The sequence below is a fragment of the Pseudomonas sp. N040 genome, assembly GCF_015637705.1.
In the GTDB taxonomy this organism is placed as follows: domain Bacteria; phylum Pseudomonadota; class Gammaproteobacteria; order Pseudomonadales; family Pseudomonadaceae; genus Aquipseudomonas.
In genome coordinates this window covers 1-95,725 of sequence record NZ_JADOBE010000011.1, presented here as the reverse complement: position 1 = coordinate 95,725, position 95,725 = coordinate 1, and the positions used below count along the sequence as shown (strand labels likewise).

The 95,725-nt window shown below is 60.7% G+C and carries 78 protein-coding genes, 3 tRNA genes and 3 rRNA genes; 39 read left to right on the top strand and 45 right to left on the bottom strand.

The genetic code is table 11. The features are described from left to right. The first annotated feature begins 311 nt into the window (after positions 1 to 311). From ISX93_RS15815 to rrf, 5 genes are all read left to right on the top strand, one after another. Positions 312 to 1,848 (top strand): 16S ribosomal RNA (locus ISX93_RS15815). 93 nt (positions 1,849 to 1,941) lie between these two features. Beyond that, a tRNA-Ile gene (locus tag ISX93_RS15810) sits at positions 1,942 to 2,018 on the top strand. A 31-nt stretch (positions 2,019 to 2,049) separates the two neighbouring features. Next, positions 2,050 to 2,125: transfer RNA gene (locus tag ISX93_RS15805), tRNA-Ala, on the top strand. A 242-nt stretch (positions 2,126 to 2,367) separates the two neighbouring features. Continuing rightward, positions 2,368 to 5,260, top strand: a 23S ribosomal RNA gene (locus ISX93_RS15800). Between the two features lie 142 nt (positions 5,261 to 5,402). Beyond that, a 5S ribosomal RNA gene (gene rrf, locus ISX93_RS15795) occupies positions 5,403 to 5,518 on the top strand. Together the 16S, 23S and 5S rRNA genes with 2 tRNA genes alongside form the textbook arrangement of a ribosomal RNA operon. Before the next feature lie 332 nt (positions 5,519 to 5,850). Here the strand turns inward: rrf and ISX93_RS15790 are convergent. Beyond that, positions 5,851 to 5,927 (bottom strand) — tRNA-Arg (locus ISX93_RS15790). 398 nt (positions 5,928 to 6,325) lie between these two features. Here ISX93_RS15790 and ISX93_RS15785 point away from each other — a divergent pair. Together ISX93_RS15785 and ISX93_RS15780 are read left to right on the top strand one after the other, a co-directional pair. Further along, complete coding sequence (locus ISX93_RS15785) at positions 6,326 to 7,642, top strand: phospholipase (RefSeq protein ID WP_195779723.1); 1,317 nt, start codon at positions 6,326 to 6,328, stop codon at positions 7,640 to 7,642. 96 nt (positions 7,643 to 7,738) lie between these two features. Further along, entirely contained in the window at positions 7,739 to 8,818 is a 1,080-nt protein-coding gene (locus ISX93_RS15780) for a zinc-dependent alcohol dehydrogenase family protein (protein ID WP_374987703.1), read from the top strand. Positions 8,819 to 8,931: 113 nt separating this feature from the next. Here the strand turns inward: ISX93_RS15780 and ISX93_RS15775 are convergent, their stop codons facing one another. Next, the gene (locus ISX93_RS15775) at positions 8,932 to 10,482 is read right to left on the bottom strand and encodes a WS/DGAT/MGAT family O-acyltransferase (protein ID WP_195779721.1); all 1,551 of its coding nucleotides are present in this window, start codon (positions 10,480 to 10,482) and stop codon (positions 8,932 to 8,934) included. A 285-nt stretch (positions 10,483 to 10,767) separates the two neighbouring features. Between ISX93_RS15775 and acs the strand changes: the two genes are divergently transcribed. The 9 genes from acs to ISX93_RS15730 all read left to right on the top strand — a co-directional run bounded on the left by acs (position 10,768) and on the right by ISX93_RS15730 (position 20,837). Beyond that, a complete protein-coding gene (acs, locus tag ISX93_RS15770; RefSeq protein WP_195779720.1) occupies positions 10,768 to 12,723 on the top strand; it encodes an acetate--CoA ligase in 1,956 nt (651 codons plus the stop codon). A 365-nt stretch (positions 12,724 to 13,088) separates the two neighbouring features. Then, complete coding sequence (locus tag ISX93_RS15765; protein ID WP_195779719.1) at positions 13,089 to 13,862, top strand: ABC transporter substrate-binding protein; 774 nt, start codon at positions 13,089 to 13,091, stop codon at positions 13,860 to 13,862. 116 nt (positions 13,863 to 13,978) lie between these two features. Continuing rightward, complete coding sequence (locus ISX93_RS15760; protein ID WP_195779718.1) at positions 13,979 to 14,668, top strand: ABC transporter permease; 690 nt, start codon at positions 13,979 to 13,981, stop codon at positions 14,666 to 14,668. After that, positions 14,665 to 15,363 carry an ABC transporter permease gene (locus tag ISX93_RS15755; protein WP_195779717.1) on the top strand — a complete coding sequence of 233 codons (699 nt, stop codon included), beginning with the start codon at positions 14,665 to 14,667 and terminating at the stop codon, positions 15,361 to 15,363. The genes ISX93_RS15760 and ISX93_RS15755 overlap by 4 nt, the downstream gene beginning before the upstream one ends. A 9-nt stretch (positions 15,364 to 15,372) precedes the next feature. Continuing rightward, positions 15,373 to 16,485, top strand: coding sequence for a succinylglutamate desuccinylase/aspartoacylase family protein (locus ISX93_RS15750; RefSeq protein WP_195779716.1), 1,113 nt, complete (start codon positions 15,373 to 15,375; stop codon positions 16,483 to 16,485). Positions 16,486 to 16,524: 39 nt separating this feature from the next. Next, the gene (locus ISX93_RS15745; RefSeq protein WP_195779715.1) at positions 16,525 to 17,289 is read left to right on the top strand and encodes an ABC transporter ATP-binding protein; all 765 of its coding nucleotides are present in this window, start codon (positions 16,525 to 16,527) and stop codon (positions 17,287 to 17,289) included. Between the two features lie 29 nt (positions 17,290 to 17,318). Further along, positions 17,319 to 18,302, top strand: coding sequence for a GlxA family transcriptional regulator (locus tag ISX93_RS15740; protein ID WP_195779714.1), 984 nt, complete (start codon positions 17,319 to 17,321; stop codon positions 18,300 to 18,302). 150 nt (positions 18,303 to 18,452) lie between these two features. Then, on the top strand, positions 18,453 to 19,925 hold the full coding sequence (locus ISX93_RS15735) for a sigma-54 dependent transcriptional regulator (RefSeq protein ID WP_195779713.1): 1,473 nt from the start codon (positions 18,453 to 18,455) through the stop codon (positions 19,923 to 19,925). 84 nt (positions 19,926 to 20,009) lie between these two features. After that, a complete protein-coding gene (locus tag ISX93_RS15730; protein WP_195779712.1) occupies positions 20,010 to 20,837 on the top strand; it encodes a MinD/ParA family protein in 828 nt (275 codons plus the stop codon). A gap of 174 nt (positions 20,838 to 21,011) precedes the next feature. On the opposite strand, the gene acnB is transcribed toward ISX93_RS15730, so the two are convergent. Further along, positions 21,012 to 23,612: a bifunctional aconitate hydratase 2/2-methylisocitrate dehydratase gene (gene acnB, locus ISX93_RS15725; RefSeq protein ID WP_195779711.1), complete on the bottom strand. Its 2,601-nt coding sequence runs from the start codon at positions 23,610 to 23,612 to the stop codon at positions 21,012 to 21,014. 403 nt (positions 23,613 to 24,015) lie between these two features. On the opposite strand from acnB, the gene ISX93_RS15720 reads away from it, so the two are divergent. Then, positions 24,016 to 24,492, top strand: coding sequence for a DUF1289 domain-containing protein (locus tag ISX93_RS15720; protein WP_195779710.1), 477 nt, complete (start codon positions 24,016 to 24,018; stop codon positions 24,490 to 24,492). A 27-nt stretch (positions 24,493 to 24,519) separates the two neighbouring features. Here the strand turns inward: ISX93_RS15720 and queD are convergent, their stop codons facing one another. The 26 genes from queD to ISX93_RS15590 form a co-directional block, all read right to left on the bottom strand. Next, positions 24,520 to 24,876, bottom strand: coding sequence for a 6-carboxytetrahydropterin synthase QueD (gene queD / locus ISX93_RS15715; protein WP_195779709.1), 357 nt, complete (start codon positions 24,874 to 24,876; stop codon positions 24,520 to 24,522). A 110-nt stretch (positions 24,877 to 24,986) separates the two neighbouring features. Then, positions 24,987 to 26,078, bottom strand: a complete 1,092-nt coding sequence (locus ISX93_RS15710) for a patatin-like phospholipase family protein (protein WP_195779708.1) — start codon at positions 26,076 to 26,078, stop codon at positions 24,987 to 24,989. 129 nt (positions 26,079 to 26,207) lie between these two features. Next, positions 26,208 to 26,816 (bottom strand): NADPH-dependent FMN reductase, encoded by a 609-nt coding sequence (locus ISX93_RS15705; protein ID WP_219841037.1) that lies wholly within the window; start codon positions 26,814 to 26,816, stop codon positions 26,208 to 26,210. Then, positions 26,813 to 28,264: an NADH-quinone oxidoreductase subunit NuoN gene (nuoN, locus tag ISX93_RS15700; protein WP_195779707.1), complete on the bottom strand. Its 1,452-nt coding sequence runs from the start codon at positions 28,262 to 28,264 to the stop codon at positions 26,813 to 26,815. The genes ISX93_RS15705 and nuoN overlap by 4 nt, the downstream gene beginning before the upstream one ends. 8 nt (positions 28,265 to 28,272) lie before the next feature. Further along, positions 28,273 to 29,805, bottom strand: coding sequence for an NADH-quinone oxidoreductase subunit M (gene nuoM / locus ISX93_RS15695; RefSeq protein WP_195779706.1), 1,533 nt, complete (start codon positions 29,803 to 29,805; stop codon positions 28,273 to 28,275). A 42-nt stretch (positions 29,806 to 29,847) separates the two neighbouring features. Beyond that, a complete protein-coding gene (nuoL, locus tag ISX93_RS15690) occupies positions 29,848 to 31,695 on the bottom strand; it encodes an NADH-quinone oxidoreductase subunit L (RefSeq protein WP_195779705.1) in 1,848 nt (615 codons plus the stop codon). Next, positions 31,692 to 32,000 carry an NADH-quinone oxidoreductase subunit NuoK gene (gene nuoK / locus ISX93_RS15685; protein WP_195779704.1) on the bottom strand — a complete coding sequence of 103 codons (309 nt, stop codon included), beginning with the start codon at positions 31,998 to 32,000 and terminating at the stop codon, positions 31,692 to 31,694. The genes nuoL and nuoK overlap by 4 nt, the downstream gene beginning before the upstream one ends. Positions 32,001 to 32,002: 2 nt before the next feature. Beyond that, positions 32,003 to 32,503, bottom strand: coding sequence for an NADH-quinone oxidoreductase subunit J (gene nuoJ / locus ISX93_RS15680; protein ID WP_195779703.1), 501 nt, complete (start codon positions 32,501 to 32,503; stop codon positions 32,003 to 32,005). A 9-nt stretch (positions 32,504 to 32,512) separates the two neighbouring features. After that, a complete protein-coding gene (gene nuoI, locus ISX93_RS15675) occupies positions 32,513 to 33,058 on the bottom strand; it encodes an NADH-quinone oxidoreductase subunit NuoI (RefSeq protein WP_195779702.1) in 546 nt (181 codons plus the stop codon). A 13-nt stretch (positions 33,059 to 33,071) separates the two neighbouring features. Next, positions 33,072 to 34,067, bottom strand: a complete 996-nt coding sequence (gene nuoH / locus ISX93_RS15670; RefSeq protein WP_195779701.1) for an NADH-quinone oxidoreductase subunit NuoH — start codon at positions 34,065 to 34,067, stop codon at positions 33,072 to 33,074. Beyond that, entirely contained in the window at positions 34,064 to 36,793 is a 2,730-nt protein-coding gene (gene nuoG, locus ISX93_RS15665) for an NADH-quinone oxidoreductase subunit NuoG (protein WP_195779700.1), read from the bottom strand. The genes nuoH and nuoG overlap by 4 nt, the downstream gene beginning before the upstream one ends. Positions 36,794 to 36,881: 88 nt before the next feature. Further along, positions 36,882 to 38,228, bottom strand: coding sequence for an NADH-quinone oxidoreductase subunit NuoF (nuoF, locus tag ISX93_RS15660; protein ID WP_195779699.1), 1,347 nt, complete (start codon positions 38,226 to 38,228; stop codon positions 36,882 to 36,884). Next, a complete protein-coding gene (gene nuoE, locus ISX93_RS15655) occupies positions 38,225 to 38,725 on the bottom strand; it encodes an NADH-quinone oxidoreductase subunit NuoE (protein WP_195779698.1) in 501 nt (166 codons plus the stop codon). Before nuoE ends, nuoF begins: the two co-directional genes overlap by 4 nt. Before the next feature lie 2 nt (positions 38,726 to 38,727). Beyond that, positions 38,728 to 40,509 carry an NADH-quinone oxidoreductase subunit C/D gene (gene nuoC, locus ISX93_RS15650; protein ID WP_195779697.1) on the bottom strand — a complete coding sequence of 594 codons (1,782 nt, stop codon included), beginning with the start codon at positions 40,507 to 40,509 and terminating at the stop codon, positions 38,728 to 38,730. 61 nt (positions 40,510 to 40,570) lie between these two features. Next, positions 40,571 to 41,248, bottom strand: a complete 678-nt coding sequence (locus ISX93_RS15645; RefSeq protein WP_195779696.1) for a NuoB/complex I 20 kDa subunit family protein — start codon at positions 41,246 to 41,248, stop codon at positions 40,571 to 40,573. 10 nt (positions 41,249 to 41,258) lie between these two features. Then, positions 41,259 to 41,672: an NADH-quinone oxidoreductase subunit A gene (locus ISX93_RS15640; protein WP_195779695.1), complete on the bottom strand. Its 414-nt coding sequence runs from the start codon at positions 41,670 to 41,672 to the stop codon at positions 41,259 to 41,261. A gap of 372 nt (positions 41,673 to 42,044) precedes the next feature. Further along, positions 42,045 to 43,640, bottom strand: coding sequence for an isocitrate lyase (locus tag ISX93_RS15635; protein ID WP_195779694.1), 1,596 nt, complete (start codon positions 43,638 to 43,640; stop codon positions 42,045 to 42,047). 471 nt (positions 43,641 to 44,111) lie between these two features. Then, positions 44,112 to 44,921 (bottom strand): secretin N-terminal domain-containing protein, encoded by an 810-nt coding sequence (locus ISX93_RS15630; RefSeq protein WP_195779693.1) that lies wholly within the window; start codon positions 44,919 to 44,921, stop codon positions 44,112 to 44,114. Then, a complete protein-coding gene (locus ISX93_RS15625; RefSeq protein ID WP_195779692.1) occupies positions 44,918 to 45,550 on the bottom strand; it encodes a DUF7931 domain-containing protein in 633 nt (210 codons plus the stop codon). The genes ISX93_RS15630 and ISX93_RS15625 overlap by 4 nt, the downstream gene beginning before the upstream one ends. 10 nt (positions 45,551 to 45,560) lie before the next feature. Then, entirely contained in the window at positions 45,561 to 45,986 is a 426-nt protein-coding gene (locus tag ISX93_RS15620) for a GNAT family N-acetyltransferase (RefSeq protein WP_195779691.1), read from the bottom strand. Further along, the gene (locus ISX93_RS15615; protein ID WP_195779690.1) at positions 45,979 to 47,145 is read right to left on the bottom strand and encodes a ribosomal protein uL16 3-hydroxylase; all 1,167 of its coding nucleotides are present in this window, start codon (positions 47,143 to 47,145) and stop codon (positions 45,979 to 45,981) included. The genes ISX93_RS15620 and ISX93_RS15615 overlap by 8 nt, the downstream gene beginning before the upstream one ends. 65 nt (positions 47,146 to 47,210) lie before the next feature. After that, positions 47,211 to 48,581, bottom strand: coding sequence for an adenylosuccinate lyase (gene purB, locus ISX93_RS15610; RefSeq protein WP_195779689.1), 1,371 nt, complete (start codon positions 48,579 to 48,581; stop codon positions 47,211 to 47,213). Between the two features lie 85 nt (positions 48,582 to 48,666). Continuing rightward, entirely contained in the window at positions 48,667 to 49,530 is an 864-nt protein-coding gene (locus ISX93_RS15605; protein WP_195779688.1) for a DMT family transporter, read from the bottom strand. After that, the gene (gene hflD, locus ISX93_RS15600; RefSeq protein ID WP_195779687.1) at positions 49,527 to 50,156 is read right to left on the bottom strand and encodes a high frequency lysogenization protein HflD; all 630 of its coding nucleotides are present in this window, start codon (positions 50,154 to 50,156) and stop codon (positions 49,527 to 49,529) included. Before hflD ends, ISX93_RS15605 begins: the two co-directional genes overlap by 4 nt. After that, positions 50,153 to 51,283, bottom strand: coding sequence for a tRNA 2-thiouridine(34) synthase MnmA (gene mnmA, locus ISX93_RS15595; RefSeq protein WP_195779686.1), 1,131 nt, complete (start codon positions 51,281 to 51,283; stop codon positions 50,153 to 50,155). The genes hflD and mnmA overlap by 4 nt, the downstream gene beginning before the upstream one ends. Positions 51,284 to 51,354: 71 nt before the next feature. Then, positions 51,355 to 51,798 (bottom strand): NUDIX hydrolase, encoded by a 444-nt coding sequence (locus ISX93_RS15590; protein WP_195779685.1) that lies wholly within the window; start codon positions 51,796 to 51,798, stop codon positions 51,355 to 51,357. A 305-nt stretch (positions 51,799 to 52,103) separates the two neighbouring features. Between ISX93_RS15590 and icd the strand changes: the two genes are divergently transcribed. Further along, on the top strand, positions 52,104 to 53,360 hold the full coding sequence (gene icd / locus ISX93_RS15585; RefSeq protein ID WP_195779684.1) for an NADP-dependent isocitrate dehydrogenase: 1,257 nt from the start codon (positions 52,104 to 52,106) through the stop codon (positions 53,358 to 53,360). 57 nt (positions 53,361 to 53,417) lie between these two features. On the opposite strand, the gene cspD is transcribed toward icd, so the two are convergent. After that, positions 53,418 to 53,681, bottom strand: coding sequence for a cold shock domain-containing protein CspD (gene cspD / locus ISX93_RS15580; protein ID WP_195779683.1), 264 nt, complete (start codon positions 53,679 to 53,681; stop codon positions 53,418 to 53,420). A gap of 220 nt (positions 53,682 to 53,901) precedes the next feature. Here cspD and clpS point away from each other — a divergent pair, with 220 nt between their 5' ends. Continuing rightward, positions 53,902 to 54,264, top strand: coding sequence for an ATP-dependent Clp protease adapter ClpS (gene clpS, locus ISX93_RS15575; RefSeq protein ID WP_195779682.1), 363 nt, complete (start codon positions 53,902 to 53,904; stop codon positions 54,262 to 54,264). 29 nt (positions 54,265 to 54,293) lie between these two features. Continuing rightward, the gene (clpA, locus tag ISX93_RS15570; RefSeq protein ID WP_195779681.1) at positions 54,294 to 56,564 is read left to right on the top strand and encodes an ATP-dependent Clp protease ATP-binding subunit ClpA; all 2,271 of its coding nucleotides are present in this window, start codon (positions 54,294 to 54,296) and stop codon (positions 56,562 to 56,564) included. 61 nt (positions 56,565 to 56,625) lie between these two features. On the opposite strand, the gene infA is transcribed toward clpA, so the two are convergent. The 4 genes from infA to trxB all read right to left on the bottom strand — a co-directional run bounded on the left by infA (position 56,626) and on the right by trxB (position 59,371). Further along, positions 56,626 to 56,844, bottom strand: coding sequence for a translation initiation factor IF-1 (infA, locus tag ISX93_RS15565; protein WP_002553999.1), 219 nt, complete (start codon positions 56,842 to 56,844; stop codon positions 56,626 to 56,628). A 98-nt stretch (positions 56,845 to 56,942) separates the two neighbouring features. Next, the gene (locus ISX93_RS15560; RefSeq protein WP_195779680.1) at positions 56,943 to 57,650 is read right to left on the bottom strand and encodes an arginyltransferase; all 708 of its coding nucleotides are present in this window, start codon (positions 57,648 to 57,650) and stop codon (positions 56,943 to 56,945) included. A gap of 53 nt (positions 57,651 to 57,703) precedes the next feature. Then, positions 57,704 to 58,384 carry a leucyl/phenylalanyl-tRNA--protein transferase gene (aat, locus tag ISX93_RS15555; protein ID WP_195779679.1) on the bottom strand — a complete coding sequence of 227 codons (681 nt, stop codon included), beginning with the start codon at positions 58,382 to 58,384 and terminating at the stop codon, positions 57,704 to 57,706. Between the two features lie 39 nt (positions 58,385 to 58,423). After that, on the bottom strand, positions 58,424 to 59,371 hold the full coding sequence (gene trxB / locus ISX93_RS15550) for a thioredoxin-disulfide reductase (RefSeq protein ID WP_195779678.1): 948 nt from the start codon (positions 59,369 to 59,371) through the stop codon (positions 58,424 to 58,426). Positions 59,372 to 59,592: 221 nt separating this feature from the next. Between trxB and ISX93_RS15545 the strand changes: the two genes are divergently transcribed. From ISX93_RS15545 to cysG, 6 genes are all read left to right on the top strand, one after another. Continuing rightward, entirely contained in the window at positions 59,593 to 62,022 is a 2,430-nt protein-coding gene (locus ISX93_RS15545) for a DNA translocase FtsK (protein ID WP_195779677.1), read from the top strand. Between the two features lie 40 nt (positions 62,023 to 62,062). Continuing rightward, a complete protein-coding gene (gene lolA / locus ISX93_RS15540; protein WP_195779676.1) occupies positions 62,063 to 62,689 on the top strand; it encodes an outer membrane lipoprotein chaperone LolA in 627 nt (208 codons plus the stop codon). A 20-nt stretch (positions 62,690 to 62,709) separates the two neighbouring features. Then, complete coding sequence (locus ISX93_RS15535) at positions 62,710 to 64,035, top strand: replication-associated recombination protein A (protein WP_195779675.1); 1,326 nt, start codon at positions 62,710 to 62,712, stop codon at positions 64,033 to 64,035. Continuing rightward, a complete protein-coding gene (crcB, locus tag ISX93_RS15530) occupies positions 64,032 to 64,406 on the top strand; it encodes a fluoride efflux transporter CrcB (protein WP_195779674.1) in 375 nt (124 codons plus the stop codon). Before ISX93_RS15535 ends, crcB begins: the two co-directional genes overlap by 4 nt. A 93-nt stretch (positions 64,407 to 64,499) precedes the next feature. Then, positions 64,500 to 65,780, top strand: coding sequence for a serine--tRNA ligase (serS, locus tag ISX93_RS15525; protein ID WP_195779673.1), 1,281 nt, complete (start codon positions 64,500 to 64,502; stop codon positions 65,778 to 65,780). A 106-nt stretch (positions 65,781 to 65,886) separates the two neighbouring features. Continuing rightward, positions 65,887 to 67,269 carry a siroheme synthase CysG gene (cysG, locus tag ISX93_RS15520; protein WP_195779672.1) on the top strand — a complete coding sequence of 461 codons (1,383 nt, stop codon included), beginning with the start codon at positions 65,887 to 65,889 and terminating at the stop codon, positions 67,267 to 67,269. Position 67,270: 1 nt separating this feature from the next. On the opposite strand, the gene ISX93_RS15515 is transcribed toward cysG, so the two are convergent. Next, a complete protein-coding gene (locus ISX93_RS15515) occupies positions 67,271 to 68,170 on the bottom strand; it encodes a LysR substrate-binding domain-containing protein (protein WP_195779671.1) in 900 nt (299 codons plus the stop codon). Positions 68,171 to 68,264: 94 nt separating this feature from the next. On the opposite strand from ISX93_RS15515, the gene ISX93_RS15510 reads away from it, so the two are divergent. The 10 genes from ISX93_RS15510 (at position 68,265) to ISX93_RS15465 (ending at position 83,440) form a co-directional block, all read left to right on the top strand. Next, entirely contained in the window at positions 68,265 to 69,506 is a 1,242-nt protein-coding gene (locus ISX93_RS15510) for a 3-hydroxyacyl-CoA dehydrogenase (RefSeq protein ID WP_195779670.1), read from the top strand. Beyond that, complete coding sequence (locus ISX93_RS15505) at positions 69,503 to 71,293, top strand: acyl-CoA dehydrogenase C-terminal domain-containing protein (RefSeq protein WP_195779669.1); 1,791 nt, start codon at positions 69,503 to 69,505, stop codon at positions 71,291 to 71,293. The genes ISX93_RS15510 and ISX93_RS15505 overlap by 4 nt, the downstream gene beginning before the upstream one ends. 259 nt (positions 71,294 to 71,552) lie before the next feature. Continuing rightward, positions 71,553 to 72,716: an iron-containing alcohol dehydrogenase gene (locus ISX93_RS15500; protein ID WP_195779668.1), complete on the top strand. Its 1,164-nt coding sequence runs from the start codon at positions 71,553 to 71,555 to the stop codon at positions 72,714 to 72,716. 202 nt (positions 72,717 to 72,918) lie between these two features. Continuing rightward, positions 72,919 to 73,350: an acyl-CoA thioesterase gene (locus ISX93_RS15495; RefSeq protein ID WP_195779667.1), complete on the top strand. Its 432-nt coding sequence runs from the start codon at positions 72,919 to 72,921 to the stop codon at positions 73,348 to 73,350. A 541-nt stretch (positions 73,351 to 73,891) separates the two neighbouring features. Further along, positions 73,892 to 75,826, top strand: a complete 1,935-nt coding sequence (locus ISX93_RS15490) for a DUF1302 domain-containing protein (protein WP_195779666.1) — start codon at positions 73,892 to 73,894, stop codon at positions 75,824 to 75,826. Positions 75,827 to 75,890: 64 nt separating this feature from the next. Beyond that, on the top strand, positions 75,891 to 77,255 hold the full coding sequence (locus ISX93_RS15485; protein ID WP_195779665.1) for a DUF1329 domain-containing protein: 1,365 nt from the start codon (positions 75,891 to 75,893) through the stop codon (positions 77,253 to 77,255). A gap of 242 nt (positions 77,256 to 77,497) precedes the next feature. Continuing rightward, complete coding sequence (locus tag ISX93_RS15480; RefSeq protein ID WP_229732243.1) at positions 77,498 to 78,556, top strand: WD40/YVTN/BNR-like repeat-containing protein; 1,059 nt, start codon at positions 77,498 to 77,500, stop codon at positions 78,554 to 78,556. Then, the gene (locus ISX93_RS15475; protein ID WP_195779664.1) at positions 78,553 to 80,931 is read left to right on the top strand and encodes an efflux RND transporter permease subunit; all 2,379 of its coding nucleotides are present in this window, start codon (positions 78,553 to 78,555) and stop codon (positions 80,929 to 80,931) included. The genes ISX93_RS15480 and ISX93_RS15475 overlap by 4 nt, the downstream gene beginning before the upstream one ends. A gap of 150 nt (positions 80,932 to 81,081) precedes the next feature. After that, the gene (locus ISX93_RS15470) at positions 81,082 to 82,221 is read left to right on the top strand and encodes an acyl-CoA dehydrogenase family protein (protein ID WP_195779663.1); all 1,140 of its coding nucleotides are present in this window, start codon (positions 81,082 to 81,084) and stop codon (positions 82,219 to 82,221) included. A 43-nt stretch (positions 82,222 to 82,264) separates the two neighbouring features. Then, positions 82,265 to 83,440 (top strand): CaiB/BaiF CoA transferase family protein, encoded by a 1,176-nt coding sequence (locus ISX93_RS15465; protein ID WP_195779662.1) that lies wholly within the window; start codon positions 82,265 to 82,267, stop codon positions 83,438 to 83,440. Positions 83,441 to 83,476: 36 nt separating this feature from the next. On the opposite strand, the gene ISX93_RS15460 is transcribed toward ISX93_RS15465, so the two are convergent. From ISX93_RS15460 to minC, 5 genes are all read right to left on the bottom strand, one after another. Continuing rightward, positions 83,477 to 83,830: a hypothetical protein gene (locus tag ISX93_RS15460; protein WP_195779661.1), complete on the bottom strand. Its 354-nt coding sequence runs from the start codon at positions 83,828 to 83,830 to the stop codon at positions 83,477 to 83,479. Between the two features lie 312 nt (positions 83,831 to 84,142). Then, entirely contained in the window at positions 84,143 to 84,778 is a 636-nt protein-coding gene (locus ISX93_RS15455) for an RluA family pseudouridine synthase (protein WP_195779660.1), read from the bottom strand. A gap of 343 nt (positions 84,779 to 85,121) precedes the next feature. Next, a complete protein-coding gene (gene minE / locus ISX93_RS15450) occupies positions 85,122 to 85,379 on the bottom strand; it encodes a cell division topological specificity factor MinE (RefSeq protein WP_195779659.1) in 258 nt (85 codons plus the stop codon). Next, positions 85,376 to 86,191: a septum site-determining protein MinD gene (gene minD / locus ISX93_RS15445; RefSeq protein ID WP_195779658.1), complete on the bottom strand. Its 816-nt coding sequence runs from the start codon at positions 86,189 to 86,191 to the stop codon at positions 85,376 to 85,378. The genes minE and minD overlap by 4 nt, the downstream gene beginning before the upstream one ends. 96 nt (positions 86,192 to 86,287) lie before the next feature. Then, a complete protein-coding gene (minC, locus tag ISX93_RS15440; protein ID WP_195779657.1) occupies positions 86,288 to 87,022 on the bottom strand; it encodes a septum site-determining protein MinC in 735 nt (244 codons plus the stop codon). A 148-nt stretch (positions 87,023 to 87,170) separates the two neighbouring features. Between minC and ISX93_RS15435 the strand changes: the two genes are divergently transcribed. Together ISX93_RS15435 and ISX93_RS15430 are read left to right on the top strand one after the other, a co-directional pair. Further along, the gene (locus ISX93_RS15435) at positions 87,171 to 88,091 is read left to right on the top strand and encodes a lipid A biosynthesis lauroyl acyltransferase (RefSeq protein WP_195779656.1); all 921 of its coding nucleotides are present in this window, start codon (positions 87,171 to 87,173) and stop codon (positions 88,089 to 88,091) included. A gap of 51 nt (positions 88,092 to 88,142) precedes the next feature. Then, positions 88,143 to 89,363: a patatin-like phospholipase family protein gene (locus ISX93_RS15430; protein WP_195779655.1), complete on the top strand. Its 1,221-nt coding sequence runs from the start codon at positions 88,143 to 88,145 to the stop codon at positions 89,361 to 89,363. A 42-nt stretch (positions 89,364 to 89,405) separates the two neighbouring features. On the opposite strand, the gene ISX93_RS15425 is transcribed toward ISX93_RS15430, so the two are convergent. Further along, a complete protein-coding gene (locus ISX93_RS15425; RefSeq protein WP_195779654.1) occupies positions 89,406 to 90,185 on the bottom strand; it encodes an MlaA family lipoprotein in 780 nt (259 codons plus the stop codon). Further along, entirely contained in the window at positions 90,178 to 91,476 is a 1,299-nt protein-coding gene (locus tag ISX93_RS15420; RefSeq protein WP_195779653.1) for a serine/threonine protein kinase, read from the bottom strand. The genes ISX93_RS15425 and ISX93_RS15420 overlap by 8 nt, the downstream gene beginning before the upstream one ends. A 169-nt stretch (positions 91,477 to 91,645) precedes the next feature. On the opposite strand from ISX93_RS15420, the gene ISX93_RS15415 reads away from it, so the two are divergent. Further along, positions 91,646 to 92,029 (top strand): hypothetical protein, encoded by a 384-nt coding sequence (locus ISX93_RS15415; RefSeq protein ID WP_195779652.1) that lies wholly within the window; start codon positions 91,646 to 91,648, stop codon positions 92,027 to 92,029. A 47-nt stretch (positions 92,030 to 92,076) separates the two neighbouring features. Here ISX93_RS15415 and ISX93_RS15410 read toward each other — a convergent pair whose 3' ends face one another. The 3 genes from ISX93_RS15410 to ISX93_RS15400 form a co-directional block, all read right to left on the bottom strand. Then, entirely contained in the window at positions 92,077 to 93,639 is a 1,563-nt protein-coding gene (locus ISX93_RS15410) for a glycoside hydrolase family 17 protein (RefSeq protein ID WP_195779651.1), read from the bottom strand. Positions 93,640 to 93,727: 88 nt separating this feature from the next. Then, entirely contained in the window at positions 93,728 to 95,146 is a 1,419-nt protein-coding gene (locus tag ISX93_RS15405) for a homospermidine synthase (protein ID WP_195779650.1), read from the bottom strand. A 67-nt stretch (positions 95,147 to 95,213) separates the two neighbouring features. After that, entirely contained in the window at positions 95,214 to 95,384 is a 171-nt protein-coding gene (locus tag ISX93_RS15400) for a DUF2061 domain-containing protein (protein ID WP_195779649.1), read from the bottom strand. Positions 95,385 to 95,725 lie beyond the last annotated feature (341 nt).

Genomic DNA, 95,725 nt, shown 5'->3' with positions numbered 1-95,725 from the left:
CTGTAGAATTCGCCTCCCGCTACCGGCATGCAGTGTTGGTGTTAGTAGCGCAAGCGGTTGAGAAGAAACGAAAAATTCTTTGAAATAGGCTTGACGGAAGTAGAGGCTGCTGTAGAATGCGCGGCCTTGGTTGAGACGAACGAATCAGCCAAACGCTCTTTAACAACTGAATCAAGCAATTCGTGTGGGTGCTTGTGTAGTAAGACTGAGGATCGCAAGATTATCAGCATCACAAGTAACACTCGTTAATTTGAGAGTTTTTTGCGATTGCTGAGCCAAGTTTAGGGTTTTCTCAAAACCCGATCAGTATTGAACTGAAGAGTTTGATCATGGCTCAGATTGAACGCTGGCGGCAGGCCTAACACATGCAAGTCGAGCGGTAGAGAAAAGCTTGCTTTTCTTGAGAGCGGCGGACGGGTGAGTAATGCCTAGGAATCTGCCTGGTAGTGGGGGATAACGTTCGGAAACGGACGCTAATACCGCATACGTCCTACGGGAGAAAGTGGGGGATCTTCGGACCTCACGCTATCAGATGAGCCTAGGTCGGATTAGCTAGTTGGTGAGGTAATGGCTCACCAAGGCGACGATCCGTAACTGGTCTGAGAGGATGATCAGTCACACTGGAACTGAGACACGGTCCAGACTCCTACGGGAGGCAGCAGTGGGGAATATTGGACAATGGGCGCAAGCCTGATCCAGCCATGCCGCGTGTGTGAAGAAGGTCTTCGGATTGTAAAGCACTTTAAGTTGGGAGGAAGGTCAGTAGCTTAATACGTTGCTGATTTGACGTTACCGACAGAATAAGCACCGGCTAACTCTGTGCCAGCAGCCGCGGTAATACAGAGGGTGCAAGCGTTAATCGGAATTACTGGGCGTAAAGCGCGCGTAGGTGGTTTTGTAAGTTGGATGTGAAATCCCCGGGCTCAACCTGGGAACTGCATCCAAAACTGCAAAGCTAGAGTACGGTAGAGGGTGGTGGAATTTCCTGTGTAGCGGTGAAATGCGTAGATATAGGAAGGAACACCAGTGGCGAAGGCGACCACCTGGACTGATACTGACACTGAGGTGCGAAAGCGTGGGGAGCAAACAGGATTAGATACCCTGGTAGTCCACGCCGTAAACGATGTCAACTAGCCGTTGGGTTCCTTGAGGACTTAGTGGCGCAGCTAACGCATTAAGTTGACCGCCTGGGGAGTACGGCCGCAAGGTTAAAACTCAAATGAATTGACGGGGGCCCGCACAAGCGGTGGAGCATGTGGTTTAATTCGAAGCAACGCGAAGAACCTTACCTGGCCTTGACATGTCGAGAACTTTCTAGAGATAGATTGGTGCCTTCGGGAACTCGAACACAGGTGCTGCATGGCTGTCGTCAGCTCGTGTCGTGAGATGTTGGGTTAAGTCCCGTAACGAGCGCAACCCTTGTCCTTAGTTACCAGCACGTTATGGTGGGCACTCTAAGGAGACTGCCGGTGACAAACCGGAGGAAGGTGGGGATGACGTCAAGTCATCATGGCCCTTACGGCCAGGGCTACACACGTGCTACAATGGTCGGTACAGAGGGTTGCCAAGCCGCGAGGTGGAGCTAATCCCACAAAACCGATCGTAGTCCGGATCGCAGTCTGCAACTCGACTGCGTGAAGTCGGAATCGCTAGTAATCGTGAATCAGAATGTCACGGTGAATACGTTCCCGGGCCTTGTACACACCGCCCGTCACACCATGGGAGTGGGTTGCTCCAGAAGTAGCTAGTCTAACCGCAAGGGGGACGGTTACCACGGAGTGATTCATGACTGGGGTGAAGTCGTAACAAGGTAGCCGTAGGGGAACCTGCGGCTGGATCACCTCCTTAATCGAAGACTTCAGCTTCTTCATAAGCACCCACACGAATTGCTTGATTCACTTGCGAAAAGCGATTGGGTTAATAGACCCGAGAGAGACGATTGGGTCTGTAGCTCAGTTGGTTAGAGCGCACCCCTGATAAGGGTGAGGTCGGCAGTTCGAATCTGCCCAGACCCACCAATTGTCAAGGGTCGTGGCCAGATCATTAGATGGGGCCATAGCTCAGCTGGGAGAGCGCCTGCCTTGCACGCAGGAGGTCAACGGTTCGATCCCGTTTGGCTCCACCATTAACTCGAAATCGCTGAAAGCTCAGAACTGAGCATCTGCCTGGATAGGCTGAGATGTTGAGTTCTGGTCTTTGCGCCAGAACTGTTCTTTAAAAATTTGGGTATGTGATAGAAGTGACCAAACAATCTCTTTCACTGGTGATTGTTTGAGTCAAGGTAAAATTTGCGTGTTCTCAAGTGCAAATTTTCGGCGAATGTCGTCTTCACGTTCGAGACAGTAACCAGATTGCTTGGGGTTATATGGTCAAGTGAAGAAGCGCATACGGTGGATGCCTTGGCAGTCAGAGGCGATGAAAGACGTGGTAGCCTGCGAAAAGCTTCGGGGAGTCGGCAAACAGACTTTGATCCGGAGGTGTCTGAATGGGGGAACCCAGCCATCATAAGATGGTTATCTTGTACTGAATACATAGGTGCAAGAGGCGAACCAGGGGAACTGAAACATCTAAGTACCCTGAGGAAAAGAAATCAACCGAGATTCCCTTAGTAGTGGCGAGCGAACGGGGACTAGCCCTTAAGCTTCTTTGATTTTAGCGGAACGCTCTGGAAAGTGCGGCCATAGTGGGTGATAGCCCTGTACGCGAAAAGGTCTTAGAAGTGAAATCGAGTAGGACGGAGCACGAGAAACTTTGTCTGAATATGGGGGGACCATCCTCCAAGGCTAAATACTACTGACTGACCGATAGTGAACTAGTACCGTGAGGGAAAGGCGAAAAGAACCCCGGAGAGGGGAGTGAAATAGATCCTGAAACCGTATGCGTACAAGCAGTGGGAGCCTACTTTGTTGGGTGACTGCGTACCTTTTGTATAATGGGTCAGCGACTTATATTCAGTGGCGAGCTTAACCGAATAGGGGAGGCGTAGCGAAAGCGAGTCTTAATAGGGCGCTTTAGTCGCTGGGTATAGACCCGAAACCGGGCGATCTATCCATGGGCAGGTTGAAGGTTGGGTAACACTAACTGGAGGACCGAACCGACTACCGTTGAAAAGTTAGCGGATGACCTGTGGATCGGAGTGAAAGGCTAATCAAGCTCGGAGATAGCTGGTTCTCCTCGAAAGCTATTTAGGTAGCGCCTCATGTATCACTGCTGGGGGTAGAGCACTGTTTCGGCTAGGGGGTCATCCCGACTTACCAAACCGATGCAAACTCCGAATACCAGCAAGTGCCGAGCATGGGAGACACACGGCGGGTGCTAACGTCCGTCGTGAAAAGGGAAACAACCCAGACCGTCAGCTAAGGTCCCAAAGTTATGGTTAAGTGGGAAACGATGTGGGAAGGCTTAGACAGCTAGGAGGTTGGCTTAGAAGCAGCCACCCTTTAAAGAAAGCGTAATAGCTCACTAGTCGAGTCGGCCTGCGCGGAAGATGTAACGGGGCTCAAACCATACACCGAAGCTACGGGTATCACGTAAGTGATGCGGTAGAGGAGCGTTCTGTAAGCCTGTGAAGGTCAGTTGAGAAGCTGGCTGGAGGTATCAGAAGTGCGAATGCTGACATGAGTAACGACAATGGGTGTGAAAAACACCCACGCCGAAAGACCAAGGGTTCCTGCGCAACGTTAATCGACGCAGGGTTAGTCGGTCCCTAAGGCGAGGCTGAAAAGCGTAGTCGATGGGAAACAGGTTAATATTCCTGTACTTCTAGTTACTGCGATGGAGGGACGGAGAAGGCTAGGCCAGCACGGCGTTGGTTGTCCGTGTTTAAGGTGGTAGATCGAATGCTTAGGCAAATCCGGGCGTTCAAGATCGAGAACTGATGACGAGTTGTCTTTTAGATGACGAAGTGGTTGATGCCATGCTTCCAAGAAAAGCTTCTAAGCTTCAGGTAACTAGGAACCGTACCCCAAACCGACACAGGTGGTTGGGTAGAGAATACCAAGGCGCTTGAGAGAACTCGGGTGAAGGAACTAGGCAAAATGGCACCGTAACTTCGGGAGAAGGTGCGCCGGTGAGGGTGAAGTATTTACTACGTAAGCCCATGCCGGTCGAAGATACCAGGCCGCTGCGACTGTTTATTAAAAACACAGCACTCTGCAAACACGAAAGTGGACGTATAGGGTGTGACGCCTGCCCGGTGCCGGAAGGTTAATTGATGGGGTTAGCGCAAGCGAAGCTCTTGATCGAAGCCCCGGTAAACGGCGGCCGTAACTATAACGGTCCTAAGGTAGCGAAATTCCTTGTCGGGTAAGTTCCGACCTGCACGAATGGCGTAACGATGGCGGCGCTGTCTCCACCCGAGACTCAGTGAAATTGAAATCGCTGTGAAGATGCAGTGTATCCGCGGCTAGACGGAAAGACCCCGTGAACCTTTACTGTAGCTTTGCACTGGACTTTGAACTTGTTTGTGTAGGATAGGTGGGAGGCTTTGAAGCGTGGACGCCAGTTCGCGTGGAGCCAACCTTGAAATACCACCCTGGCAACTTTGAGGTTCTAACTCTGGTCCGTTATCCGGATCGAGGACAGTGTATGGTGGGCAGTTTGACTGGGGCGGTCTCCTCCTAAAGAGTAACGGAGGAGTACGAAGGTGCGCTCAGACCGGTCGGAAATCGGTCGTAGAGTATAAAGGCAAAAGCGCGCTTGACTGCGAGACAGACACGTCGAGCAGGTACGAAAGTAGGTCTTAGTGATCCGGTGGTTCTGTATGGAAGGGCCATCGCTCAACGGATAAAAGGTACTCCGGGGATAACAGGCTGATACCGCCCAAGAGTTCATATCGACGGCGGTGTTTGGCACCTCGATGTCGGCTCATCACATCCTGGGGCTGAAGCCGGTCCCAAGGGTATGGCTGTTCGCCATTTAAAGTGGTACGCGAGCTGGGTTTAGAACGTCGTGAGACAGTTCGGTCCCTATCTGCCGTGGACGTTTGAGATTTGAGAGGGGCTGCTCCTAGTACGAGAGGACCGGAGTGGACGAACCTCTGGTGTTCCGGTTGTCACGCCAGTGGCATTGCCGGGTAGCTATGTTCGGAAAAGATAACCGCTGAAAGCATCTAAGCGGGAAACTTGCCTCAAGATGAGATCTCACTGGAGCCTTGAGCTCCCTGAAGGGCCGTCGAAGACTACGACGTTGATAGGTTGGGTGTGTAAGCGCTGTGAGGCGTTGAGCTAACCAATACTAATTGCCCGTGAGGCTTGACCATATAACACCCAAACAATTTGTAGTTTGCGTGCTCGATGGTTGAAGTCGACAACAAACCGAAAGTTTGCCAGAACACGCATTACCAACCGATATCACATACCCGATTCGCTGTAGCGGCTAACCCCGAGACAGCAACAAAATTGCTTGACGACCATAGAGCGTTGGAACCACCTGATCCCATCCCGAACTCAGAAGTGAAACGATGCATCGCCGATGGTAGTGTGGGGTTTCCCCATGTGAGAGTAGGTCATCGTCAAGCACCTATCCCAAACCCCCGATCCGCGTAAGCGGGTCGGGGGTTTGCTTTTGCAGGATAGGGTTATAGTTTCACACTGATGTCCCGACGTATCCTTACTTGGGTGAAAGGTTCGCAGTTCGCACTTAGGTTCGCACCCCTGCACGCGCGGAACGGTCGGAATTGCCGTGGAGGTTTATTTCGAATGATTGGCGACTAGGTTTCGCTGCAAGAAATGGCCGCTCAGTGAAGCGGCATTTTTGTGCCTGAAAACACGCGGAGTCAGTTGGCGCGTTAGACCGATGCTAGATGGTTTTATTTTTTGAGTCGAAGCTTAGGTAACTCTTTGATTCTTTTGGCGTCCCAGAGAGGAATTGAACCTCCAACCTTCCCCTTAGGAGGGGGATGCTCTATCCGATTGAGCTACTGGGACATGCAGAGCCATGACGGCGGGGCGAATCTTATAGGGCAAATGGCCATTTGTCATTCTTGGAAGTCGGATGAGTCAGGCAGCGTCCTCTCGGGCCCGCCATTACCGGCTCTCCAGCAGGTCTCCAGAGCGAACAGATAGCGAGGAGCGGGATGACGCGCCAAACAATCACCTAGGTTACGTATTGAGCGACAGACGGCGGTGCCCCGTGAGTTCCACTGTTTAGTTGGGGGCCCGAAATAGCGCGCGATGCTGTGGTTAGCGGTATTTTAGTCAGTTGGTGTGGCACAAGATAATGGCCTGTCTGGTCTGGCATTTTGTCCTGAAAGAGGCGTGTCATCGAGCGACACACTTGTTACTCTCCCATCGTTTTGGCAGTCCATTGAACTGAGGAAGTCTGCATGAAACTACCCGGCATCGTCCTGAGCTTGCTGTTGGCGGGTATACCCGCACCAGCTATGGCTTGGTCCAACCACTCGCTGGGTACAGCGTTGGCACTCAAGGGCAGTTCGAGCCTGGAGGGGGTGGCACCTGTCGAGGTGGAGTCGCTGGAGAGTTTTCTGAGTGCTGAAGCCGAAGGTTTACAGGTGCTGCTGGATAGCCAGGAAGCCTACGCACGGGCGAGCTTTCAGGGTTACCCAGAGCGTCCGGATGAATTGCGCTGGATCGTCGCAGGCGAGGGCGATCGACGCCAAGACTTTCTGCAAGCGTTAAGGATCAATCCTGAAACCAAGCTGGCCACGTTTGTTCAGCCGGTCCCAGGCACCAGCGATTGGAAAGATCGGCCGCTGCTGCCGATGGGGCAGGTGATGGTCTATCGGGATCTCAGCCAGTGGGGAAATCGCTACCGTTTCTACGAAGTCCAGCCTGGCGACAGGCTCAGTGCGCTGAGTGTGGTGGCCACCGCGTCCGATGAGCCGGACTACGGGCACGACATCAACCTGTTCAGTGACACTCCGGGAAGTGCCGGTACCCGCTACAATTTCGGACCGCAACCCTTTGGAGACTCGCGCTTCGAGTACTCCTCGCAAGCCCCTTTCCACATGGGTTTTTATCACGAGTCAGGGCTGCTAACGACGGCAGCGCCCTATCTGGCCAAGACTTATCCTGAGCAGCGTGCTTTCCAGTATTTCGGTTTGGCAAGGTATGCCTTTGAGACCGGGCATCCTTACTGGGGCTATCGTTTTCTTGGCTGGGGGTTGCACTATGTGCAGGACCTTACACAGCCCTATCACGCCAAAGTCATGCCGGGCAGCAGTACCGCTAACCTGCTCTGGGTCTCGGTCAAGGACATGCTGGGTTATCCCGATGCCAGGGCGGCCGTGCTCAAGCGCGTTGCCGACCGGCATACCGCGATCGAGAGCTTCCAGCTGGCCTGGCTGAGCAGCCTGATTGCGGAAGGCAATTCCGCGAATCCAATGTTCAATGCCTATTCGGATACCGCTTCGGATAAAAGCTATCCGTCATACGATGTCGACTACCTGCGTAATGTGGTTTCAGCGCAAGCTTATGCCAGTGCCGATGAGCTGGATAAGCAAATAGGCCTATCGATGGCTAGCAGTCCACAACCCAGTGGCTTCACTGACAGCAACAAGCTGGTTTCCAGCAACCAGGTCGATCCCCAGATGCAGGCGGTGCTGGTCGAGCTGATTCGGCACTATGGCGCACATAGCCGGAACGCCGTGGCCGCCAGTGTGCCCGGGGCGGTGGATAAGTGAGCCATTTCTGCGTGTGCAGCCGCGTTTATCGTGTGAGATGAAATCGACCACGAACACGACGCCACTTGTTTTTTCGCCACTTGCTACAGGACTGCCATGAAATCAGCTCGCTTACAGGCGTTTACCCGGGATCTCGCCGAGATTTGCGTGGAGGAGGTGCCGCTGCCTGAGCCCGGCCCTGGACAGGTTCGTGTACGCATGCTTTTCAGTCCGGTTAACCCATCCGACCTGAACTTTGTGCATGGCACTTACCATGCGGCATTGCAACGCTGCATCTGGAATCACGGCTGTACACCGACAGCCCCGCAGGTTTATTACGATCCGGCGCACAGCAATCTCTGCCCGGTACCGCCTTATGCCCTTGGTGGCGAGGGGGTGGGGGTGGTGGATAGTTGCGGTTCGGGATTTCTGGCGAAGCGTTTGCTGGGCAAGCGGGTGGCGATTACCGCCGGACCGCCCGCAGGCTGCTGGCAGGAGTACAGCATTGTCGAGGCGAAAAAGGCCGTGGTGATGCCGGATGATGTTTCCGATCAGCAGGCCGCTATGTTCTTCGTCAACCCGCTGGCGGCGTATGTGATGATCCACGAGGTCTTGCGCGTGCGCGCTGGGGAGTGGGTAGCGATATCGGCGGCCGGTTCGGCGCTCGGCAAGAGCATCGTGCGCATGGGCAAGCGCTATGGTTTCAAGACCCTCTGCGTGGTGCGCTCAGCCAGTAATAGTGACGAGCTGCGGGCACTGGGCGCGGATGTGGTGATTGAGACCGATCATCAGGATCTGCTGGCTGAAGTCTTCCGGGTTACTGGAGGCAGGGGCGTGCAGCATGCGCTGGATTGCGTAGGTGGCACGCTGGCCAGTGAACTGGTGCAGTGTTTGGGCCTGACTGGCCAACTGTTGGTCTACGGAACCCTGTCAAATACGCCGATGCAGATTCCCGGCCGGGATCTGATGATGCCGCTTACCCAGGTCTCGGGTTTCTTTCTGTCTAACTGGCTGGCCCGGCAATCCCCCTTGAAACTATTGGGTATTTTGCGTGCAGTGAAAAAACTGACCCGGCAAGGAGTGTTTCACGCGGAAGTCAGCGAAGTGTTCCCCTTGGCGCAAGTGGTCGATGCTGTGATTGCTGCGGGCCAGCCGGGGCGAACTGGCAAGATCCTGCTGCGCCTGCGTGCAGATTGAACGCTGTGCGACTAAGGTCGAATGGTTTTTAACTTGTGTGACGGTTTTAATAATCCCCACTAAATGCTCTTGGGCAATGGGTGTTTGGCTTGCTCCCGCTTGATTGAAGAGATTTATTTTGGCGACCTTCGGGGCGCCATTTTTTTTTGCGCCTGCTCAGCTTGGCTATTGATCGGACTGGCAATCTCTTTGGCAGGTTTGCGTGGTTTGGTTTTTCCGGGTGTCACCCTGCTGGTGATGTTTCTTTCTGCGGCGGGCTTTGCCGCCCGGACGGGGCGCGCTGGCCTTACTAGCTTGTCCAGCAGCACGTGCTCGAGCTCGATCAGCGATTCATCGGTGTAGTCGAGCAGGTGCTGCAAGGCAGGCATTACCCGGCGGCAGGCTATATAGCCAAATCCAAGGGTGTCGCCATAGCCGGTGATGGTGATGTTCAGGCCCAGATAGTCGGCCGGGATCGACACCGGGTAGACCTCGTCCAGACGTGCACCGTCCAGGTACAGGGTGGCAGTGGGCCCGGGTACGTTCGAGATGATTACATTGAACAGCGGATGGCGGCGTGCGTCGCCGGTGACCATCAGCGGGGCGGCGAGCGCTACCATCGGCACGATATATGCCCACTTTTCCAGTCTGCTCATGGTCTGTAAGTGTTGTTTGGCAGCCTGCGTTGACTTGACGATGGTTTCCAGGCGTTTGCGTGGGTTGGCTATGTTGGTAGCCAGGCTGGCCAGTAGCAGACCGATCTGATTTCCGCCGTGAGCATCTTCTGCATGCAGTGATACCGGCACCATGGCGGTAAGCGAGCGCTTCGGCAATTTATGCTGGCTGAGCAGGTATTTCCGCAGTGCACCGGCGCACATGGCCAGGGCGATGTCATTGACTGTAGCGCCGGCAGCATGCCCCAGCTTTTTCAGGCGTTGCAGTGAAAAGGGTTGCGCGGCAAAGCTGCGCAAGTTGGAAATGGCTACATTCAGTGGTGTCGCGGGGGCTTGCAGGGGCAATACTTCGCCCGTACCGGCGGGTGCCGGACGGAGAATATCCCATACCCCGCTGAGTATGCCGGGGATGACTTCCTTGCCGGTGCTCAGCGCCGCGCCGATTTCGCTCGCTAGGCGTGTGTGCAGCTGCTCCGAATGGTCTTCATGTGGTTGGGGCGGTTGGGGAAATTGGTAAGCCCAGATAGGGGCTTTCTGTTCGTCGGGACTACTGGACAGGTTCTGCGCCATCATCCTGGAACCCGTTATGCCATCGACCAGGGCGTGATGAATTTTCACATAGCAGGCAAAGCGTCCGCCGGGCAGTCCCTCGATGATGCAGGCCTCCCAGAGGGGACGGTGGCGATCCAGCAGGTTGCCATGCAGGCGTGCAACCATGTCGCAGAGATCGCTCATGCGCCCGGGTTTTGGCAACGCCAGATGCTGAATATGGCAATCCAGGTCAAACTGCGGATCTTCTTCCCAGAACCACAGGCCCATATGCAGGGCGGGTCGCCTGTTGAACGGTGGCCGTGCCTTGCGGTAAGTCTTCCAGCGGGTTACCAGGTCGGCCACAAAGGTCTGGCTGGCGTTTTCCGGTGGCGTATAAATGCTCAGGCCGGCCACATGCATCGGCGAGTGGCTGTTTTCCAGCAAGAGAAACATCAAGTCAGCTGGGGCAACAAGATTCATTGCAGGGGCTCCCTGAGCCTATGGCTGGTGTTTTCTATCAAGCCGGGCCAGATATCGGCAACATTCTGCTCACTATAGATTGAGGTGGTTGGCCGTAGCGGTTTTGTGCAAATCTCATGGGCCGTTTCAGTCGAGTCGCCCGGTTCAATTATTCCGAGCAGCGCCCTGCCTTCCCCTAAGCTGTTGGTTCAATGCCTGCTAAGACCATGGTCGAATTGTTGGATCCGGCACGGGAGGCTAAAAAGTATCCATGTAATCCATCATGCTCCTGCCGAGGTCATTATCATGTGTGCTGCTTCGATTTATCCCGTAACCCCGGAATCGGTTGCCCGGACGCTGACTGACGAGGCGACCTACAAAGCCATGTACCAGCAGTCGGTGATCAATCCCGATGGCTTCTGGCGCGAGCAGGCCAAGCGCCTGGACTGGATCACGCCCTTTACCAAGGTCAAGCAGACCTCGTTCGATGACCACCATGTCGACATCAAGTGGTTTGCCGACGGCACGCTGAATGTTTCCGCCAACTGCCTTGATCGGCACCTGGCCGAGCGCGGCGATCAGCTGGCGATCATCTGGGAAGGCGACGATCCGGCGGATCATCAGGAAATTACCTACCGCCAATTGCACGAGCAGGTCTGCAAGTTTGCCAACGCCCTGCGCGGCCAGGATGTGCATCGCGGCGATGTGGTGACCATCTACATGCCGATGATCCCCGAAGCCGTGGTGGCCATGCTGGCCTGCACCCGCATCGGTGCGATTCACTCGGTGGTGTTCGGCGGCTTCTCGCCGGAGGCCCTGGCCGGGCGCATCATCGACTGCCAGTCGAAGATCGTCATCACCGCCGACGAAGGTGTGCGCGGCGGCAAGAAGACCCCGCTCAAGGCTAACGTCGACGATGCCTTGGCCAATCCGGAAACCGCCAGCGTGCAGAAAATCATCGTGTGCAAGCGCACCGGCGGCGATATCAAGTGGCACCCGCACCGCGACATCTGGTACGAAGACCTGATGAAAGTCGCGTCCACCCATTGTGCCCCCAAGGAAATGGGCGCCGAGGAGCCGCTGTTCATCCTCTATACCTCGGGCTCCACCGGCAAACCCAAGGGCGTGCAGCACACCACCGGTGGCTACCTGTTGTATGCCGCACTGACCCACGAGCGGGTGTTCGACTACCGACCTGGCGAGATCTACTGGTGCACTGCGGATGTGGGCTGGGTCACCGGGCACAGCTATATCGTTTACGGACCACTGTGCAACGGCGCCACCACGCTGCTGTTCGAAGGGGTGCCGAACTACCCGGACATGACCCGCGTGGCGAAGATCGTCGACAAGCACAAGGTCAATATCCTCTACACCGCCCCCACCGCGATCCGCGCCATGATGGCTCAGGGCAAGGCGGCAATGGCAGGTGCCGATGGCTCCAGCCTGCGCCTGCTCGGTTCGGTCGGCGAGCCGATCAATCCCGAGGCCTGGCACTGGTACTACGAGGAGGTCGGCAAGTCGCGTTGCCCGATCGTGGATACCTGGTGGCAGACCGAGACCGGCGGCGTGATGATCAGCCCGCTGCCCGGCGCCACCGCGCTCAAGCCGGGCTCGGCGACGCGGCCGTTCTTCGGCGTACAGCCGGCGCTGGTCGATAACATGGGCAACCTGATTGACGGCGCGGCCGAGGGCAATCTGGTGATTGTCGATTCCTGGCCTGGCCAGGCGCGCACCCTGTATGGCGACCATGACCGCTTCGTCGATACCTACTTCAAGACCTTCAAGGGCATGTACTTCACTGGCGACGGCGCGCGCCGCGACGAGGACGGCTACTACTGGATCACCGGCCGGGTGGATGACGTGCTGAATGTCTCTGGCCATCGCATGGGCACCGCCGAGATCGAGAGCGCCATGGTCGCCCATTCCAAGGTTGCCGAAGCTGCGGTCGTGGGTATGCCGCATGACATCAAGGGCCAGGGCATCTATGTCTATGTGACCCTGAACAGTGGCGAGGAGCCTTCCGAGCAACTGCGCCAGGAACTGAAGAACTGGGTGCGCAAGGAGATCGGTCCGATCGCTTCGCCGGATGTCATCCAGTGGGCGCCGGGCCTGCCCAAGACCCGCTCGGGCAAGATCATGCGCCGTATCCTGCGCAAGATAGCCGTGGCCGAATACGACGGCCTTGGCGACATTTCCACCCTGGCTGATCCCGGCGTGGTGCAGCAACTCATCGACACCCATCGCTCCATGCAGGTTGCCTGACCGGCAGCCCTGTTGCACAAGGCCGGTAGTGACCAAAAGTTGCTACCGGTCTTGTCCTTTCTGGTGCAGTTGAACGTGCCGGAGGTGCTGCCCTCAGGCGCGCCTGTTCGATTTAATTTTCTCGTGTTTGCTATCCCGATCACCTGTCAACAGATCCGTGTGGCATTACCCTGGCTTTTGTAATTACATGTCGCATTGAAGAATTATTGCCCATGTCCCTCTCGTTAGAATGCGACACGCCCGCTCCCAGGCCTTGACCCCGGTGATTGCTGTCCAGCTGGCTACACTTGCTGAAAACCGCGCATTTCCCAGCCTGCAATGCGGCCATTCATTTCCCTGGCTTGCCTATACGAAGGAGTTACAAAATGAAAAAAATCATGCTTCTCGGCGCACTGTTGATTTCTGCCCTTGCTCCTCTTGCTCAGGCGGCAGATGAAATTCGTATCGGTATCGAAGCGGCTTACCCGCCCTTTGCCATGAAGACCCCTGACGGCCAGATCACCGGCTTTGATTACGATATCGGCGTGGCCCTGTGCGAGCAGATGCAGGTCAAGTGCGTATGGATCGAGCAGGAGTTCGATGGCCTGATTCCGGCGCTGAAAGTGCGCAAGTTCGACGCCGTACTGTCCTCCCTGTCGATCACCCCGGAGCGGCTGAAATCGGTCGACTTCACCAAGAAGTACTACCACACACCTGCCAAGCTGGCGATGAAGGCCGGCACCGTGGTCAAAGATCCGCTGGTCGACCTGAAGGGCAAGAAGGTCGGCGTGCAGCGCTCCTCCATTTATGACCGCTATGCCACCGAGGTGTTTGTCCCGGCCGGTATCGAAGTGGTGCGTTACGGCTCGCAGAACGAAATCTTCCTCGACCTCGGTGCCGGTCGGGTGGACGCCACCCTGGCGGACGTCGTGAATATCGATGACGGCTTCCTCAAGACCGAGGCCGGCAAGGGCTTTGCGCTGGTTGGCCCAGACTACAATGATCCGAAATACTTCGGTGACGGTGCCGGTATCGCCGTGCGCAAGGGCGACAAAGCGACCGCGGACAAGTTCAACGCGGCCATCGACGCCATCCGCGCCAACGGCAAGTACCAGCAGGTTCAGGACAAGTACTTCACCTTCAACGTCTACGGCGAATAAATCCTTCCGGCGCCCTGTCCCCGGGGCGCCGCTTCCGCCGATACATGCGGCACGCTGATGTGCTGCTTCCGGTTGTTCTTCCGGCGCGCAAGCGCCCTGCATGAGGTGGTGAAATCATGCTGAATGGATATGGCGCCAGCATCCTTGATGGCACCTGGTTAACCCTGCAGTTAGCGCTCAGCGCGATGGCGGTCGCCATTGCCCTGGGGCTGATCGGTGCGGCCTTGCGCATTTCCCCGGTCAGGTGGCTGGCGGCGATGGGCGATGCCTATGCCACGGTGATTCGCGGCATTCCCGATCTGGTGCTGATCCTGCTGATTTTCTATGGTGGTCAGGACATGGTGAACCGCCTGGCCCCCTTGCTGGGGCATGACGAGTACATCGACATCAATCCGTTTATCGCCGGTGTCGGGACGCTGGGTTTCATTTATGGGGCCTATCTGTCGGAAACCTTCCGTGGCGCCTTCATGGCCATCCCCAGGGGGCAGGCTGAAGCCGGTGCTGCTTATGGCATGAGCAACCTGCAGGTGTTCTTTCGCATCCTCGTGCCGCAGATGATTCGTCTGGCGATTCCGGGCTTTACCAACAACTGGCTGGTACTGATCAAGGCCACCGCGCTGATCTCGGTCGTGGGGCTGCAGGACATGATGTTCCGGGCGAAAAGCGCTGGCGACTCTACCCACGAACCGTTCACCTACATCCTGGCGGCAGCCGCGATCTACCTGGCGATCACCAGTATTTCACTGCTGCTGCTGCGTTTCCTTGAACAACGCTACTCGGCTGGCGTCAAGGCGGTGGAGCTATGATTTTCGATTACACAGTGGTCTGGGACAGCTTGCCGCTTTACTTTTCCGGCACCCTGGAAACACTCAAGCTTCTGGCCATTTCCCTGATCATCGGCCTGGCCATGGCGATCCCACTGGCCTTGATGCGCGTCTCCAAACAGCCGGCCGTGAACTTTCCTGCCTGGTTGTATACCTACGTGATTCGCGGCACGCCCATGTTGGTGCAGCTGTACCTGCTGTATTACGGGCTGGCGCAGTTCGAGGCGGTACGTGACAGCATGTTCTGGCCGCTGTTGTCGAATGCCACCTTCTGCGCCTGTCTGGCGTTTGCCATCAACACCAGCGCCTACAGCGCGGAGATCCTTGCCGGCAGCATCAAGGCCACGCCGCATGGCGAAATCGAGGCGGCCAAGGCCATGGGCATGTCACGTTTCAAGCTCTATCGGCGCATCCTGCTGCCTTCGGCACTGCGCCGGGCGCTACCGCAGTACAGCAATGAAGTGATCATGATGCTGCACGCGACCAGTCTGGCATCCCTGGTGACCCTGATCGATATCACCGGTGCGGCGCGGACCATCAATTCGCAGTTCTACATGCCATTCGAGGCCTATATCACTGCGGGGGTTTTCTATCTGTGCCTGACCTTCATCCTGGTGCGTCTGTTCCGGTTGGCCGAGACACGCTGGCTGGCCTACCTTGCGCCACGCAGGCACTGAGGCCCGGGCATGCACAGAATTGATCATCAACTGCCGTGGAACTGCCTGGGAACCCAGCGCACGCTGACGGTGTTCAGCTTTGGTGCCGGCGAGCGCAAGGCTTACATCCAGGCCAGCCTGCATGCCGATGAACTGCCGGGCATGCGCGTGGCAGTAGCGCTGAAGCGGCGCCTGCGCGAACTGGAGCAGGCCGGGCAGTTGCTAGGCGTGATCGAGCTGGTGCCGGTGGCCAATCCGGTTGGATTGGCGCAGATGTTCCAGGGCACCCAACAGGGGCGTTTCGAGTTTGCCAGCGGCAAGAACTTCAATCGCGACTTTGTCCGGCTGGATCGTCTGATCGGTGACCAGCTGGAAGGGCAGTTGCAGCAGGATGCCACCGTCAATTTGCAACTGATCCGGCAGAAGATGCGTGTTGCCCTGGATACCTTGCCGCCCGCCGGCTCGGAGCTGCAAGGCTTGCAGCGCCTGCTGTTGCGGCATGCCTGTGATGCCGATGTGGTGCTCGACCTGCACTGTGATTTCGAGGCTGCCGTGCATCTGTATTCGATTCCGCAGCACTGGCCTGCCTGGCAGGCACTGGCGGCGCGAATGCAGGCTGCCGCGGTGCTGCTGGCCGAGGATTCGGGTGGTGGCTCGTTCGATGAAGTCTGCTCTGCTGCCTGGCTTAATCTGGCGCGGCGATTTGCTGATTACCCGGTACCGCTGGGTTGCATGGCCACCGCGCTGGAGCTGGGCGGCATGGCGGATACCGATGCCGAGCGCACGGAAGCCCAGGCTGAGGCGATTCTCGGGTTTCTCGCCGATTGTGGGCTGCTCGCCGGCAACTGGCCCCCGGCGCCGGTGGATTGCTGCGCTGCCACCCCGTTCGATGGCGCCCAGTACGCCGTGGCGCCACACGCCGGCGTGGTCAGTTTCGTGCGGGCTGCGGGAGCCAGGGTCGAACCCGGTGATCCATTGTTCGAGGTCTACGATCCGCTGGATGACCGTCACAGCGTGGTGCGCGCCGAAACAGCCGGCGTAATCTATGCCCGCGAACGTTTGCGTTTTGCCCAACCGGGTTTGTGGCTGGCCAAGGTGGCTGGTGCAACCCCCATTCGTCAGGGTCGCCTGCTCAGCGACTGATTCGCTGCAAGGCCAGTTCTCTTCAAGAGAGTCAACATCATGTACAAACTCGAAGTTCAGGATCTGCACAAACGCTACGGCAGCAATGAAGTGCTCAAGGGAGTATCACTGGCGGCCAAGGCCGGAGACGTGATCAGCATCATCGGTTCCAGCGGCTCCGGTAAAAGTACCTTCTTGCGCTGCATCAATCTGCTTGAGCAGCCGCATGCCGGGAAGATTCTCCTGAATGGCGAGGAGCTCCAGCTCAAGCCAAACAAGGAGGGCGCGCTCAAGGCGGTAGACGCCAGGCAGCTGCAGCGCATGCGCTCGCGGCTGTCGATGGTGTTCCAGCACTTCAACCTGTGGTCGCACATGAGTGCGCTGGAAAATGTCATGGAGGCGCCGGTCCATGTGCTCGGCATACCGAAGAAGGAAGCGCTGGAAAAGGCCGAGTTCTACCTGGCCAAGGTCGGCGTGGCGCACCGCAAGGAGGCCTATCCGGCGCACATGTCCGGCGGTGAGCAGCAGCGCGTGGCGATTGCCCGGGCGCTGGCAGTAGAGCCGGAGGTCATGCTGTTCGACGAGCCGACGTCAGCGCTCGACCCCGAGTTGGTGGGCGAAGTGCTGCGGGTGATGCAGGACCTGGCGCAGGAGGGGCGCACCATGGTGGTGGTGACCCACGAGATGGGTTTTGCCCGCGAGGTCTCCAACCAGCTGGTGTTCCTGCACAAGGGACTGGTCGAGGAACGCGGGTGTCCGAAGGAAGTCCTGGCCAATCCGCAGTCTGAGCGGCTCAAGCAATTTCTTTCCGGCAGCCTCAAGTAAGTGTTTCGAACTCCGGCTAGACTTCGCGCATGACAACCATTACCCAGCGCATTGGCCTGCTCTACTGGTCCTGCACTAGGCCGCTGACCCTGGCGCTGGCCGAAGAAGCGGTGCAGCAGGCATGCCGCCTGCATCCGGATGCGGGCTACGAACTGGTCTATCTGAAGGCCGAGGCTCCAACGGGTACGGGCTGGCGCCTGCCTGGCGAGATATGGGAGGGTCGCCTGGAGGGTTGCCAGCGCCTGTTCCTGATTGCCGATGAACCCCAGCGGCATACCTCGCAAGCACTGGGCTCGGCACTCAAGCATTTTCTGCGCGCAGGCGGGCTCGTCGGCGCCATTTCGGCTGGGGTTTATCCGCTCGCGCATCTGGGGTTGCTGGATGGTTACCGTGCGGCCGTGCACTGGCGTTGGCATGATGACTTCACCGAGCGTTTTCCCAAGGCCATTACGACCAGCCATCTGTTCGACTGGGATCGTGATCGCCTGACCGCCTCGGGTGGCTTGACCGTGCTGGATATGCTACTGGCACTCCTGGCCCGCGAGCAGGGTGCCGAACTGGCGGGCGCGGTCAGCGAGGAACTGGTGGTCGAGCGCATTCGCGAAGGCAGTGAGCGCCAGCGCATCCCGCTACAGAACCGCATCGGCTCCAGCCACCCGAAGCTGACCCAGGCGGTGCTGCTGATGGAGGCCAATATCGAGGAGCCACTGACCACCGACGAGATCGCCCAGCATGTCTGTGTCTCGCGCCGGCAGCTGGAGCGGATCTTCAAGCAATACCTTAATCGCGTCCCCAGCCAGTATTACCTCGAGCTGCGCCTGAACAAGGCGCGCCAGTTGTTGATGCAAACCAGCAAGTCGATCATCCAGATCGGCCTCTCCTGCGGTTTCTCCTCGGGACCGCATTTCTCCAGTGCCTATCGCAATTTCTTCGGCGCCACTCCGCGCGAGGACCGCAACCTGCATCGCGAAGGTGCAGCCTTTGACAGCAGACCGGCTGGTCGCCAGTTGTAAGCACTTGGGGCTTGCACCATTTCGCGTCAACCAACAAAATGGCGCCGGTAGTTTGACTCTTGAATGGGGATACTGCCTTGTGGCCGCCAAGTCAGCGATTGTGGCGGGCTGCCTACAATGGATAACGCTGGACTGCGAGTCAGAATTCAAATGTTGCGTGAAACCAAGATTCTCCTGATAGAAGACAATGCCGAGCGTCGCCACGACCTTACGGTCATCCTGGATTTTCTGGGAGAAGTGCATTTGTCTACCAGCAGCCAGGAGTGGCGCGCCTGCGTCGCGAAGCTGGAGTCCAGCCGCGAGGTTTTCAGCGTTCTGCTCGGCAGTTGCGAAGGCAAGTATGCGGCTGTCGAGGTGCTCAAGCAGCTGGCCACCTGGGATGAGTATCTACCGGTGATTCAACTAGGCGAGGTGGTTCCGCTCGACTGTCCGGAAGAATTGCGCTCGCGGTTGCTGACCACGCTGGAAATGCCGCCCGGTTACAGCCGGCTGCTGGATGCCATGCATCGCGCGCAGGTCTATCGCGAGATGCATGATGAGGCCCGTCAGCGGGGACGGCATCGCGAGCTCAACCTGTTCCGCAGCCTGGTCGGTACCAGCCGGGTGGTGCAGAGTGTCCGGCAACTGATGCAGCAGGTAGCCGATACCGATGCAGCCGTGCTGATTCTCGGCGAGCCGGGGACCGGCAAGGAAGTGGTTGCGCGTAACCTGCACTACAACTCCAAGCGCCGTGACGCACCGTTCGTACCGGTCAATTGTGGAGCCATTCCCGTCGAGTTGCTGGAGAGCGAGTTGTTTGGTCACGAAAAGGGCGCCTTTACCGGCGCTTTTTCCAGTCGGGCCGGACGTTTCGAGCTTGCCGATGGCGGTACGCTGTTTCTCGACGAGATTGGCGCGATGCCGTTGCCCATGCAGGTCAAGCTGTTGCGTGTGCTGCAGGAGCAGACCTTCGAGCGCATGGGCAGTAACAAGACGCAGCGGGTTGATGTGCGCATCATTGCGGCGACGCACAGGGATTTGGAAAAAATGATCGAGGAGTCACTTTTTCGCGAAGACCTGTTCTACCGGCTCAATGTGTTTCCGATTGAAATGGCGCCCTTGCGCGAACGCACCGAAGATATCCCGCTGCTGATCAATGAGCTGATTTCGCGCATGGAGCATGAGAAGCGTGGCTCGATTCGCTTCAACTCGGCGGCCATCATGTCACTCTGCCAGCATGACTGGCCGGGCAATGTTCGTGAGCTGGCGAACATGGTCGAGCGCATGGCGATCATGCATCCCTATGGTGTTATCGGTGTGGCGGAGTTGCCCAAGAAGTATCGCCATGTCGAGGATGCAGACGAGGATCTGGCCAGCAGCCTGCGTACGGAACTGGCTGAGCGGGAGTCGTTGAATTTCACTCAGGAGCCTGGCGCAGCGCTCACCCAGCTGCCACCGGAGGGCCTGGATCTGAAAGACTATCTGGGCAATCTCGAGCAGAGCCTGATCCAGCAGGCGCTTGATGAGGCCAACGGTGTGGTGGCGCGGGCGGCTGAACGCCTGCGGATCCGCAGGACCACCCTGGTCGAGAAGATGCGCAAGTACCGTATGAGTCGACGTGACGATGAGAGTGGCGAGGTTTAGCCCTCCGCCCAGAACGGCTAAGCCGGGCCGAAGCGCTTTGCAGTCGTTATCCTCTCGCCGCAATCAGACAAGGTAGTAACGAACATGAGTATGAGCCCCGTGCAGGTGATTGCCGTAACGAGTGGCAAGGGTGGCGTTGGCAAGACCAATGTGTCGGTGAATCTTTCTATTGCACTGGCCGAGCTTGGACGGCGCGTCATGCTGCTGGACGCGGATTTTGCGCTGGCCAACGTCGATGTGCTGCTGGGCCTGGCCGCCAAGCGCAACCTGGAGGATGTGATCAACGGTGACTGCGAGCTGGCGGATGTGCTTCTGGAGGGGCCTGGCGGTATCCGCATCGTTCCGGCGGCATCCGGTGCCAAAGTGATGGTGAAGCTGTCGTCTGCGCAGCATGCGGGGCTGATCCAGGCGTTCAGCGATTTGAGCGCCAGCCTGGATGTGCTGGTTATTGATACCGCGGATGGTATCGGTGAAGGGGTCGTCAGCTTTGTGCGGGCGGCCCAGGAAGCCATAGTGGTGGTGTGCGATGAGCCAACCTCGATTGCCGATGCCTATGCGCTGATCAAGCTGCTCAATCGGGATTACGGCATGAACCGCTTTCGTGTGCTGGCCAATATGGCTTATGCCCCGCAGGAAGGGCGTAACCTGTTTGCCAAGCTGACCAGGATTACCGATCGCTATCTGGATGTGTCCCTGCACTACCTGGGCGCCATTCCCCATGACGAGTGCGTGCGCAAGGCAGTACAGAAGCAGCGTGCCGTGTACGAGGCATTTCCCCGCTCCAAGTCGGCATTGGCGTTCAAGGCCATCGCGCGCAAAGTCGATAGCTGGCCTCTGCTGGAATCCCCGCGTGGCCATCTGGAGTTCTTTGTCGAGAGACTGATCCGGCACAAGGCGGGTGCTCCGGTTTGACTTGACCTGCCTGAGCGGCAAGCGCTAACGAAAAGCCCCGGGAAACCCGGGGCTTTTTCATCTCTGCAGGACACTGACCAACTAAAACGCCCCGACAAGCGGGGCGTTTTAGTTGTTACGTTGAATGCCCGGGCGGCGCCAAGGCCGCCGGAACATTTAGTGTAGCGCCAGGCTTCAGGCTTGAACCACCGGAATGTTGGCGTTTGCCGCGGCTTCGCGGAACTCGGCGATCTGGTCGAAGCTCAGGTAGCGGTAGACGTCGGCAGCCATGCTGTCGATGTCCTTCGCGTAGCCCATGTATTCCTCGACAGTCGGCAGCTTGCCGAGAATCGAGGCTACTGCCGCCAGTTCAGCCGAGGCGAGGAACACGTTGGCGCCATCGCCCAGACGGTTCGGGAAGTTCCGAGTCGAGGTGGAAACCACGGTGGAGTTGGCGGCAACCCGTGCCTGGTTACCCATGCACAGCGAGCAGCCCGGCATTTCCATGCGCGCGCCAGCCTTGCCGTAGATGCCGTAGTAGCCTTCCTCGGTCAGCTGGTGAGCGTCCATCTTGGTCGGCGGCGACAGCCACAGACGGGTCGGAATGCCACCCTTGACTTTTTCCAGCAGCTTGCCGGCTGCACGGAAGTGACCGATGTTGGTCATGCACGAGCCGATGAACACCTCGTCGATCTTCTGCCCCTGGACGCTGGACAGCGGGCGTGCATCGTCCGGATCGTTGGGCGCACACAGGATTGGTTCCTTGATGTCGGCCAGGTCGATCTCGATGACTTCGGCGTACTCGGCGTCCTTGTCGGCTGCCATCAGCACCGGGTTGGCCAGCCAGGCTTCCATCGCCTGGGCACGACGCTCCATGGTGCGGGCATCGCCGTAGCCTTCGCTGATCATCCAGCGCAGCAGGGTGATGTTCGACTTCAGGTACTCGGCGATGGCCTTTTCCGGGAGCTTGATGGTGCAACCGGCGGCGGACCGCTCGGCCGAGGCGTCGGACAGTTCGAATGCCTGCTCGACGGTCAGTTCGTCCAGACCTTCGATCTCGAGGATGCGGCCGGAGAAGGCGTTGATCTTGCCCTTCTTCTCGACGGTCAGCAGGCCCTTCTGGATGGCGTAGTAGGGAATCGCATGCACCAGGTCACGCAGGGTGATGCCCGGTTGCAGCTTGCCCTTGAAGCGCACCAGCACGGATTCCGGCATGTCCAGCGGCATCACGCCGGTGGCGGCGGCGAAGGCAACCAGGCCGGAGCCGGCCGGGAAGGAAATGCCGATCGGGAAGCGGGTGTGCGAGTCGCCACCGGTGCCGACGGTGTCCGGCAGCAGCATGCGGTTCAGCCAGCTGTGGATGATGCCGTCGCCCGGACGCAGGGACACGCCGCCACGGGTGCGGATGAAATCCGGCAGGGTGTGGTGGGTGGTGACGTCGATCGGCTTCGGATAGGCCGCGGTGTGGCAGAACGACTGCATGACCAGGTCAGCGGAGAAGCCCAGGCACGCCAGGTCTTTCAGCTCGTCGCGGGTCATCGGGCCAGTGGTGTCCTGGGAACCGACGGTGGTCATCTTCGGTTCGCAGTAGGTGCCCGGACGCACGCCGGTCACGCCGCAAGCCTTGCCGACCATCTTCTGTGCCAAGGTGAAGCCCTTGGTGCTGGCGGCAGGCTGCTCTGGCAGCTTGAACAGGTCGGTAGGGCCAAGGCCCAGTTCCGCGCGCGCCTTGTCGGTCAGGCCACGGCCAACGATCAGCGGGATACGGCCGCCGGCGCGGACTTCGTCGAGCAGCACCGGGGTCTTCATTTCAAAGGTCGCCAGCACGTTGTCGGTGCCGTGCGTGCAGACTTTGCCGGCATACGGGTAAACGTCGATCACGTCGCCCATGTTCAGCTTGGATACATCGAACTCGATCGGCAGGGCGCCGGCATCTTCCATGGTGTTGTAGAAGATCGGGGCGATCTTGTTGCCGAAGCAGAAGCCACCGGCACGCTTGTTCGGGATGTTGGGCACGTCGTCGCCAAAGAACCACAGCACCGAGTTGGTGGCGGATTTGCGCGACGAGCCTGTACCCACCACGTCGCCAACATAGGCAACCGGGAATCCTTTGGCTTTCAGGGCTTCCATCTGCTTCAACGGCCCGATGCTGCCCGGTACGTCAGGCTGGATGCCGTCACGCGCCATTTTCAGCATGGCCAGGGCGTGCAGCGGGATGTCCGGACGTGACCAGGCATCAGGTGCCGGTGACAGGTCGTCGGTGTTGGTTTCGCCGGTGACCTTGAACACGGTCAGGGTGATCTTGTCGGCCAGGGTCGGACGGTTCTTGAACCACTCGCCATCGGCCCAGGATTGCAGCACGCCTTTGGCGTGGGGGTTGCCATTCTTGGCTCGTTCGGCAACGTCGTGGAAGGCATCGAACATCAGCAGGGTGTGCTTGAGCTGCTCGGCAGCGACTGCTGCCAGCTCGGCGTTATCCAGCAGCTCGACCAGGGTAGCGATGTTGTAGCCGCCTTGCATGGTACCCAGCAGTTCGACTGCGCGGGTCTTGCTGATCAGCGGGGAGCTGGCCTCGCCTTTGGCGATGGCGGAGAGGAAGCTGGCCTTGACGTAGGCAGCCTCGTCGACTCCTGGCGGAACGCGGTTGGTGATCAGGTCGAGAAGGAAGGCTTCTTCGCCGGCCGGCGGATTTTTCAGCAGTAGAACCAGGCCTGCAGTTTGTTCTGCGTTCAGCGGCTGGGGCACGATACCCTGCGCGGCGCGCTCTGCTACATGTTTGCGATAGGCTTCAAGCACAGTTATTACCCTCTTTAATGGTCCCGTGGGGTTGTCCGGGACGCTCAACCAGTGATTCTTCAAACACAAGCGCTTCGCGGCTTTTTGAGTCGTTCAGCCAAGGTTTTGAAGGTTCCCAACCAGAAGCTGTTTTCAAAGTTTTACGTTATTGAGGGGTAAATCAGCCGATTAGACGGCGTTGCATGGCTTTTGCAGCGAGGCCAGACAGGTAGCAGCAGTCTCAACGGTAATCGTGACGCTTTGAAAACAGCTTCCAACGGACTATGGATGCCTTTGACGGCCGGTCGAGTCTAACGGATTTGCGCTTCAAAGTTAAGCGTGGCGGCCTTCCTGGCGAGGTGACCGTAATCCGACAAAGGTCTAAGATTGCCCACTGCCTTCCACCTGGTTACTTGCTTTCAGAATGTCCAGACAGACTATCAAGACGCCCTGCATCGGACTCTGCTCGACGGTTTACGGCGATCTGGTCTGTCGCGGCTGCAAGCGTTTCCATCATGAAATCGTCAACTGGAATCTGTACGGCGAGCAGGAGAAGCGTGCCGTCTGGCTGCGTCTGGAGCTGTTGCTGGTGCAGGTCATGACGGCCAAGGTGGAAGTTTTCGATGCGCCGCGCCTGCGTGCCCAACTGGATCAGCGCAAGATCCGCTACCTGCCGGAGCAGTCCGAGTATTGCTGGGCCTACCAGTTGATCGCCCGCGGCGCACGCCTGATTCACCAGTTGGATGCCTACGGGATGGTCCTGCTGCCGGAGTTTCGCGATTGTAGCCTGCCGCAACTGCGCGATGCCATCGACCGCGAATTCTTCCTGCTGTCGGAGGCGCACTACGAGCGCTATATTGCCCCGCGTTTCCTCAGCGAAGGACTCGATTCGCGGGTCTGATTCGCCGCAATGTCGGGGGCTAGTGCGTCAGTCGCCGCGGTACTCGCAGCCGCTGGTGCAGGTTTCCTTGATGCGGATGCGCGACAGGTCAGGCAGCAAGGGCTTGAGCTCCTGCCAGATCCATTTGGCGAGGACTTCGCTGGTGGGGTTTTCCAAGCCGGCTATGTCATTCAGGTAGTTGTGGTCGAGTTGCTCATAGATCGGCTTGAAGATCGCCTTGATCTCGGCGAAGTCGCGAATCCAGCCTGTATGCGGATTCACCTCGCCTTCGATATAGATGGTCACGCGGAACGAATGCCCGTGCAGGCGCCCGCATTTATGCCCTTCCGGGACATGCGGCAGTCGATGGGCGGCTTCGAAAATGAATTCCTTGAACAGTTCCACGCTTAACGCTCTGTAAGTTGAGCACCCGTGCGGTGCCGAAGGCTGGGCAGTTTACCAGTTCGTCAGGATTTTTGACCCGGTTCCGGCCAATGCGTTCCAGACGGGCCGCTTCAAGCCGCGCCGCGCAATGGCAACAGGCGTTCGGCGATACGTCCGCTGTCGGCCAGTTCGAGCAGTTCGTCACCCATGCGCGCACTTTCGGCCATGGCCCTGCGCCAGTAGCGCTCGCGCCCGTCATCGTCACCCATGTAACGGCTGAAGTCCTTGCGGTCTGGCAGTTTTCCATGGGGCAGGCTGGCCAGGTAGGCTGCGGATGGTGCCACCAGCACAACATCCTGCAGGCGTGCGGCATCGCCATGGCGCCACGGCAGGTTCTTGTCGAACCAGCCGGGAATGATCCGGTCGGTGAAGTGCGGGTAGAGCACCAGGCCATTGCCGGCATAGGGCAGGTCGAGGTGATAGTCGAGCAGGCCGCCGTCACGATAGGTGCCCGCGCCAATGCCCGGGATGTCCCGGATCGCTTCCATGACCAGCGGAATGGACGCGGAAGCGATCAGTGCCTGGCGCAAATTGCTGGTTGCCAGCGGATGATAGTGCGAGCGGAAGTCATCCAGCCTGCCCAGAGGAGGTGCGGCGCGCTCATCATGGATGATCAGGCGCTCGAAGTGCCGCGCCAGGCGCTTGCGACCAAGCAGGTTATTGCCGATCACGGCGGACAGGCCAAGCCCTAGCGCGCTCTTGCGATCATGCACCAGCAGACCGTGGCTTTTGGCCACGATGATATTCAGGTGGTACTGCGGATTGGCCAGCAGTGCTGCGTCCTGGCCTTGCAGGAGGTCATTCAGCAGCTGCCGGCAACTCTGGCTGACTTCTTCCATGCTGACGCCCTTGGCGTAGCGTTGCGCGGTATAGAGTTCGCCAAGGCGTTTGATGCCCGCGACTGCATCCGGCAGGCAGGCACTGGCAAAGCGCCACGAACCGATGGACGCGCCGATCAGCGTGCGCTGGCGTGGAGCGCTGGGCAGCCAGTCGCCGAACAGGGCCAGATCCAGACCCTGCAGGCCAATGCCCTTCGGGCCACCGGCGGCACCAGGCAGAATGGCGATGTCGGCAGGTTGCAGGCCATTTTTCTGGATATGTGCCATGGCACGTGCGCCGGCGCGCAGGATGAGCGAGGGGTTCTTGATCTGGATTGCGGGCATGCCAGGCTCCCTTGCAGAGGCCGCTGATTATAGAGAGCGTTATCGCCAGGCCAAGGTAATTGCGTCAGGTGAATGACTCGCCTGTGGCATCACACATGAATCAACGTGGTGCTGGACAAGTTGTTGGCCTTACATGCCGTTGGCAAAGGCCGGTTTGTCAAAGCTGATGGCCGCGCGCACCGGCTTCAGGGCCTGCGCGTACTTGGCCAGGATCTCCAGGGCGTAATCGGCGCGCTCGCGAATGCGCCGGTCATCTTCGCTGGCGGCTTGCGGATCATTCAGCATCAGCTCGGCATGGCGCACGATCAGGTGTTCAGGCAGGTAGCAGAGCCGGCAGTTCTTGTAGCTGGAGGCACGCAGTTCGCTGATCGGATAGGCCCCGCCAACCCCGGCGGAAACACCGACCAGCAGGCCGGGCTTGTGGGCCAGTTCAAGCTTGCTGGCATAAATGAAGAAGTTCTTGATGGCTGGGCAGGCCATGCCGTTCCATTCGGGGACGACAACGATCACCCCGTCGGCCTTGCCCAGTTGCTGCTGGAAGCGTGGCCAGGGCTCAGCACCATCGGCCGGCCAGAGTGGCAGGGGGTCGAGGCCAAGGTCGATCAGGCTGGTTTGCTCATGAGCGCAATATCCCAGATCAACCAGGCGCTGTTGCAAGTAGCCGGCAATCTTTCCCGACTGGCTGTTGCTGCGGCTGGAACCGGCGACCACGGCGATATTCAGAGTTGGGTAGCTCAACTGCCAAGCCCCGTGCTCTGCAGCAGTTGCAGCAGCGGCTGGGGATAAACCCCGAGCAGGAAGGTCACCAAGGCGATGGCCAGCAGCATGATCCCGCCAGCCCGTTGTCCCCAGTTGAAGGGGGCATCGTGAGAGAGCGAAACATGCTCCTGCATGAACAGCGTGACGATCACCCGCAAGTAATAGAACACTGCAATCGCACTACCCAGCACCAGCGCGCCCAGCAGCCACCAGAGCTCGGCTTGCACGCCGGCGGTAATGATGTAGAACTTGCCGATAAACCCGGCGGTGAGCGGAATGCCGGCCAGCGACAGCATCATCAGCGTCAGTACGGCGGTCAGGTAGGGCCGGCGCCAGAACAGTCCGCGGTATTCGAACAGGGCATCCGCATCGCGGCCATGATAGGGCGTGGACATCAGGGTGATCACGCCAAACGCACCGAGGCTGCTGACCACGTAGGTGGTCAGATAGACACCGATGGCTTCTACGGCCATGCCCTTGCTGGCAATCAGGGCTACCAGCAGATAACCAAAGTGCGCAATGGAGGAATAACCGAGCAGGCGCTTCAGATTGGTCTGGGTCAGTGCCAGCAGGTTGCCGATCAGGATCGAAGCGACCGCAATGACGCTCAGCAGGTCACTCAGCCAGCCGCCGGCGGCTACCGGCGACAGCTGGTAGAGGCGCAGCAGCACGGCAAACGCGGCGACCTTGCTGGCCGACACCAGGAACGCGGTGACTGGCGCAGGTGCGCCCTGATACACATCCGGGGTCCACAGGTGGAAGGGCACCAGCGACAGCTTGAAGCCCAGGCCGATCAGCATCATGCCGATACCGACATGGGCCAGGGTGTTCTGCGCCGTGGCGCTGGCCAGGTTGGCGCCGATGCCGGCAAAGTTCAGGCTGCCGGAATCGGCATACAGCAGGGCCATGCCAAACAGCAGGAAGGCCGAACCGACAGCCGAGAGCACCATGTACTTGATGCCGGCTTCCAGCGTGTGCTTGTTGAAGAAGGCGTAGGCCACCATGCCGTAAACCGGTACCGAGAGCAGTTCCAGACCGATGAACAAGCCAGCCAGGTGCTGGGTACTGACCAGCACCAGGCCACCGGCCGCGGAAAGCAGCATCAGCAGATACAGCTCTTCGCGGTTACCCGGGAAGCCTTCCATATAGGCGTGGGCCAGGGTGACGCAGGCCAGCGTGGCAACCAGGGTCAGGGCCATGTAGAAACCGGCAAAGGAGTCCACATACATCAGCGGGGTGATTGCCAGCGGTGCTACCTGCATGGCCGGGATGATCGACAGCAGGGCCAGATTGAGTCCCGCGACCGACAGGATGAAGGTCATGGAATGGCTGCGCTTCCAGGCGATTGCCAGCATCACCGTAATGATCGTGAGGCTGGTAACCAGCAGGGGCAGCAGGGCGATGAAGTGTTGGGAGGTAAGTTCCATTTGCGCGACTACCGGACCGAAACGAGTTGGGAGAGGGCAGCGCCAAGCCATTGCTGCACACCGTGCATGCTGGCTGCAGTGGTATCCAGCACCGGCTGGGGGTAAACACCCAGAATGATGATCAGTACCGCCAGCCCCAGCATCATGCTGAGTTCGCGGGCATCAGGGCCGGCCAGTGCATGTTCTGCCTTGGGGGGGCCGAAGTAGGCGCGGTGGACCATGATCAGCGAGTAGACCGAGGCAAACACCAGGCCCGCAGTGGCAATGGCGGTAATCCACGGGGTCGCCTGGAAAGAGCCAAGCAGGATCAGGAACTCGCCGATAAAGTTCCCGGTTCCCGGCAGGCCCAGGGAGGCGGCGGCAAAGAACAGGCTCAAGGCCGGAAGGTAAGGCATGCGCGCCCAGATCCCACCCATTTCGCGCATGTCCCGGGTATGCAGGCGCTCATACAGTTGCCCGCACAGAATAAACAGCGCTGCCGCCGACAGGCCATGGGCGAGCATCTGTATCACCACCCCTTGCAGGGCCAGCTGGGTGCCGGAGTAGATGCCGATCAGGATGAAGCCCATGTGCGAGACACTGGAGTAGGCCACCAGGCGTTTGATGTCAGTCTGGGCGAAGGACAGGATGGCACCGTAGAAGATGCCTATCAGGCCGAGGACCATGGCAATCGGGGCAAACTCGGCAGACGCATCCGGGAACAGCGGCAGGGCAAAGCGCAACAGGCCGTAGGCGGCAGTTTTCAGCAGGATGCCGGCCAAGTCGACGGAGCCCGCAGTGGGTGCCTGCGCATGCGCATCCGGCAGCCAGGAGTGCAGTGGCACGATGGGCAGCTTGACCGCGAAGGCGATGAAGAAGCCGAGCATCAGCAGGTACTCCAGCTCGGCAGGCAGATCGGCCTTGAGCAGGGAGCTGTAATCGAAGGTGATGACCCCGGTAGCGTGATAGTTGGCGAACACCAGTGCGAGGATGGCCACCAGCATGATCAGGCCACTAGCCTGGGTATAAATGAAGAATTTGGTTGCGGCGTAGATCCGGGTTTTCTTACCGTCGCTGGAACTGTGCCCCCACAGCGCAATCAGGAAGAACATCGGTACCAGCATCATTTCCCAGAAGAAAAAGAACAGGAACAGGTCCATTGCCAGGAAGACACCGATCACCCCGCCAAGAATCCACATCAGGTTCAGGTGGAAGAAACCGATGCGCATCTGGATCTCGCCCCAGGAGCAGAGCACGGACAGCACGCCCAGCAGGCCGGTGAGCATGATCATCAGCAGCGACAGGCCGTCCAGTGCCAGATGGAAACTGATGCCGAGGCGCGGAATCCAGGTGCTGCGGAACTCCAGCGCCCATGCCTGATCGGCGCCGGGGGCGGGTGCCAGCTGATAGTTGCCGGTCAGCCACAGCCAGATGGACAGGCCGAGCACCAGCGACATGGTCAACAGTGCGATCAGGCGTGTTGGAGTTTCACCGAAACGCTCGGTTCTCCAGCAGAGCAGTCCGCCGATAAAGGGAATCAGGATTAGCCAAGGCAGGATCATAACGGGCTCAATCTCTCCAGAAATACATGCGGTGCCGGGCGCTTAGCCCAGCACGATAATTCCGAGCACCAGTACCGCGCCGCCAGCCATGGAGGCTGCGTACCAGCGCAAGGAACCGTTCTCTGTCACTTTCAAGGCTTTATGTGCACTGCGGACCACCCGCGGAACGGCTTCCATGGCGTGATCCAGCGGATCTCTGGCCAGCAGGCGACTGAGCAGCAGGAAAGGCTTCACGAATAGCCGGTCATATACCCAGTCAAAGCCCCATGCGGCGAACCACCAGGCCGACAGGAAACGCCCCGGCGCGCTGGCGGCGATCGCACCGACCAACCGGCGCTGGCCGAGGTAGAGCAGGGCGGCGAGCAGGATGCCGGCAATTGCAATGCCGCCCGACAGCAGCTCCAGGCCGTGCTTGGCTTCGCCACCGGCATAGCCAACGCTTTCCGGCAGGACACCGGCCAGCGGTGGAACGATCAGGGCGCCGATAAAGGTCGACAGTACTATCAGTACCGAGAGGGGCAGCCAGTAAGCTACGCCATGCCCGGCGTGCGCCTCGGACTTGGCCTCGCCGTGGAAGGTGATGAAAATCAGGCGGAAGGTGTAGATCGACGTCAGGAAGGCGCCGGTGAGGCCTGCGTAGAGCAGCACCTGATGGCCGCTGGCGAAGGCTTCCCAGAGGATCTCATCCTTCGAATAAAAGCCGGCAGTAATCAGCGGCAGGGCCGCCAGCGCCGACCCGCCGACGATGAAGCTGGTGTAGGCCAGCGGCAGTTTTTTCCACAGGCCGCCCATCTTGAAGATGTTCTGCTCGTGGTGGCAGGCATTGATTACCGCACCTGAAGCAAGGAACAGCAAGGCCTTGAAAAACGCATGGGTCATCAGGTGAAAGATCGCCGCGTCCCAGGCGGCTACACCCAGTGCCAGGAACATGTAGCCCAGCTGGCTCATGGTCGAATAGGCCAGAATGCGCTTGATGTCGGTCTGCACCAGTGCGGCAAATCCGGCGAGTACCAGCGTTACACCACCGACAATACCCACCAGTTCCAGCACGTCCGGGGTCAGGATGAACAGGTCATGGGTGCGGGCGATCAGGTAGACGCCAGCGGTCACCATGGTCGCCGCGTGGATCAGGGCGGAGACCGGAGTGGGGCCGGCCATGGCATCCGCCAGCCAGGTTTGCAGTGGCAGCTGGGCCGATTTGCCCACCGCGCCGCCGAGCAGCATCAGGGTGGCCAGGCTCAGCCAGGGATCACCCATGGCGAACTTCTGCGGAGCCAGCAGCATCAGCTCCCGAATGTTCAGGGTGCCCAACTGGACGAACAGGATGAACAGGCCAATGGCCATGAGCACATCGCCGATCCGCGTCACGATGAAGGCTTTGAGTGCTGCATTGCCGTTCGGTACATGCTTGAAATAAAAGCCGATCAGCAGGTAGGAGCACAGGCCAACACCTTCCCAGCCGAAGTAGAGAAACAGCAGGTTGTCGCCCAGCACGAGGAACAGCATGCTGGCGATGAACAGGTTGGTGTAGGCAAAGAAGCGTGAGTAGCCTTCCTCGCCGCGCATGTACCAGCTGGCGAACAGGTGGATCAGGAAACCTACGCCGGTCACCACGCCGAGCATGGTCAGCGACAGGCCATCCAGGTACAGCGTGAAGCTTGGCGTAAAGCCTTCCACGGCCAGCCATTGCCAGAGGTGCTGGACGAACACGCCGTTTTCCGGTGGCGCCACATTGAACTGCCAGATGATCCAGGCGCCGGTCAGGGCCGACAGGCCGACCGAGCCGACCCCAACCAGGGCCGAGAGGTTTTCCGACCAGCGTCCGCGCGAGAAGGCCAGCAGCAGGAAGCCGAGCAGTGGAAACAGGCATGTCAGGAAGAGAAGGTTCATCCGCGCATCTCACTGGCAGCATCGATATCGAGGGTGTGGAAGCGGCGATAGAGTTGCAGCAGGATCGCCAGTCCGATACTCGCCTCGGCCGCAGCCAAGCTGAGCACCAGGATAAACATGATCTGGCCATCGGGCTGCGCCCAGCGGCTTCCGGCCACCACAAAAGCCAGCGCCGTGGCGTTCATCATGACTTCCAGACTCATCAGGATGAACAGAATGTTGCGTCGCACAATGACGCCGGCCAGTCCGAGGCTGAACAACACGCCTGCCAGGAGCAGACCATGCTCCATGGGAATCGAATGCATGATTACTCCTTAGCCTCTTGGCGACCGAGATGGAAGGCCGCAACCAGTGCCGCCAGCAGCAGCATCGACGCCAGTTCCACCGCCAGCAGATAGGGGCCGAACAGGCTGATGCCGACAGCCTTGGCGTCCACAGTTGTATGGCCAATGCTGCCGTAGTCCGCGCCGTTGAACAGGACAAACAGCAGTTGGCCCAGCAGCAGGCAGGAAAGCAGGCCGGGACCTACCCAGACACCGGGTGCCAGCCAGCGTGCTTCCTGCTCGGTAACCGCGGGGCCAAGATTGAGCATCATGACCACAAAGACGAACAGCACCATGATCGCGCCGGCATACACGATGATTTCCAGGGCGCCGGCGAAGGGTGCCCCCAGGCTGAAGAAACACATGGACACGGCCAGTAGCGACACGATCAGGTTGAGCAGCGCATGCACCGGATTGGTATGGCTGATCACCCGCAAGGTGGCAATGACGGCAATCCCGGCAGCGAAATAGAAAGCGAATTCCATCTTTCGTCCTTAAGGCAGTAGGCTCTTCACGTTGATCGGTTCGGCTTCACTCTGTGCAAAACCTTTCGGTTTGCCGGCAATCGCCATCCCTGAAACGCGATAGAAGTTGTAATCCGGATTCTTGCCTGGGCCGGAAATCAGCAGGTCTTCCTTTTCATACACCAGATCCTGACGCTTGAACTCGCCCATTTCGAAATCCGGGGTGAGTTGAATCGCCGTGGTCGGGCAAGCTTCCTCGCACAGCCCGCAAAAGATGCAGCGGGAGAAGTTGATGCGGAAGAATTCCGGGTACCAGCGACCGTCCTCGGTTTCGGCTTTCTGCAGGGAGATGCAGCCCACCGGACAGGCCACGGCGCAGAGGTTGCAGGCTACGCAGCGCTCCTCGCCGTCAGGGTCCCGGGTCAGCACGATTCGGCCGCGGTAGCGCGGCGACAGATAGACCGCCTCTTCCGGATACTGCAGGGTGTCACGCTTGCGGAAGGCATGCCCGAAGATCATCACCAGGCTGCGCAGCTGGGTGAAGGTGCCGTGCACCACTTCCCAAAGGTATTTCATGTTCAATCTCTCCTTACTGGGCCGCGGCCAGCACAAGTGCGCCGGTCACCAGCAGGTTGATCAGGGTCAGCGGGAGGCAGAACTTCCAGCTGAAGGCCATCACCTGGTCATAGCGCGGGCGTGGAATGGCGGCCCGCAGCAGGATGAACAGCATGATGAAGAAGCAGAGCTTCAGGGCGAACCAGAAAAACGACAGCCAGGGCAGGCTTTCCAGGAAGGGGCCGTGCCAGCCGCCAAAGAACAGGGTCACCAGCAAGGCCGAGACCAGCACGATGCCGATGTATTCGCCGACGAAGAACATGCCCCATTTCATCCCGGCATATTCGATGTGGTAGCCGTCGGCCAGCTCCTGTTCGGCTTCCGGTTGGTCAAACGGGTGGCGGTGGGTGACGGCCACCCCGGCGATGAAGAAGGTACAGAAGCCGAAAAACTGCGGAATGATGAACCACCAGTGCTGATGCTGGTATTCGACGATGTCGCGCAGGTTGAAGGAGCCAACCTGAGCCACCACGCCCATCAGTGCCAGGCCCATGAACACTTCATAGCTGAGGGTTTGTGCCGAGGCGCGCAGGCTGCCCAGCAGGGCGAACTTGTTGTTGCTCGACCAGCCGGCAAACAGCACGGCATACACGGTGATGCCGGCCATGGCGAAGAAGAACAGCAAGCCGATGTTGAGGTCGGCAATGCCCCAGGTCGGGGTGACCGGAATCACGGCGAAGGCGATCAGCAATGAGCTCATCGCAATCACTGGCGCCAGGGTGAAAATCATCTTGTCGGCGAACGGTGGCGTCCAGTCCTCCTTGAAGAACATCTTGATCATGTCGGCGCCCAGCTGGAAGGCGCCGAAAGGGCCGACCCGGTTCGGGCCGTAGCGATCCTGCCAGAGCGCCAGCATGCGTCGCTCGACCCAGCTCAGCAAGGCGCCGGTGATCACCACCGCCAGCAGGATGACGATTGCCTTGAGCGCGGCAATGATGATGTCGATGATTTCGGGAGTCAGCCAACTCATTGCTTGGCCTCCTGCAGTGCTTGCGCATACAGCCCGTTGCGCAGCGGCGGAATGCCTGGCAGGCCGACTGGCAGGCCGAGCAGTCCGTCGGCCAGTTGCTCGTCAATCCGCAGCGGCAGGCACAGCCGGGTTGTGTCTATCTGCAGGTCGAGCAGGGCGCCGTCTTGTAGTGCCAGGCGTTCGGCCGCATCCGCACCTATCGCGACATAGGCCGCCGGGATGCGCGTCTGAATCGGTGCAGCTGCTGCAGAGGTTTCCTCGCTGCCGAACAGATGATGCAGCGGGACGATTTTCCAGCGGTCGGCGCGGGGCGCGAATGCTCCAGGCACGGCAAACCAGGGCAAGGCCTCGCCCCTGGCTTCAATCAGGCGAACGCCAGGATCGCCAGCGCGCAAGTGACCGCCGACTTCATCCTGAAACTTGTTCCATGCCTGTGGTGAGTTCCAGCCTGGCGACCAGGCGAAAGGAATCTGCTGGAGCGGCTCGCTGGAGCCGGCATAGCCTTCCATCGAGAAGGCAAAGGACGAGTCCTGATCCTGCGGTGTGCGCGGCTCGTGTACGCTGATATTGGCGCGCATGGCGGTGCGCCCGCTGTAACGGTGCGGTTCGCGGGCCTGCTTCATGCCCATGATGCGGAAGCTGGCCGAGGGTGCGGCCGCGACGATGCCGGCAAGCTCCGGGCGGACTGCGGCGCAGGCTGCGGTAACCTGATCGAGCTGGGTCCAGTCGACCTTCTTGCCGTGCAGGGTGCAGTTCAGGGCATGCATCCAGCGCCAGCCTTCGCGAATCAGGATGCTCGCATCGTAGTAGGCCGGATCGAAGACCTGGAAGAAACGTTGAGCGCGACCCTCAAGGCTGACCAGAGTGCCATCGCCTTCGGCAAAGCTGGCGACGGGCAGCAGCAGATGGGCTTTCGCGCTGGTGGCGGTGCTCTGATGATCGGCAACAATCACGATGCTGGCAGCATTCAATGCGGCATCGACCCTGGCCTTGTCCGCCCGCCGGTAGAGATCGTTCTCCAGTACGATCACGGCATCCGCAGCGCCGTTCGCCAGGGCATCCAGGGCAGCATCGACCGACTTGTCGGCTGACTCGTCACCCAGCAACAGCGCCAGTCCCAGGCTGTTGGCTTCGGGTACGACCAGGCTCAGGGAGCCATTTTTGCCACGATTTTTCAGGGCCGAAGCAATATTGGCAGCCGCCTCGATGAGTTCGCGGCAGCCCAGCGAGCTGCCAGCGACCAGCAGCGGACGCTGGGCCGCCAGCAAGGCGTCGGCAACCCGCTGGGCCAGTATGGCGGCTTGTGGATCAAGATCATTGACGGCAGGCGCGCTCGGGTCGATTGCGTGTGCCACGGCAAAGCCCAGGCGGGCAAGGTCTTCGGGAGCGGCGTGCACACACTCTTGCGCCACATCGTCGAGCCGGGTCGCATTGACGCTGGCAATGAACAGGGGGTTGAGTGCGTGCTGGGCCACGTTCTGCACTGCGGCCATGTGCCAGTCCTGGATTTTCATCGACTGAGCGATATCCGTGGCCTTGCCCTTGACGGCCTGACGCAAGGCCAGCGCGATGCGGGCGGCGGTCTGGGTCAGGTCTTCACCGAGGACCAGGACTGCGTCGTGATCTTCCATGTCACGAATCGTCGGCGCCGGCAGCGGACCGTCTTGCATGATCGAGCGGATCAGCTGCAGCTGCTCCAGTTCACTGCGGCTGATACCGGAATAGAAATGCTCGCTGCCGACCAGTTCGCGCAGGGCGAAATTGCTTTCCAGGCTGGCGCGGGGCGAGCCGATGCCGATCAGTTTGCGCTCCTGCAGCAGGGCGGCGGCCTGATCGAGGGCGGAATCGATGCCCATGGTCATCTTGCTCAGCTGCATCATTGGCTGGCGCGGGCGATCCTTGCGATTGACATAGCCATAGCCGAAGCGACCGCGGTCGCAGAGGAAATAGTGGTTAACCGAGCCGTTGAAGCGGTTCTCGATGCGGCGAATCTCGCCGTAGCGCTCGCCGGGGCTGGTGTTGCAGCCGCTGGCGCAGCCATGGCAGATGCTTGGCGAGAACTGCATGTCCCACTTGCGGTTGTAGCGCTCGGAGTGGGTCTTGTCGGTAAACACGCCGGTCGGGCAGACTTCGGTGAGGTTGCCGGAAAACTCGCTTTCCAGCACGCCATCTTCAACGCGGCCGAAATAGATGTTGTCGTGCGCGCCGTAGACGCCAAGGTCGGTACCGCCGGCGTAATCCTTGTAATACCGCACGCAGCGGTAGCAGGCGATGCAGCGGTTCATCTCATGGCCGATGAACGGGCCGAGATCCTGGTTCTGGTGGGTGCGCTTGGTGAAACGGTAGCGCCGGGCGTTATGCCCGGTCATCACGGTCATGTCTTGCAGGTGGCAGTGACCGCCCTCTTCGCAGACCGGGCAGTCGTGCGGGTGATTGGTCATCAGCCACTCGACAACGCTGGCGCGGAACTGCTTGGCCTCCTCGTCATCGATGGAGATCCAGGAATTGTCGGTTGCCGGCGTCATGCAGGACATGACCAGGCGGCCGCGCTTGTCCGTTTCGTCACTGTACTGTTTGACTGCGCATTGGCGGCATGCGCCAACACTGCCGAGCGCGGGATGCCAGCAAAAGTAAGGAATGTCGAGGCCGAGGGACAGGCAGGCCTGTAGCAGGTTGTCTGCGCCGTCGACTTCGAACGATTTGCCGTCTACGTGGATAGTGGCCATGGTTCAGGTTTCTTCTTGACCCGCCGAAGCGGATTTGGCTAATGGAATTCTGTGCCGGGAGCGGTTGCGCCCATCCGGTCTCTGATCTTTACACCGGTAGTGCCGGCTCCTGGCGTTCAGCCGAGTTTGCCTGGGCAAGTCCGGCTTCAAATTCATGGCGGAAATACTTGATTGCGCTGCCAATCGGTTCAACGGCTCCGGGCGCATGGGCGCAGAACGTCCTGCCGGGGCCAAGCTGGTTGACCAGTTGCTCGAGCGTCTCGATATCCCCCGGCTGGCCTTCGCCGCGCTCCAGCGCACGCAGGATCTTCACACTCCAGGGCAGGCCATCCCGGCATGGGGTACACCAGCCACAGGATTCCCGGGCAAAAAACTCTTCCATGTTGCGCAGCAGTCCCACCATGTTGATGCTGTCGTCTACGGCCAGCGCCAGTCCCGTGCCCATGCGGGTTCCCACCTTGGCAATGCCGCCGGCATACATGGCTGCATCCAGATGTTCCGGCAGGAGGAAGCCGGTGCCGGCCCCGCCAGGTTGCCAGCACTTCAGGCTGTAGCCTTCACGCATGCCGCCGGCGCAGTCTTCAAACAGTTCGCGGGCGGGAATGCCAAAGGGCAACTCCCAGAGCCCGGGTGTTTTCACCTTGCCGGAGAAGCCCATCAGCTTGGTGCCATGGTCTTCGCTGCCTGGGCGGGCCAGGGATTTGTACCAGTCGACGCCGTCATTGACGATGGCCGGCACATTGCACAGGGTTTCAACGTTGTTCACACAGGTCGGTTTGCCCCACACGCCGACGGCGGCAGGGAAGGGCGGTTTGGAGCGCGGGTTGGCGCGCCGGCCTTCCAGGGAATTGATCAGTGCGGTCTCTTCACCACAGATATAACGACCGGCACCGGTATGTACGAGCAACTCGAAATCAAAGCCGCTGCCGAGAATGTTCTTGCCCAGCAGGCCGGCAGCCTTGGCTTCTCCGATGGCCTGATTCAGGATGCGCGCGGCATCCACATACTCGCCGCGCAAAAAGATGTAGCCACGATAAGCCTTGAGCGCCCGGGCGCTGATCAGCATGCCTTCAATCAGCAAGTGTGGCAGTTGCTCCATCAGCAGGCGGTCTTTCCAGGTGTTGGGTTCCATCTCGTCCGCATTGCACAGCAGGTAGCGGATATTCATGGACTCGTCGGCCGGCATCAGCCCCCACTTCACTCCAGTGGGAAAGCCTGCACCGCCGCGGCCCTTGAGACCTGAATCCTTGACAGTCTGCACGATGTCGGCCGCAGCCATGTCGTTCAGCGCCTTGCGCGCTGCGGCATAGCCATTTTTCCGGCGGTACTCATCCAGCCAGACGGGCTCGGCATCATCGCGCAGGCGCCAGGTCAGCGGATGGGTTTCCGCACTGCGCTGTGCGCGATTGGCCGGGCTGATGGAGGCAAGGGTCATGGGTAGGTCTCCAGCAGTCGAGACACATCTTCCGGTGTGATATCGCCGAAGGTGTCGTCATCAATCATCAGTGCTGGGGCCTTGTCGCAATTGCCCAGACAGCAGACCGGAAGCAGGGTAAAACGCCCGTCTGCACTGGTCTGTCCGAGACCGATACCAAGTTGCTGGCCGAGGCTCTCGACCACCGATTCATGGCCGCCGATGTAGCAGGTCATGCTGTCGCAGACCCGAATGATGTGCCGCCCCACGGGCTGGCGGAAAATCTGGCTGTAGAAGGTGGCCACGCCTTCAACATCGCTGGCCGGAATGCCGAGCACTTCGCCGATCGCCGAAATGGCCCCGTCGGGAACCCAGCCGCGGGCTTTCTGCACGATTTTCAGTGCTTCGATGGAGGCGGCGCGCGGATCCTCGTAGTGGTGCATTTCGTGCTCTATGGCCGAGCGCTCGCTATCGCTGAGGGCGAAACGGTCGGTTTGAATCAGAGTGTTAGCGCTCATGGTTAGCGGTCCACGTCAGCCATAACGAAGTCGATACTGCCCAGATAGGCAATCAGGTCAGCCACCATGCTGCCGCGGATCACCGAAGGAATCTGCTGCAGATGCGGGAAACTCGGTGTGCGGATGCGCGTCCGGTAACTCATGGTGCTGCCATCACTGGTCAGGTAGTAACTGTTGATGCCTTTGGTTGCCTCGATCATCTGGAAGGACTCGTTGGCCGGCATCACCGGGCCCCAAGAGACCTGCAGGAAGTGCGTGATCAGGGTTTCGATGTGTTGCAGGGTGCGTTCTTTAGGTGGCGGCGTGGTCAGCGGATGATCCGCTTTGTACGGTCCTTCCGGCATGTTGCGCAGGCACTGGTCGATGATGCGGATGCTCTGGCGCATCTCTTCCACGCGGACCATGCAGCGGTCATAGGCATCGCCGTTGTGCGCCAGCGGAATTTCGAACTCGAAGTTCTCGTAGCCCGAGTACGGCCGCGCCTTGCGCAGGTCGAAATCCAGGCCGGTTGAGCGCAGACCTGCACCCGTAACGCCCCACTCCAGGGCTTCCTTGGTGTTGTACTGAGCCACGCCAATGGTTCGGCCGCGCAGGATACTGTTCTGCAGGGCCGCTTTCTCGTATTCGTCGAGGCGTTTCGGCAGCCAGTCGACGAACTCCTTGACCAAGCCATCCCAGCCGCGCGGCAAATCATGCGCTACGCCGCCGATGCGGTACCAGGCTGGGTGCATGCGCGAGCCGGTGATGGCTTCGATTACCCGGTAGGCACGCTGGCGGTCGGTGAAGGTAAAGAATACCGGCGTCATGGCGCCGACGTCCTGAATGTAAGTGCCGAGGAACAGCAGGTGGCTGGTGATGCGGAAAAACTCGGCAAGCATCACGCGGATGGTGTCGACCTTCTGCGGCACCTTGATCCCGGCCAGTTTCTCCACGGCCAGCACGTAGGGCAGGTTGTTCATGACCCCGCCGAGGTAATCAATACGGTCGGTATACGGAATAAAGCTGTGCCAAGACTGGCGTTCGGCCATCTTCTCCGCGCCGCGGTGGTGGTAACCGACCTCCGGCACGCAGTCGACGATTTCCTCGCCGTCCAGTTGCAGAACGATACGGAAGGCGCCGTGGGCCGACGGGTGGTTCGGGCCGAGGTTGAGGAACATGTAGTCCTCATGTTCGCCTTTGCGCTTCATGCCCCAGTCTTCAGGGCGGAAGCGAGCGGCTTCTTCCTCGAGTTGCTGTTTGGCCAGCGTCAGGCTGAAGGGGTCGAATTCGGTGGCGCGCGCCGGATAGTCCTTGCGCAGCGGGTGACCTTCCCAGGTCGGCGGCATCATGATGCGGGTCAGGTGCGGGTGGCCGGCAAAGGTAATGCCGAACATGTCCCAGACTTCGCGCTCGTACCAGTTGGCGTTGGGCCAGATGCGGGTGCAGGTGGGCAGGTTAAGGTCGCCTTCCGCGAGGGCGACCTTGATCATCACATCACTGTTCCGCTCGATGGATAACAAATGATAAAAGACGCTGAAATCGGCGCCAGGCAGCCCGCGGCGCTGCGTGCGCAGACGCTCGTCGACGCCATGCAGGTCATAGAGCATGACAAAGGGGCGGGGCAAGCCGCGCAGAAAGGTCAGAACCTCGGTGAGGCTCTCGCGGGCCACCCAGATTACCGGCATGCCGGTGCGGGTGCTTTGAACGGTGAGGTTCTCGGCACCAAAGCGGGCGTTCAGTTCGATGACCACATCTTGATCATCGGCTTTGTACTGCGGAATCGACAGAACGGTGTCTGCAGTCATGGTCTCGGTCGCTATCGGTCAACTAAAAGAATGAGTGGGCCCAGGGTCTGGCGGCCTCGGCTCATACTTCGTCGGGGCTGCGCAGGTTGGTAACCTTGATGCGCTCTTCGTGGCGCAGTTCTTTTTGCGAGGGCATTTCCGCGCGGTAAATACCCTGATCGCCAACGACCCAGGACAACGGTCGGCGTTCTTTTCCAATCGACTCCTGCAGGAGCATGAGGCCCTGCAGAAAGGCTTCAGGGCGAGGCGGGCAGCCGGGAATATAGACATCGACCGGGAGAAACTTGTCGACGCCCTGCACAACCGAGTAGATGTCATACATGCCGCCCGAGTTGGCGCAAGAGCCCATGGATATGACCCATTTGGGTTCGAGCATCTGCTCGTACAGGCGCTGAATGACCGGTGCCATCTTCACGAAACAGGTACCTGCAATGACCATGAAGTCAGCCTGGCGCGGGGACGCCCGGATCACTTCAGCCCCGAAGCGGGCAATGTCATGCGGTGCGGTGAAGGCGGTGGTCATTTCCACGTAGCAGCACGAAAGCCCGAAGTTATACGGCCACAGTGAGTTTTTACGCCCCCAGTTGACCGCCCCATTCAGGACGTCTTCGAGCTTCCCCATGTAGATGTTCTTGTGCACCTCGTCTTCGAGCAATGGGTCTGAAACAGTTTCCCGCTTGCCGATCGGGTATTGCTCGTTTGGTGCATCCGGATCAATTCGGGTGAGATTGTAGTGCATTGCAAAAGCCTCATTGTTTCAGCTTCGCCTGCCGCTTGCGGCGTGCTTCCGGCGCCCAGTCGAGGGCTCCGATACGCCAAAGATAGACAAGACCCGCCAACAGAATTGCGATAAAAAGGGTGGCCTCAAGCAGACCGGCCCAGCCGCTCTCGCGCACTGACACGGCCCAGGCGAACAGAAACAGGGCTTCAACGTCGAAGATCACGAAGAGCATCGCGACCAGATAAAACTTTGCCGACAGGCGCAGGCGAGCGGTGCCGGTGGGCAGCATGCCGGACTCGAAGGGTTCGTTCTTGCTGCGCCCCCAGGCCTTGCTGCCAAGCAGGCTGGATGCGCCGAGCATGAAGGCGATAAGGGCGAAAACCCCGAGTAGAAAGACGGCAAATGCCCAGTTGTGGGTCAGTAAGGTACTGGTTGCAGTCATGATGAACATCCATTGTGCCCTGGATCGCTGCTAGTAAGCATGCTGCACGCAGCACGTAACTGTCTGTATAGAAACGAAAACAGAGCGTCAAAATAATTTCGCGATTCTACTCGCACTGCCGGATGTAAGTAAATTTGTCGAAGCGATTTCTTCGCTTAGCCGTTAGTCTCAGTGACGGCATGGGCCGCAATGGTGCAGGCGGTCATGTGTCCCTAAGCTTATCTGCAAAGGGCGGATTAGCCAGCTGGAAATGAGTCTTCAGGCTGACCGGTGAATCATGCGGGCGAAAAAAAGCCCCGGTATCGCTACCGGGGCTTCTGTTGTTGCCGACTCAGCCTGGAATGGCTTCCTGGGCGAGTGAATCAGCCACTATCAGTGGAACTGGTTCATGGTGTTGTCTTTGCCGCCAGCCTTCAGAGCAGCTTCGCCAGCGAAGTACTCCTTGTGGTTGTCGCCAATGTCGGAACCAGACATGTTCTGGTGCTTGACGCAAGCGATACCCTGACGAATTTCCTGACGCTGGACACCTTTCACGTAGGCCAGCATGCCTTCTTCGGCGAAGTACCCTTTGGCCAGATTGTCGGTAGACAGTGCGGCTGTGTGGTAGGTCGGCAGGGTGATCAGGTGGTGGAAGATACCAGCCTGAGCCGAAGCGTCACGTTGGAAGGTGCGGATCATTTCGTCAGCACGAACAGCCAGGTCGGTGGTGTCGTAGTCAACGCTCATCAGCTTGGTGCGGTCGTAGGCAGAAACGTCCTTGCCTTCGGCGACGAACGCATCGTAAACCTGCTGGCGGAAGTTCAGGGTCCAGTTGAAGGACGGGCTGTTGTTGTAGACCAGCTTGGCGTTCGGGATCACCTTGCGGATCTCGTCAACCATGCCTTTGATCTGGCCAACGTGCGGCTTCTCGGTTTCGATCCACAGCATGTCTGCGCCGTTTTGCAGCGAAGTGATGCTGTCGAGGACGCAACGTGCTTCGCCGGTGCCCTTGCGGAACTGGAACAGGTTGGACGGCAGGCGCTTGGGACGCAGCAGCTTGCCTTCGCGGTTAAGTACCACGTCGCCGTTCTTCAGGTCGGCAGCAGAGACTTCTTCGCAATCCAGGAACGAGTTGTACTGGTCGCCCAGGTCGCCTGGCTGGTTGGTCACGGCGATCTGCTTGGTCAGGCCGGCACCCAGGGAGTCGGTGCGTGCAACGATCACGCCGTTGTCGATGCCCAGCTCGAGAAACGCGTAACGCACAGCGTTGATTTTGGCGAGGAAGTCAGCGTGCGGAACGGTTACTTTGCCATCCTGGTGACCGCACTGCTTCTCGTCGGATACCTGATTCTCGATCTGGATGCAGCAGGCACCCGCTTCGATCATTTTCTTGGCCAGCAGGTAGGTGGCTTCCGGATTACCGAAGCCAGCATCGATGTCGGCGATGATCGGTACTACGTGAGTTTCGTAGTTGTCGATCTGTGCTTGCAGTTCGGCTTCCTTGGCCTTGTCCCCGGCTGCGCGCGCAGCATCGAGGGCAGTGAACAGCAGGTCCAGTTCGCGGGCATCGGCCTGGCGCAGGAAAGTGTACAGCTCTTCAATCAGGCTGGAGACGGCAGTCTTCTCGTGCATCGACTGGTCAGGCAGCGGGCCGAACTCGGAACGCAGGGCAGCGACCATCCAGCCGGACAGGTAGAGGTAGCGCTTGTTGGTGGTTTTCAGGTGCTTCTTGATCGAGATCAGCTTCTGCTGACCGATGAAGCCGTGCCAGCAGCCCAGCGACTGGGTGTAGACAGAGGAGTCGGCATCGTATTCGGCCATGTCTTTGCGCATGATGTCGGCAGTGTACTGGGCGATTTCCAGGCCGGTCTTGAAACGGTTCTGGGCGCGCATGCGGGCCACGGATTCCGGGTCGATAGCGCTCCAGCTGCTGCCTGCGGCGGCTTTCAGGGCGGCAACGGCTTTGATGTCGTTTTGATATGCGGACATGGTCAATCCTTCAAGGTGTGAGTGTGGTTAGGCACCGGTTTCCCAGTTAAAGCCCGCGTTTTACGGAGGCGGCACACTACAGGTCGAGAGGTATTGACTGGTACGGCAAGTTTGCCGAAGAGGGGGGTACGAACAGGAAGATGACGGTCGATCAGGAGTGAGTGTGTCACTTTTCGCTGCGGGAGCGAGAGCCCTGCGGCGTGATGACCTGGGTGTCAATCTGGCTGATACGCTAAACGCTTCCCCGTCCCTCGGGACAACTTCGTTCCAGTCGCAACCCCGTCGAACTGCCTTGTGGGCTTGGTAAGACACAGGCTGCAGCAACAGTACGTCACTGCAGTCTGGAGGCCCTTTCGGGTCCCCTGGCTAGCGGGAGCGGGGCAATGATGCGCTCGCCAAAAGCGTTCGTCAAACGTTTTGTAGTGTTATTTTTTCACTACTACATAATTTCATGGGATGTGCTTGAGGGCCTTAATGAGCCAGCTCGACTTTAATGCGCATCGACATCTGATCCTGGCCATTGCTTGAGTATCGCCGCAGAAAGCCAGCATCCTGATTCTGGCTCTGCGTGCTGACACCGCCTAGCGGAATCCATTCGCCGAGCTGGCCGCTGACCCGCGTGTCGGTACTCTGCACCTCAATTGTGCCGGGTTGTGAGCGGCTCAGGCTGTCATTGCTGCTACGAATGCTGATGTTCACCCGCTCGCCAGCAACAGTGGCAGTGACCAGGAAACCACGCATGACATCACGGTACTCGGTATTGCTGTAGACCTGCCCGTATGGGCCTCTGCTGGTGGTGGTCAATGGCACGCTCTGGCCTGCCTGAATCAGCGCAGGATAACCTTCGGTAGCCTGCACCTGCTGCACGCTGGCGCTATTGCCGACACTGTTGTTGTTGATGATCCGTACCTGGTCACGGCTATTCACTTCGCCATGTCCGGCCTGAATCTCGACATTGCCGGCGCTGGCCGAGCCATTGACGCTGTAGCCGCGGCTTGCCTGGCGGTCATTGCCTGCGGTGTCGAGGCTGATCAGCAAACGCCTGGGCTGCGTGTCCAGTTGTTCGATTACGCTGCGCAATTCGGCAATTTTCTCGACGGGTGCGCTGACAATCAGCTGATTGCCATACGCGTTGGCCCGGCCTTGGTTGCCAAGCACGGCCTGCGCTGTGGGCAGCACGTCATTGGCCATCACGTAGTTGAGCGGGATTACCTCGGTGGCCGCCTGCAGGCCAAAGCTCAGGGTGGTAAGGCAGAGCAGGCATAGTGTGCGCAGGTTCATAGCAGAAAGCTCCGCAAGTCCGGGTCAAGTGTGCTGCAGTCCCAGGCCTGATCGAATTGGGCTTGGCGCAGCCGCGCGCGGCCGGGATCGTTATACAGGGCGTAGCCGGCATATTGATCCGGTTCGGGCCGGAGCAGCAGGCCACGATCGTCGGCCACGACAAAGGCTATCGCTTCGGCAGGATAGTCGGGGTGCAGCTTGCGGATCTGCAGGTTGCTGGAAAGGCGCCGTGCCAGGGTCAGCAAGCGGTGGCCGTTTCTGACAGCCTTGCTGCTGTCGCGCAGCAGGATGCGCAGGCGATTGTGTGGTTTGCCCAGGAGAAATGCCCTGCAGGCGTCCTGCACCACGGCATGGTTGTACAGCCAGGATTCGAGGTCCGGGGTATACAGGCAGAGGCTGCGACGTGCCTGCAGCAGCAGGGCCAGTGCTTGTGCGCGCGCGCCGTCGGGGTTGTCGAAGCGCTGCAGTTCCGCGGTCTCGCCGAGCTGGCAGGGGGCTGGTTGCCAGGTGTCGGGCCTGACTTCCGCTGCGGGCGGATTGAGCACGGTAAAACGCCCCGGAGATTCAAATTCGATCGGTGCCAGAAGATTGTCTGGCTGATCCTCTGGTGCCGGAGTGTCTGCGTTCATTCAGGCCTCTTCAGTGGCTCTCGCGCACCATGTCGACATGCGGAATGCCGGCATCCAGATACTCGCCACTCACCACTTTGAATCCCAGGCGTTGATAAAACGGGGTGGCGTGAACCTGTGCGCTCAGCATCTGCCGATTCAGCCCAAGTCTTTCGGCCTCGGCAATCACGGTGCGCAGGATCTTGTCGCCGACATTCAGGCCGCGCCAGTCCTTGAGTACCGATACCCGGCCGATATGGCCGTCAGGCAGCAGGCGCGCGGTACCAATGGGGTAGTCGCCTTCAAGCGCCAGGAAATGCGTGGCGGACGCATCCTCGGCATCCCATTCTAGCTCGGGCGGGACCGCCTGCTCGTTGATAAACACGCTTTCGCGGATCTGCCGCAGAACGGCGTTGTCCTTTTGCCAGTTGGCGATACGAACCTGAATCTCACTCATCAGCAAACTCCAGACTGCCTTGCTTGACCAGTTCGCAGACAAGTTTACGCCCCTCGTCATCGCGCAGCCACGGTTCCAGGTTTTCCAAGTGCAGCGCATCTGCAGCGCACAGTGTGCGTAGCAGTTCGCGCAGATTTCCCGGGAGCAGGCGGCTGTTGCCGCTGGCAAACAGCAGCAGGTCTTCGTCGACTTCCGACCAGGCCAGCCGCGCGCTGGGGTTGCGAATCAGCAGGGCACCCTGCGCAAGTGCGTCGAGCAGTTCCTGCTCTTCGATCGGCGTGCCGGCAATTCGTTCGGGATAGCGCGGCTCGGTCATGAACTGGCCAAACCAGGTCAGCAGCAGGCGCTCATCCCCCATGTGTTCGGCCAGCAGGGCTTTGAGGCGCTCGAGGACGTCATGCTGGATCTGATAGGGATCGCTCACCGGTTGCTGTCCGGCATCGCTGTAACGTTCTTCGTCGGCGAGAAACTGTGCCAGGAAGTCGGTGAAGTGGGTCAGCACCTCGGCGGCGCTGGGGGCGCGGAAGCCTATCGAGTAGGTCATGCAGTCATCTTCGGCGGTACCGAAGTGTGCCAGGCGCGGTGGCAGGTAAAGCATGTCGCCGGGTTCCAGTACCCATTCATCGCTGCCCTGGAAGTCGGCAAGAATGCGCAGGTCGGCATGTTCCAGCAGCGCGCTGTCGCCATCGCACATCTGGCCAAGGCGCCAGCGGCGCTGGCCGTAGCCCTGCAGGAGGAATACATCGTAGTTGTCGAAGTGCGGGCCGACACCACCACCGGGCGCGGCAAAGCTGATCATCACGTCATCTATGCGCCAGCTGGGCAGGAAGTGGAAGTGCTCCAGCAGTTCGGCCACTTCCGGGATGAACTGGTCGACCGCCTGCACCAGCAGGGTCCAGTCACGCTCCGGCAGGTTCTGGTAGGTGTCTTCGGCAAACGGCCCGCGGCGCAACTCCCACGGCTGCTCGCCATGCTCGATGACCAGACGTGATTCGATTTCCTCTTCGAGGGACAACCCGGCCAGTTCATCCGGCGTCAACGGGCTCTCGAAGTCAGGAATGGCCTGGCGGATCAGCAGGGGTTTTTTCTGCCAGTAGTCGCGAAGGAACTCGCGGGCAGTCAGGCCGCCAAGAAGTTGCAGGGGGGAGTCAGCATTCATTGTTTCGGGTCTTCTGAATAAATGAAAACGCCCGGCACTGCCGGGCGTGCAGGGCGAGCGGTCGGTCAGATACGCTTGGCTTGGGCCGCCGCGTTGCCGATGTAATTCGCCGGGGTCAGCTTGCGCAGTTCCGCCTTTGCATCTTCGGGCATCTCCAGGCTGTCGATGAAGGTCTGCAAGGCCTCCGGACTGATGCCCTTGCCGCGGGTCAATTCCTTGAGCTTTTCGTAGGGGTTCTCGATGGCATAGCGGCGCATCACGGTCTGGATCGGCTCGGCCAGCACTTCCCAGCAGGCATCCAGGTCAGCGGCGATGCGCGCCTGGTTCAGCTCCAGCTTGCCGATGCCTTTGAGGCTGGCTTCATAGGCGATCATGCTGTGGGCAAAACCCACGCCGAGGTTGCGCAACACGGTGGAGTCGGTCAGGTCGCGCTGCCAGCGGGAGATCGGCAACTTGCTGGCCAGGTGCTGGAGCAGTGCGTTGGCGATGCCCAGGTTGCCTTCGGAGTTTTCGAAATCGATCGGGTTGACCTTGTGCGGCATGGTCGAGGAACCGATCTCGCCGGCAATCGTCTTTTGCTTGAAATAGCCGAGCGAGATATAGCCCCAGACATCGCGATCGAAGTCGATGAGGATGGTATTGAAGCGGGCGATGGCATCGAACAGTTCGGCGATGTAGTCGTGCGGTTCGATCTGCGTGGTGTAGGGGTTGAAGGCCAGGCCCAGGTCCCCCTCGATGAAGTCGCGGGCATTGGCTTCCCAGTCGACCTGCGGATAGGCCGAGAGGTGGGCGTTATAGTTGCCCACCGCTCCGTTGATCTTGCCCAACAGCGGCACGTCGGCCACTTGTGCAATCTGCCGCTCGAGGCGGTAGACGACGTTGGCCAGTTCCTTGCCCAGGGTGGTTGGCGACGCCGGCTGGCCATGGGTGCGCGAGAGCATCGGCACGTCGGCAAACTTCACGGCCAGGCCGCGGATGGCCTCGGCAACCTGGCGCATCAACGGCAGCAGGACACTGTCACGACCCTCGCGCAGCATCAGGGCGTGGGACAGGTTGTTGATGTCTTCGCTGGTGCAGGCAAAGTGTATGAACTCACTGACTGCCGCCAGTTCCGGCAGCTTGGCAGCCTGCTCCTTGAGCAGGTATTCCACGGCCTTCACATCGTGGTTGGTGGTGCGTTCGATTTCCTTGATGCGCTCGGCATGGGCAAGCTGGAAATTTTCTGCCAGTTCGTCCAGCAGGGCGTTGGCCGCCGCAGAGAAGGGGGCAACTTCCGGGATGCCGGCATGCGCGGCGAGGCGCTGCAGCCAGCGCACTTCAACCTGCACGCGGCAACGGATCAGGCCGTATTCACTGAAGATCGGGCGCAGAGCGCTGGTTTTGCCGGCGTAGCGGCCATCGACGGGGGAAACCGCGGTGAGCGTGGAAAGCTGCATGGGGCGTTCTCGAGCGATCGGTCAACGAAAAGGGCGCACATAATACATGAAAAGGACTAGCCACCGTGTGCTTTGCCGGAGTCGTTCAACCTTTACTTCGGCTGATTGACAGCAGGCTGGCGGAGAAAATCAAGGCTGCGCCGGCGACGAACAGCAGGTCAGGAGTTTCGCCCCAGCGCAGCCAGGCGATGATTCCGGCAAACACGATGGCCAGATAGGCGAAGGGGCCGATTATGCCGGGTGGCGCGAGGCCGTAAGCCTTGGACATGACGATCTGGCTGGTGGTTGCCAGCAGCCCGACGACCAGCAACAGGCCGAGCTCGTGCAGGTTCAGCGGCTGCCAGGACCAGGTCAGGGGGACAGCCGAAATCAGGGCGCTGAACAGCGAGAAATAGAAGACGATGCGGTAGGCCGGCTCGGTATCACTCATTTCGCGAATAGAGACAAAGGCAAAGGCTGCCAGGATGCTGGCAGAGAGGCCGACCAGTGCCTGCCCCTCAAACAGCGAGTGTCCGGGCCTGGCGACCAGCAGCACGCCAATCAGGCCGATGCAGGTGGTCAGGGCGATGCGCTTGTTCAGCGGTTCCTTCAGCCACCACCAGGCGATGATCGGGGTAAACACCGGGGCGGAGTAAGTGAACAGCATCGCATCGGCCAGCGGCAGGTGGGCGATGGCGTAGAAGAAGCAGTACATCGCCGCCAGCCCGTAGGTGGTTCGCCAGAGATGGGACTTGATCCGTTGGGTCTTGAGTGGCTGTATGCCCTTGATCAGCAGCAACGGCAGGAAAAACAGTACACCGACCAGGTTGCGAAAAAACACCACGGACTCGTTGTTCACCGTCAGCGATGCCTCGCGAATCACCACCCCCATCAGGGAGAACAGCAATGCCGACAAAGCCAGCAGCAGGGCGCCCTGGAGTGGTTTGACACTGCGCGACGGCAGGCTCAAGGGGGCGTGCTGCGCAGCAGCGGGTAGAGTTCCCTGAGCAACTTGCCGCGGCTGAATACCAGTTGCCAGCGATGGCCGCCGAGCTGGCGCCAGAGCCGCGCCGAGCGAATGCCAGCCAGCAGCAGGGCGCGGATTTTTTCAGGGTTGCCTGCTTGCTGCAGGAAGCGCACGTCACCCTGCACCTGGATGCGCAGCCGGAAGGTACTGATGGTGTCCTGATACAGCGCGGCGCAGGCGGCGATCACATTCTCGTGGGTCGGCCCGAAGTGTTCGACCTGCAGCTGGATCTTGTCCAGTCGCTTGCCGATGATTTCCAGCAGGTCATCGCGCTTGGCCAGTTGGCGCTCCAGGGCAAGCAGGGCCAGTGCGTATTTCAGCGGGTCGCGCTGCAAGCTGGCGGGGTTGCGTTCGAGTGCGCTGGCCAGTGCTCGATAGCCTTCGCGCAGGTTCAGGTCATCGCCGCCATAGACTTCCAGGGTGCTTTCCGGGTTGCGCACCAGCAGTGCGCCGAGCAGGCAGGCGCTATCGGCGGTGCTGGCCTGGCCAGTCTTGGCAATCTTGTCGACCAGGCTGGCGGCCTGAAACACCGCAGCCAGGGCGACCAGCTGTTCCTGGGTCGGACTCATGCGCTGCGGACTCCACTGAAATGCGTTTCGGCGCTTTCGATCACACCGCCACCCAGACAGATCTCGCCATCGTAGAAGACCACCGACTGGCCGGGAGTCACGGCGCGCTGCGGCTGGTCAAAAATCGCCCGGTAACCGCCGGGAATCTGCTCCAGAGTGCAGGCCTGGTCGGCTTGCCGATAGCGCACCTTGGCGGTGAGCCGTTGCGGCGAACTGAGGTCGAAGGGATTGACCCAGTAGATCTGCGAGGCCAGCAGGGCGCTGGAAAACAGCCATGGGTGATCATTGCCCTGGCCGACGATGAGCACATTGCGCGCCAGGTCTTTGGACAGCACGTACCAAGGGTCGTCGCCAGCATTTTTCAGGCCGCCAATGCCGAGCCCCTGGCGCTGGCCGATGGTGTGATACATCAAGCCATGGTGCTGACCGATCACCTTGCCTTCGGTGGTTTCGATTGCGCCTGGCTGGGCCGGCAGGTACTGCTTGAGAAAGTCACTGAAGCGCCGCTCGCCAATAAAACAGATACCGGTCGAATCCTTCTTCTTGGCTGTGGCCAGGCCATGGCGCTCGGCAATCGCGCGTACCCGGGGCTTTTCCAGTTCGCCAACAGGGAACAGCGACTTGCCGATCTGCTCGCCGCCGACCGCGTGCAGGAAGTAGCTCTGGTCCTTGTTCGGATCAAGGCCCTTGAGCAGTTCGCTGCGCCCGTCGATATCCCGCCGGCGCACGTAATGGCCGGTGGCGATGAGGTCGGCACCCATGCTCAATGCATAGTCGAGGAAGGCCTTGAACTTGATTTCACGGTTACACAGGATGTCCGGGTTGGGGGTGCGTCCCGCCTTGTACTCGGCAAGGAAGTGCTCGAAGACGTTGTCCCAGTATTCCGCCGCGAAGTTGGCGGTATGCAGGGGAATGCCGATGTTGTCGCACACGGCCTGGGCATCTGCCAGGTCGGCCATGGCGGTGCAGTATTCGGTGCCGTCGTCCTCCTCCCAGTTCTTCATGAACAGACCTTCCACCTGGAAGCCCTGCTCGAGCAGCAGCAGTGCGGATACCGACGAGTCGACACCGCCGGACATGCCGACGATGACGCGTTGCTGGGAGTTCGGGTGGACTGATTCAGGCATGGGAGTTCGGGTAGGGCTGGGGTGAACGAAGGCGGGATTCTATCAGGCTGCGGCGATCAAGGGCGAACTGCTCAGCTGTTGCGGATCAGTTCCAGTGGAAAAAGCGGGCCATTGATGAAGTCATCTATGCAGCGCAGAACCAGCTCGCTGCGCAGGCGGTCCGCGCGGGCCTCTATCTCGTCCCTGCTCAGCCAGTGTGGTGCGATGATACCTTCGTCCAGTGTGCTGTCAGGGATCTGGTGCAGGGGCCTGGCAGCAAAGCAGACGCGCTGGTAAGTCACGCCATTGCTGGGTGCGGTATACAGGTAGATGCCGATGACGCCCGTCAGTTCGACTTCCCAGCCGGTTTCTTCACGGGTTTCACGCAATGCTGCCTGGATCAGACTTTCGTCGGCTTCCAAATGGCCGGCAGGCTGATTAAATACGTGGCGGTTATCTGCCCATTCTTCCACCAGCAGAAAGCGGCCCTGATCCTCGACAATGGTCGCGACGGTGACGTGGGGAGTGAATCGCATGGAAAGATCCCTGTGGGCGGAATGGCCAATCCTAACGCGCTGCAAGCGGGCGGTGAAATGCCCAACTGCTGCTAAAATTACCGGGATATTTGCGGTCGAGAATGTAGCGTAGTTGTTGTTTGACTACAGATGCGTTCAAGGGTTAGATGGCCAGCGGCAGCCACGCGAGGCTCGGCGATATGCTGTTGAGTGCGCGAGATTCTGTAGCAACATCATCAGGGTGACTTGCTGAAAGCAAGCCCCATTATCCATCCGCCACGCCACCCCTGTGGCGGGATGTCAGACAAAAAGCAATGGAGTCCAGCATGGGATACCAGAAAATTCAGGTGCCTTCGAGCGGTAACAAAATTACCGTTAATGCCGATATGTCGCTGAACGTACCTAACAATCCGATCATTCCCTATATCGAGGGTGATGGCATCGGTGTTGATATCAGCCCCGTCATGATCAAGGTGGTTGATGCGGCTGTGGCCAAGGCCTACGGTGGCACGCGCAAGATTTCCTGGATGGAAGTCTATGCCGGCGAAAAGGCGACCCAGGTTTATGACCAGGACACCTGGCTGCCACAGGAAACGCTCGACGCAGTCAAAGAGTTCGTCGTATCGATCAAGGGCCCGTTGACCACGCCGGTTGGTGGCGGCATTCGCTCGCTGAACGTAGCCCTGCGCCAGCAGCTGGATCTTTATGTCTGCCTGCGCCCAGTGCGCTGGTTCACCGGCGTACCGAGCCCGGTAAAGAAGCCTCAGGATGTCGACATGACCATCTTCCGCGAGAACTCGGAAGACATCTATGCCGGTATCGAGTGGAAAGCCGGTTCGGCAGAAGCGAACAAGGTCATCAAGTTCCTCAAGGAAGAAATGGGTGTCACCAAGATTCGTTTCGACCAGGACTGCGGCATCGGCATCAAGCCGGTATCCAAGGAAGGTACCAAGCGCCTGGCGCGCAAGGCCTTGCAGTACATTGTCGACAATGATCGCGAATCGCTGACCATCGTCCACAAGGGCAACATCATGAAGTTCACCGAAGGTGCCTTCAAGGAGTGGGCCTATGAAGTTGCTGCCGAAGAGTTCGGTGCAACCTTGCTGGATGGCGGCCCGTGGATGCAGTTCAAGAACCCGAAAACCGGCCGCAATGTTGTTGTGAAGGACGCCATTGCCGACGCCATGCTGCAGCAGATCCTGTTGCGCCCGGCTGAGTATGACGTGATCGCCACCCTGAACCTCAATGGTGACTATCTGTCCGATGCACTGGCGGCTGAAGTGGGCGGCATCGGTATTGCACCGGGTGCCAACCTCTCCGACACCGTTGCCATGTTCGAAGCTACCCATGGTACGGCGCCGAAGTATGCTGGCCTGGACAAGGTCAACCCCGGCTCGCTGATTCTCTCGGCCGAGATGATGCTGCGCCATATGGGCTGGATCGAGGCTGCAGATCTGATCATCAAGGGTACCGAGGGTGCCATTGATGCGAAGACAGTGACCTATGACTTCGAGCGCCTGATGGACGACGCCAAGCTGTTGTCCTGCTCCGAGTTTGGTGACGCGACCATCGCCCACATGTAAGCGGGTGCTGGAAATTAAAAAGCCGGACAGCAGTCCGGCTTTTTTGTATCTGCAGATTTACGCCTCGGCGTGAATGGTCTTCGGAGTCGCCAGCGCTTCGGCTGATTGCTGGACTGGCTCTTCCGCGCAGATGTTTACCGCGTGCAGTCCCTTGGGGCCCTGGACTATGTCAAAGTAGACGCTCTGGCCGGCCTTGAGGGTTTTGTAGCCGCTCATCTGGATTGCTGAAAAGTGGGCAAACAGATCTTCGTTCTGCCCGTCAGCGACGATGAAGCCGAACCCCTTGGCGTTGTTGAACCATTTGACCTTGCCGCTGAGCATGCTGATCTCCCTCTGCAAAGTGCCCTGGTGCTGGAGTATCATGTGACGATATTCAGGTTACTTCTGATACAGGCCTGTGGGTGAGTGACCTATACCCCGAGGCAGGTAGTATTTGGTTTATCACCATTTCGGCGATAGTCAAGGAAATCGGGCGTTTGCCTTGTGATTCGGCACTTTCCTAACCACCTATGCATTTAACCTAAGAAGCATTTTTTCCAGCATGAGTGCATTCAGTCAGATTCGACTAACATTCAATCAAGACCTTCCAGATAAGCGTGATGATGGTGCTGGTGGCTTGGTTCTGGAAGAAGCCAAACCGGCCTTGCAGACACCGCCAATGTACAAGGTAATCATGCATAACGATGATTACACGCCAATGGACTTTGTGGTCGAGGTGCTTGAAGTGTTCTTCGGGCTGGGTCGGGAAGGCGCAACCCGGGTTATGTTGACCGTACATACTGAAGGACGTGCGGTGTGTGGCTTGTTTACCAGGGATGTGGCTGAAACCAAGGCCATGCAGGTCAATCAGTATGCGAGGGAGTGTCAGCATCCACTGCTTTGTGAGATAGAGAAAGACGGCTAGGGCCGATTGCTTGGGTATGAGGTGAAGCTATGTTGAACCGTGAGCTCGAAGTTACCCTCAATCTCGCCTTCAAGGAGGCGCGTGCCAAGCGCCATGAATTTATGACGGTTGAGCACTTATTGTTGGCGCTGTTGGACAACGAGGCTGCCAGCATGGTGTTGCGCGCCTGCGGGGCCAATCTGGACAAGCTGCGGCGCGAGCTGCAAGAGTTCATCGACTCCACCACGCCGTTGATCCCGCAGCATGATGAAGAGCGCGAGACTCAGCCGACTCTCGGCTTTCAGCGCGTGCTGCAGCGCGCCGTTTTCCATGTGCAAAGTTCCGGCAAGCGCGAAGTCAGCGGCGCCAATGTGCTGGTCGCGATTTTCAGTGAGCAGGAAAGCCAGGCCGTGTTCCTGCTCAAGCAGCAGAATGTGGCGCGTATCGACGTGGTCAACTTTATCGCTCATGGCATCTCCAAGGTGCCGGGTGCCGGCGAGCAGCGCGACGGTGAGCAGGAGATGCAGGACGAGGAGAGTGGCGACGCACCGGCTTCGACCAACCCGCTGGATGCGTATGCCAGCAATCTGAACGAACTGGCACGCCAGGGCCGGATTGATCCACTGGTCGGCCGTGAGCTGGAAGTCGAGCGTGTCGCGCAGATTCTGGCGCGGCGACGCAAGAACAATCCCTTGCTGGTGGGCGAGGCCGGTGTCGGCAAGACCGCCATTGCCGAGGGTCTGGCCAAGCGCATTGTCGACAAGCAGATTCCCGACTTGCTGGCCGACAGCGTGGTCTATTCACTGGATCTGGGCGCACTGCTGGCCGGAACCAAGTACCGTGGTGATTTCGAGAAGCGCTTCAAGGCGCTGATCAACGAACTGCGCAAGCGTCCGCATGCCATCCTGTTCATCGACGAGATTCACACCATCATTGGTGCGGGCGCTGCTTCCGGTGGCGTCATGGATGCTTCCAACCTGCTCAAGCCGGTCCTTTCCAGCGGCGAGATCCGCTGCATCGGCTCGACCACGTTCCAGGAATTCCGCGGGATTTTCGAGAAGGATCGCGCTCTGGCGCGGCGCTTCCAGAAGGTCGATGTCGTCGAGCCTTCCGTTGAGGATACCTATGGCATCCTCAAGGGGCTGAAAGGGCGCTTCGAGCAGCATCACCATATCGAATACAGCGATGCTGCGCTGCATGCGGCTGCCGAGCTGGCTGCGCGCTACATCAACGACCGTCACATGCCGGACAAGGCCATCGATGTCATCGATGAAGCGGGGGCCTACCAGCGGTTGCAGCCGGAGGCTTCGCGGGTCAAGTGCATCGAGGTGCAGCAGGTCGAGGATATAGTCGCGAAAATCGCCAGGATCCCGCCCAAGCACGTCAGCAGCTCGGACAAGGAGCAATTGCGCAACCTCGAGCGTGATTTACGCCTGACCGTTTTCGGCCAGGATGATGCGATCAATGCGCTGTCCACGGCGATCAAGCTGTCGCGCGCCGGTCTGAAATCACCGGACAAGCCGGTAGGATCGTTCCTGTTTGCCGGCCCGACGGGGGTGGGCAAGACCGAAGTTGCCCGGCAACTGGCGAAGTCCATGGGCATCGAACTGGTGCGCTTCGACATGTCCGAGTACATGGAACGGCACACGGTTTCCCGCCTGATCGGCGCGCCACCCGGCTATGTCGGTTTCGATCAGGGTGGCCTGCTGACGGAAGCCATCACCAAGATGCCGCATTGCGTGCTGCTGCTTGACGAGATCGAGAAGGCGCACCCGGAAGTCTTCAACCTGCTGCTGCAGGTGATGGATCATGGCACCCTGACCGACAACAACGGGCGCAAAGCTGATTTCCGCAATGTGATCCTGATCATGACCACCAATGCCGGGGCCGAAACGGCCGCGCGGGCATCAATCGGCTTCACCTATCAGGATCATTCATCCGATGCGCTGGAAGTGATCAAGAAGAGTTTTACCCCGGAGTTCCGCAACCGCCTGGACACCATCATCCAGTTTGGCCGGCTGAGCCACGAAGTGATCAAGAACATAGTGGACAAGTTCCTCATCGAGTTGCAGGTGCAACTGGAAGACAAGCATGTCCATCTGGAGGTCAGTGAAGCCGCACGCAACTGGCTGGGTGAGCGTGGTTATGACGTGCAGATGGGCGCGCGGCCGATGGCTAGGCTGATTCAGGACAAGATCAAGCGTCCGCTGGCCGAAGAGATACTGTTCGGCGAACTGGCCGAGCACGGCGGAGTGGTGCACATCGACGAAAAAGATGGCGAACTGGTATTCGAATTCGAAACCACTGCCGAAATGGCCTGACAGGTTAAAGGCCGACCAGCAAAAACGCCCGGCATGCCGGGCGTTTTTGTTTTCAGCGACTTTAGCGGGCGCGGTAAGTGATGCGGCCCTTGCTCAGGTCGTAGGGCGTCAGCTCCACACGAACCTTGTCGCCAGTCAGAATGCGGATATAGTTCTTGCGCATTTTTCCGGAGATATGCGCGGTAACGACGTGCCCGTTTTCCAACTCCACACGGAACATGGTGTTGGGCAGGGTGTCGACGACAGTGCCTTCCATTTCGAAGCTGTCTTCTTTCGACATGCAGTAAAGCCCTCGGTTGCAAAGAGTGGCCGGGTGCGAAGGGCACCGGGCAAAACGGCGTGCATTGTGCCCGAAAAGTCCCCGAAACGCCAAGGGTCTCAGGTAATGGCTGTCCAGCGCTGATTAACCAGCAATTCGAGCGGGCGGTATTGGGTCTTGTAACTCATTTTCCTGCAGTTTTTTATCCAGTAACCCAGGTACAGGGCATGCAGGCCGAGCCGCGCGGCTTCGCCGATCTGCCAGAGAATCGCGTAGCGCCCCAGGCTGCGCTGTTCGTGCGCGGGGTCGAAGAAGGTGTAGACGGCAGAAAGTCCGTTGGGCAGAACGTCAGTAACTGCAACCGCCAGCAACTGGCCGGCCAGGCGAAACTCGATAAAGCGGGCAAATGGCAACTCGCTCAGCAGGAAAGTGCTGAATTGCTCGCGACTTGGCGGGTACATGTCGCCGTCGGCGTGGCGGGCCTCGATGTAGCGCAGGTACAGGCTGTAATGGTCCTCGCTGAACAGCGGCTTGACGACCCTGACAGTCAGGTCGGCGTTACGCTTGAGGATCTTGCGTTGCTGACGATTTGCCGTGAAGCGCTCGACCGGAATTCTTGCCGGAACGCAGGCCTGGCAGTTTTGGCAATGCGGGCGGTAGAGGTGATCGCCGCTGCGGCGAAAGCCAAGCGTGGACAACTGGGCATAAATATCCACATCCATTGGTTGACTGGGGTCGAGGAACAGGGTGGTAGCCTGCTCGCCTGGCAGATAACTGCATGGATGTGGCTGAGTGGCATAGAACTTCAGGTGGGCCAGCTCGGTCATGATCAGCTCTCGAAGAACCTCTTTACAAGTGTAAGTCAGCTCTGCGGGCGCGACTAGTTGCGCCAGTCGGCAGTGCTGGGCTGGTCCAGATTGTCCCGCAAATACCGGGCAAATTGCCGGCGCGGAATCGCCCTGGCGCCAAAGCTGTGCAGATGCTGTGTGGGCATCTGGCAGTCGATCAGCACGAAGCCCCAGTTGCGCAGGTGCTCGACCAGGTACACGAAGCCGGCTTTCGAGGCGTTGCTGGCGTGACTGAACATCGACTCGCCAAAAAACAGCCGGCCCATGGCCAGACCGTAGAGGCCGCCAACCAGTTTGCCGTCTGACCACACCTCCACCGAATGGGCCACGCCGCGTTGGTGCAGTTCGCGATAGGCGGCTTGCATCGGGCTGGTGATCCAGGTGCCCTCGGCGTAACTGCGCGGTCCGGCGCAGGCCTGGATCACGGCGTCGAACGCGCGGTCGAAGCTGAACTGGAAGCAGCCCTGGCGGATTATCTTGGCCAGGCTTCTGGATACATGCAGTTCCTCGGGAAACAGCACGGTGCGCGGATCGGGTGACCACCAGAGCAGCGGCTGGCCGTCCTGATACCAGGGAAAGCAGCCATGCCGGTAGGCCTGGATCAGGCGCGCAGGGGAAAGGTCACCACCTGCAGCCAGCAGGCCGTTGGGTTCCTGCAGGGCATTGTCGAGGGGTGGAAACTTCAGGGAGTCGCGTTGCAGCCAGGTCAGCATGCGGGGGAGGGTGGTACGCCCGGGCGTACCGCCATTCACTCAGAGGTCGAGATAGCTTTCGGCGTCCAGCGCGGCCATGCAGCCGGCGCCTGCCGAAGTAATCGCCTGACGGTAGACGTGGTCAGCCACGTCGCCGGCGGCGAACACGCCGTCGATGCTGGTGGCGGTGACATTGCCTTCACTGCCGCCGCGAATCCGCAGATAGCCGTCCTTCATGTCGAGTTGGCCGACGAACAGATCGGTATTGGGTTTGTGGCCGATGGCAATGAATACGCCAGTCAGGCTCAATTCCTTGGTGGTCCCGTCCAGGGTGTCCTTCAGGCGCACCCCGGTGACCCCACTGGCATCACCCAGGACTTCATCCAGCGAATGGTTCCAGTGCAGACGGATGTTGCCGTTGGCGGCTTTCTCGAACAGTTTGTCCTGCAGGATCTTCTCCGAGCGCAATTTGTCGCGGCGGTGGATCAGGTGCACTTCCTTGGCGATATTCGACAGGTAGAGCGCCTCTTCGACGGCGGTGTTGCCGCCACCGATCACGCAGACCACCTGGTTGCGGTAGAAAAAGCCGTCACAGGTCGCGCAGGCGGAAACGCCCTTGCCGGAAAAGGCTTCTTCGCTGGGCAGGCCCAGGTACTGGGCGCTGGCGCCGGTGGCGATGATCAGTGCGTCGCAGCTATAGGTGCCGCTATCACCCTTGAGGATGAAGGGCTTTTGCTGGAGTTCGGCGGTATGGATATGGTCGAAGACGATTTCCGTGTCGAAACGTTCGGCGTGCTTCTGCATGCGTTCCATCAGGGCCGGGCCGGTAAGGCCCTCCACGTCACCCGGCCAGTTGTCCACTTCGGTGGTGGTGGTGAGTTGACCACCGGCCTGCATGCCGGTGATCAGCAATGGCTTGAGATTGGCGCGCGCCGCGTAGACGGCAGCGCTGTAGCCTGCCGGGCCGGAGCCCAGGATGAGCAGGCGGGAATGCTTGACTTCACTCATAAAAAGATCTCATAAGTCTTTGTCGCAAAAGAGAATGCATGCTCAAATTGAGCCGCGCGAAAGAAACTGGCGGTTATGCTACACGGAAGCGCAGGCCAGAGGGAGTCGGGTGACCGGATTGCCCTGCTGGTGTGGCTGAATGCCCCGCAAGCATGCTATCGCGCAGTTAAATCCGTACAATAGATTGTGTTTATCCGATCGATGCCTGAAACCCCGTTGATGTGCAGGAACCCGCTGTTTTGAAGAAGTCTGCCACTCCCCCCCAGGCGCCGGCCTGGCGTACCCAGTTGAACTACCGGTTGCAGGATGGCGTGCTGATTGCCTTGGCTGCCATGTGCCTGTTCCTGTGGCTGGCCCTGCTCAGCTACGACCGCACCGACCCGGGCTGGACCAACGCCAGCACAATCGAGCAGGTGCAGAACGCCGGTGGCCGCTTTGGTGCCTGGTGTGCCGACGTGCTGTTCATGACGCTGGGCTATTTTGCCTACCTGTTTCCACTGCTGCTGATGATCAAGACCGTGCAGGTCTACCGGCAGCACAAGCAGCCGCTGGACTGGAATGGCTGGCTGTTTTCCTGGCGCTTGCTTGGCTTGATCTTCCTGGTGCTGTCGGGCGCGGCACTGGTTGACATTCATTTCCTCGACGACCGGCTGATGCCCGCTTCGGCTGGCGGTGCGCTGGGTGAAAGCCTGAGCCAGCTGTCCCTGGACGCCTTCAACGTGCAGGGCAGCACCCTGCTGTTCCTGGCCTTCTTCCTGTTCGGTCTGACCGTGTTCACCGACCTTTCCTGGTTCAAGGTGCTGGACATTACCGGCAAGATCACCCTGGATCTGTTCGAGCTGGTGCACAGCCTGATCAACCGCTGGTGGGATGCACGCAGCGAACACAAACTGCACATGGCAAAAATGCGCGAGGTCGACGTGCGTGTCAGCGAGGTGGCTGCTCCTGTCGTGGCGGACCGCCGCGAGCGGGCCAGGGTCAAGGAGCGCCTGATCGAGCGCGAGGACTCGCTGGTCAAGAGTGTGGTCGAGCGCGAAAAGCGTACGCCGCCAGTAATCAATCCGCCCGAGGCGCCCGCATCAGTCGAACCGAGCAAGCGCGTCCAGAAGGAAAAGCAGGCGCCCTTGTTCGTCGACAGCGCGGTCGAGGGCACCTTGCCGCCGATTTCCATCCTTGACCGGGCCGAGAAGAAACAGAAGAGTTTCTCCCCCGAGTCGCTGGAGGCCATGTCGCGGCTGCTGGAGATCAAGCTCAAGGAGTTTGGGGTCGAGGTGATCGTCGAATCGGTGCATCCAGGTCCGGTGATTACCCGCTTCGAGATTCAGCCGGCTGCCGGGATCAAGGTCAGCCGCATTTCCGGGCTGGCCAAGGATCTGGCACGCTCGCTGGCGGTCATCAGCGTGCGCGTGGTGGAAGTCATCCCGGGCAAGACCACCGTCGGCATCGAGATTCCCAATGAAGACCGGCAGATCGTGCGCTTCTCCGAAGTGCTGGAGTCGCCCGAGTACGATGACGCCAAGTCGCCGGTGACCATCGCGCTGGGCCACGACATCGGTGGCCGGCCGGTGATCGCCGACCTGGCACGCATGCCGCACCTGCTGGTGGCCGGGACCACTGGTTCGGGCAAGTCGGTGGGGGTCAACGCGATGATCCTGTCGATCCTGTTCAAGTCCACGCCGGAAGAGGCGCGGCTGATCATGATCGACCCGAAAATGCTCGAACTGTCGATCTACGAGGGCATTCCGCACCTGCTGTGCCCGGTGGTGACCGACATGAAGGAAGCCGCCAATGCGCTGCGCTGGAGCGTTGCCGAGATGGAGCGGCGCTACAAGCTGATGTCGGCGATGGGCGTGCGCAACCTGGCGGGCTTCAACCGCAAGGTCAAGGATGCCATCGACGCCGGTACGCCGCTGACTGACCCGCTGTACAAGCGGCAGAACATGGAAGACGAAGCGCCGCTGCTGAAAACCCTGCCGACCATCGTGGTGGTGGTCGACGAATTCGCCGACATGATGATGATCGTCGGCAAGAAGGTCGAAGAACTGATCGCGCGCATCGCGCAGAAAGCCCGTGCCGCCGGGATTCACCTGATCCTCGCGACCCAGCGGCCGTCGGTGGATGTGATCACCGGCCTGATCAAGGCCAACATTCCGACGCGCATGGCCTTCCAGGTCTCGAGCAAGATTGATTCGCGGACCATTCTCGATCAGGGTGGTGCCGAGCAATTGCTGGGGCACGGTGACATGCTCTATCTGCCGCCGGGGACCGGGCTGCCGATTCGCGTGCACGGTGCGTTCGTTTCCGATGAAGAAGTCCACCGTGTGGTGGATGCCTGGAAACTGCGTGGTGCGCCGGATTACATCGAAGACATCCTGGCCGGTGCCGGTGGTGACGACGGTTTCTCCTCCGGTGGCGAGGGTGGCTACGGCGAAGGCGGAGAGGGAAGCGAGGAAGATGCGCTGTATGACGAGGCCGTGCGCTTTGTCACCGAGAGCCGGCGGGCCTCGATTTCCGCCGTGCAGCGCAAGCTGAAGATCGGCTACAACCGCGCGGCGCGCATGATCGAAGCGATGGAGATGGCCGGCGTGGTCACCTCCATGAGTACCAATGGTTCGCGCGAAGTGATTGCCCCCGGGCCGATTCGCGACTGATTTCGTCCCGTTTGATTTTTACAACTTGAAGAGGATTCCCATGCGCCTTACCCGCATGCTGCTGGTAGCACTGCTTGGTTTTGCCAGCTTTTCGTTGCAGGCCAGCGAGCAGGTGGCTATCCAGCGCCTGACCACCCTGCTGAATCAGGCCCAGACCATCAGCGGCCGTTTTTCCCAGTTGACCCTCGATGGTAGCGGCACCCAGTTGCAGGAAACCTCCGGCGAGATGGCGCTCAAGCGTCCGGGACAGTTCCGCTGGCATACCGATGCGCCTATGGAGCAGTTGCTGGTGTCCGATGGCGAGCAGATCTGGCTGTACGATCCGGATCTGGAGCAGGTGACCATCCAGAAGATGGATCAGCGCCTGACCCACACCCCGGCGCTGCTGCTCTCGGGTGATGTCTCGCAGATCGCCGACAGCTTCGAGATCACGCTCAAGGAAGGCGGCAATGTGGTCGACTTCATTCTCAAGCCGAAAGCCGCCGACAGCCTGTTCGAGAGCCTGCGCCTGTCCTTTCGCAACGGTGTGATCAACGACATGCAGCTGATCGACAACGTCGGCCAGCGCACCAACATCCTGTTTCTCGGCGTGCAGATGAACCCGCCGATTCCGGCCAGCCAGTTCACCTTCGAAGTGCCCGCAGGGGCTGACGTCATCCAGGAATAACCGAGGTCCCAGTTCATTTCATGCAACTGTTTCGCAGCGAACCGCTAGCCCAGCCACTGGCAGCCCGCCTGCGTGCCACCTGTCTGGATGAGTACGTGGGCCAGCAGCACCTGCTGGCTCCCGGCAAGCCGCTGCGCGAGGCGCTGGAGCAGGGCGCACTGCATTCGATGATCTTCTGGGGACCGCCGGGCGTGGGCAAGACCACCCTGGCACGGCTGTTGGCAGAAGTCTCCGATGCGCACTTCGAGACCCTCTCGGCAGTGCTCTCCGGGGTCAAGGAGATCCGTCAGGCAGTCGATATGGCCCGCCAGCAGGCCGCCCAGTATGGCCGGCGGACCATCCTGTTTGTCGATGAAGTGCACCGCTTCAACAAGAGCCAGCAGGATGCCTTTCTGCCCTTTGTCGAAGACGGCACGCTGATTTTCATCGGCGCGACCACCGAGAACCCTTCCTTCGAACTGAACAATGCACTGCTTTCCCGGGCGCGTGTGTATGTACTGAAAAGTCTCGATGAAGCGGCCTTGCGCCGTCTCGCCGAGCGCGCGCTGACTGAGGATAAAGGTCTGGGTAAGCGTCACCTGACGCTGCCGGAGGAAAGCCTGCAACTGTTGCTGGCGGCTGCCGATGGTGATGGCCGGCGCTTGCTCAACCTGCTGGAGAATGCCGCTGATCTGGCTGAAGACGGACAGGCCCTCGGCACTGACCTGTTGCAAAACCTGCTCGGCGACAGCGTGCGGCGCTTCGACAAGGGCGGTGAGGCGTTTTACGACCAGATCTCCGCCCTGCACAAGTCGGTGCGCGGCTCCGATCCCGATGCCACGTTGTACTGGTACGCACGCATGCTCGATGGTGGCTGTGATCCGCTGTACATCGCCCGTCGCGTGGTGCGCATGGCCAGCGAAGACATCGGCAATGCCGATCCGCGGGCACTGACCCTGTGCTTGAATGCCTGGGACGTGCAGGAACGCCTGGGCAGCCCGGAAGGTGAGCTGGCGGTGGCCCAGGCGCTGGTGTACCTGGCCTGCGCGCCGAAGAGCAACGCCGTCTATATGGGCTTCAAGGCGGCCATGCGCGAGGCGGCCGAGCACGGCTCGCTGGAAGTGCCGCTGCATTTGCGCAATGCGCCAACCAAGCTGATGAAAGAGCTCGGCTATGGCGATGAATACCGCTATGCCCATGATGAACCGGAGGCCTACGCGGCGGGTGAAGACTATTTCCCCGAGCAGCTGGCGCCGCGCCGCTATTACCAGCCGGTACCGCGCGGGTTGGAGCTGAAGATTCGCGACAAGCTGGAGCACCTCAGGGCCTTGGACCGGCAGAGCCCCCGGCAAAGGAGAAAACCATGATCAAGGTTGCGCTGGCGGTGGCGGTTGGTGGTGCAGCAGGCTCCGTGCTGCGCTTTCTGGCCAACAGCTGGGTGGTGGCCAACTGGCCCCGGCATTATTACCTGTCCACCTTGGCGGTGAACCTGATCGGCTGCCTGGCGATCGGCTTCCTCTCGGCACTGTTCCTGTTGCGCACCGACATTCCGCTGGTGTTGCGTACCGGCCTGACAGTCGGGGTATTGGGCGGCCTGACCACCTTTTCCAGCTTCAGCCTGGAAGTCCTTGGCCTGCTGGAGAAGGGGCAGCTCGGGGTGGCAATCAGCTACCTGCTGTGCAGCGTGCTCGGCGGATTGAGCGCGGCCTGGCTGGGGATGAGCCTGGCACGGCTCTGATACCTGCTAAAAACACTCGGCTTGGCGGCGAACAGTTCGTAAACTGCGCCGCTGGCTCCATCAACCAATTGTTCTGCTGTCGAGATCCACGCCATGCTTGATTCCAAACTCATCCGTTCGCAGCTTCATGACGTCGCCGAGCGCCTGGCCAGACGTGGCTTTCAGCTCGACGTAGCGCGCTTCGAGGCCCTTGAGGCGCAGCGCAAGAGCTTACAGACCCGTACCGAGCAGCTGCAGAACGAACGCAACACGCGCTCCAAGGCCATCGGCCAGGCCAAGGCACGCGGCGAGGATATCGCCCCGTTGCTGGCTGAAGTCGACCAGCTGGGCAGCGATCTGGAATCCGGCAAGCGCGAGCTGGAAGCCATCCAGCTCGAACTCGACAGCCTGATGCTGAACATTCCCAACCTGCCGCACGAATCGGTGCCTGAGGGCGCGGGCGAAGAAGAAAACGTCGAAGTGCGCCGCTGGGGCACCCCGCGGCCCTTCGATTTCACCATTCAGGACCACGTTGCCCTTGGTGAACAGCATGGCTGGCTGGACTTTGAAACTGCCGCCAAGCTGTCGGGCGCGCGCTTTTCCATCATGCGCGGGCCGATCGCCCGGCTGCACCGGGCGCTGGCGCAATTCATGCTCAATTTGCACACCAGCGAGCATGGCTATGAAGAGGCCTACACCCCTTATCTGGTGCAGGCGGGTGCGCTGCAAGGCACGGGCCAGTTGCCCAAGTTCGAGGAAGACCTGTTCAAGATCGCCCGCGAAGGCGAGGCCGATCTGTACCTGATTCCGACCGCCGAAGTGTCGCTGACCAATATCGTTGCCGGCGAGATTCTCGATGCCAAGCAACTGCCACTGAAGTTCGTGGCGCATACCCCATGTTTCCGCAGTGAAGCCGGTGCTTCCGGGCGTGACACTCGCGGGATGATCCGCCAGCACCAGTTCGACAAGGTCGAGATGGTGCAGATCGTCGAGCCCGGCAAATCCTGTGAGGCGCTGGAAAGCCTGACCGGTAATGCGGAGAAAGTCCTGCAGCTGCTGGGCCTGCCGTACCGCGTACTGGCCCTGTGCACCGGCGACATGGGCTTCGGCGCGACCAAGACCTACGACCTGGAAGTCTGGGTGCCGAGCCAGGACAAGTACCGCGAGATTTCTTCCTGCTCCAACTGCGGCGATTTCCAGGCGCGGCGCATGCAGGCGCGCTACCGCAATCCGGAAACCGGCAAGCCGGAACTGGTGCACACGCTTAATGGCTCCGGGCTGGCGGTGGGCCGCACCCTAGTCGCCGTGCTGGAAAACTACCAGCAGGCTGATGGCAGCATCAAAGTGCCGGACGTGCTCAAGCCCTATATGGGCGGCATCGACGTTATCGGTTAGCGTCCGTAGGGTGGAAAACCGCAACGCGTTTTCCACCGCAATTTTTATTGGTGGATAAGGCCGCTGGCCGTTATTCACCCTACGTATACCTGCCATTGGGACCGCCATGGACTTCCTGCCGCTGTTCCACAATCTGAAGAACCGCCCGGTGCTGGTGGTCGGCGGCGGCGAGGTGGCGCTGCGCAAATCGCGTCTGCTGGCGGAGGCCGGCGCGCAATTGCGAGTTGTCGCGCCTGAGGTCGATGAAGAGTTGCTTGTACTGGCTGGCACCGGTGTGCAGCTGCGTGGCTATCAGACCAGCGATCTGCAAGGCGTGGTGCTGGTAATCGCGGCGACCGACGACGAAGCGCTGAATGCGCGGATATCAGAAGAAGCCCAGGCCCTGTGCATCCCGGTCAATGTGGTCGATGCGCCCAAGCTGTGCTCGGTGATTTTCCCCGCGATTGTCGACCGCTCACCGCTGATCGTCGCCATCACCAGCGGCGGCGATGCGCCGGTGTTGGCGCGGCTGATCCGCGCCAAGATCGAAACCTGGATACCGGCTACCTATGGCCAACTGGCAACACTGGCCAAGCAGTTTCGTGCCCAGGTAAAAAGCCTGCTACCCAATGTGCAGCAACGCCGGGTGTTCTGGGAGGACGTGTTCCAGGGGCCGATTGCCGAGCGGGTATTTGCCGGCCGCCCGGCGGAGGCCGAGCGCCTGCTGGCGGCGAAAGTTGCTGGCGGCGCGCAGCCCGTACAGGGCGAGGTGTATCTGGTCGGTGCCGGCCCGGGTGATCCCGATCTGCTGACCTTCCGCGCCCTGCGCCTGATGCAGCAGGCCGATGTGGTGCTGTACGACCGTCTGGTAGCACCGGCCATCATCGACCTGTGCCGCCGCGATGCCGAGCGCATCTATGTCGGCAAGCAACGCGCCGAGCACGCCGTGCCGCAGGAGCAGATCAACCAGCGGCTGGTCGATCTGGCCAAGGCGGGCAAGCGCGTGCTGCGCCTCAAGGGTGGCGATCCGTTCATCTTCGGCCGTGGCGGCGAAGAGATCGAAGAACTGGCCGCCCACGGCATACCCTTCCAGGTGGTGCCGGGCATTACTGCAGCTTCCGGTTGTGCTGCCTATGCCGGCATTCCGCTGACCCACCGCGACCACGCGCAATCGGTGCGCTTCGTTACCGGTCATCTGAAGGACGGCAGTTGCGACCTGCCGTGGCAGGACCTCACCGCCCCCGGCCAGACGCTGGTGTTCTACATGGGCCTGGTTGGTCTGCCGCTGATCTGCCGGCAACTGATTGCCCACGGCCGCCCTGCCGATACTCCGGCGGCATTGGTGCAGCAGGGCACCACGCGGAATCAGCGGGTATTCACCGGTACCCTGGGCAGCCTGCCGCAGCTGGTGGCCGAGCATGAAGTGCATGCGCCGACCCTGGTGATTGTCGGCGAAGTGGTGCAGTTGCGCGACAAGCTGGCCTGGTTCGAAGGCGCGGCCAGTCGCTGACTCAGGCCTGTCCGAGTTGCTCGATCTTGCCGATCAGCCATTGCAGCGCCGCATCGCGTTCGCGCTGGGCGAGGCTGGTGATGTGCAGGTGGAACGGTCCCAGATGGAACGGCAGGTCATACAGCTGTAGCGGCAACAGCCCGGCAAAGTAGCGCGCCAGGCGGGTCGGCAGTACCGCGACCAGATCGGTGGTGGCGGCAATATGCGCGGCCTGCAGGTAGTTCGGCGTGGTGTAGGCGATCTGTCGCTGCAGGCCCTGTTCGGCCAGCCACTGGTCGACCATGCCACGGGTCTGGCCACCATGCACCCACAGGTGGCGCAGGCCGAGAAAGCGCTGCAGGTCGGGTGCGCGCTGCAGCAGCGGATGGTCGCGGCGCATCGCCAGCTGCAGGGTCTCGCTCATCCACTGGCGGCGCATGAAATGCGCCGGTACTTCCTCGAAGCGGCCCAGCGCCAGGTCCAGTTCACCTTTCTCCAGTGCGTCCACCGGCAGGCTGGGTGACAGGTGCTGGGTGACGATCTGCACCTGTGGTGCCTCCACCGCCAGTTGCTGCAACAGGCGTGGCATGCACACCAGCTCGACATAGTCGGTCAGGGCGATGCGAAAGCGCCGGCGACTGCTGGCAGGGTCGAAGCGCACACCTTCGCCGAGGCTTTGTTCGATCTGTTGCAGCGCCGCGCGAATCGGCGCCTCCAATTCCAGTGCGCGTGGCGTCGGCTGCATGCTGCGGCCCGCGCGTACCAGTAGCGGATCGTCGAGCAGATCGCGCAGGCGCCCGAGCGCATTGCTCACCGCCGGCTGGCTCAGGGCCAGGCGCTCGGCGGCGCGCGAGACATTGCGCTCGCGCAGCAGGGCATCCAGTACGCGCAGCAGATTGAGGTCGAAGGTTGATATATTCACTTAACAAATACCATGTATCACAAGAATAAATTTCTAAAATAGTAGCGGCTTGCCTATGGTGGCGGACGACTTTTTTCTGCACCGAGGGAATTCAATGAGCAACACTGTTTTCAGTATCCGTCAGGCCGCCGTGATCGGCGCCGGCACCATGGGCCGCGGGATTGTCATGAGTCTGGCAAATGCCGGCATTGCGGTGCTGTGGCTGGACAACAACCCGCAGATGCTGGAACAGGCGCTGAGCGCCATCGCCGAGACCTGGGCTCACGGCGTGCGTCAGGGGCGCATCAGCGAAGAGCAGGCCGCACAGCGGCGCGCCTGTGTCACGGCAGTGGGCGATTACAGTGCGCTGAAGGACGCTGATCTGGTGATCGAGGCGGTCTACGAGAACCTCGAACTCAAGCAGCAGATATTCCGCACACTGGATGGCATCGCCAAACCTTCGGCGATCCTCGCCAGCAACACCTCGGCGCTGGATATCGACGCCATTGCCGCCGTCACCGCTCGGCCGCAACAGGTGCTGGGTCTGCACTTTTTCAGCCCGGCGCACATCATGAAGCTGCTGGAAATCGTGCGCGGCGCCAAGACCGCACCAGCGGTGCTGGAGGCTGCGCAGGAGCTCGGCCGGCGTATCGGCAAGGTATGTGTGGTGGCCGGCAACTGTGACGGCTTTATCGGTAACCGCATGCTTGCCACCTATGTGCGCGAAGCCCGGCAGATGCTGCTCGAAGGCGCTTATCCGCATCAGGTAGATGCCGCCTTGCAGGGATTCGGTTTCGCCATGGGGCCGTTCCGCATGTACGACGTGGTCGGCATTGACCTCGAATGGCGCGCCCGTGAACTGGCTGGCAAGGGGCAGGATGAGCCGACCGTGCAGGTGGATAACCGCCTGTGTGAACTCGGCCGCTTTGGCCAGAAGTCGCGCATGGGTTACTACCGCTACGCCGAGGGCAGCCGTCAGGCCGAGCCGGATCCGGAAGTGGATGCACTGGTGCTGCAGGTGTCGGAAGCGCTGGGTTTTGTGCGGCGCAGCATCGGTCAGGAAGAAATCCTCGAGCGCTGCCTGCTGGCGCTGGTCAACGAAGGCGCGAAGATTCTGCAGGAAGGCATTGCGCAGAGCAGTCACGACATCGATCTGGTCTACCTTAACGGTTATGGCTTCCCGGCCGAGCGCGGCGGGCCGATGAGCTGGGCCGATACGCAGGGCGCGGCCGATCTGCTGGCGCGTCTGCAGCAGTTGCAGGCGCAGTTTGGCAGCCACTGGCAGCCGGCGCGGCTGATCGAACAACTGGCCGCCAGCGGTCAGTCATTTTCCGATGTAACAGGTGGTCGTCCATGAGCTATCAAGCCCCGTTGCGCGACATGCGCTTTGTCTTGCATGAACTGTTTGATGTTGACGGTCACTGCGCCTTGCTGGGCAATGGTCTGGACAGTGAGCTGATCGATGGTGTGCTGGAAGAAGCTGCCGCCTTTACCGCCGACGAAATCGCGCCGCTCAATCGCAACAGCGATGAGCAGGGCTGTCGCCTCGAAGCCGGTCGGGTCATCACCCCGGACGGCTTTGCCGAGACCTACCGGCAGTATGTCGATAACGGTTGGGCGAGCATGACCGGCCCGGTTGAGTTTGGCGGTCAGGGCTTCCCGCAGATGGTCGCCTGCAATTTTCACGAAATGCTGATGGCCTCCAGCCTGTCATTTCGCGTCTATTCCGGGCTGACCGAAGGCGCCGTGCTGGCGCTGCACAAGCATGGCAGTGCGGTGCTCAAGCAAACCTATCTGGAAAAAATGGTCAGCGGCCACTGGGGCGGCACCATGTGCCTGACCGAACCGCAGGCCGGTACCGATCTGGCCTTGCTGCGCACCAAGGCCGAACCCCAGGCTGACGGCAGTTATAAGGTCAGCGGCAGCAAGATTTTCATCAGCGGCGGCGAGCAGGATCTGACCGAGAACATCGTGCATCTAGTGCTGGCCCGGCTGCCCGATGCGCCGGCCGGGGTGAAGGGCATCAGCCTGCTGCTGGTGCCGAAATTCATCGCCAATCCCGATGGCTCCCTCGGCGCGCGCAATGCCCTGAGCTGTGGCGCGATCGAACACAAGATGGGCATCAAGGGTGGTTCCACCTGCGTGATGAACTTCGACGGCGCCACCGGCTGGCTGATTGGCGAGGCCAATCAGGGGCTGACCTGCATGTTCACCATGATGAACGACGCGCGCTTTCAGGTGGGTCTGCAGGGGCTGGGGATCGGCGAGGCGGCCTTTCAGGGCGCGCTGCGCTATGCCCGCGAGCGCCTGCAGTCCCGGGCGCTGACCGGTCCGGCCGAACCGCAGAAAGCGGCCGACCCGATCATCGTGCACCCGGATGTACGGCGCATGTTGCTGACGCAGAAAACCCTGGTCGAAGGCAGCCGTATGCTGGCGGTGTACACCGCGCGCCAGCTTGATCTGGAACACGGCCCTGTGGATGCGCAGGTGCGCAAGGCGGCCAGCAAGCGCGCGGCGCTGCTGATCCCGATCGTCAAAGCCTTCTTTACCGACATGGGCCAGGAAGTCGCCAGCCTCGGCGTGCAGGTTTACGGCGGACACGGCTACATCCGCGAGTGGGGCATGGAGCAGCTGATGCGCGACAGCCGCATCACGCAGATCTACGAAGGCACCAACGGCATTCAGGCGCTGGATTTCATCCGCCGCAAGGTACTGGGCGATGGCGGTGCCGAACTGTCTGCGCTGCAGGCCGAGTTCAGCGAGTTGTGCGATGCCCAGGCAGCTCGTCCGGCGTTGGCGGCGATGGCCAGTACCGTGCTTGAACGGTTGGGCGAATGGCGCGAGCTGAGCAGCGAAGTGATCGCCATGAGTCAGCGCGATGTGCAGGAAATCGGAGCCAGTTCGGTGGACTTCCTGCAGTATTCGGCTTACGTATTGCTGGCCGGCTTCTGGCTGCAGGCCGCCGCCCGTGCACAGGATGCACTGGAGGCTGGGAGCAGTGAGGCGGCGTTTTATCAGGCCAAGCTGCACAGTGCGGAGTTCTACCTGCGCCGCATCCTGCCGCGCGCCAGTGCGCATCGCGAAGCCCTGCTGGGTGGTGCGAGCTGCCTGATGGCGATGCCGGAGAGCAGCTTTGCGTTTTGAATGCTTATGTACCTGATAACTGTGGCATGAATTACCCCCTCTCCCGCTTGCGGGAGAGGGCTGGGGAGAGGGGCTTTAGCTGGCTGTTACGTAGCCCCCCCTCTCCCTAACCCTCTCCCCAAAGGGGCGAGGGAACAGCATTCAGTCTCATCAGGATCAGCGCCATTGATGCCAGCCGTGCTGGGCTTCACTACGCTCAACCCAACCTACCAGAAGCAATGCCGTTTCACTCTGCAACCCATTCGCACGAGGTCATGCCATGCAACCCTTCAGTTTTGCCACCACCGCACAGATCCTCTGTGAATCCGGCGCCGCCGTGCGGCTTGGCGCGTTGTGCCGCGAGCGCGGGGCGCAGGCGGTATTGATCGTCACCGACCCGGGCATCACCCGGCTGGGCATGCTCGACGCCATCCTGCCCGGTTTTGCTGCCGAAGGCGTGGCGGTGCAAGTGTTCGATCAGGTGCTGGCCGATCCGCCTGAAGCGGTGGTGCTGGCAGCCGTGGAGCAGGCGCGGGCGATGCAGGCACAACTGGTGGTCGGTTTCGGCGGCGGCAGCTCGATGGACGTGGCCAAGCTGGTGGCCCTGTTGGCGCATCCGCTGTGCCTGCAGCCACTCAAGGACATCTACGGAGTCGGCAACGCCAAAGGCCAGCGCTTGCCGCTGATTCAGGTACCGACTACCGCCGGTACCGGCTCGGAAGTGACGCCGGTAGCGATCGTCACCACCGGTGAAACCACCAAGATGGGTGTGGTCTCGCCGATTCTGCTGCCGGATCTGGCGTTGCTGGATGCCGACCTGACGCTCGGTTTGCCGCCGGCCATCACAGCGGCCACCGGCATTGATGCCATGGTGCATGCCATCGAGTCCTACACCAGCAAGATCAAGAAGAACCCACTGTCCGACCTGCTGGCGCGCGAAGCCCTGCGCCTGCTGGCGGCCAATCTCGCTGCGGTGATGCACGACGGGCAGAACCGCGAAGCACGGCAGGCGATGTTGCTCGGTTCCTGTCTGGCCGGGCAGGCGTTTGCCAATGCACCGGTCGGTGCGGTGCATGCGCTGGCTTATCCGCTGGGCGGGCACTTCCATATTCCGCATGGTTTGAGCAATGCGCTGGTGCTGCCGGCGGTGCTGCGCTTCAACGCGTCGGTTGCCACACCGCTGTATGCCGAACTGGCGCCATTGCTTTTGGGCGAACGCCTGCAGCAGGGCTCGACGGAAAGCTTGTGCCAGCAGTTCATCGACGAACTGAGCCAGCTCAACCGGCGCTGCGGCCTGCCCAGTCGCTTGCGCGATGCTGGTGTGCCGGAAAGCATGCTGGCGCAACTGGCCAGCGATGCCATGCTGCAGCAGCGCTTGCTGATGAATAACCCGCGTGAGGTCAGTGAGGTGGATGCGCTGGCGATCTATCAGGAAGCGTATTAACCCCCTCTCCCGCAAGCGGGAGAGGGGGTGCCAGAGAATTCCGGGAAACCTGGAGCAACCCCCTATCCCATTTATGGGAGAGGGTTGGGGAGAGTGGCGCCAGGCTACGGTCGGTCGATAGGCCGTGATACAGCTGACAAATCAAACTATTCAGCCATCTGCCCGGACCTTTAAGGTGGGCTCTGGCAAGCGAGGAACCTGCATGAACCAACCCCAACACCTGCGTGACGACTACCGGCACTTCCAGCCGATCACCACGCGCTGGCATGACAACGATGTCTATGGCCATGTGAACAACGTCGTCTATTACAGCTTTTTCGACAGCGCGGTGAACACCTACCTGATCGAGGCGGGCGGGCTGGATATCCATGCCGGTGAGGTAGTTGGCTTCGTGGTCAGTTCCAGCTGCGACTACTTCGCTTCGATCGCCTTTCCCGAGCGTATCGAGGTCGGCCTGCGCGTGGGCAAGCTGGGCAACAGTTCGGTGCAGTACGAACTGGCCATTTTCAAACACGGCGAAGAGCAGGCCTGTGCGGCCGGGCGCTTCGTCCATGTGTTTGTCGAGCGCGACAGCAACCGCCCGACCAGCATCCCCGAGTCCTTGCGCGCCGCGCTGGCGCGGTTGATGCCATGACCGCTGGCGGGGCCGCCAGCATGCAAGAAGCCGCTGCCCATGCTGATAGCCAGGGCTTGTCGTTGCGTTTGCAACGGCCGTGTATCCAGGTCATTGCCACTCGTGCTGCACGAGTGCCCCCGGCTTTGTTGGGTGCCATCTGGCGCAACTTGAAATCCGCTGTGGCAGGGAGGCAGGGGACCGAAACAAATGTCCGTGGTTTGTCCGGATTGGCCCTTGCATTGGCAACGCAAAAAAGTCTCTACTGCGCCAGAGCCGGGTGGATTTTCGTTGTCTTGCCGGAAGAGGCAAACGCTGGATTCGTGGTGCAGCCAGACCCGCTCCCGCAATGATGCATTTTCTGGTTGTAACAAACGATTGCCAGGCGGTAGTCTTGCGAAATTGCACTTTCGTGCCATGTTCAAACCGCAACGGTGACAATGACTGGTAGTGCAGGTGGTTGCAAACGTCCGCCCCAGCGGATGGTGGTGGTGTGTAACGCGCGTCCAGCTCGATCTGCGACGCTCTCGAATAAGAACAATTGGTACACGGAGTAATGTCGATGCAAATCAAACCCCGAAAATCCTTGTTGCGCCTCGCTCCGGCAGCCGCCGGATTCACCCTGGCCGGCATCCTGCCGCTGCTGGTAGCCGCCCAGGCGCAAGCCCTCGAATTCAGCTTTGCGGATGACGAGATCACCGGTTCGCTGGATAACACCGCTTCCTATGGCCAGTTGTGGCGGGTGAAGAGCCAGGACAATGACAACGATGGCATCAACGGCAACGACGGCAACCGCAACTTCGACACGGGGCTGGTTTCCCAGGTATTCAAGCTTACCTCCGACCTGTCCCTGCAGTACCAGAACTATGGTGCCTTTGTGCGCGGTACCGCGCTGTATGACACCGAGTTGATGAATCACAACAGTGATTACAACAGCAATAACGATCCTTCCCAGCCAAGCCAGTCCTATCCGCATGACAGCCATTTCGGTGATGAAGCGCAGGATATTTCCGGTCAGGACGCCAAGATTCTCGATGCCTACCTGTATGGCGACTGGGATGTGGCCAACATGCCGCTCAACGTCAAGGTCGGCAAGCAGGTCTTCAACTGGGGTGAAGCGCTGTTCGTGCGTGACGGCATCAATACCTCCAACCCGGTAGATGCCTCGGCATTCCGGCTGCCGGGTTCAGAAATCAAGGAAGTGTTGATTCCCACCGAAGCCCTGGGTTTCAACCTCGGTATAACCGATGACCTGTCCGTGGAAGGTTATTACCAGTGGGCCTGGACCGAGACCGTGCAGGACCCGGTAGGTACCTATTATTCCAACGATGACCTGTTCGCGCCGGGTGGCAACTACGCGTACAACAACTTTTCCGACACACCCCTTGGTCAACCTGTGGGCTTGCTCGGCGGGGCTACGCCGCTCGAGTTTTATAGCGCGAATCCCGCGCTTGCCCAGTTCTTTGGATTCCAGGGAGACACCTTCATTTATCCGGAGAACGGTCCTGGCAACCAGATTGCCCGGGTTGCCACTATCAATCAGGACTTGGACGCTCGTGACGGTGGTCAGTGGGGCGCAAACGCCAAGTACATAGTCGAAGAGCTGAACTCCACCGAATTTGGTGTGTATTTCATCAACTATCACACCAAAGAGCCGCTGATTAACTCCAACTTTGGTGATTACACTGCCGTGCCTGATCCAGGCCTCGGCGCGCTTTATCCAGTCTTCGCGACTATCGATCTGCTGGGTGCTATCAACGCCCAGCGCGAGTATGTGGAAGACGTACGCATGTATGGTTTCAGTTTCAGCACCTCGGCTGGTGACAACTCCTACTTCGGTGAAATTGCCTACCGGCCGAATATGCCGATTGGGATTTCCACTTCGGATGACATGCTGGGTGACACCATCGCCCAGGCTCCCAATGTGGTATCTGGAGGGACAGCACTGGTTGGTGGTCAGGATGTTGGGTTGGGTGACTCGCTGAGTAACTACAAGCGCGTCGAGATGTACAACTACTCCATCGGCAGCATCCAGAACTGGGGGCCGGCACTGGGCTTCAACTCGCTGTTCAGCGTGGCTGAAGTCGCAGGTGTGTCATACCGTGGTGACAGTCTGCAATACACCGCCTACGACGGCAGCAACCGTTACTTTTCCGGCGCGCAAAACGCCGAGTACCTGGATGTGGACAACAGCCGCGATAACCAGATCAACCGCAATGCCTACAGCTATACCCTGCTGGCCCAGGGTACCTGGAACGATGTGTTTGCCGGGGTCAATCTTTCGCCAAATGTCGCCTGGAAGCATGACTTCGAAGGCAACTCGCACCAGGCCGGCAGCTACGTCGAAGGCACCAAGGCTTACACGGTGGGGCTGAACGCCAACTACCAGAACACCCTGGAAGCCGAGATTGCCTACACCGATTTCTTCGGTGCCGGTAACGATAACGGCCTGCGCGACCGCGACAATATCGGCGTCAACGTCAAGTACTCCTTCTAATAATTCATGCGTACCAGCCGGGCCCGACGGGTCCGGCTGAATCACTAAATCACGGAGCATAACCATGCTGATCAAGCATTCGCTGATTGCCGCGGCAGTAGCCATGGCGCTGACTGCCGGTAACGCCTTTGCCGCCATTTCCGCCCAGGAAGCCGAGGCGCTGGGCACCACGCTGACCCCGCTGGGTGGCGAAAAGGCCGGAAACGCGGCTGGCACCATTCCCGCCTGGACCGGTGGCATCACCGCAGGCCCCGCAGGCTACAAGTCAGGCGAGCATCACCCGGATCCGTTTCCCGAGGACAAGGTGCAGTTCACCATCGACAAGGCCAACATGGAACAGTACAAGGCCAACCTGACACCGGGTGAAATCGCCCTGATGACGGCTTATCCCACCACCTTCAAGATGCCGGTGTATCAGACCCGTCGTTCGGGTGCGGCTCCGCAGTGGGTGTATGACAACACCAAGAAGAATGCGACCACCGCGCAACTGGTCGATGGTGGCAACGGCTTCAAGAATGCCATTGGCGGTATCCCGTTCCCGATTCCGAAGAGTGGCGTCGAGGCCATCTGGAACCACATTGCCCGCTACCGTGGTACCTATGTGCTGCGGACCGGTGCCGAAGTGGCGGTACAGCGCAACGGCAGCTTCGTGCCGGTGAGCGGCAATACCCAGGTGCTGTTCAAGTACTACGTACCCGGGGCTACCTACGAAAGCATCAACAACCGCATGTTCTTCTATCTGAACCAGATCAAGAGCCCGGCGCGACTGGCCGGTGGCGCCACGCTGGTCCACGAGACCCTCGATCAGGTGGCCGAGCCGCGTCAGGCCTGGACCTACAGCGTCGGTCAGCGCCGCGTGCGGCGTGCGCCGAACCTGGCCTACGATTCGCCGATCGAAGAGTCGGATGCCCTGCGTACGGCGGACGATACCGACATGTACAACGGTTCGCCCAACCGCTACGACTGGAAGCTGCTGGAAAAGCGTGAGGTGTACATCCCTTACAACAACTACCGGCTGACCCAGAAGGGCGTCAAGTACGAGGACATCCTCAAGCCTGGCCACCTCGACCCGACGCTGACCCGCTGGGAACTGCACCGGGTCTGGGTGGTGGAAGCCAACCTGAAGGCGGATGCACGGCACATCTACTCCAAGCGCGTGTTCTTCCTCGACGAGGACAGCTGGCAGGCCGCCGAGGTTGACCAGTACGATGGCCGCGGCGACCTCTGGCGGGTGTCGCTGGCCTACCTGAAGAACTACTACGACCTGCCGACCACCTGGAGTGCGCTGGATGTGTACCACGACCTGCAGTCCGGTCGTTACCACGTGCAGAACCTCGACAGCGAGGAGAAAACCACCCTGCAGTTCAACCTGCCGGTACCGGATGACGGCGAGTTCACGCCTGCCTCCCTGCGTCGTAGCGGACGTTGATCGGCTAGACGGGAAAAGCCGCTACCAGTTAGCGGCTTTTTTTTAGGCTTTGTCCCAGTTACCTGTCGGGTGCAAAACGTAGGGTGGGACCTGCCGCCGGATGCTGTTGCGGCGTCCGGCGGGCACACATTTTTGGCAGTCGCGGACAGGGCTTGCCGGTTGGCGGTTGCTGCTGCAGTTGTTGTAAAGCAGTTCATGGGGGAAACATGACCGAATTTTTCAGTAAAGCCGCAAGCGCTGCGATGAGCCGTCATGGCCTGGCGCGACCAGTCTGCGCGACCATGCATTGCCTGACGCTGGCTACAGCGCTGTGGACGGGCGGTCTGTCCCTGCCGGCACTGGCCAGCGCAGCGGAGCCTGCCGCGGTAGTTGCGATCGAGGTGCCGGTGGCCAAGATCGCCAGTACCCTGTTGCTGGATGTGGCCAGCGCCGGCTCGCGCCTGATAGCAGTCGGGCAGCGCGGGCACATCATCTATTCCGACGATCAGGGTCAGACCTGGGTGCAGGCCAAGGTGCCGACCCGCGCGTTGCTCACCGCGGTGTTCTTTGTCGATGCCATGCACGGCTGGGCGGTTGGCCATGACGCGCAGATTCTGGCGAGTACCGATGGCGGGGCCACCTGGACGTTGCAGTTCGAGGACCCGGAGCGCGAATCACCGCTGATTGATGTCTGGTTCGAGAATCTTGAGCACGGTATTGCCAGCGGCGCCTACGGCACCCTGCTGGAAACCACCGATGGTGGCAAGAGCTGGGAAGACATCGGCGACCTGCTGGATAACGAGGACGGGGTGCACCTGAACTCGATCATCCAGGTCAAGGATGGCGGCCTGTTGATCGCCGGTGAAATGGGCCTGATTTTCCGCTCCTTCGATAACGGCCAGAGCTGGGAGACGGTCGAGCCGCCTTATGAAGGTTCACTGTTTGGTGCGCTGCCGTTGAACCAGTCGCGCAGCCTGCTGGTGTTCGGTTTGCGCGGCAGCCTGTTTCGCTCCACCGATTTTGGTGACAGCTGGCAGCAGATCACCTTGCCGGGTAGCGGCAGCGAGCCTTTCAATTTCGGCCTGGCGGGAGCATCGGCCTTGCCCGACGGTAGCATCGTGCTGGTGGGTAACGGCGGCAGCGTGGCCGTCAGCCACGACGATGGCCTGAGTTTCAGCGTGGTGAATGCGCCTGACCGTCAGCCGATCAGCAGCGTGGTGGCCGGGCCTGATGGCCAATTGCTTACCGTCGGGCAGGGCGGTGTGCAGTTGATCCAGCCGCCGCTGCCTGCAACAGCAGAACAAATGGAGAGCGCGCAATGACGCAGATTTGCGAAGGTGAAAAAACCACCTATCTGGAACGCCTGGTTTTCAACAACCGGCTCAAGGTCATCCTGATCTGTACCCTGGTGACCCTGTTCCTGGCCTTTCAGGCGGTGCAGATGCGCCCGATGACCAGTTTCGAGAAGATGATCCCGCTGCATCACCCCTTCATCGAAAACATGATGCAGAACCGCGAGGATCTTGGCGGTGGCAACAGCATCCGGATTTCGCTGGAAGCCAAGACGGGCGACATCTTTGACAAGCAGTACATGGAAACCCTGCGCCAGATGCAGGACGAGCTGTTCTACATGCCGGGGGTCGAGCGCTCCGGCTTGCGCTCGCTGTGGAGTGCCGGGGTGCGCTGGATCGAGATCACCGAGGAAGGCTTCACCGGTGGCGAGGTGATTCCGCAGACCTACAACGGTGACGCACAAAGCCTCGAGGTGCTGCGCAACAACCTGCTCAAGTCCGGGCAGATCGGGCGCATGGTCGCCAACAACTTCAAGTCGAGCATCATCGAGGTGCCCCTGCTCGAGGTCTATCCCGACCCGCAGGACAAGGGCAAGTTGCTGAACCTGGACTACCAGCAGTTCTCCCACCTGCTGGAAGAGCAGATTCGCAAGAAGTACGAGGCGCAGAACCCCAATGTGAAGGTGCACATTGTCGGCTTTGCCAAGAAGGTCGGTGACCTGATCGACGGCCTGACCATGGTGGTGACCTTCTTCTTTGCCGCCTTCATGATTACCCTGGTGCTGTTGTACTGGTTTACCCGCTGCATGCGCAGCACCATCTCGGTGCTGTCGACCACGCTGATCGCGGTGATCTGGCAGATCGGCCTGATGCACCTGGTCGGCTTTGGCCTGGATCCCTACTCGATGCTGGTGCCGTTCCTGATCTTCGCCATCGGTATTTCCCATGGCGTACAGAAGATCAATGGCATCGCGCTCAACTCGAGCGATTCGGATACCCCGCTGATCGCGGCGCGACGTACGTTCCGGCAACTGTTCCTGCCCGGCATGATTGCCATCCTGGCCGACGCCGTGGGCTTCATCACGCTGATGGTGATCGACATCGGGGTGATCCGCGAACTGGCCATGAGCGCCTCGCTGGGTGTGCTGGTGATCGTGTTCACCAACCTGATCCTGCTGCCGGTGGCGATCTCCTACCTGGGCATCAGCAAGAAGGCGATCGAGATCAGCAAGCGTGATGCGGTGCGCGAGCATCCGTTCTGGCGCCTGCTGTCGAACTTCGCCAATCCGCGCGTGGCGCTGGTCTCGGTGCTGATTGCGCTGGCAGTCGGCGTATCCGCCTTCTGGTACCAGAAGCACAACCTGCAGATTGGCGACCTCGACCAGGGCGCGCCGGAGCTGCGTCCGGACTCGCGCTACAACAAGGACAACGACTTCATCATCAGCAACTATTCGACCAGTTCCGATGTCCTGGTCGTGATGGTCAAGAGCAAGGAAGAAATGTGCATGCAGCACGCCAACCTTGAAGCGCTTGACGAGCTGATGTGGAAGCTGGAGAACACCGAAGGCGTGCAGTCCACCCTGTCGCTGATCACGGTCTCCAAGCAGATGATCATGGGCATGAACGAGGGCAGCCTGAAGTGGCAGTCGCTGTCGCGCAACCAGGATGTACTGAACAACTCGGTCGGCCGTTCCGACGGGCTGTACAACCCCAATTGCTCGATGGTGCCGCTGGTGGTGTTCCTCAACGACCACAAGGCGCAGACGCTGGACAACGTGGTGCAAACGGTCGAGGCCTTCGCCGCTGCCAACAACAGCGAGGACCTGCAATTCCTCCTGGCGGCCGGCAATGCCGGTATCGAGGCGGCCACCAACCAGGTGATCAAGACCAACGAGCTGCTGATCCTGATCATGGTCTACATCTGTGTCGGCGTGATGTGCATGATCACCTTCCGGTCGTTCCCGGCGACCATCTGCATAGTCATCCCGCTGGTCCTGACCTCGGTGCTGGGCAATGCGCTGATGGCCTTCCTCGGCATCGGCGTGAAGGTGGCGACGCTACCGGTAATTGCCCTGGGGGTGGGGATCGGGGTGGATTACGGGATCTACATCTATAGCCGCCTGGATACCTACCTGCGCGCCGGCCTTCCGCTGCAGGAAGCCTACTACCAGACGCTCAAGTCGACCGGCAAGGCGGTGCTGTTTACCGGCCTGTGCCTGGCGATCGGCGTGGCAACCTGGATGTTCTCGGCGATCAAGTTCCAGGCCGACATGGGCCTGATGCTGACCTTCATGTTCCTGCTGAACATGTTCGGTGCGTTGTGGCTGCTGCCGGCACTGGCCAATTACCTGATCAAGCCGGAGAAACTGGCCGGCAAGATCGGCGGGTCGCTGCTCGCGCATTAAGCCGGCAAGGCCACAAACAGAAACCGCGGCTCCGGCCGCGGTTTCTGTTTGTGGCCGAATGGGTCAACTGCAGCTGAGCGCTTGCGTCATTGAGGCAGCCAGGCCTGGCTGCCTACTCTGCGTCAGGTTTTTTTGCCGGAGACAGCAGCCATGCAACGCATTCACTTTGAAACCGAACACAACCTGTTTCGCGAATCCTTCCGCGCATTTCTGCAGAAGGAAGTGCTGCCCCATCAGGAAGCCTGGGAAGAAGCCGGGGTGGTCAGCCGCGAGGTCTGGCAGAAGGCCGGCGAAATGGGCTTTTTGCTGCCATGGGCGGACGAGCAGTATGGCGGCAGCGGGCTGAAGGATTTCCGCTACGAGCAGATCATGTGCGAGGAGCTGGCCAACATCAACGAGGCCGGCTTCATGCTGCCGCTGCATTCGGCGCTCTGCGGCCCCTATATTGCCGAGTATGGCAATCCTGAGCAGAAGGCCCGCTTGATGCCTGGCATCATCAAGGGCGAGACCATTCTGGCAGTGGCCATGACCGAGCCGAGCGCCGGTTCAGATCTGGCTGGCATGCGCACTACAGCAGTGGACAAGGGCGATCACTACGAGCTGAACGGCTCCAAGGTGTTCATCTCCAACGGCATTCTGGCGGACGTGGTCATAGTCGCGGCCAAGACCGATCCGGCCAACAAGCACGCCATGGGCCTGTTCCTGGTCGAGCGCGGCATGCCCGGCTTCGAGCGCGGTACGCCGCTGAAGAAGCTCGGCATGAAGAGCCAGGACACTGCCGAGCTGTTCTTCAACAACGTCAAGGTGCCGAAGGCCAACCTGCTGGGCGATGCCAAGGGCGGCTTCATCTACCTGATGAACATGCTGGCCCAGGAGCGCCTGACCAACGCCTGCGGCGCGGTAGCCGGTGCCGAGGCGGCGTTGCAGGTGACCATCGACTACGTCAAGCAGCGCAAGGCGTTCGATCGGCCGATTGCACACTTCCAGAACACCCGCTTCAAGCTGGCCGAAATGCGTACGCAGATCGATGTGGCACAGGTGTTTGTCGATCGCTGCGTGATGGATCACAACCAGAAGAAGCTGACCGCCGAAGTGGCAGCCGAAGGCAAGCTGTTCACCACCGAGTTGCTGGGCCGGGTGGTGGACGAGGGCGTGCAGCTGCATGGTGGCTGGGGCTACATGTGGGAGTACCCGATCTGCAAGATGTACGCGAATGCGCGTATCCAGCGGATCTTCGCCGGCACCTCGGAGATCATGAAAGAAATCATCAGCCGCGGCATGCAGCTCTGACGGCCCTGCTGGCCAGTGCCTGCAACCAGAAAGGAAATTACCGATGAGCGGTCCGCTGTCCTCACTGAAGATCCTCGATTTCTCCACCCTGCTGCCGGGGCCGTTTGCCTCGCTGCTGCTGGCCGACATGGGCGCCCAAGTGCTGCGTGTGGAATCCCCCACGCGCGTCGACCTGACCCGTGTGCTGCCACCGCATGATGCCGGGGTTTCCGCCAGCCATGCCTACCTCAACCGTAACAAGCGCTCCATCGCGCTGGACCTGAAACAGCCGGCCGCAGTGGCAGTGGTCAAGCAGCTGGTGCAGGAATACGACATCGTCCTCGAGCAGTTCCGTCCCGGCGTGATGGACAAGCTGGGGGTGGGCTACGCCGCGCTGAAGGCGATCAATCCGCGGCTGATCTACGTCTCGATTACCGGCTACGGGCAGACCGGGCCGTACAAGGATCGCGCCGGGCACGACATCAACTACCTGGCCCTGGCCGGGGTGGCCAGCTACACCGGGCGGGCCGACAGCGGGCCGCTGCCCCTGGGTGTGCAGGTGGCCGATATTGCCGGCGGCTCGTTGCACGGCGTGGTCGGGCTGCTGGCGGCGGTGGTGCAGCGGCAGCTGAGCGGGCAGGGCCAGCAGGTCGATATCAGCATGACCGACTGCGCTTTCAGCCTCAACGCCATGACGGGTGCGGCGTATCTCGCCTGCGGGGTGGCGCCGGCGATGCAGGGCAATGCGCTGAATGGCGGCAGCTTCTACGATTATTACCGTACGCGTGACGGTCGCTGGTTTGCCGTGGGCAGCCTCGAGCCGCAGTTCATGCAACAGCTGTGCGCCGCCCTTGGCCGTCCCGAGCTGGCCGCGCTGGGCCTGCGCCCGGACAAGCAGGCCGAGCTGAAGAACGAGATCCAGATGGTATTCGAGACGCGCGATTTCGCCGACTGGGCTGCGCTGTTTGCCGGGCTGGATGCCTGCGTGGAGCCGTTGCTGTCGTTGCCCGAGGCGGTTGAGCATCCGCAGATCAGGGCGCGCGAACTGGTGGTCGAGGTACCACGCGAGGGCAAGGCGCCGCAGCGGCAGATTGCCTGTCCGATCAAGTTCTCCGGCGGCAGCGAGGCACCGCGGCATATTGGCACCGCGGTCGGCCAGCACAACGTCGAGGTGCTGACGGAGCTGGGTTATACCGTGGAAGCGATTGAAGCCTTGCGCCAGGGCCGCGTGCTGGGTTGAACCGGGCGGTCGGGCTGACCGCCGCTGGTCTGCCGGTTACGGGGAATGCGTGGCTTTCTGCGGACTCTGGGGGTGCTCCGGGTCGCGCCGCAGCAGCTGGCGGACGTGCACGGCGAACTCCTTGAGGGTGTCCACAGCCTCGACATAGGCCAGGCCGAGGTGGGTATCGAACATCACCCAGGGCGAGTCGACCCGCGGTAAATCGACCAGCGCCTCATGCTCGACCAGTTCGGTGAGTTTCTGATGGGCGAGCTGCCAGTAATGATGGCTTTCCTGTTCGCCAGTCTGCTCGAGGGCATGGCGTTCGGCCTGCTCCCAGAGTTCGGCGATGCGCCGGTCGCTCAGACCGCTGGTGACGGCCAGGACATGCAGGGTTGATTGAGTGTTCATGGTGTTCTCCCTTTGCAGTGTGCGATGCATCGCTGCACCGGTGATTGCAGGCTAGGCCGGCAGTGCTGGCACTGCGGTCCGCCGCGCGGGGTGGCCGCGGGTGGGGCAAGCCGCGCAAGCCAAACAACTGTGCCCGGCGCACAGCGCGGGCCTGAGGATGGGGGCGGATTCGCTGGCGAACATGGCAGATCCTCCCCGCTAAGCCGCGCGGCGGAGCCAGATCCTCATTTCATTAAAGCGCACGGCCAGAAGGCCCTCGTCAGAGCTGACGAGCGGACGGGTGCAGGTCTGCAGGCCTCTGCCCGGCAGGCTTCAGAACGGTGCCGGGCACTCGAAGCGCAGGCGCTCGCCCGTTTGCGGATGCGTCAGGCAGAGCAGGCTGGCATGCAGGCACAGGCGCTCGGCCAATGCCAGGGCCTGTTCGTGGGCGTACAGGCGATCGCCCAGCAACGGGTGGCCGATCGACAGCATGTGCACGCGCAGCTGGTGTGAGCGCCCGGTGACCGGGGTCAGCTCCACCCGGCAGTAGTCGCCGCAGCGCTGCAGGACGCGCCAGTGGGTCAGGGCGTGCTTGCCCTGTGCATGATCCACCACATGCCGTGGCTTGGTCGGCGGGTCATAGCGCAGCGGCAGGTCGATAGTGCCGCTGTCGGCCTCGGGCTGGCCCCAGCACAGGGCGGTGTAGGCTTTCTCGGTTTCGCGGTCGTGAAACTGGCGGGACAGTTCGCGGTGGCTGTCGGCATCGCGTGCCAGCACGATCAGTCCGGAGGTTTCCCAGTCCAGCCGGTGCACGATACGCGCTTCCGGGTAGCCATTTTCCTGCAGGCGGGTTACCAGGCAGTCACGGTTGTCTTCCGCGCGACCGGGCACCGAGAGCAACAGGGTGGGTTTGTTGATTACCAGCAGGGCAGCGTCCTGGTGGATGATCTGGATGGTCGAAAGCGGCATGGCAGGGCTCTAGAAATGAATGTAGCTGTTGGCTCTGGGGGCGAGCAGGCGCGCCGCAGTTGCCTTGGCTCTGGCGGCAGCGCTTTCCGCGGCACGGAACACCGCTTTTCGCCTTGATGGCGAGTTACTTTCTCTTTGCTTGTGCAAAGAAAAGTAAGGCGCCCGGGGGGGCGCAACCTGGACGCTCAGGCAACTACAGCAAGCAGTTTGGCTGAGTGCCCGATCGGCTTCGCGAAAGAAGAGCCTACTCACTACCAAAGTCGCGCTACCCCACGAATCCGACAAAACCAAATAAAAAGGCGGCCACTCTGGGCCGCCCTTGCGCAACATCAAACGCCTGCGCTCAACGATCCGGCAGGGTGATGTTGAGTTCCAGGATCGAGCAGGTGCCCTGGTTCTCCAGCGCCACATGCACCTGGTCCTGGTCGATGTTGACGTACTTGCGGATCACCTCGACCAGTTCCTTCTGCAGGGCTGGCAGGTAGTCGGGCTGACTGCGCTGGCCGCGCTCGTGGGCGACGATGATCGACAGGCGTTCCTTGGCAATGGAAGCGGTGCTGCCCTGCTTCTTGCGCTCACGAAAGAAGTCGAAAATATTCATTCGCGCACCCCGAACAGGCGCTGCATCAGGCCTTTCTTCTGGATTTCGAGGAAGCGGTGCGGCACGACCTTGCCAAGCAGGCGGTCAACCGCATCGCCGTAAGCCTGACCGGCATCGCTCTCGTCATCGAGAATGACCGGCTGCCCGGTGTTGGAGGCCTTGAGTACCGCCTGGGATTCGGGAATCACGCCCAGCAGCTTGATCGACAGGATCTCCTCGACGTCCTGCACGCCGAGCATTTCACCCTTGAGCACGCGCTCGGGGTTGTAGCGGGTCAGCAGCAGGCATTCCTTGATGGGCTCGCGACCGTCCTCGGCGCGCTTGGACTTGCTGGCCAGCAGACCGAGCATGCGGTCGGAGTCGCGGACCGAGGACACTTCCGGGTTGGTCACGACAATCGCCTCGTCGGCGAAATACATGGCGAAAAAGGCGCCTTTTTCGATACCGGCCGGCGAGTCGCAGACCACGTAGTCGAAATCGTTGGCCAGTTGCATGATGACCTTCTCCACGCCTTCCTTGGTCAGCGCATCCTTGTCGCGGGTCTGGCTGGCGGCGAGAACATAGAGGTTCTCCAGCCGCTTGTCCTTGATCAGGGCCTGGGTCAGCGAGGCCTCGCCATTGATAACGTTGACGAAGTCGTACACCACGCGCCGCTCGCAACCCATGATCAGGTCGAGGTTGCGCAGGCCCACGTCGAAGTCGACGATGACTGTCCGGTGCCCGCGCAGTGCGAGACCGGTACCGATAGCGGCGCTGGTGGTGGTTTTGCCCACGCCACCCTTGCCCGAAGTGACTACGAGAATCTTGCCCAAGGTGTCAAACCCCAAATTTCAATATTATCAGTAAGTTAATTGCGATATGTGGCGCCGTTTCGGCGCTTTTTTGCACGATTTGAGCGGCAGTATCCGTTAAAGGCGGGTGATGTTCAACACGTCATCCGACAGGCTGACCTGCACCGCCTGACCCCAGCTTGGATCGCGCCGCAGCTCCTCGGCCGTCTTGTACTGGCCGGCGATGGAGACCATTTCGGCAGCCAGCTGCTGGCAGAAAATCCGCGCATTGCCATCGCCCTTGATCCCGGCCAGGGCCCGGCCGCGCAGGGGGCCGTACACATGGATATTGCCGTCGGCCAGCAGTTCGGCGCCGGCGCTGACCGCCGACAGCACGATCAGGTCGGCTCCCTGGGCGTAGACCTGCTGGCCACCGCGTATTGGCGTGGTAATCAGCCGGCTCGGGCGGAACGGCGATTCTGCAGGCTTTTCCGGCTTGTTTGCGGCAGCCGGAGACAGCTCGAGGCTGCGTTCGCGGGCGCCGGAAGGGGGCAGGATCGGGATATCCAGGGCATTGGCGGCCGCGATATGCGACTCGAGGATGGCCCGCACCGCCAGCGTGCGCAGGCCATGGCGCCGGCAAACCTGCAGCAGGCGGGCGATATCGAAGTCGCCTTCGGCTTGCGGCAGCTTGTCCAGTGCCAGGATCAGCGGGGTGTTCTGGAAAAAACCGGGGGCCTGGGCCACCTTGTCGGCCAGTTGACGATCCAGTCGCTCGAGGTCGTTGTGCGTCAGTTCCAGGATGGTGATCGCGAGCATGCTGCCCTTGAGCTGGAACACGGGGTCTTGGTCGAGGAGATCGGCTTGGCTCATGGGGGATCCACTGCAGTAAAAATGGCCACGACTTATAACCATTAGGCCGCAGCGCCGCAAGCGGCCGCGCGGAGACTGCCGGCTTGGTTGCAGCCGCGGCTCTTGCTGTAGAATCGCCGCATCCCGTCTTGTCTGGAAGATATCCCCGATGGAGCGACCGCAATTTCGCGCCGAATTCCTGCATCCGCGCTACTGGTTGCTGTGGCTGGGCCTGGGCCTGCTCTGGCTGGTGACCCAGTTGCCCTATCCGCTGCTGCTGCTCTTGGGGCGCGCCCTGGGGCGGCTGATGTACTGGGTGGCGGCTTCGCGCCGGCACATCGTGCGGCGCAATCTGGAGCTGTGCATGCCGCAGCTGACACCCGCGGCACGCGAGGCCTTGCTGAAGAAAAACTTCGAATCCACCGGCATCGCCTTCTTCGAGATGTCGATGAGCTGGTGGTGGCCGAAAGCGCGCCTGCGCAAGCTGGCCCATATAGAAGGTCTGCAGCATCTGCAACAGGCCCAGGCCGCAGGGCAGGGGGTGATCCTGATGGCGGTGCATTTCACCACCCTGGAGATCGGGGCCACGCTGCTGGGGCAGCTGCACACCATCGATGGCATGTATCGCGAACACGGCAACCCGCTGTTCGACTACATCCAGCGCCATGGCCGCGAGCGGCATAACCTGGATGCCACCGCCATCGAGCGCGACGATGTGCGCGGCATGCTCAAGGTGCTGCGGGCCGGGCGGGCGATATGGTACGCACCGGACCAGGACTATGGCCGCAAGCAGAGTATCTTCGTGCCGCTGTTCGGGGTGACGGCGGCTACGGTAACCGCTACCAGCAAGTTTGCCCGGCTGGGCAAGGCGCTGGTGGTGCCCTTCACCCAGCAACGCCTGGCGGATGGCTCCGGTTACCGGTTGGTCATCCATCCGCCGTTGCAGGATTTCCCCGGCGCGAGCGAGGAAGCCGATTGCCTGCGCATCAACCAGTGGGTCGAGTCGGTGGTCAGCGCCAATCCGGAGCAGTACCTGTGGGCCCACCGGCGCTTCAAGACCCGTCCGCCGGGTGAGGCCAAGCTCTACTGACTCCGGCCCGCGACGCACACCACCCCTGTTCGGAAACCACGGAAGTTGCCAATGAGCAAAGCTGCAAGCGCTGTTCCGAGCCAGCCCGTGACCGGGCTGATTCTTTCCGGTGGTGGGGCGCGGGCGGCCTATCAGGTCGGCGTGTTGAGCGCGATCGGCGATCTGCTGCCGGACGCGGCGCACAATCCGTTTCCGGTCATCGTCGGCACCTCTGCCGGCGCCATCAATGCCGTCGGTCTGGCCTGCGGCGCGCTGCATTTCACCGAGGCCATCCGCAGCCTGGCGCGGGTCTGGCAAGGCTTTCATTCGCATCAGGTGTATCGCAGCGACTGGTCCGGGGTCGTGCGCCAGGCCGGACGCTTCATAGGCCACAGCCTGCTCGGCATGGGCAAGGAATTGCCGGTGGCGCTGCTGGACAATTCGCCGCTGCGGGGCTTGCTCGAACGCGAACTGGACCTCAGTGGGATCGGTGCAGCCCTGGCGCGTCGGCAACTGCGCGCCATCGCCGTGACCGCGTTTGGCTATGAGTCGGGACAGGCGGTGACGTTCTACCAGGGCCGCACCTCGATCGAGCCCTGGGCGCGGCACCGTCGGGTCGGCGTGCCGACCCGGCTGGGTTTCGAACACCTGCTGGCCAGTTCGGCCATGCCGCTGATATTTCCGCCGGTGCGGGTCAACCGTGAGTATTTCGGCGACGGTGCGGTGCGCCAGTCCGCCCCGATCAGTCCGGCGCTGCATCTGGGCGCCACCCGGGTGCTGGTGATCGGGGTGAGCGGCAATGCCAGCGGGGCGGCGGCCGATCTGGCGGCCTCGCGGCCGCAGACCGGGCGACCGCCGAGCCTGGCGCAGATCAGCGGACACATGCTCAGCAGCACCTTTGTCGACAGCCTGGAAGGCGATATCGAGTTGCTCGAGCGGATCAACCGGATGAACCAGCTGCTACCGCAGGCGTCCACGCAGAGCGTACTCGGGCTGCGGCCGGTGGAAGTCCTGGTGGTGTCACCCAGCCGGCCGATCGAGCAGATTGCCGCGCGGCACCGCCATGAATTGCCGGTCGCCCTGCGCTTTTTTCTGCGCGGCGCCGGGGCGACCAAGTCCAGTGGCGCCGGCGTGCTCAGCTACCTGTTGTTCGAGGCGGGCTACTGCAACGAGTTGATCGAACTGGGTTACCAGGATGCGATGAGCCAGAAGGAAGCACTCAGCCAGTTCCTCGGGCTGGACGGCATCCAGCCCGCGCCGGCCAGGCCTGAGCGGCTGGCGGCTGGCGGGTAAGGCTTGCGTTCCGGTAGCGGGTATCTGCCCGTCGCCGTGGCCTCAGTCGTTCACGTTGATTTTCAGCCGGCGCATCTCGGTGTAGAGGAAACGCACCTTCAGGTACTCGAACGGGGTGTCCAGCTGGCCGTATTCGAATGGCGTGGTGTAGCGGGTGTTGACGCCGTCCAGCAGCATGAGCTCCGGGTGCCGGCTGCTTTCCGTGGGCACGTTGAGGAAGTCGATGCTGTTCTCGGCCAGGGTATCGGTGACCAGGCCGGTGGTGTCACGCAGGTTGGACGGTCCGAGCAGCGGCAGCATGATGTACGGACCTTCGGCTACACCGTAGTGGCCCAGGGTCACACCGAAATCTTCTTTCTCCTTGGGCAGGCCCATCTTGCTGGCCGGGTCCCACAGGCCGAGCACCCCGAACGTGGTGTTGAACAGCAGGCGCGCGGTGATGCGCATCGACTGTTCGCCCTTGAGTTGCAGCAGGCTGTTGAGCAGGTTGCCCACGTCATCCAGGTTGCTGAAGAAGTTGCTCACGCCATCGCGGGCCACTTCCGGGGTAACGTACTTGTACCCGCGCACCAGCGGCAGCATGACGTACTGGTCGGCGTGATAGTTGAACTGGTAGATGTGCCGGTTCACCGCCTCGAACGGATCGTAGACATCAATGGTCTGGTAGGTCGACTTGTCGAACACGCCCTCGTTGAGTGCCGGGGTGAACTTGAGAATTTCCAGGGGACGCTTGAAGCTGTCGGCATCCGGCGCGTCGGCGACTTCGCCAAGTGCCAGCGGGCTGCCGAGCAGCAGGGCCAGCAGGAGATATTTCTTAGCCACGGAAGAACTCCAGCATGGCGTCGGTGTTGACGCGGTAGTTGATATTGCCGCAGTGCCCGCCCAGCGGATAAACGGTCAGGCGATTGCCAAAGGTGCTGCGCAGAAAGCCCAAATCGCCCGGCCCGAGGATGATGTCGTCGGCGTTGTGGAAGACGGCGATCTTCGGGCTGCTCTTCAGGTAATCCTCGAGCGCAACCAGTCCGGTCTCATGCACCAGTTGCTCGAGATCCCCGCCGGGGTTGCGCGATTGCCAGTAGGGCAGCATCTGCTGGTTCAGGTAGCAGATGAAATCGCAGGCCAGGGCCTTGCGGAAGAACGGAACCATGCTGGTGCCGTAGCCGATTTCGCTGCCCACCGGGGTGATCAGGTTGCGCTGGTTGATCAGGTCTGAGGTGAAGATGATGTCGGCCGAGGAAGAGCGGAACGAGGCACCGATGATCATGGCCATCTGTTCGTTGCTCAGGCGCTCCTTGGAATTCTGGAAGTTGAACACGGTGGCGGCGTCGACGTTGATGCGGCCCTCCGCGCTGAAGTAGCGGGTCATCTTGTCCAGCAATTCATCGAGGAAGGTGTACTGGCTGGTTACCCCGGGCAGGCGCACGTGCACCAGGCTGTCCAGGTTGCTCACCGAGGTGTACAGGTTGACCGGCGGGTTCAGCAGCAGCACGCGGGAAAAGTTGAAGCGCTTGCGGCCCTCGTCCAGCTTGCTGACAAAGGCCGCATTCAGGGCGCCCAGGCTGTAGCCGGTGATGTCATAGCGGGTGACCTGCAGGTCATGGTGTTGATCGCTGATCGCGCCCATGACCCGGTACAGGTCTTTGGCGTCATCCGCGGAAATCCCCGGGGTGGCATTGGTCGAGGCGGCGACGATGAAGTTGAAGCTGGTCGGCGAGGATATCTGCACCACGTGATAGCCGGCGCCGTAGAACAGCTTCTTGAGGAACTCCATCTTGCTTTCGTTGTAGCTGGCGCCAGTGCCGGCAATGATGAACATCAGCGGCGCCGGGCCTGCCTGCCGGGCCAGCCGATAGCGCAGCTGCTTCACCGCCCAGAAGGTATCGGGCATCTTGTCGCCGCGTTCCGGCATCAGGTCGAGCGTGTAATCGCTCTGGTCGATGTCGTCATCGGCCGGCAGTGCGGGCTGCTGGGCCGGCGGTGTCGAGGTGATGGTGGCTTCGAACGGGTTACTGATGGGATAGCCATAGGTGGCCGGATCGATTTCGGCTGCCAGAGCGACACAGCTCAGGGATAATGCGCCGAAGAAGGCGGCTAGACGGTGCAAGCTGCGCATGGGACAGTCTCTCGGGTTGCGAATCACGCGGCAGTTAATAGCTTCGCCGTGGATTGCGCAAGCGCTGGCCTGGCCTGCGGCCTGATTCTTTCTGCTTATTTCAATCTGTTCGATGATAACCCGCTATCAGGGCTAATCGACCTCCCCCGGCTTCATTCAGGATGCTTGCATGTCACGACGTTCGCTACTGCTGGTTGTTTTGCTGATCGGGCTGAGCCTTGCGGCCAGCTATGGCCTGCGTTTCGGGCTCATGGAAGACGGGCGCTGGGTGGGCCTGTGCGGGGAACAGGCGGCGCGCTGGGAGTGCCAGTTACGCTCCGGGCTCGGGCTGCTGATCCACTTCCGGGTGATCGCCGGGCTGGCGCTGGGGCTGTCATTGCTGGCGTTCTGCGTGCCGCGCCGCAATGGCTGGCGGCTCGCTGTGCTGGCGCTGATGTGCGCCATTCCGGCACTGATCCTGTACAGCGCCAGCCTGGCGGTGTTTGCCGTGGTGCTGGCCGGGCTGCGCCTGGTACGCAATGCGCCGGCAGGGTCGCCGCAAACCGCCAGCTGAGGACTGCGCCGATTTTACCCTGGTCAGTCAGGCGGTTGCTGGATTGCTCAGGCGCGCGGTACGCCAGCAAGCCGCAGCGCGCGCAGCAGGGCTGCGGCGAGCAACAGGCTGACCAGCGCCCAGCCGAACGCCTGCAGGTTGCCCAGGCCTTCCTGGTACAGCTGGAAGGGAATCCCCAGGCCGATCAGCGCCGCCAGCAGACCCGCTTCCCGCGGCGCCACCGGCACCGGGCGCAGCAGGTAGAACAGCGCCGGCAGCAGCAGGGCGGCCGTCGGGAAACTGCGGTAGCGCGGATCGAAGACCAGCCCGAGCATCAGCACCGCCCCGGCAAAGCCGCTGGCCAGCAGCCACCAGCCGGCGCGCTGCTGCAGCCAGGCGAAGCACTGCTGGCGCCAGCCCTGGCGGGCCGCCAGGGCCAGCACCGCATGCAGCAGCACCAGCAGGTTGAGCCCCAGCAGCAGCGCCGCCCACAACCACTCGCCGGCGAAGCGGCTGGTGATCAGCGCCAGTTCGCCCCACAGGGCGATGCTCGCCGCGCCCAGTCCGGCCGTCAGCGGCAGCAGCAGTGCCGCCTGCATGCTGGCCGGGCGCCCGGCCAGCAGCAGGGCCGCCACTGCCAGCAGCACTGAGCCGGCCAGCCAGCGGGGCCACAGCGGCAGGTTGGACACCGCTCCGGCCAGCACGTGCTTTTCCTGCCGGTCGGCATCGAACAGGCCCCAGTAGCCACCGACCGCGCCTTCGCTTTCGCGCTTCCACGGCTGGTCGAAGGCTTCGATCAGGTTGTAGTGCCAGCCGTGCTGCTCGGCCATGTGCACGAAGCCGCGGATGAAGCGGGCTTCGTTGAGGCGGCTGGGCAGGGCGGTTTCGCGCTGGCGGCCTTCGCTGGGCCAGCCGGTTTCCCCGATCAGAATGTCCTTGGGGGCGTACTGCCGACCGAATTCCTCGCGGATCCTGCCGACGTGGGCGAGGGCATCGTCGATCCCCAGCGGCTGGTCTTCCCAGTAAGGCAGCAGGTGAATGGTCAGGAAGTCCACGGCCGGCGCGACTTCCGGGTACTGCTGCCAGAACTCCCAGACATCGGCATAGGTCACCGGTTGCTTGACCTGGCGCTTGACCGTCTCGATCAGCCTGACCAGCTGCGGACCGGTGACTTCCTTGCGCAGCAGCGCCTCGTTGCCGACGATCACCGCGCTGACCACGTCCGGGTTGGCATTCGCGCTCTCGATCAGCGCGTCGATTTCCAGCTGGGTGGCCAGCGGATCGCTGCTCACCCAGGCACCGCTGAGCATTTTCAGGCCATGCTTGCGCGCCAGCTCCGGCATCGCCTCCAGGCCGGTCATCGAATAGGTGCGCACGCAGTCGAAGCGGCTGGCGAGCAGCGCCAGGTCGGCGTCCATGCGCTCGGTGCGCAGCACAAAGGGTTGGTCGAACGGCGACTGGTCCTTGTCGAACGGGCTGTAGGAGACGCATTGCAGCTTGTGCGTGGGGGTCGCGGCATCCGCGAGGGTCACCGGCTGGCCGATGCCGTACCAGAGCCCGCCGAGGGCGAGCAGGGCCAGCAGGCTGGCAGACAGGTAGGGCAGGAGCAGGGAGCGCGAAGGGACAGGCATGAGTTGGGCACGCGGGTAATGAAGGGCAAGGCGCGCATCTTAGCGGAGAAGGGCGCCGGCCAGCCATGCCCGGCGCAGCGGAGGCCGTTCAGCACACCTCAATGTTTAGGAACTGCCAGGGATCGCCGTTATCCAGTTGCTCGGGGAACAGACGCCCGCGATCCTGCAGAGGGTTCCATTCGCTGTAGTGGCCGGCGAGCTGTCCCAGATAAGGCCGGCTGATCTCCAGCACCCGACGAAAATCCATAGCCTCCGGTTCGACCAGCCCGCAGCGGGGATTCTCCATGGCCCAGACCAGGCCGCCGAGTATCCCGGCGGTTACCTGCAAGGTAGTGGCGCTGTTGTTGGGTGCCAGTGCACGTGCCTGCCGATCGCTCAGCAGCGATCCATACCAGTAGGCGTTGCGCCCATGGCCTGCCAGCAGTACGCCCAGCTCGTCGCTGCCCGCGCTGATCTCGTCGCCGAGGATGCGCTTGTGCTCCGGCGGGACCCAGTTGCGTCCGGCCAGCTCGTGCAGGGACAGTACGGCATCGTCGCAGGGGTGATAGGCGTAGTGCACGGTAGGGCGGTAGAGCAAGCCGCCGTCGGCACTGACACTCAGGTAGTCGGCGAGCGAGAGCGCCTCGCTGTGGGAAATCAGGAAGGCATGAAAGGGGCCGGCCTGGGGGGTCCAGGTGCGCACGCGGGTGGCTGCGCCCGGCTGCATCAGGTAGATCGCGCAGCCGCTGCCGAAAGCATGCCGCCGGGCATTCTCGGGCCAGTGCCGCTCATGGCTGCCCCAGCCGAGTTCGGCCGGTTGGCAGCTTTCGCCGATGAAGCCATCCACCGACCAGGTGTTGACGAACTCACCGAGCTGGCGCCGGCGTGGGCTTATCTGGGTGTCGCGTTCGGCGATGTGGATGACCCTGATTTCCAGGCGCCGGGCCAGCCCGGCCCAGTCTTCCCGGCTGCGCGGATCACCGACCGCCACGCCGGTATCGCGGGCGATGTCCAGCAGCGCCTGCTTGACCAGATGCGACACCAGCCCGGGGTTGGCGCCATGGGTCACCACCGCAGTGGGTCCCTTGCCCAGTTCCCGGCCGAGCGTCAGCGCCGCCTCGCGCAGGGCATAGTTGCTGCGCTGGCTGGTTGACAGGTTGGGGTCGGTGTAGCCGCCGGCCCACGGCTCGATGCAGGCATCCAGGTACAGCACCTCACGCGGATGGCAGAAGCGGATCAGCGCGAGGCTGGACACCGCCACCGACAGGTTGAGCAGGCAGTCGCCCGGACCCAGCAGCGGCTCCAGCACGCGCGCCAGGTTGTCGGCGCTGAGTGCCTGTACGCGGAAATTCACGCCCTGGCCACGGGCAAGGTCGATGCCGTGCTGGTTGGCGCTGAGGATGCTGATCTGCGCCGGCTGGATGTCGATGTGGCGCAGGATCAGCGGCAGCACCCCGCGGCCGATGCTGCCGAAGCCAAGCATTACCAGCCGCCCGGAAAACGCCGTGTGGGTCTTGTGCGCGCTCATGTTTTACCGCCGCAATCGCCAGGGTACTGGTGCAGTATAGCCAGCGGCTTTGCGCGCAGTTGCCGCTTCAGGCCGCCAGGCGCGCCCAGAGCTTTTCATGGAAGAAGAAACCGACGGCGTTGCACAGTGGCTCGATGATCGCCAGCAGGCCACCGGCGGCAAGGCTGCCGGTAACCAGATAGGCCACCGAAAAGGCGATGCAGAAGTGCATGGCGGTAAAGGTTGCGGTCTTGAGCATGCTGGCGTCCTCCTCAATTCACGTCGCCAGAGTGCCGCAGCCATTCGCCGCAAACCAATGCCGGCTTTCAATGAAGCCGATAGGTATGCCTGATCAGGCCTGAAAGACGGATTGTCGTGGCATCGCGGGGAAGTGCGTGAAGTGCATCGGATTGGAAATCCGCTGCTGATTTTCTGACGTGCGCAGGCTTTGAGCCTGACCGCCGCGCTTTCCGCGGCACAGGGCTACAGGTTGCGTCCTGCACGACGCCTTACTTTCTCTTTGTTTGCGCAAAGAGAAAGTAAGCAAAGAGAAAGCGCCCCCGGCATCCGGCCCGGCTCTTCGCTACGCTGCGATCCGGG

Bases quoted from the DNA above. Each gene is read 5' to 3' on its own strand.
- ISX93_RS15785 (WP_195779723.1), top strand. From the start codon at position 6,326: ATGAAACTACCCGGCATCGTCCTGAGCTTGCTGTTGGCGGGTATACCC.
- ISX93_RS15780 (WP_374987703.1), top strand. From the start codon at position 7,739: ATGAAATCAGCTCGCTTACAGGCGTTTACCCGGGATCTCGCCGAGATT.
- ISX93_RS15775 (WP_195779721.1), bottom strand. From the start codon at position 10,482: ATGAATCTTGTTGCCCCAGCTGACTTGATGTTTCTCTTGCTGGAAAAC.
- acs (WP_195779720.1), top strand. From the start codon at position 10,768: ATGTGTGCTGCTTCGATTTATCCCGTAACCCCGGAATCGGTTGCCCGG.
- ISX93_RS15765 (WP_195779719.1), top strand. From the start codon at position 13,089: ATGAAAAAAATCATGCTTCTCGGCGCACTGTTGATTTCTGCCCTTGCT.
- ISX93_RS15760 (WP_195779718.1), top strand. From the start codon at position 13,979: ATGCTGAATGGATATGGCGCCAGCATCCTTGATGGCACCTGGTTAACC.
- ISX93_RS15755 (WP_195779717.1), top strand. From the start codon at position 14,665: ATGATTTTCGATTACACAGTGGTCTGGGACAGCTTGCCGCTTTACTTT.
- ISX93_RS15750 (WP_195779716.1), top strand. From the start codon at position 15,373: ATGCACAGAATTGATCATCAACTGCCGTGGAACTGCCTGGGAACCCAG.
- ISX93_RS15745 (WP_195779715.1), top strand. From the start codon at position 16,525: ATGTACAAACTCGAAGTTCAGGATCTGCACAAACGCTACGGCAGCAAT.
- ISX93_RS15740 (WP_195779714.1), top strand. From the start codon at position 17,319: ATGACAACCATTACCCAGCGCATTGGCCTGCTCTACTGGTCCTGCACT.
- ISX93_RS15735 (WP_195779713.1), top strand. From the start codon at position 18,453: ATGTTGCGTGAAACCAAGATTCTCCTGATAGAAGACAATGCCGAGCGT.
- ISX93_RS15730 (WP_195779712.1), top strand. From the start codon at position 20,010: ATGAGTATGAGCCCCGTGCAGGTGATTGCCGTAACGAGTGGCAAGGGT.
- ISX93_RS15720 (WP_195779710.1), top strand. From the start codon at position 24,016: ATGTCCAGACAGACTATCAAGACGCCCTGCATCGGACTCTGCTCGACG.
- ISX93_RS15710 (WP_195779708.1), bottom strand. From the start codon at position 26,078: ATGCCCGCAATCCAGATCAAGAACCCCTCGCTCATCCTGCGCGCCGGC.
- nuoN (WP_195779707.1), bottom strand. From the start codon at position 28,264: ATGGAACTTACCTCCCAACACTTCATCGCCCTGCTGCCCCTGCTGGTT.
- nuoM (WP_195779706.1), bottom strand. From the start codon at position 29,805: ATGATCCTGCCTTGGCTAATCCTGATTCCCTTTATCGGCGGACTGCTC.
- nuoL (WP_195779705.1), bottom strand. From the start codon at position 31,695: ATGAACCTTCTCTTCCTGACATGCCTGTTTCCACTGCTCGGCTTCCTG.
- nuoK (WP_195779704.1), bottom strand. From the start codon at position 32,000: ATGCATTCGATTCCCATGGAGCATGGTCTGCTCCTGGCAGGCGTGTTG.
- nuoJ (WP_195779703.1), bottom strand. From the start codon at position 32,503: ATGGAATTCGCTTTCTATTTCGCTGCCGGGATTGCCGTCATTGCCACC.
- nuoI (WP_195779702.1), bottom strand. From the start codon at position 33,058: ATGAAATACCTTTGGGAAGTGGTGCACGGCACCTTCACCCAGCTGCGC.
- nuoH (WP_195779701.1), bottom strand. From the start codon at position 34,067: ATGAGTTGGCTGACTCCCGAAATCATCGACATCATCATTGCCGCGCTC.
- nuoG (WP_195779700.1), bottom strand. From the start codon at position 36,793: ATGGCCACTATCCACGTAGACGGCAAATCGTTCGAAGTCGACGGCGCA.
- nuoF (WP_195779699.1), bottom strand. From the start codon at position 38,228: ATGACCCTTGCCTCCATCAGCCCGGCCAATCGCGCACAGCGCAGTGCG.
- nuoE (WP_195779698.1), bottom strand. From the start codon at position 38,725: ATGAGCGCTAACACTCTGATTCAAACCGACCGTTTCGCCCTCAGCGAT.
- nuoC (WP_195779697.1), bottom strand. From the start codon at position 40,509: ATGACTGCAGACACCGTTCTGTCGATTCCGCAGTACAAAGCCGATGAT.
- ISX93_RS15645 (WP_195779696.1), bottom strand. From the start codon at position 41,248: ATGCACTACAATCTCACCCGAATTGATCCGGATGCACCAAACGAGCAA.
- ISX93_RS15640 (WP_195779695.1), bottom strand. From the start codon at position 41,672: ATGACTGCAACCAGTACCTTACTGACCCACAACTGGGCATTTGCCGTC.
- ISX93_RS15635 (WP_195779694.1), bottom strand. From the start codon at position 43,640: ATGTCCGCATATCAAAACGACATCAAAGCCGTTGCCGCCCTGAAAGCC.
- ISX93_RS15630 (WP_195779693.1), bottom strand. From the start codon at position 44,921: ATGAACCTGCGCACACTATGCCTGCTCTGCCTTACCACCCTGAGCTTT.
- ISX93_RS15625 (WP_195779692.1), bottom strand. From the start codon at position 45,550: ATGAACGCAGACACTCCGGCACCAGAGGATCAGCCAGACAATCTTCTG.
- ISX93_RS15620 (WP_195779691.1), bottom strand. From the start codon at position 45,986: ATGAGTGAGATTCAGGTTCGTATCGCCAACTGGCAAAAGGACAACGCC.
- ISX93_RS15615 (WP_195779690.1), bottom strand. From the start codon at position 47,145: ATGAATGCTGACTCCCCCCTGCAACTTCTTGGCGGCCTGACTGCCCGC.
- purB (WP_195779689.1), bottom strand. From the start codon at position 48,581: ATGCAGCTTTCCACGCTCACCGCGGTTTCCCCCGTCGATGGCCGCTAC.
- hflD (WP_195779687.1), bottom strand. From the start codon at position 50,156: ATGAGTCCGACCCAGGAACAGCTGGTCGCCCTGGCTGCGGTGTTTCAG.
- mnmA (WP_195779686.1), bottom strand. From the start codon at position 51,283: ATGCCTGAATCAGTCCACCCGAACTCCCAGCAACGCGTCATCGTCGGC.
- ISX93_RS15590 (WP_195779685.1), bottom strand. From the start codon at position 51,798: ATGCGATTCACTCCCCACGTCACCGTCGCGACCATTGTCGAGGATCAG.
- icd (WP_195779684.1), top strand. From the start codon at position 52,104: ATGGGATACCAGAAAATTCAGGTGCCTTCGAGCGGTAACAAAATTACC.
- cspD (WP_195779683.1), bottom strand. From the start codon at position 53,681: ATGCTCAGCGGCAAGGTCAAATGGTTCAACAACGCCAAGGGGTTCGGC.
- clpS (WP_195779682.1), top strand. From the start codon at position 53,902: ATGAGTGCATTCAGTCAGATTCGACTAACATTCAATCAAGACCTTCCA.
- clpA (WP_195779681.1), top strand. From the start codon at position 54,294: ATGTTGAACCGTGAGCTCGAAGTTACCCTCAATCTCGCCTTCAAGGAG.
- infA (WP_002553999.1), bottom strand. From the start codon at position 56,844: ATGTCGAAAGAAGACAGCTTCGAAATGGAAGGCACTGTCGTCGACACC.
- ISX93_RS15560 (WP_195779680.1), bottom strand. From the start codon at position 57,650: ATGACCGAGCTGGCCCACCTGAAGTTCTATGCCACTCAGCCACATCCA.
- aat (WP_195779679.1), bottom strand. From the start codon at position 58,384: ATGCTGACCTGGCTGCAACGCGACTCCCTGAAGTTTCCACCCCTCGAC.
- trxB (WP_195779678.1), bottom strand. From the start codon at position 59,371: ATGAGTGAAGTCAAGCATTCCCGCCTGCTCATCCTGGGCTCCGGCCCG.
- lolA (WP_195779676.1), top strand. From the start codon at position 62,063: ATGCGCCTTACCCGCATGCTGCTGGTAGCACTGCTTGGTTTTGCCAGC.
- ISX93_RS15535 (WP_195779675.1), top strand. From the start codon at position 62,710: ATGCAACTGTTTCGCAGCGAACCGCTAGCCCAGCCACTGGCAGCCCGC.
- crcB (WP_195779674.1), top strand. From the start codon at position 64,032: ATGATCAAGGTTGCGCTGGCGGTGGCGGTTGGTGGTGCAGCAGGCTCC.
- serS (WP_195779673.1), top strand. From the start codon at position 64,500: ATGCTTGATTCCAAACTCATCCGTTCGCAGCTTCATGACGTCGCCGAG.
- cysG (WP_195779672.1), top strand. From the start codon at position 65,887: ATGGACTTCCTGCCGCTGTTCCACAATCTGAAGAACCGCCCGGTGCTG.
- ISX93_RS15510 (WP_195779670.1), top strand. From the start codon at position 68,265: ATGAGCAACACTGTTTTCAGTATCCGTCAGGCCGCCGTGATCGGCGCC.
- ISX93_RS15505 (WP_195779669.1), top strand. From the start codon at position 69,503: ATGAGCTATCAAGCCCCGTTGCGCGACATGCGCTTTGTCTTGCATGAA.
- ISX93_RS15500 (WP_195779668.1), top strand. From the start codon at position 71,553: ATGCAACCCTTCAGTTTTGCCACCACCGCACAGATCCTCTGTGAATCC.
- ISX93_RS15495 (WP_195779667.1), top strand. From the start codon at position 72,919: ATGAACCAACCCCAACACCTGCGTGACGACTACCGGCACTTCCAGCCG.
- ISX93_RS15490 (WP_195779666.1), top strand. From the start codon at position 73,892: ATGCAAATCAAACCCCGAAAATCCTTGTTGCGCCTCGCTCCGGCAGCC.
- ISX93_RS15485 (WP_195779665.1), top strand. From the start codon at position 75,891: ATGCTGATCAAGCATTCGCTGATTGCCGCGGCAGTAGCCATGGCGCTG.
- ISX93_RS15480 (WP_229732243.1), top strand. From the start codon at position 77,498: ATGAGCCGTCATGGCCTGGCGCGACCAGTCTGCGCGACCATGCATTGC.
- ISX93_RS15475 (WP_195779664.1), top strand. From the start codon at position 78,553: ATGACGCAGATTTGCGAAGGTGAAAAAACCACCTATCTGGAACGCCTG.
- ISX93_RS15470 (WP_195779663.1), top strand. From the start codon at position 81,082: ATGCAACGCATTCACTTTGAAACCGAACACAACCTGTTTCGCGAATCC.
- ISX93_RS15465 (WP_195779662.1), top strand. From the start codon at position 82,265: ATGAGCGGTCCGCTGTCCTCACTGAAGATCCTCGATTTCTCCACCCTG.
- ISX93_RS15460 (WP_195779661.1), bottom strand. From the start codon at position 83,830: ATGAACACTCAATCAACCCTGCATGTCCTGGCCGTCACCAGCGGTCTG.
- ISX93_RS15455 (WP_195779660.1), bottom strand. From the start codon at position 84,778: ATGCCGCTTTCGACCATCCAGATCATCCACCAGGACGCTGCCCTGCTG.
- minE (WP_195779659.1), bottom strand. From the start codon at position 85,379: ATGAATATTTTCGACTTCTTTCGTGAGCGCAAGAAGCAGGGCAGCACC.
- minC (WP_195779657.1), bottom strand. From the start codon at position 87,022: ATGAGCCAAGCCGATCTCCTCGACCAAGACCCCGTGTTCCAGCTCAAG.
- ISX93_RS15435 (WP_195779656.1), top strand. From the start codon at position 87,171: ATGGAGCGACCGCAATTTCGCGCCGAATTCCTGCATCCGCGCTACTGG.
- ISX93_RS15430 (WP_195779655.1), top strand. From the start codon at position 88,143: ATGAGCAAAGCTGCAAGCGCTGTTCCGAGCCAGCCCGTGACCGGGCTG.
- ISX93_RS15420 (WP_195779653.1), bottom strand. From the start codon at position 91,476: ATGCGCAGCTTGCACCGTCTAGCCGCCTTCTTCGGCGCATTATCCCTG.
- ISX93_RS15415 (WP_195779652.1), top strand. From the start codon at position 91,646: ATGTCACGACGTTCGCTACTGCTGGTTGTTTTGCTGATCGGGCTGAGC.
- ISX93_RS15410 (WP_195779651.1), bottom strand. From the start codon at position 93,639: ATGCCTGTCCCTTCGCGCTCCCTGCTCCTGCCCTACCTGTCTGCCAGC.
- ISX93_RS15405 (WP_195779650.1), bottom strand. From the start codon at position 95,146: ATGAGCGCGCACAAGACCCACACGGCGTTTTCCGGGCGGCTGGTAATG.
- ISX93_RS15400 (WP_195779649.1), bottom strand. From the start codon at position 95,384: ATGCTCAAGACCGCAACCTTTACCGCCATGCACTTCTGCATCGCCTTT.